This window comes from Candidatus Rhodobacter oscarellae, from assembly GCF_001078595.1.
Classification (GTDB): domain Bacteria; phylum Pseudomonadota; class Alphaproteobacteria; order Rhodobacterales; family Rhodobacteraceae; genus Rhodobacter_B; species Rhodobacter_B oscarellae.
This window is the reverse complement of record NZ_LFTY01000002.1, coordinates 2,161,444-2,274,338: the sequence shown is the minus strand read 5'-3', so window position 1 is coordinate 2,274,338 and position 112,895 is coordinate 2,161,444. Positions and strand designations below refer to the sequence as shown.

General features: G+C 66.6%; 109 protein-coding genes (2 of these 109 only partly in view). 47 read left to right on the top strand and 62 right to left on the bottom strand.

Annotated elements, in window-relative coordinates; genetic code table 11:
* From AIOL_RS15690 to AIOL_RS15665, 6 genes are all read left to right on the top strand, one after another.
* Positions 1-780, top strand: the 3' portion of a protein-coding gene (locus AIOL_RS15690) for an AAA family ATPase (protein ID WP_049643851.1). 228 nt of this gene lie to the left of the window's left edge; only the last 780 of its 1,008 coding nucleotides appear in the window; its start codon lies beyond the left edge, outside the window; its stop codon occupies positions 778-780.
* A gap of 190 nt (positions 781-970) precedes the next feature.
* Positions 971-1,846: a DUF58 domain-containing protein gene (locus AIOL_RS15685; protein WP_049645486.1), complete on the top strand. Its 876-nt coding sequence runs from the start codon at positions 971-973 to the stop codon at positions 1,844-1,846.
* Positions 1,847-4,612, top strand: a complete 2,766-nt coding sequence (locus AIOL_RS15680) for a DUF4159 domain-containing protein (protein WP_049643850.1) — start codon at positions 1,847-1,849, stop codon at positions 4,610-4,612. It begins immediately after the preceding gene.
* Entirely contained in the window at positions 4,609-6,681 is a 2,073-nt protein-coding gene (locus AIOL_RS15675) for a membrane protein (protein ID WP_049643849.1), read from the top strand. The genes AIOL_RS15680 and AIOL_RS15675 overlap by 4 nt, the downstream gene beginning before the upstream one ends.
* A gap of 162 nt (positions 6,682-6,843) precedes the next feature.
* Positions 6,844-7,563: a haloacid dehalogenase type II gene (locus AIOL_RS15670; protein ID WP_049643848.1), complete on the top strand. Its 720-nt coding sequence runs from the start codon at positions 6,844-6,846 to the stop codon at positions 7,561-7,563.
* Positions 7,560-7,967, top strand: coding sequence for a VOC family protein (locus AIOL_RS15665; protein WP_049643847.1), 408 nt, complete (start codon positions 7,560-7,562; stop codon positions 7,965-7,967). Before AIOL_RS15670 ends, AIOL_RS15665 begins: the two co-directional genes overlap by 4 nt.
* A gap of 105 nt (positions 7,968-8,072) precedes the next feature.
* Here the strand turns inward: AIOL_RS15665 and AIOL_RS15660 are convergent, their stop codons facing one another.
* The gene (locus tag AIOL_RS15660; RefSeq protein ID WP_049643846.1) at positions 8,073-8,582 is read right to left on the bottom strand and encodes a SixA phosphatase family protein; all 510 of its coding nucleotides are present in this window, start codon (positions 8,580-8,582) and stop codon (positions 8,073-8,075) included.
* Between the two features lie 141 nt (positions 8,583-8,723).
* On the opposite strand from AIOL_RS15660, the gene AIOL_RS25960 reads away from it, so the two are divergent.
* Positions 8,724-8,867, top strand: a complete 144-nt coding sequence (locus tag AIOL_RS25960) for a hypothetical protein (RefSeq protein WP_235439050.1) — start codon at positions 8,724-8,726, stop codon at positions 8,865-8,867.
* Between the two features lie 2 nt (positions 8,868-8,869).
* Here AIOL_RS25960 and AIOL_RS15655 read toward each other — a convergent pair whose 3' ends face one another.
* From AIOL_RS15655 to argB, 3 genes are all read right to left on the bottom strand, one after another.
* A complete protein-coding gene (locus tag AIOL_RS15655; RefSeq protein WP_049643845.1) occupies positions 8,870-9,703 on the bottom strand; it encodes a glycosyltransferase family A protein in 834 nt (277 codons plus the stop codon).
* 274 nt (positions 9,704-9,977) lie between these two features.
* Positions 9,978-10,655 carry a hypothetical protein gene (locus tag AIOL_RS15650; protein ID WP_049643844.1) on the bottom strand — a complete coding sequence of 226 codons (678 nt, stop codon included), beginning with the start codon at positions 10,653-10,655 and terminating at the stop codon, positions 9,978-9,980.
* Positions 10,652-11,497, bottom strand: coding sequence for an acetylglutamate kinase (argB, locus tag AIOL_RS15645; protein ID WP_049643843.1), 846 nt, complete (start codon positions 11,495-11,497; stop codon positions 10,652-10,654). Before argB ends, AIOL_RS15650 begins: the two co-directional genes overlap by 4 nt.
* 96 nt (positions 11,498-11,593) lie before the next feature.
* On the opposite strand from argB, the gene AIOL_RS15640 reads away from it, so the two are divergent.
* Positions 11,594-12,328 carry an SDR family NAD(P)-dependent oxidoreductase gene (locus AIOL_RS15640; protein ID WP_049643842.1) on the top strand — a complete coding sequence of 245 codons (735 nt, stop codon included), beginning with the start codon at positions 11,594-11,596 and terminating at the stop codon, positions 12,326-12,328.
* Between the two features lie 33 nt (positions 12,329-12,361).
* On the opposite strand, the gene AIOL_RS15635 is transcribed toward AIOL_RS15640, so the two are convergent.
* Positions 12,362-12,811 carry an MmcB family DNA repair protein gene (locus tag AIOL_RS15635; protein ID WP_049645485.1) on the bottom strand — a complete coding sequence of 150 codons (450 nt, stop codon included), beginning with the start codon at positions 12,809-12,811 and terminating at the stop codon, positions 12,362-12,364.
* 89 nt (positions 12,812-12,900) lie between these two features.
* Here AIOL_RS15635 and AIOL_RS15630 point away from each other — a divergent pair, with 89 nt between their 5' ends.
* Positions 12,901-13,731 (top strand): aminoglycoside phosphotransferase family protein, encoded by an 831-nt coding sequence (locus tag AIOL_RS15630; protein ID WP_049643841.1) that lies wholly within the window; start codon positions 12,901-12,903, stop codon positions 13,729-13,731.
* Between the two features lie 25 nt (positions 13,732-13,756).
* Here the strand turns inward: AIOL_RS15630 and AIOL_RS15625 are convergent, their stop codons facing one another.
* The 7 genes from AIOL_RS15625 to trpA all read right to left on the bottom strand — a co-directional run bounded on the left by AIOL_RS15625 (position 13,757) and on the right by trpA (position 21,908).
* Entirely contained in the window at positions 13,757-14,629 is an 873-nt protein-coding gene (locus tag AIOL_RS15625) for an S-methyl-5'-thioadenosine phosphorylase (protein WP_049643840.1), read from the bottom strand.
* Positions 14,630-14,753: 124 nt separating this feature from the next.
* The gene (gene uxuA, locus AIOL_RS15620; protein ID WP_049643839.1) at positions 14,754-15,902 is read right to left on the bottom strand and encodes a mannonate dehydratase; all 1,149 of its coding nucleotides are present in this window, start codon (positions 15,900-15,902) and stop codon (positions 14,754-14,756) included.
* Positions 15,899-17,233, bottom strand: a complete 1,335-nt coding sequence (locus tag AIOL_RS15615) for a mannitol dehydrogenase family protein (RefSeq protein ID WP_049643838.1) — start codon at positions 17,231-17,233, stop codon at positions 15,899-15,901. Before AIOL_RS15615 ends, uxuA begins: the two co-directional genes overlap by 4 nt.
* 217 nt (positions 17,234-17,450) lie before the next feature.
* Positions 17,451-18,857 (bottom strand): glucuronate isomerase, encoded by a 1,407-nt coding sequence (uxaC, locus tag AIOL_RS15610; protein ID WP_049643837.1) that lies wholly within the window; start codon positions 18,855-18,857, stop codon positions 17,451-17,453.
* Positions 18,858-18,941: 84 nt separating this feature from the next.
* Positions 18,942-19,826, bottom strand: a complete 885-nt coding sequence (locus AIOL_RS15605) for a glycine reductase (RefSeq protein WP_049643836.1) — start codon at positions 19,824-19,826, stop codon at positions 18,942-18,944.
* Positions 19,823-20,605: a 2-keto-4-pentenoate hydratase gene (locus tag AIOL_RS15600; RefSeq protein ID WP_049643835.1), complete on the bottom strand. Its 783-nt coding sequence runs from the start codon at positions 20,603-20,605 to the stop codon at positions 19,823-19,825. The genes AIOL_RS15605 and AIOL_RS15600 overlap by 4 nt, the downstream gene beginning before the upstream one ends.
* Positions 20,606-21,116: 511 nt before the next feature.
* Positions 21,117-21,908, bottom strand: coding sequence for a tryptophan synthase subunit alpha (trpA, locus tag AIOL_RS15590; protein ID WP_049643833.1), 792 nt, complete (start codon positions 21,906-21,908; stop codon positions 21,117-21,119).
* Between the two features lie 70 nt (positions 21,909-21,978).
* Between trpA and AIOL_RS15585 the strand changes: the two genes are divergently transcribed.
* Both AIOL_RS15585 and ychF read left to right on the top strand, forming a co-directional pair.
* Complete coding sequence (locus AIOL_RS15585) at positions 21,979-22,395, top strand: GFA family protein (protein ID WP_049643832.1); 417 nt, start codon at positions 21,979-21,981, stop codon at positions 22,393-22,395.
* Between the two features lie 152 nt (positions 22,396-22,547).
* On the top strand, positions 22,548-23,645 hold the full coding sequence (ychF, locus tag AIOL_RS15580; RefSeq protein WP_049643831.1) for a redox-regulated ATPase YchF: 1,098 nt from the start codon (positions 22,548-22,550) through the stop codon (positions 23,643-23,645).
* Positions 23,646-23,728: 83 nt separating this feature from the next.
* On the opposite strand, the gene AIOL_RS15575 is transcribed toward ychF, so the two are convergent.
* Positions 23,729-24,238, bottom strand: a complete 510-nt coding sequence (locus AIOL_RS15575) for a hypothetical protein (RefSeq protein WP_152912551.1) — start codon at positions 24,236-24,238, stop codon at positions 23,729-23,731.
* Between the two features lie 258 nt (positions 24,239-24,496).
* Here AIOL_RS15575 and ptsP point away from each other — a divergent pair, with 258 nt between their 5' ends.
* From ptsP to AIOL_RS15555, 4 genes are all read left to right on the top strand, one after another.
* Positions 24,497-26,740: a phosphoenolpyruvate--protein phosphotransferase gene (gene ptsP, locus AIOL_RS15570; protein ID WP_049645484.1), complete on the top strand. Its 2,244-nt coding sequence runs from the start codon at positions 24,497-24,499 to the stop codon at positions 26,738-26,740.
* 318 nt (positions 26,741-27,058) lie between these two features.
* On the top strand, positions 27,059-27,871 hold the full coding sequence (locus tag AIOL_RS15565; RefSeq protein WP_049643829.1) for a TIGR00282 family metallophosphoesterase: 813 nt from the start codon (positions 27,059-27,061) through the stop codon (positions 27,869-27,871).
* Between the two features lie 3 nt (positions 27,872-27,874).
* Positions 27,875-28,759, top strand: a complete 885-nt coding sequence (locus AIOL_RS15560; protein WP_049643828.1) for a DMT family transporter — start codon at positions 27,875-27,877, stop codon at positions 28,757-28,759.
* On the top strand, positions 28,756-29,424 hold the full coding sequence (locus AIOL_RS15555; protein WP_049643827.1) for a M50 family metallopeptidase: 669 nt from the start codon (positions 28,756-28,758) through the stop codon (positions 29,422-29,424). Before AIOL_RS15560 ends, AIOL_RS15555 begins: the two co-directional genes overlap by 4 nt.
* A gap of 40 nt (positions 29,425-29,464) precedes the next feature.
* On the opposite strand, the gene AIOL_RS15550 is transcribed toward AIOL_RS15555, so the two are convergent.
* Positions 29,465-31,234: an SLC13 family permease gene (locus AIOL_RS15550; RefSeq protein WP_049643826.1), complete on the bottom strand. Its 1,770-nt coding sequence runs from the start codon at positions 31,232-31,234 to the stop codon at positions 29,465-29,467.
* An 86-nt stretch (positions 31,235-31,320) separates the two neighbouring features.
* The gene (locus tag AIOL_RS15545; RefSeq protein ID WP_049643825.1) at positions 31,321-32,178 is read right to left on the bottom strand and encodes an MBL fold metallo-hydrolase; all 858 of its coding nucleotides are present in this window, start codon (positions 32,176-32,178) and stop codon (positions 31,321-31,323) included.
* A gap of 164 nt (positions 32,179-32,342) precedes the next feature.
* Here AIOL_RS15545 and AIOL_RS15540 point away from each other — a divergent pair, with 164 nt between their 5' ends.
* Entirely contained in the window at positions 32,343-33,713 is a 1,371-nt protein-coding gene (locus AIOL_RS15540) for a glutamate--cysteine ligase (RefSeq protein WP_049643824.1), read from the top strand.
* A 180-nt stretch (positions 33,714-33,893) separates the two neighbouring features.
* The gene (locus tag AIOL_RS15535; protein WP_049643823.1) at positions 33,894-35,096 is read left to right on the top strand and encodes a calcium-binding protein; all 1,203 of its coding nucleotides are present in this window, start codon (positions 33,894-33,896) and stop codon (positions 35,094-35,096) included.
* Positions 35,097-35,172: 76 nt separating this feature from the next.
* Here the strand turns inward: AIOL_RS15535 and AIOL_RS15530 are convergent, their stop codons facing one another.
* The 5 genes from AIOL_RS15530 to AIOL_RS15510 form a co-directional block, all read right to left on the bottom strand.
* Positions 35,173-35,349: a hypothetical protein gene (locus tag AIOL_RS15530; protein ID WP_326973127.1), complete on the bottom strand. Its 177-nt coding sequence runs from the start codon at positions 35,347-35,349 to the stop codon at positions 35,173-35,175.
* A gap of 74 nt (positions 35,350-35,423) precedes the next feature.
* Entirely contained in the window at positions 35,424-36,035 is a 612-nt protein-coding gene (gene plsY, locus AIOL_RS15525; protein WP_049643822.1) for a glycerol-3-phosphate 1-O-acyltransferase PlsY, read from the bottom strand.
* A gap of 34 nt (positions 36,036-36,069) precedes the next feature.
* Positions 36,070-37,323, bottom strand: a complete 1,254-nt coding sequence (gene pyrC / locus AIOL_RS15520) for a dihydroorotase (RefSeq protein ID WP_049643821.1) — start codon at positions 37,321-37,323, stop codon at positions 36,070-36,072.
* Positions 37,324-37,424: 101 nt separating this feature from the next.
* Positions 37,425-37,949: a hypothetical protein gene (locus tag AIOL_RS15515; RefSeq protein ID WP_049643820.1), complete on the bottom strand. Its 525-nt coding sequence runs from the start codon at positions 37,947-37,949 to the stop codon at positions 37,425-37,427.
* A gap of 129 nt (positions 37,950-38,078) precedes the next feature.
* Entirely contained in the window at positions 38,079-38,639 is a 561-nt protein-coding gene (locus AIOL_RS15510) for a hypothetical protein (RefSeq protein WP_049643819.1), read from the bottom strand.
* A gap of 124 nt (positions 38,640-38,763) precedes the next feature.
* Between AIOL_RS15510 and AIOL_RS15505 the strand changes: the two genes are divergently transcribed.
* On the top strand, positions 38,764-39,345 hold the full coding sequence (locus tag AIOL_RS15505; protein ID WP_049643818.1) for a YdeI/OmpD-associated family protein: 582 nt from the start codon (positions 38,764-38,766) through the stop codon (positions 39,343-39,345).
* A gap of 12 nt (positions 39,346-39,357) precedes the next feature.
* Positions 39,358-40,155, top strand: coding sequence for a crotonase/enoyl-CoA hydratase family protein (locus tag AIOL_RS15500; RefSeq protein WP_049643817.1), 798 nt, complete (start codon positions 39,358-39,360; stop codon positions 40,153-40,155).
* A 52-nt stretch (positions 40,156-40,207) separates the two neighbouring features.
* Here AIOL_RS15500 and AIOL_RS15495 read toward each other — a convergent pair whose 3' ends face one another.
* The 4 genes from AIOL_RS15495 to AIOL_RS15480 all read right to left on the bottom strand — a co-directional run bounded on the left by AIOL_RS15495 (position 40,208) and on the right by AIOL_RS15480 (position 47,215).
* Positions 40,208-43,603 (bottom strand): efflux RND transporter permease subunit, encoded by a 3,396-nt coding sequence (locus tag AIOL_RS15495; protein ID WP_049643816.1) that lies wholly within the window; start codon positions 43,601-43,603, stop codon positions 40,208-40,210.
* A 4-nt stretch (positions 43,604-43,607) separates the two neighbouring features.
* A complete protein-coding gene (locus AIOL_RS15490) occupies positions 43,608-45,059 on the bottom strand; it encodes an efflux RND transporter periplasmic adaptor subunit (RefSeq protein ID WP_326973125.1) in 1,452 nt (483 codons plus the stop codon).
* 156 nt (positions 45,060-45,215) lie between these two features.
* Complete coding sequence (gene moaB / locus AIOL_RS15485; RefSeq protein ID WP_049643814.1) at positions 45,216-45,758, bottom strand: molybdenum cofactor biosynthesis protein B; 543 nt, start codon at positions 45,756-45,758, stop codon at positions 45,216-45,218.
* 644 nt (positions 45,759-46,402) lie between these two features.
* Positions 46,403-47,215, bottom strand: a complete 813-nt coding sequence (locus AIOL_RS15480; RefSeq protein WP_049643813.1) for a uracil-DNA glycosylase — start codon at positions 47,213-47,215, stop codon at positions 46,403-46,405.
* Between the two features lie 176 nt (positions 47,216-47,391).
* Here AIOL_RS15480 and AIOL_RS15475 point away from each other — a divergent pair, with 176 nt between their 5' ends.
* From AIOL_RS15475 to AIOL_RS15465, 3 genes are all read left to right on the top strand, one after another.
* On the top strand, positions 47,392-48,330 hold the full coding sequence (locus AIOL_RS15475) for an aspartate carbamoyltransferase catalytic subunit (protein WP_049643812.1): 939 nt from the start codon (positions 47,392-47,394) through the stop codon (positions 48,328-48,330).
* Positions 48,323-48,835 (top strand): hypothetical protein, encoded by a 513-nt coding sequence (locus AIOL_RS15470; protein ID WP_049643811.1) that lies wholly within the window; start codon positions 48,323-48,325, stop codon positions 48,833-48,835. Before AIOL_RS15475 ends, AIOL_RS15470 begins: the two co-directional genes overlap by 8 nt.
* Positions 48,836-48,913: 78 nt before the next feature.
* Positions 48,914-49,633, top strand: a complete 720-nt coding sequence (locus AIOL_RS15465) for a DUF1194 domain-containing protein (protein WP_049643810.1) — start codon at positions 48,914-48,916, stop codon at positions 49,631-49,633.
* Positions 49,634-49,721: 88 nt separating this feature from the next.
* Here the strand turns inward: AIOL_RS15465 and AIOL_RS15460 are convergent, their stop codons facing one another.
* From AIOL_RS15460 to AIOL_RS15415, 10 genes are all read right to left on the bottom strand, one after another.
* The gene (locus AIOL_RS15460) at positions 49,722-50,417 is read right to left on the bottom strand and encodes a helix-turn-helix transcriptional regulator (protein WP_049643809.1); all 696 of its coding nucleotides are present in this window, start codon (positions 50,415-50,417) and stop codon (positions 49,722-49,724) included.
* Entirely contained in the window at positions 50,418-50,798 is a 381-nt protein-coding gene (locus tag AIOL_RS15455) for a VOC family protein (protein WP_049643808.1), read from the bottom strand.
* A gap of 74 nt (positions 50,799-50,872) precedes the next feature.
* The gene (locus AIOL_RS15450; protein WP_082152623.1) at positions 50,873-51,766 is read right to left on the bottom strand and encodes a DMT family transporter; all 894 of its coding nucleotides are present in this window, start codon (positions 51,764-51,766) and stop codon (positions 50,873-50,875) included.
* A 3-nt stretch (positions 51,767-51,769) separates the two neighbouring features.
* A complete protein-coding gene (locus AIOL_RS15445) occupies positions 51,770-52,474 on the bottom strand; it encodes an SDR family NAD(P)-dependent oxidoreductase (RefSeq protein ID WP_049643806.1) in 705 nt (234 codons plus the stop codon).
* Positions 52,471-53,214 carry a hydroxypyruvate isomerase family protein gene (locus AIOL_RS15440; protein WP_326973124.1) on the bottom strand — a complete coding sequence of 248 codons (744 nt, stop codon included), beginning with the start codon at positions 53,212-53,214 and terminating at the stop codon, positions 52,471-52,473. Before AIOL_RS15440 ends, AIOL_RS15445 begins: the two co-directional genes overlap by 4 nt.
* A gap of 207 nt (positions 53,215-53,421) precedes the next feature.
* Entirely contained in the window at positions 53,422-54,960 is a 1,539-nt protein-coding gene (gene murJ, locus AIOL_RS15435) for a murein biosynthesis integral membrane protein MurJ (RefSeq protein ID WP_049643804.1), read from the bottom strand.
* Between the two features lie 141 nt (positions 54,961-55,101).
* Positions 55,102-55,479, bottom strand: coding sequence for a DUF2237 family protein (locus AIOL_RS15430; RefSeq protein WP_049643803.1), 378 nt, complete (start codon positions 55,477-55,479; stop codon positions 55,102-55,104).
* Between the two features lie 2 nt (positions 55,480-55,481).
* Entirely contained in the window at positions 55,482-56,540 is a 1,059-nt protein-coding gene (locus AIOL_RS15425) for a DUF2332 domain-containing protein (RefSeq protein WP_049643802.1), read from the bottom strand.
* Positions 56,537-57,244, bottom strand: a complete 708-nt coding sequence (gene pth, locus AIOL_RS15420) for an aminoacyl-tRNA hydrolase (protein WP_049643801.1) — start codon at positions 57,242-57,244, stop codon at positions 56,537-56,539. Before pth ends, AIOL_RS15425 begins: the two co-directional genes overlap by 4 nt.
* Before the next feature lie 210 nt (positions 57,245-57,454).
* On the bottom strand, positions 57,455-58,114 hold the full coding sequence (locus tag AIOL_RS15415) for a 50S ribosomal protein L25/general stress protein Ctc (RefSeq protein WP_049643800.1): 660 nt from the start codon (positions 58,112-58,114) through the stop codon (positions 57,455-57,457).
* Between the two features lie 168 nt (positions 58,115-58,282).
* Here AIOL_RS15415 and AIOL_RS26155 point away from each other — a divergent pair, with 168 nt between their 5' ends.
* A complete protein-coding gene (locus AIOL_RS26155) occupies positions 58,283-59,431 on the top strand; it encodes an MFS transporter (protein WP_049643799.1) in 1,149 nt (382 codons plus the stop codon).
* Here AIOL_RS26155 and AIOL_RS15405 read toward each other — a convergent pair.
* From AIOL_RS15405 to AIOL_RS15390, 4 genes are all read right to left on the bottom strand, one after another.
* Positions 59,428-60,546 carry a DUF1036 domain-containing protein gene (locus AIOL_RS15405; RefSeq protein WP_082152622.1) on the bottom strand — a complete coding sequence of 373 codons (1,119 nt, stop codon included), beginning with the start codon at positions 60,544-60,546 and terminating at the stop codon, positions 59,428-59,430. The genes AIOL_RS26155 and AIOL_RS15405 overlap by 4 nt on opposite strands.
* Before the next feature lie 3 nt (positions 60,547-60,549).
* Positions 60,550-62,466, bottom strand: coding sequence for a DUF1036 domain-containing protein (locus tag AIOL_RS15400; protein WP_049643797.1), 1,917 nt, complete (start codon positions 62,464-62,466; stop codon positions 60,550-60,552).
* Positions 62,467-62,545: 79 nt separating this feature from the next.
* Positions 62,546-63,460, bottom strand: a complete 915-nt coding sequence (locus AIOL_RS15395) for a DMT family transporter (protein ID WP_049643796.1) — start codon at positions 63,458-63,460, stop codon at positions 62,546-62,548.
* A 395-nt stretch (positions 63,461-63,855) separates the two neighbouring features.
* Positions 63,856-64,467 carry a LysE/ArgO family amino acid transporter gene (locus AIOL_RS15390; protein WP_049645482.1) on the bottom strand — a complete coding sequence of 204 codons (612 nt, stop codon included), beginning with the start codon at positions 64,465-64,467 and terminating at the stop codon, positions 63,856-63,858.
* A gap of 98 nt (positions 64,468-64,565) precedes the next feature.
* Here AIOL_RS15390 and AIOL_RS15385 point away from each other — a divergent pair, with 98 nt between their 5' ends.
* The 3 genes from AIOL_RS15385 (at position 64,566) to phaR (ending at position 67,198) form a co-directional block, all read left to right on the top strand.
* Positions 64,566-65,735 (top strand): MFS transporter, encoded by a 1,170-nt coding sequence (locus AIOL_RS15385; RefSeq protein ID WP_049643795.1) that lies wholly within the window; start codon positions 64,566-64,568, stop codon positions 65,733-65,735.
* Between the two features lie 218 nt (positions 65,736-65,953).
* Positions 65,954-66,370 carry a phasin family protein gene (locus AIOL_RS15380; RefSeq protein WP_326973121.1) on the top strand — a complete coding sequence of 139 codons (417 nt, stop codon included), beginning with the start codon at positions 65,954-65,956 and terminating at the stop codon, positions 66,368-66,370.
* A gap of 276 nt (positions 66,371-66,646) precedes the next feature.
* A complete protein-coding gene (phaR, locus tag AIOL_RS15375; RefSeq protein ID WP_049643793.1) occupies positions 66,647-67,198 on the top strand; it encodes a polyhydroxyalkanoate synthesis repressor PhaR in 552 nt (183 codons plus the stop codon).
* Between the two features lie 20 nt (positions 67,199-67,218).
* Here phaR and AIOL_RS25115 read toward each other — a convergent pair whose 3' ends face one another.
* Both AIOL_RS25115 and AIOL_RS15370 read right to left on the bottom strand, forming a co-directional pair.
* Positions 67,219-67,458 carry a hypothetical protein gene (locus AIOL_RS25115; protein ID WP_152912550.1) on the bottom strand — a complete coding sequence of 80 codons (240 nt, stop codon included), beginning with the start codon at positions 67,456-67,458 and terminating at the stop codon, positions 67,219-67,221.
* Between the two features lie 156 nt (positions 67,459-67,614).
* A complete protein-coding gene (locus tag AIOL_RS15370; protein ID WP_049643792.1) occupies positions 67,615-67,917 on the bottom strand; it encodes a DUF6476 family protein in 303 nt (100 codons plus the stop codon).
* Here AIOL_RS15370 and AIOL_RS15365 point away from each other — a divergent pair.
* The 3 genes from AIOL_RS15365 to AIOL_RS15355 all read left to right on the top strand — a co-directional run bounded on the left by AIOL_RS15365 (position 67,916) and on the right by AIOL_RS15355 (position 71,309).
* On the top strand, positions 67,916-68,932 hold the full coding sequence (locus AIOL_RS15365; protein WP_049643791.1) for an RluA family pseudouridine synthase: 1,017 nt from the start codon (positions 67,916-67,918) through the stop codon (positions 68,930-68,932). The genes AIOL_RS15370 and AIOL_RS15365 overlap by 2 nt on opposite strands.
* 340 nt (positions 68,933-69,272) lie before the next feature.
* Complete coding sequence (gene rpoH, locus AIOL_RS15360) at positions 69,273-70,172, top strand: RNA polymerase sigma factor RpoH (protein ID WP_049643790.1); 900 nt, start codon at positions 69,273-69,275, stop codon at positions 70,170-70,172.
* 420 nt (positions 70,173-70,592) lie between these two features.
* Positions 70,593-71,309, top strand: a complete 717-nt coding sequence (locus AIOL_RS15355) for a DNA/RNA non-specific endonuclease (RefSeq protein WP_049643789.1) — start codon at positions 70,593-70,595, stop codon at positions 71,307-71,309.
* Between the two features lie 24 nt (positions 71,310-71,333).
* Here AIOL_RS15355 and AIOL_RS15350 read toward each other — a convergent pair whose 3' ends face one another.
* A complete protein-coding gene (locus AIOL_RS15350; RefSeq protein WP_049643788.1) occupies positions 71,334-72,224 on the bottom strand; it encodes a LysR family transcriptional regulator in 891 nt (296 codons plus the stop codon).
* 131 nt (positions 72,225-72,355) lie between these two features.
* Between AIOL_RS15350 and AIOL_RS15345 the strand changes: the two genes are divergently transcribed.
* The 3 genes from AIOL_RS15345 to AIOL_RS15335 all read left to right on the top strand — a co-directional run bounded on the left by AIOL_RS15345 (position 72,356) and on the right by AIOL_RS15335 (position 73,959).
* Positions 72,356-72,844, top strand: coding sequence for an SRPBCC family protein (locus tag AIOL_RS15345; RefSeq protein ID WP_049643787.1), 489 nt, complete (start codon positions 72,356-72,358; stop codon positions 72,842-72,844).
* Between the two features lie 75 nt (positions 72,845-72,919).
* On the top strand, positions 72,920-73,483 hold the full coding sequence (locus AIOL_RS15340) for a hypothetical protein (RefSeq protein ID WP_049643786.1): 564 nt from the start codon (positions 72,920-72,922) through the stop codon (positions 73,481-73,483).
* A 122-nt stretch (positions 73,484-73,605) separates the two neighbouring features.
* Positions 73,606-73,959, top strand: coding sequence for a YigZ family protein (locus tag AIOL_RS15335; RefSeq protein WP_049643785.1), 354 nt, complete (start codon positions 73,606-73,608; stop codon positions 73,957-73,959).
* Here the strand turns inward: AIOL_RS15335 and AIOL_RS15330 are convergent.
* The 3 genes from AIOL_RS15330 to AIOL_RS15315 all read right to left on the bottom strand — a co-directional run bounded on the left by AIOL_RS15330 (position 73,949) and on the right by AIOL_RS15315 (position 76,070).
* Entirely contained in the window at positions 73,949-74,524 is a 576-nt protein-coding gene (locus tag AIOL_RS15330; protein ID WP_049643784.1) for a hypothetical protein, read from the bottom strand. The two genes, AIOL_RS15335 and AIOL_RS15330, sit on opposite strands and share 11 nt — an antisense overlap.
* Positions 74,525-74,626: 102 nt before the next feature.
* Positions 74,627-75,585, bottom strand: a protein-coding gene (locus AIOL_RS24490) for an IS630 family transposase (protein WP_152912549.1) whose coding sequence is annotated in 2 segments (ribosomal slippage) — positions 74,627-75,241 and positions 75,244-75,585 — 957 coding nt in all. Because the reading frame shifts where the segments join, the coding sequence is not laid out codon by codon here.
* A 215-nt stretch (positions 75,586-75,800) separates the two neighbouring features.
* Entirely contained in the window at positions 75,801-76,070 is a 270-nt protein-coding gene (locus tag AIOL_RS15315; protein WP_049643783.1) for a DksA/TraR family C4-type zinc finger protein, read from the bottom strand.
* Positions 76,071-76,169: 99 nt separating this feature from the next.
* Here AIOL_RS15315 and AIOL_RS15310 point away from each other — a divergent pair, with 99 nt between their 5' ends.
* Positions 76,170-76,793 carry a class I SAM-dependent DNA methyltransferase gene (locus AIOL_RS15310; RefSeq protein ID WP_049643782.1) on the top strand — a complete coding sequence of 208 codons (624 nt, stop codon included), beginning with the start codon at positions 76,170-76,172 and terminating at the stop codon, positions 76,791-76,793.
* A gap of 56 nt (positions 76,794-76,849) precedes the next feature.
* Here AIOL_RS15310 and AIOL_RS15305 read toward each other — a convergent pair whose 3' ends face one another.
* From AIOL_RS15305 to AIOL_RS15295, 3 genes are all read right to left on the bottom strand, one after another.
* A complete protein-coding gene (locus tag AIOL_RS15305) occupies positions 76,850-77,149 on the bottom strand; it encodes a DUF4389 domain-containing protein (RefSeq protein ID WP_049645480.1) in 300 nt (99 codons plus the stop codon).
* Complete coding sequence (locus tag AIOL_RS15300; protein ID WP_049643781.1) at positions 77,149-78,126, bottom strand: Gfo/Idh/MocA family protein; 978 nt, start codon at positions 78,124-78,126, stop codon at positions 77,149-77,151. The genes AIOL_RS15305 and AIOL_RS15300 overlap by 1 nt, the downstream gene beginning before the upstream one ends.
* A 72-nt stretch (positions 78,127-78,198) precedes the next feature.
* Entirely contained in the window at positions 78,199-79,245 is a 1,047-nt protein-coding gene (locus tag AIOL_RS15295) for an ankyrin repeat domain-containing protein (protein ID WP_049643780.1), read from the bottom strand.
* A gap of 284 nt (positions 79,246-79,529) precedes the next feature.
* Between AIOL_RS15295 and gndA the strand changes: the two genes are divergently transcribed.
* Positions 79,530-80,954: an NADP-dependent phosphogluconate dehydrogenase gene (gene gndA / locus AIOL_RS15290; RefSeq protein ID WP_049643779.1), complete on the top strand. Its 1,425-nt coding sequence runs from the start codon at positions 79,530-79,532 to the stop codon at positions 80,952-80,954.
* A gap of 263 nt (positions 80,955-81,217) precedes the next feature.
* On the opposite strand, the gene hrpB is transcribed toward gndA, so the two are convergent.
* Together hrpB and AIOL_RS15280 are read right to left on the bottom strand one after the other, a co-directional pair.
* Entirely contained in the window at positions 81,218-83,668 is a 2,451-nt protein-coding gene (hrpB, locus tag AIOL_RS15285; RefSeq protein ID WP_049643778.1) for an ATP-dependent helicase HrpB, read from the bottom strand.
* Between the two features lie 132 nt (positions 83,669-83,800).
* Positions 83,801-84,391: a DUF3108 domain-containing protein gene (locus AIOL_RS15280; protein WP_049643777.1), complete on the bottom strand. Its 591-nt coding sequence runs from the start codon at positions 84,389-84,391 to the stop codon at positions 83,801-83,803.
* Positions 84,392-84,488: 97 nt separating this feature from the next.
* Here AIOL_RS15280 and meaB point away from each other — a divergent pair, with 97 nt between their 5' ends.
* Positions 84,489-85,481, top strand: a complete 993-nt coding sequence (gene meaB, locus AIOL_RS15275) for a methylmalonyl Co-A mutase-associated GTPase MeaB (protein ID WP_049643776.1) — start codon at positions 84,489-84,491, stop codon at positions 85,479-85,481.
* Between the two features lie 239 nt (positions 85,482-85,720).
* On the opposite strand, the gene AIOL_RS15270 is transcribed toward meaB, so the two are convergent.
* Positions 85,721-86,719 carry an NADPH:quinone oxidoreductase family protein gene (locus AIOL_RS15270; protein WP_049643775.1) on the bottom strand — a complete coding sequence of 333 codons (999 nt, stop codon included), beginning with the start codon at positions 86,717-86,719 and terminating at the stop codon, positions 85,721-85,723.
* A gap of 102 nt (positions 86,720-86,821) precedes the next feature.
* Here AIOL_RS15270 and AIOL_RS15265 point away from each other — a divergent pair, with 102 nt between their 5' ends.
* From AIOL_RS15265 to AIOL_RS15250, 4 genes are all read left to right on the top strand, one after another.
* Entirely contained in the window at positions 86,822-87,277 is a 456-nt protein-coding gene (locus tag AIOL_RS15265; RefSeq protein ID WP_049643774.1) for a MaoC family dehydratase, read from the top strand.
* Positions 87,278-88,513 (top strand): acyl-CoA dehydrogenase family protein, encoded by a 1,236-nt coding sequence (locus AIOL_RS15260; protein WP_049643773.1) that lies wholly within the window; start codon positions 87,278-87,280, stop codon positions 88,511-88,513.
* Positions 88,514-88,684: 171 nt separating this feature from the next.
* Positions 88,685-89,722: a phosphotransferase family protein gene (locus AIOL_RS15255; RefSeq protein ID WP_049645479.1), complete on the top strand. Its 1,038-nt coding sequence runs from the start codon at positions 88,685-88,687 to the stop codon at positions 89,720-89,722.
* Complete coding sequence (locus tag AIOL_RS15250) at positions 89,673-90,500, top strand: SDR family NAD(P)-dependent oxidoreductase (protein WP_326973120.1); 828 nt, start codon at positions 89,673-89,675, stop codon at positions 90,498-90,500. Before AIOL_RS15255 ends, AIOL_RS15250 begins: the two co-directional genes overlap by 50 nt.
* Positions 90,501-90,534: 34 nt before the next feature.
* On the opposite strand, the gene AIOL_RS15245 is transcribed toward AIOL_RS15250, so the two are convergent.
* From AIOL_RS15245 to AIOL_RS15220, 6 genes are all read right to left on the bottom strand, one after another.
* The gene (locus AIOL_RS15245; protein ID WP_049643771.1) at positions 90,535-91,500 is read right to left on the bottom strand and encodes a D-2-hydroxyacid dehydrogenase family protein; all 966 of its coding nucleotides are present in this window, start codon (positions 91,498-91,500) and stop codon (positions 90,535-90,537) included.
* Entirely contained in the window at positions 91,497-91,730 is a 234-nt protein-coding gene (locus tag AIOL_RS15240) for a hypothetical protein (RefSeq protein WP_049643770.1), read from the bottom strand. Before AIOL_RS15240 ends, AIOL_RS15245 begins: the two co-directional genes overlap by 4 nt.
* A gap of 53 nt (positions 91,731-91,783) precedes the next feature.
* Positions 91,784-92,878 (bottom strand): 4-oxalomesaconate tautomerase, encoded by a 1,095-nt coding sequence (locus AIOL_RS15235; protein ID WP_049643769.1) that lies wholly within the window; start codon positions 92,876-92,878, stop codon positions 91,784-91,786.
* A 793-nt stretch (positions 92,879-93,671) separates the two neighbouring features.
* Complete coding sequence (locus AIOL_RS15230; protein WP_049643768.1) at positions 93,672-94,757, bottom strand: cache domain-containing protein; 1,086 nt, start codon at positions 94,755-94,757, stop codon at positions 93,672-93,674.
* 159 nt (positions 94,758-94,916) lie between these two features.
* The gene (locus AIOL_RS15225) at positions 94,917-97,451 is read right to left on the bottom strand and encodes an ABC transporter permease (RefSeq protein WP_049643767.1); all 2,535 of its coding nucleotides are present in this window, start codon (positions 97,449-97,451) and stop codon (positions 94,917-94,919) included.
* Positions 97,448-98,143, bottom strand: a complete 696-nt coding sequence (locus AIOL_RS15220; RefSeq protein ID WP_049643766.1) for an ABC transporter ATP-binding protein — start codon at positions 98,141-98,143, stop codon at positions 97,448-97,450. Before AIOL_RS15220 ends, AIOL_RS15225 begins: the two co-directional genes overlap by 4 nt.
* Here AIOL_RS15220 and AIOL_RS15215 point away from each other — a divergent pair.
* Positions 98,142-98,840 (top strand): arylesterase, encoded by a 699-nt coding sequence (locus tag AIOL_RS15215; protein ID WP_082152621.1) that lies wholly within the window; start codon positions 98,142-98,144, stop codon positions 98,838-98,840. The two genes, AIOL_RS15220 and AIOL_RS15215, sit on opposite strands and share 2 nt — an antisense overlap.
* Before the next feature lie 312 nt (positions 98,841-99,152).
* Here the strand turns inward: AIOL_RS15215 and AIOL_RS15210 are convergent, their stop codons facing one another.
* From AIOL_RS15210 to AIOL_RS15190, 5 genes are all read right to left on the bottom strand, one after another.
* A complete protein-coding gene (locus AIOL_RS15210; protein ID WP_049643764.1) occupies positions 99,153-100,025 on the bottom strand; it encodes a dimethyl sulfoxide reductase anchor subunit family protein in 873 nt (290 codons plus the stop codon).
* Entirely contained in the window at positions 100,025-100,780 is a 756-nt protein-coding gene (locus tag AIOL_RS15205) for a 4Fe-4S dicluster domain-containing protein (RefSeq protein ID WP_049643763.1), read from the bottom strand. Before AIOL_RS15205 ends, AIOL_RS15210 begins: the two co-directional genes overlap by 1 nt.
* Before the next feature lie 15 nt (positions 100,781-100,795).
* The gene (locus AIOL_RS15200; RefSeq protein ID WP_049643762.1) at positions 100,796-101,653 is read right to left on the bottom strand and encodes an alpha/beta fold hydrolase; all 858 of its coding nucleotides are present in this window, start codon (positions 101,651-101,653) and stop codon (positions 100,796-100,798) included.
* 106 nt (positions 101,654-101,759) lie between these two features.
* The gene (locus AIOL_RS15195; protein ID WP_049643761.1) at positions 101,760-104,585 is read right to left on the bottom strand and encodes a molybdopterin oxidoreductase family protein; all 2,826 of its coding nucleotides are present in this window, start codon (positions 104,583-104,585) and stop codon (positions 101,760-101,762) included.
* Positions 104,586-104,784: 199 nt separating this feature from the next.
* Entirely contained in the window at positions 104,785-105,876 is a 1,092-nt protein-coding gene (locus AIOL_RS15190) for a polysaccharide biosynthesis/export family protein (protein WP_235439047.1), read from the bottom strand.
* A 148-nt stretch (positions 105,877-106,024) separates the two neighbouring features.
* Between AIOL_RS15190 and AIOL_RS15185 the strand changes: the two genes are divergently transcribed.
* Positions 106,025-106,858 (top strand): NAD-dependent epimerase/dehydratase family protein, encoded by an 834-nt coding sequence (locus AIOL_RS15185; RefSeq protein WP_049643759.1) that lies wholly within the window; start codon positions 106,025-106,027, stop codon positions 106,856-106,858.
* Positions 106,855-107,496, top strand: a complete 642-nt coding sequence (locus AIOL_RS15180) for a sugar transferase (RefSeq protein ID WP_049643758.1) — start codon at positions 106,855-106,857, stop codon at positions 107,494-107,496. Before AIOL_RS15185 ends, AIOL_RS15180 begins: the two co-directional genes overlap by 4 nt.
* Positions 107,497-107,658: 162 nt before the next feature.
* On the opposite strand, the gene AIOL_RS15175 is transcribed toward AIOL_RS15180, so the two are convergent.
* Positions 107,659-108,741 (bottom strand): DUF1036 domain-containing protein, encoded by a 1,083-nt coding sequence (locus AIOL_RS15175; RefSeq protein WP_049643757.1) that lies wholly within the window; start codon positions 108,739-108,741, stop codon positions 107,659-107,661.
* Between the two features lie 379 nt (positions 108,742-109,120).
* Here AIOL_RS15175 and AIOL_RS15170 point away from each other — a divergent pair, with 379 nt between their 5' ends.
* From AIOL_RS15170 to AIOL_RS15150, 5 genes are all read left to right on the top strand, one after another.
* Positions 109,121-110,575 carry a class I adenylate-forming enzyme family protein gene (locus AIOL_RS15170; RefSeq protein ID WP_049643756.1) on the top strand — a complete coding sequence of 485 codons (1,455 nt, stop codon included), beginning with the start codon at positions 109,121-109,123 and terminating at the stop codon, positions 110,573-110,575.
* Between the two features lie 246 nt (positions 110,576-110,821).
* On the top strand, positions 110,822-111,376 hold the full coding sequence (locus AIOL_RS15165; protein ID WP_049643755.1) for a helix-turn-helix domain-containing protein: 555 nt from the start codon (positions 110,822-110,824) through the stop codon (positions 111,374-111,376).
* 10 nt (positions 111,377-111,386) lie between these two features.
* Positions 111,387-111,773, top strand: a complete 387-nt coding sequence (locus tag AIOL_RS15160) for a GFA family protein (RefSeq protein ID WP_049643754.1) — start codon at positions 111,387-111,389, stop codon at positions 111,771-111,773.
* Positions 111,773-112,393, top strand: coding sequence for a LysE family translocator (locus AIOL_RS15155; protein WP_049643753.1), 621 nt, complete (start codon positions 111,773-111,775; stop codon positions 112,391-112,393). The genes AIOL_RS15160 and AIOL_RS15155 overlap by 1 nt, the downstream gene beginning before the upstream one ends.
* A 10-nt stretch (positions 112,394-112,403) precedes the next feature.
* Positions 112,404-112,895, top strand: the 5' end (the start) of a protein-coding gene (locus AIOL_RS15150) for a GcvT family protein (protein ID WP_049643752.1). The gene runs 1,956 nt beyond the window's last position; only the first 492 of its 2,448 coding nucleotides appear in the window; its start codon is at positions 112,404-112,406; its stop codon lies beyond the right edge, outside the window.

The following is a 112,895-nucleotide window of genomic DNA, read 5'->3' as shown; positions in this document are numbered from 1 at the left end:
ATCCAGTTCACGCCGGACCTGATGCCTGCGGATATTCTGGGCTCGGAAGTGCTGGAGACCGCCGATGACGGAAGCCGGGCGTTCAAATTCATCCAGGGCCCGGTGTTCTGCCAGCTTCTGATGGCCGACGAGATCAACCGCGCCTCGCCCCGGACGCAATCCGCGCTGCTGCAGGCGATGCAGGAGCGTTCGGTGACCGTGGCCGGGCAACCCCATGCGCTGCCCGAGCCGTTCCATGTGCTGGCCACGCAGAACCCGATTGAGCAGGAGGGCACCTATCCATTGCCCGAAGCGCAGCTTGACCGCTTCCTGCTGCAGATCGACGTGAACTACCCCGAGCGCGAGGCCGAGCGCGATATCATCCTGGCCACGACCGGCACCGAGGACGCGCAGTCGCATAACGTGTTCTCCACCGCCGAGCTTCTGGCCGCGCAGCAGCTTGTGCGTCGGATGCCCGTGGGCGAGGCGGTGATGGAGCTGATCCTGGACCTGGTGCGCGCCTGCCGCCCGGGCGAGCCCGAGGCGACCGAGGCGGTGAACGCCTCGGTAGGCTGGGGGCCGGGGCCGCGCGCGGCGCAAGCGCTGATGTTGACGACTCGCGCGCGGGCCTTGTTGCAAGGACGACTCGCGCCGTCGGCGGAGGACGTGGTGGCCATGGCCAAGCCTGTGCTGAGCCACCGCATGGCGTTGACCTTTGCCGCAAGGGCGCGCGGCGAAGAGCTTGGCGCGATTATCGACGATACAGCCGAGCGGGTGACCCGCGTGGATGCCGCCGCGTGATCTTCGCGGGACCAAAACTCTTGAAAAGAGTTTTGCCAAAAGTTTTTCCAAAACTTTTGCTTCGCTCTGATGCCAGGTGCCGTCTGATCCTTTCGGACACAGCGCCTGCCTCTGGGCGGGGCTCAGGCCCTTGGAAGGGCCTGGCAAATCTCTTGCAAGAGATTTGGATGCGCATGCCGAGGGCCTGCGCATGACCGCCCATGGCGCTCTTCGCCAGCGCGCCGAGGCGCTGGCCGGGCCGCTGCCGGACCTCTTGGCGGAGGCGGAGCATCTGGCGCAGGCGGTGATGCTGGGCGCGCATGGACGCCGCCGCGCTGGCATGGGCGACGAGTTCTGGCAATACCGCCCCGCCCGCGCTGGCGATCCGGTGCGCGCCATTGATTGGCGCCGCTCGGCCAAGTCGGATGCGCATTTCGTACGCGAGAAGGAATGGCAGGCCGCGCAAGCGGTGCTTGTTTGGGTCGACGAGGCCCAGTCGATGAACTTCGCCTCCGACAAGAACCTGCCCACCAAGGCCGACCGCGCGCGGCTCTTGGCGATGGCGATCAGCGTGCTTTTGATCCGGGGCGGCGAGCGGGTGGCCCTGGTCTCGCTTGGCACGCCGCCGCGCAGCTCGCAGCTGCAGCTTTTGCGCATCGCGCAGGCGCTGTCCGACGAGACCGAGGCCGCCGATTACGGCGCGCCGGTGATCCGCATCATGCCGCCGCATTCGCGTGCGGTGTTTGTGTCCGACTTCCTTGGCGACCTCGCCGCCTTTGAGGAGCAGCTGACCCGTGCTGCTGACCGCGGCGTCAAGGGCGTGCTCTACCAGGTGCTGGACCCGCAGGAAGAGGCCTTTCCCTTTGACGGTCGCACCATCTTTCAATCCGTGGGCGGCACTTTGGAGCATGAGACGCTGAAGGCGGGCGATCTGCGCGCGCGCTATCTGGAGCGGTTGGCCGAGCGCAAGGCGCGGCTTCAGGACCTCGCCCGCGCGGTCGATTGGCAATATACCTGCCACCATACCGGCGGCAGCGCGCAATCGGCGCTTCTGTGGCTTTACGGTGCGATTGAGAGGCGGCGCTAGGTGTTCACGCTTTTTGGTATAGGTTTCGCGGCGCCCTGGTTGCTGCTCGCGTTGGCGGCGCTGCCGATCCTCTGGATCTTGCTGCGCGCCGTGCCACCCGCGCCGATCCGGCGGCGCTTTCCCGGCGTGGCGCTGCTGCTGGGGCTGGAGGATGACGAGACCCAGACCGACAAGACGCCCTGGTGGCTGCTGCTGCTGCGCATGCTGGCCGTGGCGGCCATGATCATCGGATTTGCGGGCCCGGTGCTGAACCCGCAGGACCAGCGCGCGGGCGACGGCGACCTACTGGTGCTGATGGACGGCACCTGGGCGGACGCGCGCGATTGGACCCGCCGCGTTGAGCGGGTGGACGCCTTGCTGGACGAGGCCATCCGAAACGGTCGCCGCGTGGCTATCGTGCAGCTCACAGACCTACCCCCGGACGGGGAACTGCCTTTCCAGGCCGCGGATGCCTGGGGCAACCGATTGGCAAGTTTCGCGCCGCGGCCCTTCCTGCCTGACCAAGAGGCGCTCGCCGCATGGCCAGAGCAGTGGAATGCCGACGGGTTTGATGTTTTCTGGCTGTCGGACGGTTTGGACTGGACGGGGCGCGAAGACTTGCTTGCCGCGCTGGAGGGCTATGGCGAGGTGACGGTCTTTGAGAACCCGCGCGCCCTGGTCGGGCTTCGCCCGGCGGAGTTTGAGGATGGCGATGTGGTGGTGCGCGCGACCCGAAGCCGGACCGCAGGTGCGACAGAGATGCAATTGGTGGCACGCGGGCTGGACCCCAATGGGGTGGAGCGGCAGCTGACCGCAGCGGACTTGGTCTTTGCCGAGGGCGAGGCGGAGGCCAGCGTGGCGCTGAACCTGCCGCCGGAGCTGCGTAACCGGATCACGCGCTTTGAGCTGGCGGGCATCCGCTCCGCCGGAGCGGTCACGATGACCGATGACGCGCTGCGCCGCCGCGAGGTGGCGCTGGTCTCGGGGCGCGATGACCGCGAGGGGCTCGAGCTGCTCTCGCCCACGCATTACCTTGAGCAAGCGCTGGAGCCGACCGCCGATCTCATCGGCGGCGACATGCAGGACATCTTGCTGGCGAACCCGGATGTCATTGTGCTGGCGGATGTGGCCAAGGTCTCGGAGGCCGAGGTCGAGCCGCTTCTGGAATGGCTCGACGCGGGCGGTATGCTGTTGCGCTTTGCCGGGGCAAAGCTGGCGGCCAGCGATGTGAGCCGCGCCGAAGAGGACCCGCTGATGCCGGTGCGCCTGCGCGCCGGTGGCCGCACGATTGGTGGCGCGATGAGCTGGGGCGAGCCTAAGGCGCTGCGCGGTTTCAGCGAGACCTCGCCTTTCTACGGGTTGGCGATCCCTGAGGACGTGCGCGTCACCAGCCAGGTTATGGCGCAGCCTGATCCCACACTGGCGGAGCGGGTGATCGCCTCTCTTGCCGATGGCACGCCTCTGGTCACGCGCAAGCGGGTGGGGCAGGGGCAGGTCGTGTTGTTCCACGTCACAGCGAACGCGGAATGGTCCACGCTGCCGCTCTCGGGGCTCTTTGTGCAGATGCTTGAGCGCCTGGCGGTGTCGACGCGGCCCGCGCAGCCCACAGCGGAGGATCTGGAGGGGACCGTTTGGGTGCCTGACGCGGTGCTGGACGGGTTCGGCGTGGTTAGAGACGCCGGGGCGTTGCCCGGCGTGGCGGGCGAGGATCTGGCAACCGGTAGGCCCAATGCGGCCATGCCGCCGGGGCTTTACACCGGCGAGGACCGGCGCATCGCGGTGAATGTGATTGGCGCCGAGACCGAGCTGGTTGCAACCGCCTGGCCCGCATCCATTCCGGTCGAAGGGCTGGCCGTGCTGCGCGAGACGGCGCTTAAGGGGTGGCTTTTGGCGGCGGCGCTCGCGTTGCTTGCTGTCGATGTGTTGGCCTCGCTTTGGTTGGGGGGGCGCCTGCGGCGGGTTGGCTCCTCCGCCCTGGGGGGCGTCCTCGCCCTGGCTCTGCTGCCGACACTGAGCGAGGCGCAAAGCGCCGATGATCTGGCGCTGCTGGCCACGGCGGAGGTCGTTCTGGCGCATGTGATCACCGGCGACCAACGGGTTGATGACGTGGCCTTCGCCGGGCTGCGGGGCCTCTCGGACACGCTTTGGCAGCGCACCTCGATCGAGCCCGCCAACCCGCTTTCGGTGAATCTAGAGACCGATGAGCTGGCGTTCTTCCCCTTCCTTTATTGGCCGGTGACGACCGAGCAGCCGGTGCCCTCGGACCTGGCCTATGCCAAGCTGAACCGCTATCTGCGGGGCGGCGGCATGATCCTTTTCGACACCCGCGACGCCGATATCGCGCGGTTTGGCCAGGCCAGCCCGAACGGGCGCAAGCTGCAGCAGCTCGCGCGACCGCTGGACATCCCCGCGCTGGAGCCGCTGCCCGAGGACCACGTGCTGACCCGCACGTTCTACCTGCTGCAGGACTTCCCCGGGCGCCATAACAGCCGCGATGTCTGGGTTGAGGCCGCGCCGCCGGATGCCGAGCTGGTCGAGGGCATGCCCTTCCGCAACCTCAACGACAACGTCACGCCTGTGGTGATCGGCGGCAACGACTGGGCCGCGGCCTGGGCCACGGACGAGACCGGCCGGGTGATGTTCCCCGTGGGGCGCGGCTTTGCCGGCGAGCGGCAACGCGAGCTGGCCAACCGCTTTGGAGTGAATCTGATGATGCATGTGCTGACTGGGAACTATAAGTCCGACCAGGTGCATGTGCCCGCCTTGCTTGATCGGTTGGGCAATTGACCGGCTCGGTGATCTTTGACCCGCTCTTGGAGTGGTCGCTGGTCTGGGCGGCGGTGGCGCTGGCGGCGCTGTTTGTTGCCGCAGCCGCATGGCGCGGCCTGTCGGGCTGGTGGCTGCGCGGGCTGGCGGCTGTGGTGTTGCTGGCGGCGCTTTTTAACCCGTCCTTCCAGCAAGAGGACCGTACTCCGCTGACCGATATTGTGATCCTGGTTGTGGATGAGAGCGCCAGCCAGCGCATTGCGGACCGCCCCGATCAGATCGCCGAGGCGCTGAGCGAGATCGAGGCAGAGATCGCGACCCTGCCGGGGACCGAGCTGCGCGTTGTGCCCCTGGGCGACGGCGAGGGCGACCAGGGGACCTTGCTGATGACCGCGCTGGCCGAGGCGATGGCCGAGGAGCCGCGCGCGCGCCTGGCTGGCGCGTTGCTGCTGACCGATGGGCAGCTCCACGACATCGGCGTGGCGCCGGAGATGCCCGCGCCTCTGCATGTGCTCCTGACCGGGCGCGCGGAGGATTGGGACCGCCGGTTGATCATCAAGAACGCCCCGGCCTTTGCGATCCTGGGCGAGCCGGTGACGCTAACGCTGCGCATCGAAGACCAGGGCGCCGTGCCGGACGAGGTGGCAACGGGCACGGCGGTCATACAGATCGCCATCGACGGCGGCCCGGCGCAGAGCTACCGCGTCCCCGTGGGCCAGGACCTGGATCTGCCGGTGACCCTGCCGCATGGCGGCATGAATGTGATCCAGTTCACCCTGCCGACGCTTGCGGGCGAACTCACCGATCGCAACAACGCCGCCGTGGTGCAGATCAACGGCGTGCGCGACCGGCTGCGGGTGCTGCTGGTCAGCGGCGAGCCGCATTCCGGCGAGCGCACCTGGCGCAACCTGCTGAAATCAGACAGCGCGGTGGATCTGGTGCATTTCACCATCCTGCGCCCCCCAGAAAAGCAGGACGGCGTGCCGGTGAACGAGCTGTCCCTGATCGCCTTCCCCACGCGCGAGCTCTTCATCGACAAGATTGACGAGTTCGATCTGATCATCTTTGACCGCTACAAGCGGCGCGGCATCCTGCCCGCGCTCTACCTCGACAATGTTCGCCAATATGTCGTGGATGGCGGCGCCGTGCTGGTCGCTGCGGGCCCGGATTTCGCGCAGGCCGCGTCGCTCTTCCGGTCACCGCTGGGGGACATCCTGCCGGCCGAGCCGACCTCGATCGTGATCGAAGAGGGCTTTACGCCGGAGGTCACCGAGCTTGGGCACCGCCACCCCGTCACCGAGGGGCTGGAGGCCTTCGCCCCTGTGGGCGAGGACGGCGAGCCTAAATGGGGGCGCTGGTTCCGCATTATCGACATGGTCTCGGTGAGCGGCTCCACCGTCATGCAGGGCATCGACGAGCGGCCCCTTTTGGTGCTCGACCGGGTGGGCGAGGGGCGCATCGCGCTGCTGGGCTCCGACCATGCCTGGCTCTGGTCGCGCGGCTACGAGGGCGGCGGGCCGCAGCTGGAGCTGCTGCGGCGGCTGGCGCATTGGATGATGAAGGAGCCGGAGCTGGAGGAGGAGGCGCTGATCGCGCGCGCCGAGGGGCAATCCATGACCATCACCCGGCGCACCCTGGGCGCGGCCACGGGGGATCTGGAGCTGACCGCGCCCGATGGGACGGTCTCGCTGGTGCCGCTGGAGGAGACCCGCCCGGGCCGCTTTGAGGCGGTGGTGGAGGGGCCAGAGATCGGGCTTTACCGGCTGCGCGAGGGCGACAAGGAAACCGTGATCGGGCTTGGGCCCTCGGCGCCGCGGGAGTTCGAGACGACGATTGCGACCGGCGCTTTGCTAGAGCCCGCTGTGGCCGCGACCCGCGGCGGCGTGATCCGGCTGGCGGATGGCACGCCGGACCTGCGCGCGGTTCGGGCCGGCCGGCCCGCCGCCGGGCGCGGCTGGCTTGGCATCACCCCGCGCGAGGCCTATTTGACCGCCGATGTGACCGTGACGCCTTTGGTGCGCGCCTGGCTGTTCCTGCTCTTGGGGGCGCTCCTGATCGTGGGGGCCTGGCTGCGCGAGGGGCGGCGCTAGGCGGTTCTCGGTCGCGCCTTTTACCAAAATGAGCCCTTCCGGGCGCTCTTTCTTAAGCCCAGCCTCTAGGCGACGCGGCATTTCCGGCCGGTCGGCTGTTGCTCGCGGCGCGTTTGTGCGTATCTGTAAAGAGGAGATGCGTGAGACATAGGAGAATGCCCGATGAAACTAAGCGACTTCAAGGCTTTGACCTTCGATGTCTATGGCACGCTGATCGACTGGGAGAGCGGTATGGTCGCCGGGCTAAAGCCCCTGACCGACCGGGTCGCCGGGCTGAGCCGGGACCAAATCCTAGAGGCCCATGCCTATTACGAATCCACCACCCAGGCCGCCACGCCTGCCAAGCTCTACCGCGACCTCCTGCCGGTGGTTTACCGCCGCCTCGCCGAGGAATGGGGCGTCGAGGTCACCTGGGGCGAATGCGTGACCTACGGGCTGAGTGTGGGGCAATGGCCCGCCTTCCCCGACAGCGCCGAGGCGCTTGCCTATCTCAAGCAGCACTACCTGCTGGTGGTCCTGACCAACACGGACAGCGACAGCTTTGTCGGCTCGAACGCGCGGCTGGGGGTGCATTTCGACGGCGTCTACACCGCGGGCGATATCGGCAGCTACAAGCCCGCGCAGCGCAACTTCGACTACATGCTCGAGGCCCTGGCCCGGCGCGGCATCGGCAAGGGCGACATCCTGCATACCGCGGAATCGATGTTCCATGACCACGCCCCCGCAAACGCCAACGGGCTGGCGAATTGCTGGATCTATCGGCGCCATGACCAAGAGGGGTTTGGCGCGACGATGAACCCCGGCGAGATGCCGCGCTATGACTTTCGCTTCAACTCGATGGCGGAGATGGCCGAGGCGCACCGCGCGGAGGTGGCGCTATGAAGCTGCGTCTGCATCATGTGAACCTGGCGACCGAGGACGTGCCGCGCATGGACGCGTTCTATCGCGACGTGCTGGGGCTTGCGACCGAGACCGACGGCCTGCCGACGCTGGAGAAGGGCAAGGGCTATGCGGGCGACGTGGCCTTTGTCACGGATGGTGCGGTACAGATGCACCTGGCCGAGCGCGACGTGCAGGCCGGGTTCAAGACCGGGCAGATCGTGAACCCCGTGAGCCGCGGGCATATCGCCTACCGCACCGACGATCTGGCGGCCTTCAAGGCGCATCTGGACGCCCAGGGCGTGCCCTATTCGGACTGGGCGCATTCGGCGGTGCAGGGCTGGCACCAGATCTTTTTCTACGACCCTGATGGGAATGTGATCGAGGTGCATGAGGTCCGCGACTGATCGTGGAGGGGCTTGCGCGGTGCGGGCCGCTTGCGCGCCGGAGGAGCGCCCCAGGTGCTGTGCTGTGGTCTTCCCGGAACGGGAGCGTGCGCGCCGGTCTGGGTATTATTCCACGCCTAGATCCCGAGGCACGGTGAAGTCCGTCGCCCGGCCCTGGTCCCAATCCACCTCCGCCCAGCTTCGCAGCCCGAAATCCGCAACCAGCGTCGCCGCCGTCGGATAATCGGGAAACCGAGGATGCTGCGGCGGGCTACGCACAATCATCGCCGCAAATTGCGCGATGCCGGGGTTATGGCCCAGCATCAAAACCACCGGGTCGCTGGCATGGCGCAGCTGGTCCAAAAGCATCTGCGCGCCCGCGTGATAGAGCGCGTTGCTCCACAGCACCTTGGGGGCGGTCTCGAAAGCCCCCGACAGAAAGGCCCAGGTTTCGCGCGTGCGCTGGCTGTCGGACGAGATAACCTGGCCGGGCTCATAGCCGCGATCGGCCAACCACTCGCCTACCGCTATGGCGCTGCGCCGCCCGCGCCCATTCAGAGGCCGCGCGTGATCGTCCAGCCCCGGCTGGTCCCAAGAGGACTTGGCATGGCGGATAAGGATCAGGCGCAGGGTCATTTTCTTGGCCTCATTGCTACGCTATGTCGGGGCTCTGTCATGTCACGCCGAGATGCGCGAACAGAACCCGAAACGGCTCGACTGGTGCGTTCTCACCAATCCACCCAAACGTCGGGACATGATAGCGTGCCTGACCGAAATTTGAAGACCACCGCCGCGCGGGCCTATATTCGTCCCAAGGTCAATGTGCATATCGATTTCCCACGGCACAAAGATCACCTGCTGGCCTCCAAATTCATTGCGGCCAAAAATTTGGCTGGGCGGCGCAAGATTAATGGGTCCTGACCCTAGCTCCAGATCCCATACCTCTCTCGCAGGTGTTCAACACAATGCGTTTCCGCGTCAGGCCTTCGAATCCCTGAAATCGTCGCAGCAAAAAGCGCGTCGTTCATATAGCAATCGGTGTTTTGAGGCTCGTTTAACCCCGTGGCAATCCAGATTGGAATGCCGCGCGCTGCCAACATGCCCGACAGCCAAAAATCATCGACCGTCCAACAAATTTCGGGGATTTCATAAGCGGTATCATCAAAAAACTCCGGCCGAACAAGCACTCCGCCAAAGCCCATAAAGATATCGATATAGCCCGGGCGGCGGAACACTTGCCGGCGGGGCCGATCCGGCGGATTCCGGTACTTTCGGCGCTGCAGCCACCACGCGTAGCGCGCCATGTACCATGGGTCGTGTTCCCATGGGCGTTTTGCCGCGCGGGGCTGCATCGCGCGCGCCATATTGGCTTCAGCGATCAACGACGCCTCGCATCCCAATGCGGCAATGCAGGCGTCTGGGTGCTCCTGTTGCGCGTCGGTCAGACGTTCCGCCCAGCGGGGGTGATAAATCCGGTCATCATCACAAAACAACAGATTTGCGCTCGTGCCGCGAAGCGTGCGCGCGGCTGGAAGGACTTTGGTTGCTGGCCCCAGATCCTCGTCGGGTCTTATGATCTCTATCCCCCGTGGCACTTTAGGCAAACGTCCGTCGTAATCGGGAAATCGGCGATAATGCTTGGGAATATGCAGCTGTATATGGTCGGGCCGCCGCGACTGAGCCAAAAGACTGTCCAGGGTTGGCCCGATCTGATCAAAGCGCGAGGGAATTGTGGTCAGCGAGATAACAAGCACCAATCGCGCTCCTCAGAATGATTGCCCTGTGATGCTGAACTTCATAACCGAATTGTCCCGCATCGCAAACAAAAGCACCCCGGCAAAGACCGCCAGCACGGTCCTCAACAGAAACGCATTTGGGTCTGCCTTTTGATGGGCGGTTCAGCTTCACATTCCGCCGCGGGCTCGGGAACGAAGCCGGGGCGGTTCTCATGCCAGGCGGTGCCGGTTTTCGGCGGGGCGCGTCCCCATTTGCAAGAGGCAACATTTGGCGGGCTTTGGCTCAGCGCGGGCCTTAGCGAGGTTTGCTTTTTGCGGGCATGGAGTGAAACGACCGCATATGGAACGCGGATTGCGCCTCTTGCCGGGCGTGGTTCTGCGACACCGGGCAGGCCCGGCGGGCGGCGCATCCGCGCGACATGCAATCGGCGCCCGCGGCGGTGTCCAGAAATCCGTGGCAGGCCGCGAGATCATAGCCGGTCTGGGCCGAAAGCGCATCCACCGGGCAGGCGTTTAGGCAAGGCTGGGTGGCGCAGGTCACGCAGGGCTTCCCTGGTCGCGCTGGGAGGCTGATCTTGGCCCGCATGGCTAACGCCCCGCGATAGGAGACCATCATGCCCGCAGTGTCATGCACCAGAGGTCCCGCGGGCGACTGCCACGCGCGGCCCGAGCGCATCGCCCAGCTTATGAAGGGCTGATAGGGCGGGCCGCCGAAGGGAAAGAGCGGCTCTGCGTCCAACTCCTCCGCCAGCGCGGTGATCACCCGCGTTGACCAGCGGTCGAGCGGATGCGCGGAACCGTCCTGGTATTCGGGGCTGTCCGTGAAGGCCGCCCAAAAGCCCGGCTCCCGCGGGCCGAGAAGAACCAACGTGCGGCGCCCCTGCGGGGCGCGATCCTCAGGGGTCGGATGAAACGCCCCAAACACATCGAGCTGCGCGCGATGCGCGGCGGCGGTTACCTCGCCGATGCTCATGCCTTGATCAGAGTGCCCGCCCCATGCTCGGTCAAGAGTTCCAAGAGGCAGGCATTGGGCGCGCGCCCGTCCAGGATCACCACGGCGCGCACGCCGTTCTCCATCGCATGCAGCGCGGTTTCGGTCTTGGGGATCATACCGCCCGCGATGACGCCCTCGGCGGTGAGCTTGCGGGCCTCGTCGGGGGTGATCTCGGACAGCACCTCGCCGTCGGCGTCCTTCACGCCGGAGACATCCGTCAGCAGAAGCAGCCGGTCCGCGTTCAGCGCCGCGGCGATGGCCCCGGCGGCGGTGTCGCCGTTGACGTTGAAGGTCTCGCCCTCCCGGCCCGCGCCGATGGGCGCGATCACCGGGATCGTGCCCGCAGCGGCCAGCGAGTGCAGGAAGTCGGGGTTCATCTCTACCGGGGTGCCCACGAAGCCCAGGTCGGGGTTGGTCTGCTCGCAAACCATAAGCCCCGCGTCCTTGCCCGAGATCCCAACCGCGCGCCCGCCCTCGGCATTGATCGCCTGCACGATGCGCTTGTTGACCCGGCCCGACAGCACCATCTCGACGACCTCAACCGTGGCCGCGTCCGTCACGCGCTTGCCGCCCACGAACTCGGACTGGATGTCCAGCCGCGCCAGCATCTCGTTGATCATCGGCCCGCCGCCATGCACCACCACCGGGTTGATGCCGACATGCTTCATCAGCACGATGTCGCGGGCAAAGCTTGCCATCTCGGCGTCGTCGCCCATCGCGTTGCCGCCGAACTTGATCACCACGGTCGCGCCGTCATAGCGCTGCAGATAGGGCAGGGCCTTGGAGAGCGTGCGGGCAGAGGCGAGCCAGTCTTCGTTCATCGGTCTACTTTCGGATTGGTGAACCTGCGGGCTGCTGTTAGACCTATCCTGCGGCCAAGCCAAGCGCCAGGCGCGCCAAATCCCAGAGGTGTTGCGATGACTGCTCTCCAAAAGACCCTTCTGCTAACCGGCGCCAGCCGCGGCATCGGCCACGCCACGGTGAAGAAATTCTCGAGCGAGGGCTGGCGCGTGCTGACCTGCTCGCGACAGCCCTTTGACGCGCGCTGCCCCTGGCCCGGCGGGGCGGAGAACCACGTCCAGCTCGACCTGGGCGACCCCGCCGACACGATCAATGCGGTGGGGCGCATCCAAGAGATGTGCGGCGGGCGGCTGGACGCGCTGGTCAACAACGCCGGCATCTCGCCCAAGGGCCCGAATGGCGAGCGCCTGAGCACGCTGGACACCGATCTGATGGATTGGGGCAAGGTCTTTCACGTGAACTTCTTTTCCAGCGTGGTGCTGGCCCGCGGCCTGAAGGACGAGCTTGCCGCCGCCAAGGGCGCCGTGGTCAACGTGACCTCCATCGCGGGCGTCCGCGTGCACCCGTTCGCGGGGGCGGCCTATGCCACGTCCAAGGCCGCGCTTGCGGCGCTGACGCGCGAGATGGCGCATGACTTTGGACCCCTTGGCGTGCGGGTAAACGCCATCGCCCCTGGCGAGGTGGAGACCGCGATCCTCAGCCCCGGCACCGACAAGATAGTCGAGAAGCTGCCGCTGCAACGCCTTGGCCAACCCTCCGAGGTGGCGGACGCGATCTATTTTCTTTGCTCGGACGCGGCGTCCTACATCTCCGGCGCAGAGATCGAGGTGAATGGCGCGCAGCACGTTTAAGCGCACGCCCAGCATCTTCTGGCTTGCGTTTGGCTAGACCCGCGCGCCGGGGTCGCGCACGGCGTGCCATCGCAGCGCCGCATGGCGCGCAAACTTCGCCACCATCACCTTGCGCCGGGCCGGGGCCAGCTTGTCCTCGGGCGCCATGCGCAGGATCTCTGCGTCATACTGGTCGGCCATGATAAGCCCGGTGCCATCCGGCAGTAGCTCTGTCGGGAAGTCCTGGTCTACCGCCCAAAAGTAACGGTCGCACCATTCCAGATAGCCCTGCCACTTGTGGTCGGACTGAAAATCGGCGCGGCTCGATTTGCACTCGATGATCCAGATCTCGCCCTTGGGGCCCAGCCCCATGACGTCGACGCGAAGACCGCCGGTGGGCACCAGTTCCTCCACGGTCACGAAGTCATGGCTCAGAAGGTGCCGGCACACGCCGCGCGCCAGCAATTGGCCTGGTTTCATCTCGGGGGTCAGATCATCGGGCATCGCGTTCATGACCATGAACAATTCGTGAACAAAAGGCAAGCCCCGCCTGCGCCATGGTGCGCTGCGCCCATGTTTGCTACGGCTAGCCAATGACGCAATTCTTGCAATCCACCCTGGCCGCTTGGTCCTTGAAGGACCCGCAAGAGGTCGCTCAAACGCCGCGCGGCGTGGTCTACCGCGTCACGCGGCCCGACGGGAGCCCCGCGGCGCTCAAACTCGCCAATCAAGAGATCGACACCGGCGAGGCCAATGCGCCGGACTGGCTGCGTTGGCACGATGGGCAGGGCGCGGTGCGGTTGCTGGCCGAGGCTCCGGGCGCCCTTTTGCTGGAATGGTTTGAGGGCCCGCCGCTGTCAAAGCTCTGCCACGAGGGTCGGGACGCCGAGGCTAGCGCGATCCTTGCCGACTGCGCGAGGCGGCTCTGGGCGAATCAGAACGAATTTACGGGCCAAGCGCAGCCGCTGGCCGCGTATGTGAATGGCCTGCTGAGCGCCGCGCCCGCCGCGTTTGCCAAGGATATCCGGCGCGATATCGAGGCCGCGCAAGCGCTTTGTCGCGCGCTCTTGGACACGAGCCCAACGCCGCGCATCCTGCATGGCGATCTGCATCACGACAACATAGCGCTGTCCGCGCGCGGCTGGCTTGCGTTCGACCCCAAGGTCGTTCGCGGCGATCCGCATTTTGAGTTCGCCAATTGCCTGCGCAACCCGATCGGTACGCCGCTTCTGCGCGATCCAGAGCGCCCGGTCCGAATGGCCGAAATCATCGCGACCCGCTGCGGGCTCGACGCGGAACGGCTTCTGGCGTGGGGTTTCGTGCAATGCGCGCTGTCGCTGACCTGGGCCAGCCTGCCCAGCGGCGTATCGGAAGAGGGCCATCGGCTGCTGCGGTTGTTCAGGCCATTTGCGCAGCGGCAGTGATGGCCCAGAACTGCTCCCGCAGGCCCTAAAGCAACCGACCCGCGACAGCATCCAATTTCGCCATCAAAGCGGGATCGCGCTTCTCCGGCGCGGTCATGATGGCGAACTCAAGCGCCTTGTCGCAGCCATGCGGGCAGTCCCCGCGCCTTGCGCCCAAGAGCCCTGGCAAGCGCTTGACCAGCCCGCGCGCGTTCTCGGCGTTCCCTGTCAGGGTCTTGATGATCTCGGTCACATCGACCTCGCCGTGGTCGGGATGCCAGCTATCATAGTCGGTGATCATGGCGACGGAGGCGTAGCAAAGCTCTGCCTCGCGGGCCAGTTTCGCCTCGGGCATGTTGGTCATGCCGATCACGTCGCAGCCCCAGACCTCGCGGTACATCTTCGATTCCGCCAGCGACGAGAATTGCGGGCCCTCCATGGCCAGATACGTCCCGCCGTCATGCACGTTGACGCCCTGGGCGCGCGCGGCCTCCACGCAGGCCGCCCCGAGCCGTGGGCAGGTGGGATGCGCCACGCTGACATGCGCCACGCAGCCGGTGCCGAAAAAGGACTTCTCGCGGGCAAATGTGCGGTCGATGAACTGGTCCACCACGACGAAATCGCCTGGCGCCATCTCCTCGCGGAAGCTGCCACAGGCCGACACGCTGATCACATCCGTCACGCCGATCCGTTTCAAAGCGTCTATGTTGGCGCGGTAGGGCACCGTGGTGGGTGAATGCACATGCCCGCGCCCGTGCCGCGGCAGGAAGGCCATCTTGACGCCCGCCAGCGTGCCCACCAGGATCTGGTCCGAAGGCGCCCCCCAGGGGCTTGCCACGTCGCGCCACTCCGCGCCCTCTAGCCCCTCGATGTCATACACACCCGACCCGCCGATTACGCCGATCATCGTCTCTGCCATGGTAAGCTCCGTCCTGAGGTTGTGCCTTGCCCGCATAGCTATGCCCAAGAATATCCGGGCGCGCCAGGGGCGTTGCGTTGGCTGCGGAGTCTAACCGATGCGCCCCGGGTGTTGCGGCGCGGTCCTACCCCGCGCTGTGGCCGAGCCCCGCGAGCACCCCGCGCAGCTCTGCCAGACCGCGCATCCGCCCGATCAGCGGGTAGCCCGGATGGGTGCCGCGGCCCAGATCGCTCAGCAGCTCGTGGCCGTGATCCGGCCGGAACGGGATATCCAGGTCCTGCAACACCGCCAGCACCGCCGGGATGTCGGTGTTCCCCGCCAGATGCGCGGCCTCTTGGAAGGACCCGTCGGGGTCGCGCGCCACGTTGCGGATATGCGTGAAGGCGATCCGGTCGCGGAACCGCTGTGCGATGGCGGGCAGGTCGTTGCGCGGGTTCGCGCCTAGCGCGCCGGTACACAGCGTCAGCCCATTGGCGGGGCTGTCCACACAGCCCAGAAGATAGGCGATATCGGCCTCGCTAGACACGATGCGCGGCAGTCCCAGGATCGGCCAGGGCGGGTCGTCGGGATGGGTGCAGAGCCGCACGCCAAGCTCCTCAGCCGTGGGTACGACCTCCTCTAGGAAGCGTTTCAACGAGGCGCGCAGGTCGTCCGCGGTGAACCCCTCCCAGGGCCGCAGGGCGGCGCGCAGGCTGCCCACATCATAGCGCGCATAGGCGCCGGGCAGGCCGGCCATGATCGCGTGCAGCAGCCGGTCGCGCTCGGCCTGATCCGCGGCGCTTGCCCAGGCCTCGGCGCGGGCCAGCACCTGGGGCGTGTAATCCGCCTGAGCCCCCGCGCGTTGCAGCATATGCACGTCGAAGGCGGCCATCTCGACCATCTCGAAGCGCAGCGCGGTGCCGCCGCCAGCCACCGGCGCGTCCAGCGTGGTGCGGGTCCAATCCAGGAGCGGCATGAAGTTGTAGCAGACGGTCTTGACGCCCTCGGCGGCCAGGTTGGCCAGGGACTGACGGTAATTTGCGAAGAGCGCGTCCAGGTTGCCCACGCCGCGCTTGATGTCCTCGTGCACCGGCAGGCTCTCGACCACCAGCCAGTCCATACCGCCAGGGGCGGAGCGGATGGCGTCCCGCCGGGCCGCGATAGCCTCGCGTGGCCAGGTCTCGCCATAGGGGATCTCGTGCAGCGCGGTGACGATGCCCGTGGCGCCGGTCTGCGCCACCTCCTCTAGCGAGATCTTGTCCAGGGGGCCGAACCAGCGCCAGCTTTCGATCATATCAGGTCCTCGATTGCGGCGCGCGCGCCGTGGGTGACGATCGTGTCGTAGGCGGTTGCAACCGCCGCGCGGAATCGGGCGTCCCCGGCCAGGGCAGGCTCAAAGACCGCCTCTATCGTCAGCAGGTTCGCGACCGGGTCCCCGGTATGGGCCGCGCGCAGCGCCGCCGCCATAGGATCGCGGACATCAATGTCCGCCCCTGCCTCATCCACCCCGCCGACATAGCGCATCCAGCCCGCCACCACGAGGGCGAGCCCGGCGATGGGCCGCCCCGCGGCGAGGTTATCCGCGATCGTGCCCAGGATCCGCTGCGGCAGCTTCTGCGAGCCATCCATGGCGATCTGCCAGGTGCGGTGCCGGATCGCGGGGTTCTGGTAGCGCCCAAGCAGCGCGGCGGTATAGGCGGGCAGGTCTTCGCCCTCAGGGGGGTCCAGGGAGGGCAGGATCTCTTCGTCCCAAAGATACCGGCAGAGCCCGGCATAGACCGGATCGGCCACGGCGTCCGAGATCGCCTCGTGCCCGCCCAGATAGCCCAGATAGGCCAGCGCGGAATGGGTGCCGTTCAGGCAGCGCAGCTTCATCGCCTCATGGGCGCCGACCGAGCGCACGAATTGCGCGCCGCCAGCCTCCCAGGCCGGGCGCGGGCCCGCGAAATTGTCCTCGATCACCCATTGCCGGAAGGGCTCATGCAGCACCAGCGCCTCGTCGCGGTAGCCCAGCTGCGCCTCCAAGCGGTCGAGATCCGCTTGCGTGGTGGCGGGGGTGATCCGGTCGACCATGCAGGACGGGAAGCGGATGTTGTCCGCGACCCATTGCGCGAAGGTCTCGTCCAAGCGCCGCGCCAGGGCCAGGCAGGCCGCCTTGGTCGCCGCGCCGTTATCCGGCAAGTTGTCACAGGACAGGATGGTGATTGGGCGGCGGCCCAGGCGCCAGCGCTCCCCTAGCGCGGTGACCAAGAGCCCGATTGCGGTCCGCGGCCAATCATCATCGGACAGGTCGGGCACACGATAGCCCTTCTCGGTGATGGTCAGCGTCACGATCTTGGTTTCCGGCGCGACAAGCGCCTGTTGGACGGCATGCGGATCCTCGGGCGCGACCAGCACGTCCTGGATCACCTCGATCACCCGGGCCTCTTCGCCCTCGGGGCCCATTGTGACCGAGGTGTAGGCCCCGCCCTGGGGGCCAAGCTGGTCACGGGCGCGCGGGCTTTGCAGGCTGACCGCCGTGATGCCCCAGTCACCGCCGTGCGCCGCGACGGCGTCCGCGGTGTAGGGCGCGACGAAGGCGCGAAAAAAAGCGCCGGGACCAAGATGCACGATGCCAGGTGCCATGGGGGGCGTGCGGCGGGTGAGGCGGGTCACGGGGCGATCTCCGGAACGGCGCGATAGGCGATTCTGGTCGAATTTAAGGAAATCTTCGGCCGAATCGCGGAACAATCGCCCCGGGTGGGCGACGCGTCGCGACCGGGCGCTCGCGCAAATTCCTTCCAAGGAATTTGCAAATCTCTTGGAAGAGATTTGGTCCGCCCAGAATAACCCGCCCATTCCCTCACAGCCGATACGCCTCCTTTGCCAGGCGGTAGCTCAGGTCATGGGCCAGCTCCTCCGCCTCCGCCTGCCGCAGGCGCCCCGTGGCCACCAGCCCCGCCAGATAGGCGCAGTCGCTGCGCCGCGCCACGTCATGGCGCGCGGGGATCGAGCAGAACGCCCGCGTGTCGTCATTGAAGCCCACGGTGTTGTAGAAGCCGCAGGTCTCGGTCGTGGCCTCGCGGAACCGCTTGATGCCCTCGTAGCTGTCGAAGAACCACCAGGGCGGGCCGAGCTTCAGCGCCGGGTAGGCTCCGGCCAAGGGCGCCAGCTCGCGGCCATAGGCGGTCTCGTCCAGCGTGAAGAGGATCACGCGCAGCCCCGGCTCCATCCCCACAGCGTCCAGCATTGGCTTCAGCGCGCCCACATAGTCGGTGCGCCCGGGGATGTCGAAGCCCTTGTCGCGCCCATAGGCGTCAAAGACGGGCGCCGAATGGTTGCGGCGGCTGCCGGGGTGGATCTGCATCACCAGCCCGTCATCCAGGCTCATCCGCGCCATCTCGGTCAGCATCTGTCCGCGAAAAAGGTCGGCCTCATCTGGGGTTGCCTCGCCTTTGAGTGCTTTATTGAACAAGCGTTCAGCGTCCTGCGTGTTCAGGTCCGCCGTGTGCGCGATGGGGTGGCCGTGGTCGCTGGCCGTGGCGCCATGGGCGATGAAATGCGCCCGCCGGGCGCGGTGCGCGGCCAGGTAGCCCGCCCAGGTCTGGGTATCCTCGCCTGTCATCTCTCCCAGGCGGGTCACGTTGGCGGTAAATCCGTCTTGTTCGGGGTCCACCACCGCGTCCGGGCGATAGGTCGGCACCACGCGCCCGGTCCAGCCGCTCTCGGCCACCGCCTTGTGATGCGCCAGGTCATCAAGCGCACCATCGGTGGTCGCGATCACCTCGATATTGAAGCGCTCATAAAGCGCGCGCGGCAGGAATTCCGGCTCGGCCAGCTTGGCGTCGATATGGTCGTAATAGGCCTCCGCTGTGGCAGCGGTCAGCAGCGTGTCCAGGCCAAACACATGCTCAAAGCTATGGTCCAGCCACATCGCCGAAGGCGTGCCCCGGAAGAGGTGAAAATTCTGCGCAAAGCGGTGCCAGATCGCGCGCGGATCTGTGTCCGAGCGGCTGCCATCGGCGCGCGGCACACCCAGCTCGTCCAGGGTGATCCCCTGACTGACAAGCATGCGAAAAACGTAGTGATCGGGCACCACGAAGAGCTCGGCGGGGTTCGGAAAGCGCGTGTTCCGGGCGTACCAGCTGGGGTCGGTATGGCCATGCGGGCTTATGATCGGCAGGTCCTGGACGCTTTCGTAGAGCCCGCGCGCGAGGTCGCGCAGGCGCGGCTCTGGCGGGAACAGGCGATCTGGGTCGGTCAGGGGCATGGGCGTTTCTCCGCAGCGCTGCGAGAGACATCTAAAGGTCAAACGGCTCGGATGAAAAGCACGCGGCGCTGGGAAGGGTGCAAGTTATTTCACAGCGGAGGCGTTGCCGCGTAGCGCCTTGGCCTGCGCTTTGCCCTGGTCGAAGGCGGCGCGCCGCGCCGCGATCTCCTCTGGACTCAGCCGGGCGGGGTTCGAATAGTCCTCGCGCCAGTCCGGCGGCCCGGGCCAGCGCAGCGGCGAGACCCAGGTGGTGCGCGGCGCCTCCGCTTCGACCAAAAGCCTTAGCGCCAGTCGCATCGTCTTTAGCTGGCTGTCGGGGTCGCCGGGCCGCCCTGCCGCGTTGCCCAACGGGAAGTCCGAGAACAAAAACCGCGGCGCGCCTGCATGCTCTACGATATCGCGCGCGCAGCCCATGATGACCGTGGCGATCCCGGCGCTCTCGAGCGCGCGTGCGGCAAAGCACACCGACTGGTGGCAGACCGGGCAGTTCGGCACCAGGATCGCGGCGTCAACGCCGCCGCCTGTCATGAGATCACAAAGCACCTCGGCATCGGCCTGGCTCTGCCGATGCGAGCGGTTCGTTGGTAGGCCGTAGACCAGCGGCGCGGCATTGCTGTGCTCCGACCGCAGGGCCCGCAGCGGCAGCCAGGTGCCGGGATCCTCGGCGCTTGTGTGGTCGCGGTCGATGGCCACGTGGCTGATGCGCAGGTCCGGGATTGGCTCCGCCGCCACCGCGTAGACCTCGTAGAACTTGGCCTGCGCGTTATAGGCCGCTCCCGGTCCTTGATTCCCCGCGCCCGGTTTGAACGGGGCGGCGGTAGTGACCACCGCGATCCTGGCCTCGGCGAGCGGCTTTCCCAACCGCGCGAAGGGCACGTCCCGGAAATGCGCCCAGTCGTATGGCGCGCCGTAGCCCAGGGCTTGGTAATAGGCGCGGGTGCGGTCGATATAGGCAATCGGTGCGCTCATTGCGCGACATGGATGGTCGCGCCTGGCAGGTCGATGCCCGCCAGTTCTGTCTGCCAGGTCTCTCCCGGCGCCACAGGGCCCGCGTCGGTCAGCGTGCCGGTGGTGACGATCTCGCCCGGCGCAATGGGCGTGGCACCGGGCTGGTTGGCGAGCTCGCCCATTAGGAAGCGCACGGCGTGCAGCGGCCCGTCGAGCACGTCTGTGGCGTGGCCATGCAGCGTGCCGCGCGGCCCATGCAGGGTCATCGAGAACCGCTCCAGCGTGCCCGGATCGGCAGGCATGGACCGCGGCGGCCCGTACCAGAAGCACCCGTGCAGGGACTGCGCCGCGGTGCAGTCGGGCAAGGAGAACGTCCAATTGGGGAAGGGCGAGGTGACGATCTCAAACCCGTGCGCAATCCATTCCACGCAGCCCGCGATCTCGGCCACGGTCATGCCGGGCGCGGGGCTTGCGGAAAAGCAAAAGGCGATCTCGGGCTCGATGCGCGGCTCGGCCAGCTTGGGGAGCGTCACCACACCGTCCGCGGGCAGCGCCGCCACGGTGGTGTCATACATCGGTGCCCACATCGGCGCGTCGACGTTATAGAGCTCCCAGATGGAGCGGTTGGTGAAGCCGATCTTGCGGCCCACGATGCGCTCGCCGCGCGCCTGCCGCCGCGCTGAAATCTGGGCGACGATGGTGTTGGCCTGCGCGAGGTCTACGCCATACGCCTGCGCGAATGGGGGCAACTGCCCGCCGCTGTCATATGCCTCTAGCAGGTCGGTGGCGTGGTCTGTCATTGGTCTCTCCCTTGTGGCCCAGATGAGCAGCCCGGATCGGAAATTGCAATCCGATGCGGCTTTTGGGCGAGGCCTTCAGTGGCAAGGGCTGGGAACGAGGCGCTTTCAATGTTGCGGTGCGCGCAGGGCTTTGGGTCGACGGATTACGCCTGGGTTTGGTGCAGGAGCATGTCGGATTGTGGCCTGGAGTGGTCGTTGCCAACATGCGCAACGCCTCAGCGACGATTGCCGACACCAGATGAAACGGGGCTCACATAGAGCGACCGCCCGAGCTTGCCTCGGGCTGCGGCCGACCTCCCCCAGGAGGCCGCATTTGCAACCGCGCATCTAGTTGAAACGTTTCGATTTCCAGAGATGATGTGATTGATTGGCCTGATGCGCAAGCGACCTCCAGGTCGGTCGCAGCCCAAGTTGCGCGAGCGTCACCGTAGAGGCCCCAGGTCAAGCCCGGGGCGGGTTTCTAATGATCACACCAGCCCAGAACCAACGAGCGTTTGGTCTCCCGGCGGGCTCAGGCCCGATGCGCCCCATCCGCAAGCGATTTCACGAAGGCCAGCACATCAGCGGGGCTCTCGCCCGCGCCGATCTTCTCGACGATGGCCGAGCCCACGACCGCCCCGTCAGCGACCCTCGCAATGGCCTCTGACCGCTCCGGCGTCTTGATCCCGAAGCCCACGATCACCGGCAGGTCGGTGGCGGCCTTGATCCGCGCCACCTCGGGGCCCACGTCCCCGGCCTCGGCATTCGCCGCGCCGGTGATCCCGGTGATCGAGACGTAATAGACGAACCCGGACGTGTTCTGCAGCACCTTGGGCAGGCGCTTGTCATCGGTGGTGGGCGTGGCCAGGCGGATGAAGTTCAGCCCGGCGGCCTGCGCGGGAATGCAGAGCTCGTCATCCTCCTCCGGCGGCAGGTCCACCACGATCAGCCCGTCGATGCCCGCGGCCTTGGCGTCGGCCAGGAACTGCTCGACCCCGCGGGAATAGATCGGGTTGTAGTAGCCCATCAGCACGATGGGCGTGGTGTCGTCGCCCTTGCGGAACTCGGCGGCCATATCCAGGGTCTTTTGCAAGGTCATGCCCGCCTCGAGCGCGCGCTGCCCGGCCAGCTGGATCGTCGGGCCATCCGCCATCGGGTCGGTGAAGGGCAGGCCAAGCTCGATGATGTCCACGCCCGCCGCGGGCAGGCCTTTGACCACCTCCAGGGCGGTGTCATAGTCCGGGTCGCCCGCCATGACATAAGACACAAAGGCCTTTTTGCCGTTGTCCTTCAGTCGCGAGAATGTATCGTCAATGCGTGTCATGGGCCCTCCTATCGTGGCAATCCCATGGGCCATATGGCGCGCGAGTTCAAGCCAAAGAGAGGGCGGGGCGATGTTAAAGGGGACATGCCTGTGCGGACAGGTCGGCTGGCGCTATGACGGCGCGCCCGATCAGGCGACGGTTTGCAATTGCGGGGCCTGCCGGCGCTATGGCGCGATCTGGATCTACGGCAACCTGGGCGAGCAGGTCTTCATCGACGGCGAAACGCGCGGCTATGTCCGAACCGACGCGGGTGGCGATCTGGCCTTCCACACCTGTCCGACATGCGGCGTGCCGCATTCCTGGCAGCCCGCCGAACTGCCCGCGGAGGGCGGATACCGCCTGGCGGTCAACCTGCGTCTGGCCGAGCAAGAGGAGGTGGCCCAAATTCCACTGCGCCGCTTTGACGGGCGTGACAGCTGGTCGAGCCTGCCGGATGAGAACCGCTGCGTGGCGGACATCTGGCACGGGGCGGTTCCACGCGGCTAAGCGCTTTTCTGGAGACTCACCATCCAACTGACCCGGATCTTGTCGCGGTGAGCGCCGCGAACGCTCCGTAACAGCACCGCCAGACCATCGCACGGCTTGCGCCCTGCGCCCGCAGCCCCTAGAAGCGCGCCGACACTCTGGAGACACGCATCATGGGCTTTAAGACCGGCATCGTTGGGCTGCCGAATGTGGGCAAGTCGACGCTTTTCAACGCGCTGACACGCACGGCGGCGGCGCAGGCGGCGAACTTCCCCTTCTGCACGATCGAGCCCAATGTGGGCGAGGTCGCCGTGCCGGACGCCCGGCTGGACAAGCTGGCGGGGATCAACGCCTCCAAGCAGGTGGTCCCGGCGCGCATGACCTTTGTGGACATCGCGGGCCTGGTGAAGGGCGCCAGCAAGGGCGAGGGGCTGGGCAACCAGTTCCTGGCCAACATCCGCGAGGTGGATGCCATCGCCCATGTGCTGCGCTGCTTTGAGGACGGCGACGTGACCCATGTGGAGGGCCGCGTGGACCCGGTGGCGGATGCCGAGACCATCGAGACCGAGCTGATGCTGGCGGATCTGGAGAGCATCGAGAAGCGCCTGCAGAACATCGTCCGCAAAGTGCGCGGCGGCGACAAAGAGGCGGTGCTGCAGGAGCGGCTGCTCAAGGCCGCCGTTGAAGCTTTGGAGAACGGCCAGCCCGCGCGCAATGTCGAGGTCGCCGACGACGATATGAAGGCCTGGAACGGTCTGCAGCTTTTGACCACCAAGCCCGTGCTCTATGTCTGCAACGTGGCCGAGGACGAGGCCGCCGAAGGCAACGCGCATTCCGCCGCCGTGGCCGAGATGGCCGCCGCCCAGGGCGCCGCATCGGTGGTGATCTCCGCCAAGATCGAGGAAGAGATCAGCCAGCTCGACGCCGACGAGGCCGAGATGTTCCTGGAAGAGATGGGCCTAGAGGAGGCCGGCTTGGATCGGCTGATCCGCGCCGGGTACGAGCTCCTGCAGCTGCAGACCTATTTCACCGCCGGCCCCAAAGAGGCACGCGCCTGGACGATCCGCGCGGGCACGCTGGCACCCCAGGCCGCAGGCGTGATCCATGGCGATTTCGAGCGCGGGTTTATCCGCGCCGAGACCATCGCCTATGACGACTACATCGCGCTGAACGGCGAGCAGGGCGCCAAGGATGCGGGCAAGATGCGCGCCGAGGGCAAGACTTACTTGGTCAAGGACGGCGACGTTCTGAACTTCCTCTTTAACGCATAACGCTCATCCGCCTTCCGAGCGGGGGACCGGCTCTGGGCGTCTTCGCGGCGAGGACGCCCGTTAGGGCGGATCGAGCGGCCCGGTTAATCCTGCGCCAGCTCGAAATCAACGACATCCGCCCAGGCGCGATAGGCGCCGATCACTCCCATCTGCCGGGCGATAAGGTACTCGCCCGCCGTGGTGACCGGGTGCGTTTTGGAGGCCTCGCCCGCTGTGCCGCCCAGCGGCACTTTGAGCTGCGTCCGGCGCGTCCGGGTGGTGCCGAACATCCGATCCATGTTGATGGAGATGACCGTGGCCTTGAACGCGGTCATCCGGTCCAGGTAGTCGGCGGCATGGCGCGCCTCATACGGGCTGGTGTCCAGCTGGTGGTACAGGCTGCGATAGGCCTGCGCGCAGCTTTCCGCCAGCAGGACCTCTAGTGTCGCCGAGGGGCTGCGCGGTTGGAACCTGGCGCGGTTCGCAAAATGCGAGCAGGTCTTGGCATGGATGCGGGATGCGGCGGTTTCCGGCAAGTCGGTCGCGGCCAGCGAGGCCGCCGGCAGCGCCCAAAGCGCGATCAAAACTGCTGCTCGTACAATATTCGGGAGCATTTAATCCTCCTTCTCAAAGTATTGTCGTAAAATTGTCATAAAAGTCTTAACACACAAAATTAATTCGGTGCCTCGGCGGTGTTTTTTGCCTGCACTGCTGCGGATTTGTGCTAAAACCGCTGCTTTGCGCGCCGAAATGGGGCTGCGCGGGGCGGTTGCCGTGGCGAAACAAGACCTCATTAGATGAGATTAGGGCATTCCTTACCCGCGGCGCATGTGATCTAACATGGCGGACGCAAGGGTCTGGGGATGCTGTACATGACCGAGCGACAGGAAAGCGACAGCCGCAAGCTTTTGGGCCGTTTGCGGGACACGCTGGCCGAGGAAGGCCCGGCGCAGGCGCGGCTTGACCATATTACCAGCCTGATCGCCGAGAGCATGAGCACGGATGTGTGCTCGATCTATCTGTTCCGGGACGCCGAGACGCTGGAGCTTTGCGCCACGGAGGGCCTGAACCCGGAATCGGTGCACCAAACGCGGATGCGCTTGGGCGAGGGGCTGGTCGGCCGCGTCGCCAAGACCGCCCGCCCGGTGAACACCGAGGACGCGCCCTCGACCAAGGGCTTCCGCTACATGCCGGAGACCGGCGAGGAGATCTTTAGCGCCTTCCTGGGGCTGCCGATCCAGCGCCTGGGCGAGCGTCTGGGCGTGTTGGTCGTGCAGTCCAAGGACAAGCGGCAATATTCCGACGACGAGGTCTACGCGTTAGAGGTCGTGGCCATGGTGCTGGCCGAGATGGCCGAGCTGGGCGCCTTCGTGGGCGAAGGCGGTACCCTGTCGGCGCCGCACCAGCGCGCCGAGCTGTTCCGCGGCACCATGGGCCAGGAGGGCACCGCAGAGGGCCATGTCTGGCTGCACGAGCCGCGCGTTGTGGTCACCAACCCGGTCGCCGACGACCCGGTGGCCGAGGCCGAGCGCCTGACCGAGGCCGTGGACCAGCTGCGCTATGGCGTGGACCGCATGCTCAGCCGGGTGCGCCCGGCGGATACCGACCAGCGCGATGTGATCGAGGCCTACCGGATGTTCGCCAACTCCCGCAGCTGGATGAAGCGGATGCAGGGCAGCATCGCCAGCGGGCTCTCGGCCGAGGCCGCGGTCGAGAAGGAACAAACCGCGGCGCGCACGCGCCTGGAATCGGTGCCCGACGCATATCTGCGCGAGCGGCTGCATGACCTGGATGATCTGTCGAATCGGCTGCTGCGCATCCTCAGCGGCCAGGGCAACGAGACCGGGGCCGAGATGCCCGTCGACCCGATCCTGGTGGCCAAGAATATCGGCCCGGGTGAGCTCTTGGATTATGGCCGCAAGCTGAAGGGGATTGTGCTGGACGAGGGCTCGGTGGGCAGCCACGCCGCCATTGTCGCCCGCGCGCTGGCGATCCCGCTGGTGGTGCATGCCGAGGGGATCTCGACCGAGGCGCTGAATGGCGATCACATCCTGGTGGATGGCGAGCAGGGCGTGGTGCATCTGCGCGCCGACGAGAACGTCGTAACGGCATTCCGCGACAAGATGGCGATGCAGGCGCAGGCGCAGCTGCGCTATGCCGGGCTGCGCGGGCAGCTGGCGGAGACACTGGATGGCAGCGTCGTGGCGATGCATATGAACGCTGGGCTGATGGCGGACCTGCCGTCGCTGAAAAGCTCGGGCGCCGAGGGCGTGGGCCTGTTCCGGACCGAATTGCAGTTCCTGGTCCGTAACCAGATGCCGAAGCGCTCCGAGCTGAAGGCGATCTACGAGCGCGTGCTGGACGCCGCCGATGGCCGGCGCGTGCAGTTCCGCACGCTGGACATCGGGTCCGACAAGGTGCTGCCCTATATGAAGCCCAATGACGAGCCGAACCCGGCGATGGGCTGGCGCGCGATCCGGGTGGGTCTTGATAAGCCGGGCGTGATGCGCATGCAGCTGCAGGCGTTGATCCGGGCCGCGAACGGGCGCCCGCTGACGGTGATGTTCCCCTTTGTGGCGCAGCTGGACGAGTTCACCGAAGGCCGCGACCAGGTGCTGCGCGAGATCGACCGCGAGGCGGCGCTGGGCCATGTGCTGCCCGAGCGCGTCGAGATCGGCGCCATGCTCGAGACGCCCTCGCTGGCCTTCGCGCCCTGGAAATTCTTCGAGCTGGCGGATTTCATCTCGATCGGCGGCAATGACCTCAAGCAGTTCTTCTTTGCCGCCGACCGCGAGAACGAGCGGGTGCGGCGGCGCTACGACACGCTGAATGTAAGTTTCTTGACGCTGATCGAGCGCATCGTGGCCCGCTGCGACGCAACCAACACCCCGGTCAGCTTCTGCGGCGAGGATGCCGGGCGGCCGCTAGAGGCGATGTGCTTTGCCGCCATGGGGCTGCGCGCGCTGTCGATGCGCCCGGCCTCTATTGGGCCGGTCAAGCACCTGCTGCGCCGGGTGAATCTGATCGACGCCCGCGCCGCCATCGAGACCGCCCGCGAGGCGGGGGAGATGTCGGTGCGCCCGGCGGTGGTGGAGTATCTCAAGGGGCTGGCCTAAGGACGGTATTGGCTTGGAGCTGACTTTGAGCCTAAAGCGCAGCGGCCTGACAACGCTTGCCGACACCAGACGCGACGGAACCCACGCAGAGGAACCGCCCGAGCTTGCCTCGGGCAGCGGCCGACCTCCCCCAGGAGGCCGCTTTTGCCACGTCGCAACCCATTGGAACGCAGGCGTTCTAAGAAATCTCTCGCAACACAGACCTGTCGCGCAGGCGACCTCCAGGTCGGCCGCCGCCCGGGTTGCGCCCCGGCAATTGCGCACCGCAACTTGATTTGACTTGCCCGTATGCTCGCAACCGCCTAAGCCCCTGCGCTTATGAGAATTCTGTTCCTGGGCGATGTGGTGGGCCGGTCCGGCCGCGAGGCGATCCGTTCCCGTCTGAAGGGGCTGCGCGAGGATTGGCGGCTGGATTTTGTCGTGGTGAACGGCGAGAACGCCACCAATGGCGCGGGGCTCTCGGCGGCGCATGCCAAGATCCTGCTGGAGGCGGGCGCCGATGTGCTGACCTTGGGCGACCACGCCTTTGACCAGCGCGACATGCTGCAGTTCATCGAGACCGAGCCGCGCGTGATCCGCCCGCTGAACTTCGCCAAGGGCGCGCCGGGGCAGGGCGCAAGGGTGTTCGAGGCCACCCGCGGGCGCAAGGTGCTTGTGACGCAGGTGCTGGGCCAGGTCTTCATGAAGCGGCCCTTTGACGATCCCTTCTCGGCGGTGGAGCCGATCCTCAAAAAGCACCCGTTGGGCGGGCAAGTGGCGGCCTCGCTGGTGGATGTCCATTGCGAGGCGACGTCCGAGAAGATGGCCATGGGGCATTGGTGCGATGGCAAGGCCAGCGTGGCGGTCGGCACGCATACCCACGTGCCCACCGCCGACGCGATGGTGCTGCCCGGCGGCACGGCCTACCAGTCGGATGCGGGCATGTGCTGCGACTTCAACTCGGTGATCGGCATGGACAAAGCCGAGCCGATGCGGCGGTTCATCACCGGCATGTCCGGCGGGCGCTTCACCCCGGCGGAGGGCGAGGCGACGCTGAGCGGGCTCTACGTGGAGACCGACGACAAGAGCGGCAAGGCCACCCGGGCGGTGGCTGTGCGGGTCGGTGGCCGCCTCGCCGAGGCGGCGCCCTAGGCGATGACCAGCCGCGCGACCCTCCTGGCGGTCCTGCTGTTCTGCGGCGCGGCCTGGGGGCTGACGGTGCCGCTCACCAAGATCACGGTCAGCGAGGGCTACCGGCATTTCGGGCTGATCTTTTGGCAGTTCGTGATCGCGGTGGTCCTGCTGGGCGGGCTCTTGGCGGTGCTGCGGCGCCCGCTGCCCTGGCGGCGGCGGCACCTAGGCTTCTATGTCGTCATCGCGCTGATCGGGACGCTGCTGCCGAACTCGGCCAGCTATGAGGCGGCGCGCTTTTTGCCCGCGGGCATCCTGTCGATCTGCATCGCGATGGTGCCGATGTTCGCCTTCCCCATCGCGCTTTTGATGGGCACCGACCGGTTCGATTGGTTCAAGCTCCTCGGCCTGGTCTGCGGGCTCATCGGCGTGGCGCTGCTGATCGGGCCGCAGGCGAGCCTGCCAGAGCGCGCCATGGTGGTCTTCATCCCCTTGGCGCTGGTGGCGCCCGCGTTTTATGGGTTTGAGGGGAATTTTCTGTCCAAATACGGGCTGCCGGACCTGGATCCCGTGCAGCTTTTATGCGGCGCGTCGATCATTGGCGCGGGGATCGCGCTGCCCCTGGCGCTGCTGACCGGGAGCTGGGTGGACCCGCGCCCGCCCTGGGGCGCTCCGGATTTCGCGCTGATGGCCACCTCCGCGATCCACGCCATGGTCTATGCGATCTACTTCTGGCTGGTGACGCGGGCCGGGGCGGTGTTCGCGGCACAGGTGGCCTATCTGGTGACGGGGTTCGGCGTGGTCTGGGCGATGCTGATCCTGGCCGAGCGCTACTCCGGCTGGGTCTGGCTGGCGCTTGTGGTGATGTTTGTGGGGCTGTTCCTGGTGCAGCCGCGGCGGCAGGCGTGACCTGGCTGCGCGGGCATTGGCAGTTGCTGGCGCTTTTGGCGCTGGTTCTGCTGCTGTGGAACACGCCAGTTCTGCTGCCCCTGAAGATCCTGGTGGTGCTCTTCCATGAGGTGGCGCATGGGCTGGCGGCGGTGCTGACGGGCGGCGAGATCGTTTTGCTGACGGTCTCGGCGGACCAGGGCGGACTGGCGGTGACGCGCGGGGGCAGCCGGTTCCTGATCCTGACGGCGGGCTATCTGGGCTCGTTATGCATCGGGGCGGGGCTCTTGCTGGCGGGGCTCTGGAGCCGCGCCGATAAGGCGATTGTGGCGGGGCTGGGGGTGGCGATGCTGGGCATCGCGATCCTCTATATCCGCGAGTGGTTCGCCTTTGGGTTCTGCGCGGGCACGGGGCTGGCGCTGATCGCGCTGGCCTGGGGCCTGCCGAATGCGGCAAGCGATATGGCGCTGCGGCTGATCGGGCTCACCAGCCTGATCTATGTGCCGCGCGACATCATCTCGGACACCATCGCGCGCGCGCATCTGCGCTCGGACGCGTTCATGCTGGGCGAGGCGTTCTTTGGCAGCGCGACGTTCTGGGGCGTGCTCTGGCTGGGTGTGAGCATCGGGGTGATCGCGCTCTGCGCGCGCTTCGGCCTGCGGGAGCCGAGCAACATAAAGCTGTAGCTCCTCGCGCCCTCGCTCGGGCTGGCCTGAGCGGCCCCGCCTAAAGCGGCCAGAACACCAGGATCGCCGGGATCGAGACCGCCACGATGATCACCTCCAGCGGCAGCCCGGTGCGCCAGTAATCCCCGAACCGGTAGCCGCCCGGCCCCAGGATCAGCGTGTTGTTCTTGTGCCCGATCGGCGTCAGGAAGGCGCAGCTCGCCGCCACCGCCACCGCCATCAGGAACGGGTCGGGGTTCACCCCCAGTGACTGCGCCATCTGGATGCCCACCGGCGCGGCGACGATGGTCGTGGCGGTGTTGTTGAGCACGTCCGACAGCGTCATGGTCACCACCATCAGCACGGTCAGGATCGCCCAGGCGGGCAGCCCTTGGGTGAAGCCCACCAGCGCGCCGGCGATCAGCTCGGTGCCGCCGGACTGCTCCAGCGCCGCCCCGAGCGGGATCATCGAGCCCAGCAGCACCACCACGGGCCACTCGATATGGTCGTAGATCTCTTGGATCGGCAGGATGCGCGTCAGCACAAAGCCCACCGCCACCAGCCCCAGCGCCACCGGCAAATAGAGCCAGCCCAGCGAGGCCGCGATCACGGCCGCGGCGAACATCCCGATGCCCAGCCAGACCTTGTCGTCCTGGGTCACCGCCAACCCGCGCTCGGCCAGGGGCAGGCAGCCCAGCCACTCGGTCACGTCGGCCTCGTGCCCCTGGGGCACCAGCAGCAAGAGGATGTCACCGGGGCGCACCTCGGTGCGCCGCACCTGCCGCCGGATGCGCCCGTTGGCGCGGCGGATGCCCATCAGGGCCGCGCCCTGGCGCCAGTTCAGCCCCACGCTGGCCGCGGTCTTGCCGGCGATGCGGGCGGTCTCGGGCACCACGACCTCGATCTGCGTCAGCCCGGCCCCCGCGGCGCGCAGCCGCTCCTCGCGTTTCGCCTCGGCGAAGTCTAGCGACAGGGCGGCGCGGAACTCGTCCAGCGCCTGCGGCTCGGCCTGGATCACCAGCGCGTCCTGCGCCGCGATCTCGCCGCGCCGCTGCATCCCAAAGAGCCGCTTGCCGTCGCGCACAAGGCCCACGATGGCCACGTCGTTCTTCTCGGCCAGCTCATAGAGGTCCTCCAGCCGCTGGCCGATGTGCTTCGACCCCTCGGGCACGGTCAGCTCCGAGACATATTCCGCCCCGTCGCCTGGCTCGCCGCCCGCGTCCTGCTGCGGGATCAGCCGCCAGCCGATCAGCGCCACAAACAACAGCCCGGCAATCGCCGCCACGCCGCCCACCGGCGCGAAGTCGAACATCTTGAACGGCGCGCCCAGGCTCTCTTCGCGGATCGCGGCGATGATGATGTTGGGCGGGGTGCCGATCAGGGTGACCATGCCGCCCAGGATGGTGGCAAAGCTCAAGGGCATCAGGGTCAGCCCCGGCGCGCGGCCCGCCTTCTTGGCGGTCTGCATGTCCACCGGCATCAGCAGCGCCAGCGCGGCCACGTTGTTCATAAACGCGCTGAGCACGCCGCCGATCCCGCCCATGATGGCGATATGCGCGCCCAGCCCGCGCGTGCTGTCCACCAGGGTGCGCGTGATCAGGAACACCGCCCCCGAGCGCACCAGACCCGCCGAGACCACCAGCACCAGCGCCACCACCAGGGTCGCGGGGTGGCCGAAGCCGCTAAAGGCGTCCTTGGTGGGCACCACGCCCAGAACGACCCCGGCCATAAGCGCAGAGAAGGCCACCAGGTCATAGCGGAACCGCCCCCAAAGCAGCAGGCCGAAGACGGCGCCGAAGAGCGCGAAGAGGATGATTTGGTCCTGCGTCATGCCTGCGACCCTACAGCGTTCGGTTCGAAAGCTGAATCATAGATTTCCGATGCGCGCGTGACCGGCTCGGCGCGTTTCGGCGGGGCTTAGACGTCCCCATCGGGGCGCCATTCGAAAGCGTCGCCCTTGGCGCGGACCCGGCCGATGGAGGGCAGCGTCATATGGCTGCCCAGAACGCGCAGGTCTTCGCTGGCGGCCCTGCCAAGAAGCGCGCGGCGCGAGGTCACCGCGCGATCCGGCTCAGCGTCATACCTGAAGTGCCACTCCGGGTGCCAGCACTGCGCGGTGCAATGCAGGGCATCGCCGGTGATGACGGCGCGGGCGGGGCCGCTTTCGACTAGGACCGAGACATGCCCGTCGGTGTGACCCGGGGTGGGGATCAGGGTTAGCTCGTCGCCCAATCGGTGCCCGGCCTCGACATGCTCGGCCTGGCCGGCCTCGATCACCGGGTGGATGCTCTCGGCGTATTGCGGCGGGGCGCGCTCGGCCATTTCGGCAATATCGACGCCGGGCATCAGGTACTTGGCGTTGCGGAAGGTGGGCACCCAGCGGCCATCCAGCAGGCGCGTGTTCCAGCCGATATGGTCGCTGTGCAGATGGGTGCACATGACATAATCCACGTCCTCGGGCGCGGCCCCGGCCGCGGCCAGCGCCTGCAGGAAGCGGTCGCTGTCGCGCATGTGCCAGAAGTCCGGGCTGGGCACCGTCTTGTGGTTGCCCACGCAGGCGTCGACCAGCACCAGATGGTGCGGCGTGCGCAGAAGGAAGCCCTGGACCGGCAGGATCAGCGCGCCGGTCCGCGGGCATATGGTATGCGGGTCCAGCGCGGAGATCACCTTTGCCAGGTCCGGGCCGGCGTTGGAAAACAGCTCGTCGGGCGGAAAAAAGGGGCCGTTCATCTCAAGGATGCGCCAGACCTCGACCTCTCCGATGCGGCACAGCATCTTGCGCGCTCCCCCTTGGTGGTGTCGCGGCAGTCTCGGCGCGTTCCCCGCGGCGGTCAAGGCGGCGCATCACCGGCGCGTGAGAATCCTCACGCCGTTGCTTGACACTCCCCAGACGCGGAGGCACTCAACATAAGAAACCCAGCCAGGAGGCCGTCAGGCAGATGTCCATTCCCCAATCCGGTGGCGGCCCGATCGAGCGGCACGAACAACTCGCTGAATACCTCGCGGACGGCTGCAAGCCCAAGGAGGACTGGCGCATTGGGACCGAGCACGAGAAGTTCGGCTATTGCGCGGACACGCATCTGCCGCTGCCCTATGAGGGCGAGCGCTCTATCCGGGCGGTGCTGGAGGGGCTGCGGGACCGGTTCGACTGGGCGCCTGTGGAAGAGGGCGGCAGCATCATCGGGCTCACCAAGGACGGCGCGAATGTTTCGCTGGAGCCCGGCGGGCAGCTCGAGCTTTCGGGCGCGCCCCTGGAGACCATCCACCAGACCTGCGACGAGGTGAACACCCATCTGCGCGAGGTCCAGGAGGTCTCTGACGATATCGGCGTGCGCTGGATCGGGCTGGGCGCCGCACCCGAATGGACCCATGAGCAGATGCCGCTGATGCCCAAGGGGCGCTACAAGCTGATGGACAGCTACATGGGCAAGGTGGGCACCGCGGGGCGCATCATGATGCGGCGCACCTGCACGGTGCAGGTGAACCTCGATTTCTCCACCGAGGCGGACATGGTGCAGAAGATGCGCGTGGCCGTGGCGCTGCAGCCGGTGGCGAACGCGCTCTTTGGCAACTCGCCCTTCTTCGAGGGCAAGGTGAACGGGCAGAAATCCTGGCGCGGCTGGGTCTGGCAGAACCTGGACGACGCGCGCACCGGCATGGTGCCGTTCATCTTCGAGGACGGGTTCGGGTTCGAATCCTGGGTGCAATACGCGCTCGATGTGCCAATGTATTTCGTCTACCGCGACGGCAAGTATATCGACGCGCTGGGCATGTCCTTTCGGGACTTCCTGAAGGGCGAGCTGCCCGCCTTGCCGGGCGAGACGCCGACGCTCAGCGACTGGGCGGACCACCTGACGACGCTCTTCCCCGAGGCGCGGGTGAAGAAGTTCATCGAGATGCGCGGCGCCGATGGCGGGCCCTGGCGCAGGCTCTGCGCGCTGCCCGCGTTCTGGGTGGGGCTGTGCTATGACCAGACGGCGCTGGACGCGGCCTGGGACCTGGCCAAGGGCTGGGACGCCGAGACCCGCGACGCGATGCGCGTTGCCGCCGCCGCCGAGGGTCTGGCGGCCGAAGTCGGCGGGATCAAGATGCTGGATCTGGCCAAGGAGGTCGTGGAAATCTCGCGCGAGGGGCTGCAGAATCGGGCCAAGCCCGGGCTGGGTGGCATGGTCCCGGACGAGCGGCATTTTCTACACGCATTGGATGAAAGCCTGGCGGAAGGACAATCGCCTTCGGACGAGCTCCTGCAGAAGTACGAGCGGGACTGGGCGGGTGACCTGTCCAAGATTTATTCGGAATTCAGCTATTGATTCGCGCCAATAGAACAAAAACTTAGCGATTGTTTCGCTGGCCGATCCAATGCGCAAAAATCCTGGCGCCCTCACTCCAGAATCCATAGGTTTGTCCTAAATGTGTTAGCTAGGTGGCGCAAAAGTGTTATTGTTTCACTTGGTTTTCGGGGTAACTGATTTTTAAGCTGGGGAAAGAATATGGTTGGCTTGCTGGGGCTCTTGGGGCTGCTTTTGTTGGGATTCGGACTGGACGCACTCTCGGATGACGATAGCGGAGGTGGCGGTGGCGCAACCGACGGCGAATCCGGCACCCCAACGGAGGGTGATGACAGTCTTGTCGGCACCGGTGCCGATGATGCAATCAATGGCCTAGAGGGCGACGACACACTCCAAGGCGCGGGCGGAAACGACGATCTGTTCGGGGCGCTGGGCGATGACAATCTGCTGGGCAATTCTGGCGATGATACGCTGACAGGCGCCGCGGGCTTTGACAGCATCCTCGGCGGCGGCGGCAATGACGACCTTTCGGGCGGGGCCGACGACGACACACTCGATGGCGGTGCGGGCAACGACCTTGTTGCTGGCAATGCGGGCAACGATCAAGCCTCGGGCGGCTTGGGTGACGACACCGTTGACGGCGGGCCTGGCGACGATACGTTGTTGGGCGGCGTTGGCGCCGACAGCCTGATTGGCGCGGCTGGCAATGATTTTGCCGATGGCGGTATCGGCGTGGACACGCTTGCTGGTCAGGACGGAAACGATACGCTTTTGGGTGGTGACGGCCCTGACCAGATCTCTGGGGGCGAGGGGAATGATAGCATAAACGGCGGCTTTGGCGAGGACCGCCTGTTTGGCAACCAGGGCGATGACCGGATCTTTGGCCGCGGCAATGACGACTTCATTGCGGGCGGCGACGGCGAGGACAGCCTGTTCGGTGAGGCCGGGCAAGACACGATCGCCGGCGGCCTTGACGCCGATACCCTGCGCGGCGCGTCTGGCAATGACTACGTGAACGGCGTGGTGGGTGGTGATTTCGACCCGCTGGGCTTCTACCAAACCGATTTTGACACTGGAGACGCGATGTTTGGCGGGCAGGGCGATGATACGATGGTCATGGGCTCGGGCGATGCGGTCACGGGCGGCGCTGGCGCCGACAGCTTCATCGGCGGGACCTGGGTGGATCCCGGCGCCCCGGCCTCGGTGCTGGATTTCGTCGCCGCGGACGATGCGCTCCTGATCTACTACGACCCGGCGGTGGTTGTCGGTCCGACTGTGACCGTGGACGACGATGGCGCCGACGCGGTGGTGTCGCTGAACGGGGACGCGGTGATGCGGGTCGTGGGGCAGGCTGGGGCGATCACCCTGGCGGATGTGGCCCTGGTGGAGCAGACGCTGGTCTAACCAAAAGCTAAGCTCCGGTCCGCTGTAGGACGGGCCGGAGTGATCCCGCGATTTGCGGTGTGGAATTCTAATCCCCTCAGCCCGGCACGAGCCCTTCCACGAATTGCACGACCTTCTCCTGTGGCATCTCACAGGGGCGCAGATGCGCCCGCTCGCGCGTCAAGTATAGGTTCAGGCTGATGTAATCCGCGCCGCCAAGCTCCTCGGCGACAAGTTTCCAGGCGGAACCCTTTGCCAAGGCGTGCTTGCTCACAACATAGCGCCGACCGTCGAAGGTGCCAAAAAACGTGCCTCTTGGCAGCCCATGAAAGGCCGCCAGAAAACCCCTCAGGACTTCGCCCCGATCTTTGTTTCGGTCCCGGCGCGTAGCCGCGCGATGTTGTCTTGGTGCTTGACGATCACGAAGGCGGACATCAGCGCCACCACGATCGCGCCATGCCAATGGTAGAAGGCCAGCGTGTAGAACGGCGCCAGCGCGACGGCCACCAATGCTGCCAGCGAGGAGAACCGCATGAGCGCCGCGACCACGAGCCAGGTCAGGCAGGCCGCCGCCCCGACCGGAAGCGACAGCGCCAAGAGCGTGCCCAGATAGGTCGCCACGCCCTTGCCGCCGCGAAACCCCAGAAACAGCGGAAAGAGGTGCCCCAGAATGGCAAAGAAACCCGCCAGCCCCGCGGCGCTCTCGCCCACCAGCCAGCGCGCCAGCAGGACCGCCGCGGCGCCCTTGCCCGCATCGCCCACCAAGGTCAGCAGCGCCGCCGCCTTGTTGCCTGTGCGCAGGACGTTCGTGGCCCCGATATTGCCAGAGCCCACGGCGCGTAGATCGCCCAGCCCGAAGAGGCGGGCGGCGACGATCCCGAAGGGGATCGAGCCCAAGAGATAGGCCAGAACGGCAGTGATCAGTAGGCCCACGGCAAAACTCCCTGCGGTGACGCCCATTCGGGCGCATGATCAGACACGATTCATAAGAACACTAGCCAAAAACGCGTTCCCCAGCCACCCAAGTTCCCAGCACGCGCCCCTGCATCCGCGCGCCGTCAAAGGGGGTGTTTTTCGACTTGGACGCCAGCTTGAAGCGGTCCACCACAATCGGCGCGTCCGGGTCGAACAGCACCAGGTCCGCGGGCGCGCCCTCGGCCAGGCGTCCGGCGTTTAGCCCCAGCCGCCGCGCGGGGTTCAGCGCCATCGCCTTGAAGAGCTGCGGCAGCGTCAGCTGCCCCGCATGGTAGAGCCGCATCGCCGCGGGCAGCAGCGTCTCCAGCGCCACCGCGCCGGAGGCCGCGACCTCGAATGGCAGGCGCTTGGATTCCTCGTCCTGCGGCGTGTGCATCGACGAGATCACGTCGATCAGGCCAGAGCCAACCGCGTCGATCATCGCCAGGCGGTCGTCCTCGGCGCGCAGCGGTGGCTTGACCTTAAAGAAGGTGCGGTAGTCGCCCACATCGAACTCGTTCAGCGTCAGGTGGTGGATGTTCACCCCCGCCGTGACGTCCAGGCCTGCGGCCTTGGCGCGCTCCAGCGCCGGCAGGGCGGCGGCGCAGGACAGGTTGTCGGCGTGGTATTTCGCGCCGGTCATCTCCACCAGCGTAAGATCGCGCTCCAGCCCCAGCCGCTCGGCGATGGGCGAGACCGCGGGCAGCCCGCGCAGCGAGGCGAATTTGCCCGACGTCGCGGCGGCGCCGCTCGAGAGCCCCGGCTCCTGCGGGTGCGCCACAACTAGCGCGCGCAGCGAGCGGGCATAGGTCAAGGCGCGGGTGAAGACCTTGGTGTCGGTGACCACCGCGTCGCAATCGGTAAAGGCCACGGCGCCGGCGTCCTGCAGGAACCCGATCTCGACCATCTCGCGCCCGGCGCGGGCCTTGGTCAGGGCCGCCATCGGCAGCACATGCACTGGGGCGGCATCCGCCGCGCGGCGGGCCACGAATTCCAGCTGCTCGGGGCTGTCGATCACCGGATCGGTGTCTGGGCGCGTCACCATCGTGGTCACGCCGCCGCGCGCGGCGGCGGCCCCTGCGGTGCGGAAGCTCTCTTTGTGGCGCTCACCGGGCTCGCAGACCTTCACGCCAAGGTCGACGATCCCTGGGGCCAGGCACTTGCCCCCCGCGTCCAGGACCTGCTCGGCGGGCCCCGGCGCCGTGATGCGGCCGTTCTCGACGCGCAGATCGCCCAGCTCCTCGGTCCCGGCCTCGGGGTCGATCAGCCGGGCGTTCGTGATCAAAAGGCTCATGCGTCGCGGTCCTCGATTTCCTTGATCAGGCGATAGACCTCCTGGGCCTCCATTGGCAAGGGGCTCTCAGGGCCGAAATCGTCCCGCCCGGTCACGCCGCCTCACGCCTCCGCGCGCTGGATGTCGCGGATCAGGCGGTAAACCTCGTCGCCCTTGTCGATCCGCTCGAACCCAATCGCCACCCGGTGCGAGCCGTTCTTGGTGCGCCGGTACTCCTCGGCGAAGTGGATCGTGTCCGGCGGGCCCTGCTGATAGTCGATGCGGGTCTTGGCCGCGATGGGAAAGCTGCGCAGCTTGCGGCCCTGGAACGGGATGTCGGTGGCGATGAAGGCGCGCCGGTCGGTGAGCGTGTACCAGGTGTGGCGCCGCGCCCAGGCGGGCCAAAAGATCGGCCCCGCCATGATGCCCAGCCCCACCGTGAAATGGATCAGCCCGAAGGTCCAGAAATACCCGCCCCCCGAGCTGGCCAGGAGCATCCAGACCAGCGCGAAGCCCGCGAAAAACGCGCCAAAGGTAACCGTTAGCAGGTGCCGGCCGCGGAACACCACGCGCGGGTCAGGTCGCCCCTGCCACAGGATCTCCTCGCCCTCGTCCAGGATGCCGTCCCAACCGTCTATCGAGGCCATAACCCGCTCCGCCGCCTATCCTGAGATCCAGACGATAACGCCGGTGAAGGCAAACAGGAACACAAGGGCCAGCGTGGCCACCATGCCGGATCTGCGGGGGTCCTTGGGGTCTTGCGGTGCGGGCATGGGCTATCTCCAGATCAGCAGCGCGAGCACGATCACCAAGAGCACGGCCAGAACGCCAAGCACCAGGGCCGCGGATCGGCTGGAATGCGGTGGTGGGGGGATGTCGTCGGGCAGGGCGCGCTCCAGCGGCGCGGGTTCGGCGGCGGCCATGTCGATATGCGGCTGCGGCGGGGCAAGCCGGTAGGCGCCCAGAAGCCGCAGGGGCGCCTGCGGGTCCAGGCGCTGCGCCCGCCCGCCAAAGGCCGCGGCATGGACCAGCACGAAATGCCCTTGCTGCGCGTCCAGCATCTCGGCGTTCAGGTCCTCATGGGCGATGCCCTGGCCCTCTTCGAGATAGGCGGCCAGCCCCAGCCCGGTCAGGTCTTGGTCGGTGAAGACCTCGATATGCTCCGGCTCCAGATGGGCGGCACCCAATGCGCGCTGCAGGGGCCAGGGGTGGTCGCCATTCGCCGCGGCCTGGCGCGGGGCGGTGAACGCTGGCACGGCGTCCTTGTCGAGGTCCAGCGCGTAGAGCCGGATGGTCTCGCGCTCGTTGCTGCCGACCTCTTGCGGATCCAGCGTCATGTCAGCCCTCGGGGTTGCCGCGATCTTTCGCGGGCAGGTTACGCGCCGGGGCGGGTATATGCCAATGGTCTCTGTGCGGGATGTGGCATAATCTCTGGGCAGGGAGATGCGAGGAGCTTCGGACATGCCGCGCGCCGCGGATAGTGCTGAACGGGTGGAGGTCCGCTCGCGCGCAGGGCTGCGCGCCTGGCTGGCGGCGCATCACGGCCAAGCGGCGTCCGTCTGGCTGATCACCTACAAGAAGAACAGCGATTACTACCTCGACTATGGCGCGATGATCGAAGAGCTCTTGTGCTGGGGCTGGATCGATAGCCAGACGCGCAAGGTCGATGACGACCGCACCAGCGTGCTGATCGCGCCGCGCAACCCACAATCGGCCTGGTCAGCGGTGAACAAGGGCAAGGTGCAGGCGGCGCGCGCCTCTGGTGTGATGACCCCCGCCGGAGAGGCCTTGATCGCCGCGGCCCAGGCCAACGGCATGTGGGAATTCCTGGACGATGTGGAGCGCTTGAAGCGCCCCGATGATCTGACCGCGGCGCTGGGCACGGCCTGTGACGCGTGGGAAGACTGGCCCCGCAGCGTGAAACGCGGCACGTTGGAGTGGATCAAGACCGCCAAGACGGAGAAGACCCGCGCAGCACGCATCGCAGAGGCCGCCACCGCGGCCCGCGAGGAGCGCCGCCCGAAACCATTCGCCCGCAAATAGAGGACGACACACGTGACCGACATCCTGACGCTAGAGATCACCGACGGCATCGCCGAGCTGTGCCTGAACCGGCCCGAGCGCAAGAACGCGCTATCCGAGGCGCTCTTTGCCGAGATCGCCGCCACCGGCGAGCGGCTCAAATCCGAGCCCGGCCTGCGCGCGGTGATCCTCAGCGGCGCGGGCGGCGATTTCTGCGCCGGGATCGACCTGCAATTCCTGCAGGCGCAGGCGGGTAACCTGGAGGCGATGCGCGAACGGCTCTTGAACCCGGACCCGGGCGAGCGGGCGAACTGGGCCCAGAAGCCCTGCTATGTCTGGCAAGAGCTTAGCGTGCCGGTGATCGCGGCGATCGAGGGCGTGTGCCTGGGCGGTGGGCTGCAGCTGGCCCTGGCGGCGGATTTCCGGATCGCGCGGGCCGATGCGCGGCTGTCGATCATGGAGGCGAAATGGGGCATCATCCCCGACATGGGCATCACCCAGAACCTGCCGAAACTGATGGCGGCGGATCGCGCCAAGCGGCTGATGATGACCGCCGCTATGTTCTCGGGCGAGGACGCGCTGGGCGAGGGGCTGGTGACCGAGCTGGCCGAGGCGCCGCTGCAGCGCGCGCGGGCGTTTGCGCAGGAGCTGGCGGGGCGCTCGCCCGAGGCGCTGGCGGGCATCAAGGAGCTGGTCGAGCAGGCCTGGACCCTTCCGGCGGGCGAGGGTCTCAAGCGCGAGGCCGAGCTGCAGGCGCCAATCATTGGCAGCCCGAACCAGTTCGAGGCCGTCATGGCGAATATGCAAAAACGCCCGCCCAAATACCGCTGAAGCTGAATGCGCATCCGCGCCGCCCGCGCGTGGCTCAAGCGGCGGCGCGGCCCTAAGGCGTGCGGGCGAACCGCGGCAGCAGGGCCGCGCTTACCACAAAGGCCAGGCCGACCCAGAGGATCGCGCTGGCGCCGAACAGCAGCAGCGCGGTGCTGGCAGAGCCCATTGCCGCCCCGGCCGGCAGCACGGCGGCCCAAATGGCGGCGATGGTGCCGTTCGCGATCAGGGCCCCAAGCGTCGTGGCGAATAGGATCGCCACGCCCAGCGTCGCCACGCTCAGCGGCAGCAGCACGCGCCGCTCGGCGGTCAGGCCGCGCCGCAGCGCGGTCAGTTGCCGCCCGAAATCCTGCTGCATCGCCATGACCGCGGGCACGATCAGCAGCACCAGAAGCATGCCAAAGCCCAGCCCATAGACCAGCGTGATCACGGTGGGCTTCAGGAACTGCGCCTGCTGGGACTGCTCAAAGAGCAGCGGGGCGAGGCCAAGAACGGTGGTCAGCGTGGTCAGCAGAACGGCGCGCAGGCGGTCGCAGACCCCGTCGACAATGGCGGGCACCAGCCCGCGATCCCTGGCGTGGTCATCCACCGTGGTCACCAGCACGATGGAATCGTTGATAATGATGCCGGTCATCCCGATCAGCCCGACCACCGAGAACATGCTCAGCGGCACGCCGTGCTGCATATGCCCGTAGAAGGCCCCGATCAGGCCGAAGGGGATGATCATCATCACCACCACGGGCCGCGTCCAGCTCGAGAAGATCCAGGCCAGGACCAGGTAGATCCCCAGCAGGCACAGCAGGAACCCGGTGAGCGCCTCGCTGAGAAAGCGGTCCTCTTGCTCGGATAGCCCGCTCATCACCGAGGCGACGCCAAAGCGCTCCTCCAGGTCGGGCAGGATCTGGGTCTCAAGGGTCTGGGCGACCAGGGCGGCGCGGGCCGGGTCGTCCTCAGAGATGTCGCCGGTCACGCTGACCAGGCGCAGCCCGTTCTCGCGCCGCACGGTCGAGAACCCGGCCTTGCTCTGCACGCTCACGATATCGGCCAGGGCGACGTAGTCGCCGGTGCCGGTGCGCATGCGGGTGCGGTCCAGGAAGTCGGCGGTCAGCTCTCCGGGGGGGATCTCCACCCGGATGGTGGCGCTGCGCGGCCCGTCGGGATAGCTGGCGGCCTCGATCCCGTTCAGCCGGTGGCGCAGCACGCGGCCCAGCCCGTCGATGGTAAAGCCAAGGGCCTGCCCCTGGGGGGTGAGCTCTAGGATCAGCTCTTGCTTGTCGTAGGACAGGCTGTCCTCCAGGGCCGAGACCTCGGGGAATTGCGCCAATTGCGTCTTGAGGTCCTCCGCGGCGGCCTTCAGCACCTCCGCCTCGGCGCCAAAGAGCTGCACGTCGATGGCGTCGCCCCCCGGCCCGGCGCGCCAGCCGCGGAAGCTGACGGTCTCGACCAGGGGCGTGCGGCGCACCTCGTCCTGCACATCCGCCACGAAGGCAAAGCTGGAATACCCCCGGCGCAGGTCGGCGTCGATCAGCTCGATGGCGATGGAGCCAAGCTGGTAGGTCTCTTTGTTCTCCACCCCCGACAGCCCGCGCCCGGTGTTGCCGCCGACCTCGGTCATGACGTAGTCGACGATGTCGACGCCGTCATTCTCGTCGGCATAGCGCTTGGCCACGGCCTCGGTGGCGCGCTGCATCTCGCGCATCATCACCAGGGTGTCCTCGCGAGTCGCGGCGGGGGCCATGGCGAAGTTGCCGCTGACCGAGCCGCGCTCAGGGAAGTTGATAAAGCGCCATTGCAGGTCCCCGGTCAGGAAGGGCGCCATCTGCAGCGCCAGCACCAGCACCGCCGCCGCCACGGTCGGGTAGCGCGCCCAGATCACCCAGGCGATGAAGGGCCTGAATAGGGTCTCGCGGAACCAGCGAAAGCCCGCATTCACCACGCGCGAGGGCACGTCGTACCAATGCTCCTTGATGGAATGCTTCAGCGAATGCGCCATGTGGTTGGGCAGGATCAGGAAGCACTCGATCAGCGAGGCGATCAGCACCACGATCACGGTAAAGGGGATGTCGGCGATCAGATCGCCAAAGCGCCCGCCGATGGCCACCAGCCCGAAGAAGGCGATGATCGTGGTGATGGTGGCCGAGAAGACCGGCGGGAACATGCGCTGGGCGGCGTTCTCGGCGGCCTGCATCGGGGTCTCGCCGTATTTGCGGTACCGCGCGTCGGCGTGCTCGCCCACCACGATGGCGTCGTCCACCACGATGCCCAGCGTGATGATCAGCGCGAAAAGCGAGACCATGTTGATCGTCAGCCCGGCCAGGAACATGAAGGCCAGCGCCCCGATCATCGCCACCGGGATGCCCGCCGCGACCCAGAAGGCGGTGCGCGCGTTGAGGAACAAGAACAGCAAGGCCACGACCAGCCCAAGCCCCAGCAGGCCGTTATCGAGCAGGATGTTCAGGCGCCCGGTGATCGCCTCGGCGCGGGTGCGGATCAGCTCGACGGTGGTGCCCTCGGGCAGGGTGGATTGCAGCTCGGCGGCGACCTCCTCGACCTGGCCCTGGATGTCGATGGCATCGCCCCGGTCCGAGCGGTCCACGCGCACCGAGATCGCGGGGTTCTCGCCCACGAAATAGGCGCGCTCGCGGTCCGCGCCGCCCACCAGGACGGTGGCGATATCCGCCACAGTCAGCTTCGAGCCATCCTCGTTCGAGCGCAGCACCACGCCCGCGATCTGGTCGGCGCTGCGCTTGGCCACGCCGGTGCGCACGCGAGCATTGGCGCCGGTGACGTCGCCCGCGGGGTCGGCCTCGGCCTCTGCGGCGATGGCCTCGGCGATCTCGGCCATCGAGATGTCGTGGCGCACCAGCGCCAGAGAGGGCACCTCGATCACGGTCTCCGGCGCGGCCAGGCCGCGGATGGTGGTGCGGGTGACGCCGGCCACGAAGAGCCGCGTGACGAACTCGTCGGCAAAGCGCCCCAGCTGGTCGGCGCTGACGGGGCCGGTGATGACCACGTCGGTGACGCGGTCCCGCCAGGCGCCGCGGCGCACCACCGGGTCCTCGGCATCGTCGGGCAGGTCGGTCACCGCGTCCACCGCGGCGGCCACGTCATCGGCGGCGCGCGCCATGTCCCAGCCCGGCTCGAAATCCAGCACGATCCCGGCGGAGCCCTCGCGCGAGGTGCTCTCGCTGCTCTCCACGCCCTCCACCGCCAGCAGCGCCTGCTCCAGCGGCTGCACGATGCCGCGGTCCACGTCCTCGGCCCCCGCGCCGTCCCAGGCCACGTTCACGCGCACGTTGTCGATGATCACATCGGGGAAGAACTGCGCCCGCATCTGCGGGAAAGAGGTGAAGCCCGCCACCACCAGCACGACCAGCAGCAGGTTCGCCGCGGTGCGATGGCGCGCGAAGTAGCTCAGGACGCCGCCGACGCGAGAGAAGCGCTCTTGCATCGCGCTACCCGCCCATCCGCGCTTCGATGCGCTTGATCATCGCGGCGGGGACCTCGGGCTTGGAAAGCTGCGACAGGACGCGCTGCTTGGCCTCTGCGGGCATGCGCTTGTTGCCCTCGATGAAGGCGATCAGCCGGGCGCGGCGCTCGTCGGTCAGGGCCACCATTTGCGGCGGCTCGGGCTCTGCGGGGGCGCCCAGGGCGCCCTGGGCATCCGGGCGCAGCGGGCGCACCTTGATGCCCGCCCCCAGCAGGGGCGAGCGCTCGGCCACCACCTCGCGGCCGCGCAGCGCGCGCGCGCGCACCAGCAGCGCGTCGCCCTGGCGGCGCAGCACCTGCACCTCGGCCTCCTCCAGCCGGTCCTCCTCGCCCAACACCAGCACCATGCCGGCGGAGTCCACCGCCGTGGCGGGCAGCGACACCACAAAGCGCAGATCGGGCTCCTGGGCGCGCACGGTCACGAAATCGCCGGGGCGAAAGCCGCGCGCGCTGTCGAGCTGCGCGAAGAGCAGCCGCCCGGTCTGGCCCTCGCCCACGGCGGCGCTCTCGCGGCTGATGCGCCCCTGGGCGACAAGGTCCACGCCCAGCACGTCCAGCTGCGCCGCGACCTCGCCCGCGATCAGGCGCCCGTCCGCGTCCAAGAGCCGCGCGTATTGCGCCGCCGAGACGCGGAACATCACCTCCAGCGCGCCGGGGTCCACCAGGTTGGCCAGCCGCTCGTTGTTCTGCACCAGGCCGCCCTCGACCGCGTTCACCTCGGATAGGGTGCCGGCGAACTCGGCGTGGATCTCGGTATCGGCCAGGCGCCGCTCGGCCTCGGCCAGGGCGATCTCGCGCCGGGCGATGGCAGTGGCGGCCTGGTCGACGCGGGCCTGGGCCTGGGCCAGGGCCTGGCGCTTGTTCAGCACGGATTGCTTGGCCGAGGCCTCGGCCAGGGCGGCGTTCTCCACCGCGTCCTCCGAGCCGATGCCGCGGGTAAAGCGCCGCTGAAGGCGCTCTAGCGACTGGCTGCGCAGGGCAAGCTGCTCGGCGGCAGAGGCCACGTCCTCTTCGGCCAGGGCCAGGCTGGTGGCGGCGTCGCGCGCCTCGGCCCGGGCCTCGGTGAGGTCGGTCATCGCCACGTCCAGCGCCGATTGCGCGTCCGCTGGGTCAAGCCGCGCCAGCAGCTGCCCGGCCGCGACCTGCCCGCCCTCCTCAAAGCCCTCGGCGAGCGTCAGGATCGTGCCCGGCGCGGTGGCGCGGACCTCTAGGGTGCGGCGGCTGCGGATCTCGCCGAAGGTGGTCAGCACCGGGGTGACCTGGCCGGGCTCGAACGGCACGGTGCTGACGGCGAAGACGCGCTCGCGCGCGGGGCGCTGGCGCTGCTCTTGGCTGGCGCGCTCCTGCATGGCGGCGCGGATGGTCTGCCCGGCATAGGCCAGCAGGCCCAGCGTCAGCGACACCAGGAGAAGCCCCACGAAAGACCGGCTTAGAAACCGCATTGGCTATTCGCTCTTCGTTGCTTTGGCGCGCGCGGCACCATGACGGCAGGCAATAGATAGCCCGTTCGCCAGGAATGGCCAAGCGCGGGCGGCCTCACATGCCGGTTATTGCGGCTTATACGGGCGCGGCGGCTACTTCCGTCGCTGATTCTCCGCCAATCGCGGGAAGATCTCGACAAAGTTGCAGGGGCGGTGGCGGTAGTCGAGCTGGCGGGCCAGGATCTCGTCCCAGGCGTCCTTGCAGGCGCCGGGCGAGCCCGGCAGCGCGAAAAGATAGGTCCCCTGGGCGACGCCGCCGGTGGCGCGGGACTGCACCGCTGAGGTGCCGATCTTCTGCATCGAGACGATGGTGAAGACCGTGCCGAAGGCGTCGATCTCCTTCTCGTAGACGTCCCTGTGGGCCTCAACGGTGACGTCGCGCCCGGTAAGCCCGGTACCGCCGGTCGAGATCACCACGTCGATCTCGGGGGCGGCGCACCAGGCGCGCAGCTGCGCGGCGATCTGGTCGCGCTCGTCGGGCAGGATCTCGCGCGCGGCCACCTGGTGGCCCGCGGCCTCGATCCGGTCCACCAGGACCTGCCCCGAGCGGTCCTCGGCCAGCGAGCGCGTGTCGGACACGGTCAGCACCGCGATGCGGACGGGGATGAACTCTGCGCTTTCGTCGATCCGGCTCATGGCGGGCTCCTTGGCTGCTGAGCGCAGATATATCCCAATGCGCGGGCGGGGCCAGCCTTGCATTGCGACCGGCGGGGGCGGGGCATGTCTCGCCGGTCCTGGCGCGCGACTGGTGCGGTAGTGGTGTCGATCTTGGCTTGGAGCGGTCCTTTGAGGATCTCCCGCCCTGGACTTGATCCAGGGCCTCCACCTTGAACCAAGCGCAACCCGGGCAGCGGCCGACCTGGAGGTCGCTTGCGCCACGGCTCTGTGTTGCGAGCGATCTTCGAAAACGCCAGCGTTCCAATGGGTTGCAGCGTCGCAAAAGCGGCCTCCTGGGGGAGGTCGGCCGCTGCCCGAGGCAAGCTCGGGCGGTTGCTCGGCTTGGGGTCCGTTGCGTCTGGTGTCGGCAAGCGTCGCTGGGGAGTTGCGCGTTTTGCTCAACACACGCCCCAGGCCACATGCAATGCGCGGTCGTGGCGAAGGCCGCATAGCGGATGTACATCAAACACCGTGCGGTTTGTTAACCACGCTCACTGCCCGACAAGGTGCCATACGCAAGGCCGACACATTGCCGACGCTTCGCCGACACCAGATTCGCCCGCAAAATAAGGCGTTAATGAGTGATTCTCGCAGTTCGGGCGGAAAACCTGCGCCCGCTGGCTTTAGGCTTTGTTAAGATCTCGCAGCCGGGCCTGCAGCGCCAGCAAGTCCGCCCAGGCCTCGCGCTTGGCATGGGTGTTGCGCAACAGGTAGGCGGGGTGGAACATCGGCAGCGCCGGGCGGCCCAAAACGTCCTGCCAGGCGCCGCGCAGCCGCGTGATCCCGCGCCGCCCCAGCATCGCCTGGCACGAGATATTTCCCATCAAGACAATGAGTTGCGGGTCCACCAGCTCGATATGCCGCCGCATGAAGGGCAGCATCATCGCGATCTCATCCGGCTTGGGGTCGCGGTTCTGCGGCGGCCGCCAGGGCAGGATATTGGTGATGTAGAGCGCCTGCGCGGGGTCCTCCTTGGCGCGGTCCATGCTGATGCAGTTGAACATCCGGTCCAGAAGCTGCCCGGCGCGCCCGACAAAGGGCTTGCCCTGGATGTCCTCATCCCGGCCCGGCGCTTCGCCGATGATCATCACCCGCGCCGCCGGGTAACCATCTGAGAAGACGGTGTTTCTTGCCCCCCGCTTTAGCTCGCAATGCTCGAATGCGGCCAGCGCTTGGTGCAGCGCCGCCAGCGTGTCGACCTGCGCGGCGTGGGTTGCGCTCTCCACAGCGTCCGGCCCTCCTGAGGGCGCCGCCCCCTGCGCCCCGGCGGGCGTTCCCGGCGCGTCCATGGCGGGCGCTGGCGCCGCGGGTCTCGGGGCCTGCTTGGGCGCGTCATACCGGTTCAGCGGAGCGTCCAGGATGGCCTCATCCGCGCCCAGCTCGACCTGCCAGGCCAGCGCCGCCAGCGCGTCGTGATATGAAAGCTCCGAATCCATCCCGGCAATCCTATGCCGCACGCGCCTGGTCTGAAACCCCGGGGATTATCTTGCTGAAATTCATTGAAAATTAGCGATTCGCCCCGGATCATGGATCCGGGTGGGCGCCGTCGGCGCCGACTTGCCCGCCCGCCGCGCCGCCTCTATAAGCCCGCCCAGAGCAAGCGAGGGACCCCATGAGCTTCAGCCACGCGCATCTTCTGGGCATCGAGCCTCTGGCCCCGCAGGACATCACCACGCTTCTGGACCGCGCCGACGCGTATGCCGAGGCGAACCGGCGCGGCGATAAGCACTCTGACAGCCTCGCGGGGCTCACCCAGATCAATATGTTCTTCGAGAACTCCACCCGCACGCAGGCGAGTTTTGAGATCGCGGGCAAGCGCCTGGGCGCGGATGTGATGAACATGGCCATGCAGACCTCCTCGGTGAAAAAGGGCGAGACGCTGATCGACACGGCGCTGACGCTGAACGCCATGCACCCCGACCTTCTGGTGGTGCGGCATCCGCAGTCCGGCGCGGTTAACCTGCTGGCAGAAAAGGTGAATTGCGCGGTGCTGAACGCGGGGGACGGGCGGCATGAGCACCCCACCCAGGCGCTCTTGGACGCGTTGACGATCCGCCGCGCCAAGGGGCGCCTGCACCGGTTGACCGTGGCGATCTGCGGCGACATCGCCCATAGCCGCGTGGCCCGCTCGAACATCCTGCTCTTGGGCAAGATGGAGAGCCGCCTGCGCCTGGTCGGGCCGCCAACGCTGATGCCCGCAGGGGCCGCCGATTGGGGCGTGGAGGTATATGACGACATGGCCGAGGGCCTGAAAGACGCAGATGTGGTGATGATGCTGCGGCTTCAGCGCGAGCGCATGGATGGCGGCTTCATCCCGTCAGAGCGCGAGTACTACCACCGCTATGGCCTGGACCCCGCGAAGCTCGCGCTGGCCAAGCCCGACGCTATTGTGATGCATCCCGGCCCGATGAATCGCGGCGTAGAGATCGACGGCACCTTGGCCGATGACATCAACCGCTCGGTCATCCAAGAGCAGGTCGAGATGGGCGTCGCCGTGCGCATGGCGGCGATGGATCTCTTGGCGCAGAACCGGCGGCAGGGACTTGGCTGAGCCAGAACCACAGCCCAAGCCCAAGCAAGAGCCAGAGCTGCGGCCCGGCGAGACGCTTCTTGCCGAGTGGCGCCCGGTGCTTGGGATATATATCGGCAGGGTCGTTTTCATCGCGTCGATCTGGATGCTGATCGCCGGTGGGCTGGGTGGCCACTTCTCGGAGCTGGCCCATGCGCCCTACTTCGCGCTGGCGGCCTTTGGGTTGTCGCTTGCGCACCAGGTCATCGCCTATGAGGACGGATCGGAGTGGCTCCGGCGGCGCGGCGACCTGTGGCGGCTCACCTCAGAGCGGCTGATCTATGAGAATGACAGGGACGCGGAGCGCGCGCCCGTGAGCGTCGAGCTCGTGGAGATCCGGCGCGCGCGCGCCTGGATGTTCTGGGCGGTGCGCGTGCAGTTTAACGACGGGCAAACCACCATGCTGCAGTTCCTGCCGCGCGCGCGGCAGGTGCGGGACCAGATCGCGTGCGCGCTGAACGCACTGCAAGAGACCCGCGGCGCGTAGCATCGCCCGCGGCTTTGTGAACCGTGCAGGCCTGAGAACATCGTTGACGAGCGCTGCGTTCGTGATACCGCTTGTTACATGCGTGTTATTCTTCTCGCACTTTGCCTGCTTGCGTCTCTGCCCGCGCGCGCCTGCGATTTGGCGCTGGCCTTGGCGGTGGACATCTCGGGCTCCGTCGACCCGACGGAGTACGAGATTCAGATGCAGGGGCTGGCCAACGCGATGCGTGACGGCGTCGTGGCCGAGGCGCTGGTGCGCGCCGAGGCGGCGGTGCTGCTGGTGCAATGGACCGGCACCTCGCGCCAAGAGGTCACCATCCCCTGGACGCGCGTGCGCAGCTACCAAGACGCCGAGGACCTGGCGCAGCGCATCGAGACCGCGCCCCGGCGCTGGCGCAACTTCTCCACCGCGATTGGCGACGCTTTGGCCTTTGTGGTGGACCAATGGCCGGACGCACCGCTCTGCAAGCGCCGCATCATTGACGTCTCTGGCGACGGCAGCTCGAACGAGGGCCGCGCGCCCCTGTCGATGCACCCGGAGCTGGCCGCCCTTGGCATCGCGGTGAACGCGCTGGCCATCGAGGAAAGCGAGATCGACCTGACCGCCTATTTCTGGGAGAACCTGATCCGCGGGGAAGGCGCCTTTGTGGTCACCGCGAACACGTTTGAGGACTACCCGGACCGGATCCGCATGAAGCTGATCCGCGAGGTCACGGCGCAGATCTCTTGCGGTCCGCCGGAATGCTGGCCCCGAAATGTCAGCGATGCTCCGCAGCCGGTCGATCTGGCGCGTAGGTGACGCGCGCGGCGCTGAGCCGCGCAGATATTGCTGAGCGGCCGCCGCCCCGCAGTCTTGTCGACCAAGGACCAACGACCAAACCCGGGCCTCAGTCGCGGCGCTGCCCGTGATCGCCCTCCTGGGCCAGAAAATCCTCCAAGGTCTTGCCCCTCTCGGGGCGAAAGCTGTCCTTGGCATCCGCCGAGACGATGCGATCCACGCGGAACATGCGGAAATCCACGCGGGTTTCGCACCAGGCAAAGAGCGTCCAGACCTTGCCCCAAAAGCCAAGCCCCAGCGGGCGCACGATGCGCCTGGTCGCCGTGCCCTCCGCGTCGCGATAGTCCAGTTCCAGGCGCTGGCGCGTGTCCGTGGCGATCTCTAGCTGGTCGATCAGGGCGCGGGCCTTCTCGTCTAGGTCGCCCATGGGGATGGCGTGGATCTGTACTGCGGCGGCGCGGGCGCGCTCGGGCTCTGCCAGCACCGCGTTGATCTTGATCAGCGCCTCCTCGGCGGCATGCGCCATCTTGAGCCCGCCCCAGGTGCGGATCAGCCGGGCGCCCGCCACAAGGGCCACGATCTCTTCGCGGGTGAACATCAGCGGCGGTAGGTCAAAGCCCTCGGCCATGACATAGCCATAGCCCGCCTCGCCCTCCACCGGCACGCCGGAGGCCTGCAGGTCGGCGATGTCGCGATATATAGTCCGCTGGCTGACCTCTAGCGCTTCGGCCAGAGCACCGGCGGTCACCAACCGCCCGCCCCGGAGCGCTTGCACGATCTGGAACAGGCGGTCGGCGCGCCGCAACTAGGCGGCCTTGGGCTGGAACAGCCCCAGCGAGTTGCCGTCGAGGTCAGTCGCATAGCCAAAGCGGCCGGGCGGGATCTCGACCGCGCCGGGCATCACCACGGTGCCGCCGGCGGTCTCGACCCGCGCGAGCGTCTCTTCCACCGTGTCCGGCACCTGCAGATGCAGCGTCGGTCCGGTGCCCGGCGCCGGCGGCTTGCCGGGGTAGAGATGCCCGGCAACGCCCTTTCCCTCGAAGGGCAACATGATGATCGGGTTTGGGCCGGTCTCGTCGCGGGTCGTCTCATACCCAAAGACCGCCTCGTAAAAGGCCTGCGATGCGGCCAGGTCGGTCACGGGGATCTCGCACCAGACCAGCGCGTTGTCGGGGGTGAATGCCATGGGTCTTACTCCTCTATCCAAGTTGATGAGGTGCTTATCTCATACCCCCACTGACAGCGTCCTGTCAGCATCTGTCATGAACGATTGGCGCGGGTGGCCAAAATCCCGCCGAGCGCGATCATCGCCATACCCAACAGCGCCAGCGCCTCCAGCCGCTCGGCAAAGAAGATCACGCCCCAGAGCGTGGCGCAGACCAGGTAGGCATAGTCGAACGGCGCCACCAGCCCCGCGGGCGCCACCTGATAGGCCACCACCGCCAGGACCGATCCGATCAGCGCCGCCAGGGCCAGGGCGGCCACCGCCACGGCCTCGCGCGGGCCGACGGGCACCCAGACCACCGCATCGGGGCTGACAAGCGGCCAGAGCAGCGCGCCCAGCACGCCGAACCCCACGAAGACCAGGTGCAGGTGCAGCGCGACCGCCGCCGGGTCCTCGCCCTGGCAGTGCTTGCGGGTGATCACCATCGCCAGCGCGTAGGTCACGCTGGAGACGAAGGGCAAGAGCGCCGCCCAGCCGAACGCCCCGCCGCCGGGGCGCAACAGCACCAGCACCCCGCAGAACCCCAGCGCCACCGCCGCCCAGGCCAGCGCGCTTGGGCGCTCGCCCAGGATCGGGCCCGCAAAGAGCAGGATAAAGAGCGGCGCGGTGTAGTAGATCGCTGCTGCCAGCGAGAGCTCCATTTGGTAGAGCGCTAGGTAGTAAACCGCCCACATAATGGTCAGCAGCAGGCTGCGTAGCATGGCCCAGCCGGGCGCGCGGGGCAGAAGCCGCACGCCGGGGCGGCGCAGGCGCAGGAAGCCCGCCAGGACCAAAGCGATGGGCAGAAAGCGCAGCGCGAAGAGCTGAAAGAGCGGCAGGTCACTGCCCAGCGACTTGATCAGCGCGTCGCCCAGCGAAAGTGCGGTGACCGCGCCGACGATGGCCGCCACGCCGAGGAGCGGATTGTCCTGAGGCGCTGCGGTGCTCAAAGGCTAGAACCGCTCGACCCAGGGGCGCAGGTTGAGCTCCTCGGACCAGGCGGTCCGGTCCTGGTTGATCAGGTTGAGGTATTCGCGGGCAATGGCGTCGGGGTCGAGCATCGAATCCGGCTTGCCGGTGGCGTCCACCCGCTCGGGCCGCGACGGGTTGCGGATGCCGCCGTCGATGTTCACCCAGGCTACATGGATGCCCTGCGGGTGCAGCTCTCGGGCCATGGATTGCGCCAGCCCGCGCTGGGCGAACTTGCCCATGGCGAAGCTTGCGGATTGCGGGAAGCCCTTCACCCCAGCCGAGGCCCCGGTGAACAGGATCGTGCCGCGCCGGTCGCCCTGCATTTCGCCCTCAAGCATGCGCTTGGCCGCCTGCTGGCCCATCAGAAACGCGCCATAGGCGGTCACTTCGACGGCGCGGCGCACCTCCTCGGGCTCCAGGTCCACCAATGGGCCGCGCACCCGCGCCGAGGGGTTGTAGACGGCCACCTGCGGCGACGTGGGCAGACCGGCAAAGAGCGCGGCCATGGCGGCCGGATCAGAGGCGTCCATTTCCACGGTCTCGGCGCCGCATTCCTCAGCCAGGGGCGCCATCTTGGCGCTGCTGCGCGCCGCGAGCACCAGCGCGTAGTCGGGCGCCAAGGCCCGCGCCAGGGACGCCGAAAGCCCGTCCCCAACGCCAATTAAGACCGCAATCGGTTTCTTCAAGAAGCCGTTCCCTTGATCATCCAATCCAGGCCAGGACGCGTCCGCCCACGGGGCTGATACTCGGCGCTGACGAAGCCAGGGTAACCCTCGGCGTCCAGAAGATCAAAGAAGGATTGAAAGTCTGCGCCGCCCTCGCTTGGCTCCCGGCGCCCGGGTGCGCTGGCGACCTGAACATGCCGGGCAAGCTTGCCAAAGCGCCGCCAGGCCTCCATCAGATCACCGCAGATAAGCTGCGCGTGGTAGCAATCAAACAGCAGCCCCAGGTTGGGCGCGTCGATCTCGGCGAGGATTTCTTCGGCCAGCTCGAAACTGTCTAGGAAATAACCGGGCGTCCCGGCGGGGTTGACCGGCTCGATGACAAAGGACTGCTCGGGCACTTCGGCGGCGGCCCAGGCGAGGTTGCGGATGTAGGTCTCGCGCGCCTCGGCGCCCTGCGCCTTTCCGGCCATGAGGTGGATATGCTGCGGCTTGAGGCGCTCGGCATAGCGCATGGTGCGCCGCAGGTCCTTTTGGAACCGCGCCCGGCCCCCTGGTGTTGCGGCAAAGCCGCGCTCGCCGCCGGCCCAGTTCGGGGGCGGCGCATTCATCATCACCAGGGGCAATTCTGCATGCCGCATGCTTCGGACGATCGCGGTCGCGGCGTCGTCATATGGGAACAATACCTCGGCCCCTTCGAACCCAGCCTCGGCTGCGGCTTCAAAGCGCTCCAGAAAGGGGAATTCCTTGAAAAGGAACGTCAAATTTGCTGCAAAACGAGGCACGACTGGTCCAACCCTTTGCCTCTGCCTAACAAGACTGGCGTAATCCGCAAAGGTTAAAATCGACTTTCCGTTGCGTTTTTGTACAACTATTTTCAGCGGTTTAGTTACGGATTGACCCTTTAGAGTGAAAGGCGTTTTTCAATACATGTCAAGGTTGAAAATACGAGGTCCCGCGGTCACAAGGCCTTAGCGGCGCAGCGCCGCCCTGACCTCGTCGAGCCGCAACCCGCCGGTGACGTGCGCCGCGCCGAAATAGGCCACGCATCCGGACAGGATCAGCGCCAAAAGGGCGGCGTAGCGCAGGATCGCGGTCTCAAGCGCGGGCGCCAGCACCCATGCGCCCCCCCACAGGACGGCCCCCATCACCGCGCAGGCGAAGACGATTCGCGGCAGCCGCCAAAGCAGTCTTTCGTCCAGCGCCACCGTCGCCCCCATCCGCCGCGAGCCACGCCATAGCAGCCACAGCATCGCCCAGCCGGACAGCGTGAGCGCCCAGGCCGCCGCTGTAAAGCCCACGACCGGCGCCAGCCCGATCGCCACGGCCGCGTTCACCCCCATCGCCACTAGCGCGTATCTGAAGGGCGAGGCCGTGTCCTCGCGCGCATAGAACAGCGGCTGTAGCACCTTCTGTAGCACCAGCGCGGGCAGCCCCAGCCCGTAGATCGCCAGGGCCCAGGCCGTGGCCGCGGTGTCGCTCGCATCGAAGGCGCCGCGCTCGAACATCACCGAAATCAGCGGCCCAGGGATCACGCAAAGCGCCACCGCCGCGGGCAGCGTCAGCGCCAGGCCGATCTCGGTTGCACGGTTGAACGCGTCGCGCCCGCCCGCGTCATCGCCCGCCGCCAGCCGCCGCGACAGCTCGGGCAGCAGCACGACGCCCACGGCGATGCCCACCACGCCCAGAGGCAGCTGGTAAAGCCGGTCCGCGGTGTAGAGCCAGACGATCGCGCCATCAAAGAAGCTGGCGACCTGGCGCCCGACCAGCAGGTTCACCTGCACCACGCCGCCCGCCAGTGCCGCGGGGGCCGCGATCACCGCCAGGCGCCGCAGATCCGGGGTCAGGCGGGGCAGGGTGGGGCGCAGGGTGAAGCCGGCGCGCCTCGCGGCCTCCCACACCAGCGCCAGCTGCGCCACCCCCGCCACCGGCACCGTCCAGGCCATCACCAGTCCAAGATCCCAGCCCATGCTGTCGCCCAGCAGCAGCGCGGCCACAAAGAGCACGTTCAGCAGCACCGGCGCGGCCGCCGCCGCCGCAAAGCGCCCGGTGGCGTTCAGCACGCCCGACAAGAGCGCCGCCAGCGAAATGAACAGGATATAGGGGAACGCGATGCGCCCCATCACCACGGCCATGTCGAAGCGGGCATCCCCGATGAACCCGCTGGCCATCGCCGCCACCAGCCAGGGCATCGCCAACAGCGCCAGCCCCGTAAACACCACCAGCACACCCGCCAGCCCCGCGAAGGCGTCCTGGGCAAAGCGCTCTGGCGCCTCGCCCGCCTGCAGCTTCTTTGAGAACATCGGCACAAAGGCCATGTTGAAGGCGCCTTCCGCAAAGAAGCGCCGGAACATATTGGGCAGCGAGAAGGCGATCAGGAACGCCTGCGCCACCGGGCCGGAGCCCAAGAGCGCCACCAAAAGAATGTCGCGGGCAAAGCCCAGCACGCGGCTGGCCAGCGTCCAGACGCCGACCGTGAAGATGCCAGCCATGAGGCGGATGGGTTTCAAGCGTTGCCTGCGATTGTTGTTCTGCTCGGCGGCAGAATACTCGGTTCGGGTCGCGTTGGGTAGTGCGGCGGTGCGACCGGCGGGAAGAGCGCTGTTCTTGGCCAAGAGCCGCGGGCTTGGATGCGTCTATTGCGGCCGAAGTTACTGCTGGTCGCGGGCGTGCTGGCGCAGAACCTCCAGCGAGACAATCTCCAACGCGCGAAAATGCGTCGCGGCCAGCTGGACCTGCGGCGCGCAGCCCTCGTCATGGGCCTGCAGGAACCGTGCCGCGCAGAGGCACCATTGGTCGCCCGCCTTGAGCCCCGGGAAGCCATAGGCAGGCATCGGCGTCGACAGATCGTTGCCGACATATTTCGAGAAGGCCAGAAACTCGGCGGTCATGATTGCGCAGACCGTGTGGCTGCCATGGTCCTCGTCGCAGGTGTTGCAAGCGCCGTCGCGGAAGAACCCGGTCAGCGGGTCCTGGCTGCAGGGCACCAGCGGGTCGCCAAGCACGTTGAGGGCGGGGTCTTTTTCCATGCTCATGCTTCGAGTGTAGCCTCTTTCGGCTGCCAGTCGACCCAGCGGCCATGAAAATCTGTGCGCCCCATGTCAAAGCGCAAATCGCCCGGCCAAAGCCGCAGCACCATCGCCGCGCCGGGCGTTTGGTCGTCAGCCTCCATCGAGAACCAGGCCAGCGGGGTGTCCGCGGTGGCCTGCGCCCCGGCGGTCTCGATCAAGGCCCGCGCGCGGGCGCTGACCTCTGCCGGGAAGTACTGCCAGGCGATGGTGTGGTAGATCAGGTGGCAGGCCGGGCTGGCGGGTGGCGGCTCCGCGAGCCGCGATCCTAGCCAATCTGCGGCATCGGCGGCGTCCACCTGCGCCTCGGCCACGGAGATCGCCGCGCGCGCGCGCGCCAAGCGCTCGGTCTGGTCCGGCCAGAGGTAGCAGCTCAGGCGCAGCGCGCCGTCCGGGTCACGCGGGTTCAGCGGCGTGAGATCCACGCCGCGCCGGTCAATGACCTGCGGCGAGGCCGCGGGGGGTGCAACGGCGCTGCGCCACTCCGGCGAGAGCGTCAGGGCAGGGGCGGCGGGTCCGAATGTCTGGCCAAGCGCCGACAAGGCGAAGCGATCCCACATCAGGTTCAGCCCCGCGCTGGCGCCAAGCTCTGACAGCACCAGGGGTAGGCCGAGCCGCTCGGTCAGCCAATGCCCCACGGCAATCAGAACGGCGCTGCGTCCGACCTCGTTGGTCTGCGGCGGGCGGTCGATCCAGGCGTCGATCCGCGCCGCATGCCGGGACAGCGCATCCTGGACGGTCTCCCAAAGCACCGCATCCGAGGCGACCGCGTTGGGAGGGTAGACCGCGATCAACTCTGGCGCTGTGCCGTCCAGCACCATCGCGTGCAAGGCCCCCATCAGCCGCAGCGGCACCGAGTGCCCGCGCGACGAGATATCGCCCTCCCAAGCGAACAGCCGGTCGGTCAGCGGTGTGCCCGGTTCCAGGTTGCGCGCGCAGAGCCGCAGCAGCCGACCGGTGAAGGGCGAGCCCAGAGCCTCGCAGCTGATTGCCTGGTGCTGAAAGGCGGCCCGCAGGGTCATCTGAACTTGTCCATGAGGCGCTGCAGCGGACCGCGTTCGTCGGTGTCTTGCGGCGGCTCATCCGCTTTTGCGGGCGTCTTCGTTGCCTTCGTCGGGCGCGTCTCGTCCGCCCTTTTGGGCGTCTTCGACGAACGCGCCGGGGCCACGCGAAGGCTGACCGCGTTCATGAACTTGCCAGGATCCCCGGCCGCGAGGTCGGGCGCCCCGTCAGAGCAGCCCCGGATCACATCGTCCAGCCAGTCCGCATCCGCCCTGGCGAAGTCATGCAGCACATAGCCCGACACGGCGTCCTTATGCCCCGGGTGCCCGATCCCCATCCGCACGCGGTGGTACTCTGGCCCGATGGCCGCATGCAGCGAGCGCAGCCCGTTATGGCCGGCATGCCCGCCGCCGGTCTTTACGCGGCATTTGCTCGGCGCCAGGTCCAGCTCGTCATGGAAGACATAGACCTCGCCAGGCTCCAGCTTGTAGAACTGCACCGCCGCGCCCACGGACACGCCTGATTTGTTCATGAAGGTCTCGGGCTTCAGCAAGAGCACCTTCTGGGACCCGAGCCGCCCCTCGGCGATCGCGCCATGGAACTTGCCACGCCAGGGGCCAAAGCCGTGATCCTCGGCGATGCGGTCCAGCGCCATGAACCCGATGTTATGGCGGTTGCGGGCGTATTGTGCGCCGGGGTTTCCGAGGCCGACAAAGAGCTTCATGGGTGTCGCTAGCTAATCTGTTTCGCATGCCTTCTTAATGGCAATGCTGCTGCGCAGCAATCGCGTCCTGCGATTCCATTGCGGCGCGGGGGGCGAGCCCTGTGCACCGCACGGCGTCGCATCGCCCGCTCGGCAGTATCGCAATGCGGTGGACCCAAAAAGAAACGGGGCCCGAAAGGGCCCCGTCAAAACGCCTCAGCAAAGAGCAGTTTACTCGTCGCCGTCCTCGTCGCCCGCGGTTGGGACGGCATCGGCGGCCACTTCGCCCTCTTCGCCATCCTCGTCGTCGCTGGAGCTAAGCCCGGACGGCGCCTGGATGTTCGCGATCACGAAGTCGCGGTCGATGGTGGGCTTGGCCCCGGAGGGCAGGTCCACTTGGCTGATGGTGATCGTATCGCCGATATCGGCGGCGGAAAGGTCCACCACGATGCTCTCGGGGATATCGCCAGCCACAACCAGCAGCTCGACCTCGGGGCGCACAACGGTCAGCACGCCGCCCATCTTGATGCCGGGGGCTTCTTCTTCGCCCTCGAAGGTGATCGGGATGAAGAGCTTGACCTTGGTGGTCCGGCGCAGGCGCATGAAGTCCACATGCGTCGGCAGGTCCTTGACGATGTCACGCTGCACGTTGCGGCAGATGATCCGCACGTCGTCGTGGCCCTCGACCTTGAGGTTGAAGAGCGTCGACAGGAAGCGCCCCTCTTTCAGCTTCTTCAGAAGCACGTTGAACGGGATGTTGATCGGCAGCGGGTCAGCGCCGCCCCCATACACAATCCCTGGTACCTGGTTGTCACGGCGTGCTTGACGAGCGGCCCCCTTGCCTGTCCCCGTCCGCACCGCGGCAACAAGATCTGGAATCTCGCCAGCCATCGGTATTCTCCTAGTGTTAGAGGGCATCCTCCAAGGGTGTATGCCCGGATGAAGCGTGGCGTATAGGGCAGTTCGGTCAGGAATGAAAGAGAAAAAACAGGGGCTATTGGCGCCCGCGTGCAAGCGGGATACTGCTATCGGAACACATTGAATTTCGGGGTCACGGCGATGTCAATTCTGACGGCAGCAAAGCTCTCGCGGGCCCCGGCGGCGGGGCTGGCGGCGGTGGGCGTGTTATGGGGCGGTCTGGCGGCCTCGATGCCCGATATTAAGGCGCGGGTGGGCGCCAGCGATGCCGAGCTGGGCCTGTCGCTTTTGTTCTCGGCGGCCGGCGGCGTCATCGCCATGTGGTTCGCGCCGCGCGTCGGCGCGGCCCTTGGGCGGTTCGCGATGCCGGTGATGTGCCTTCTGGTCGCCGCGGCCTTCTATGTGCCGCTCTTGGCGTGGGATTTCCTGACGCTGGGTGCGGCGATGTTCGTGGTGGGCTTGGCGGTGGCGGGGTTGGACATCCTCACGAATGTCGAGATCAGCGCCCGCGAGACGCGCCATGGCCAGCATCTGATGGGGTTCAACCACGCCATGTTCTCGTTTGCCTTCGCGGGCGCGGCCTATGGCACCTCGTTGGCGCGCCAGGCGGGGGCGGGTCCGGACGAGATCCTGCCGATCCTCTCTGTGGTTTGCGTGGGGCTTGCGGCGATGAGCTATCTGCCGCAGGTGGCGCAGGACGCGCAGCAAGATACCGGGCAGGCGGCGCGGCCGCCCTGGGCCGCGGTGATCCTGACCGGCGTGATCCTGATGGCGAGCTTCATCGGCGAGAACTCCACCGAGGCCTGGTCCGCGCTCCATATCGAGCGCACCTTGGGCGCCCCCGCCGGTGAGGGCGGGCTGGGGCCCGCGGTGCTGGGCTTGGTCATGGGGATTGGGCGGCTCTTTGGTCAGGTCATCTCCGAACGCATTGGCCATGGGCGATTGATCTTCGGCTCAGGGGTGCTGGGGGTCATCGGCGCGCTGATGATCGCGGGCGCGGGCAGCGCAGAGATGGTGATCGTGGGCGTCTCGGTCAGCGCGGTTGGCATGGCGGTGATCGTGCCCTCGGCGATGTCGATCCTGGGCGCGAGGGTGGGCGAGAAAGAGCGCGCCCTGGCGCTGTCGCGGGCCTGGATGCTGGGCATTGTGGGCTTCTTCATCGGCCCGGCCTTGATGGGCGGGATCTCGGAGCTCTTCGGTCTTAGGGTGTCTTTCGTGGCAATCGCCTGCGTGGTCGCGGTGATCCTACCGGCGATATGGGCCCTGGAGGGGCGGCGGGCGCGCGCCTAGCGCCGCGCCGGATCGCGGCGCTTGTATCGCTGCGGCGCGCCACCAGATAGCGGCACCAAATCCAAGCGGCCCGCGCCATGCAGCACAGAGAAACACGCCGCCCTGGCGTCGCCAATTGTGCGCTGGCGCATCACAGGCCCGCGGGCGCCGTCTCCGGCGCGGCACTCCGCCGCCAGCTCAAAGAAACGCACCGCGCTGAAGTCGCCGCCATACCGGGCGTAGATTTCGGACCCGTGCAGCGTGATCTCGGACCTGGGATCGCTGGCGCTGACCCAATCGCCCTGGATCCGCGCGCGCAGCGCCGCAAAGGGCGAGGGTTTGGTGCTGGTGGCAACAGAGCGCAGAACCACGGCGCGCTCGCGCCCGGAGCGTTCCACCAGGTCCAGCGCCACGGTCACTTCGATGCCAACAGGCATCGCCTCAAGGGCCAGCAGCATATCTTCCGGCGTCGGGCCGCCATAGAACGCGCGATACTTGGTCCCGCCGGCATGAAGGCTGCAATAGCTGCGGCTGCGCTCCAGCTCGCAGCCCTGGAACACTCCCGAGAGTGTTGCCGCCTCGCCGTGCCGCCCCGGCGGCAGCGCGCTTTTGAGCGAGGCGGTGTTGACGCCCAGGTCGGGCGCGGCGGGCAGTTTGGAAAGCCTCTGCGTTGTCAGCCCCGTGGCCTCAGCGTCGGGCGTCTTCGCCGCGCCGCTGCGCGCATGTTCCTGTTTGGCCACCAGGGTCAGGGTGAAGGAGGTCGCGGCTTCGCCCGTGTCGATCTCGCGAAAGCGCTGCGCCTCAAAGCCGCGCTGCGCGCATTCGGTGTCGCCGGCGATCTCAAAGCTGGCGGCGCGGGTGCAAAAGCGGAAATCCTGACCGCGGAAGTCACCGGTCGCGCTTTCGGCGCGGTAATAATAGTAGCGCTTGGTCAGATCGCCCGCGACGACAAGGACGCAATCGCCGGGGGGGATGTTCCACCAGCCCTTCGAGCTCCAGTCGCGCTCGCCCTTATAGCCAAGGGCCACGCTCTGGCGCAGGCCCGTTTCGTTGCAGACCGTAAGCCCCGCCACGGCGGGGAGCGCCGTGGCCAAAAGCGCCGCTAGGGCGGCGCCCGCAAGGGTTCGCCACGGCATGCGTTAGCGCAGGCGGCTGCCGCCGGCGCGCGGGTTGGAAGAGCGGCCCAGGTCTTGGAAGAGCGGCACCTGCTCTGGCGCTTCGGCGGTTTCGGTCGGGTCGCCTGCGGGCGGAAGCTCGACATTGTTTGCGTCGCCCGCGGTCGTGTCGCCCGCGGTCGTGTCGTCATTGATCGCGCCACCCGCGGTCGTGTCGTCGCTGGGCGTGGTTGCGACCTGCGGCGTCTCGACCGTCTCGGGTTCCGTCGCCGCGGGCGCTTGGCCGCCATTCGCGTCGGTGATGTCAAGGATGACCAGTTCCGTGCCGGTGCCAAGGTCGATCTCGCGGAAGTCCTCGCGCGCATAGCCGCGGGACACGCAGTCGCCATCGCCGACGATGGTGAACTCTGCGGTCTCGGTGCAGAAGAAGTAGCTTTGCCCGGTGAAATCGCCGCCATCTATCTCGGCGCGATAATAGACATAGCGATGCCGCTGCCCGTCCAGCGCCGGCGTGGCGCAGCCTTTGGGGTCGAGCACCCACCAGCCCTCCGAGGTCCAGCCTTCAGCGCCCTCGTAACCAAAGGCAATGGACTGGGTTTGGCTGGACATGTTGCAAACCCGCAGCCCGGCGCCATCGCTAGAGAGGATGGCATCGAGGGCGGCGGCGTTGTCATCGGTCGGCGCCGCGGTGCCCTCGGTGGTTCCGCTGTCAACGGCCTCTTGCGCAGGCTCCACGCCGCCCAGCTCGGGTGTCAGAACGAAGCTGAACGAGGCCGTGCCCGCGCCGATATCTATCTCGGCGAAGGATTCGGTCACGTAGCCGCGTGCCTCGCAATCGGTGTCGCCCACGATGGTGTAGGCCTCGCCCGTGGTGCAGAAATTGTAGTTGCCGATGGTGAAGTCGCCCGCGTCGATCTCGGCGCGGTAGTAGTAGTATTGCTTTTCCAAGGGGTCGCCGATTGGGATCACGCAGGCCTCGGGGTCGATGTTCCACCAGCCTTCCGAGGTCCACCCCTCGGGGCCCTGATAGCCGATGGACACGGCCTGGATGTGCTGGGTGGCGTTGCAGACCTCCAAGCCCCACGCGTCGGTGCCTGCGGTCTCGACAGTCTCGGCGGTCTCGACGGCCTCGTCCACGGTGCCTGGCGCGGGCGCGGGCGGGATGCCGCCGGTTTCAGCCGTTATGCGGAAGGTGAAGCCCTTAGAGGTCTCGCCCGTGTCGATTTCCGAGAACGTCTCGGTGACATAGCCGCGCGCCTCGCAGTCGTCATTGCCGGGGATGGTGTAGGCCTCGCCCGTGGTGCAGAAGCTGGCGCTTTGGCCGTTGAACTCGCCCGCGCTGATCTCGGCGCGGTAGTAGTAGAGCTGTTTGGTCAGCACGTCTTTGAGCGGTTTAGTGCAGGCGCCGGGCTCGATGTTCCACCAGCCCTCAGAGGTCGGTCCCTGCGGGCCCTCATAGCCAACCGATAGGGCCTGCGTGAACTCGGTGTCGTTGCAAAACTCAAGCCCCAGACCCTCGCCCGACTGCGCGACATCCATCGCCTCTTGCGTCATCCGGTAGGTGAAGCTGGTCGTGCCCTCGCCAATGTCGATCTCAAGGAAGTCTTCTTTGTCATACCCGCGCTCGGCGCATTCGGAGTCGCCGACGATCGTGTAGGCCTCTGGCGAGGTGCAGAAAAAGTAGCGACCGCCCTCGAAGGGGCCCCTGTTCACCTCGGCCCGCAGGTAAAAGTAGCGCGACGTCAGGTCTCCGGCGATGGGCGCGACGCACTCGCCGGGTTTGATGTTCCACCAGCCCTCCGAGGTCCAGGCCTCGGCGCCCTTGTAGCCGACCGAGACGCTCTGATCGGTGTCGGTGTCGTTACAGATGGTCAGCTCGGCATGGGCCGCGCCCGTGGAGAGTAGATAAATGCACGCTATAAATACAAACTGAAATCTCATGGAACCCTCCGCTTTGACGCCATCTTAAGCGCTCAAGGGCAGAGCGGTAAAGCATCCTAGGGTGGCTAAGTAACGGCGCCTAAACTTTGGTCGCAACCACAGGTGGCGTCACGGCGCGCCGCTTCAGCATCGCCTCGCGCCACGCGATGAAGCTCACCGAGGCGATGATCACCGTGCCGCCCAAGATGACCCAGCCATCCACCGGCTCAGAGAAGACCAGCGCCCCAAGCGCGGTTGCCCAAACCAGCTGCAGGAAGGTCACCGGCTGGGTGACCGCGATGGGGGCCGCCCCCAGCGCCAGCGTCATGGTGTAGTGCCCGGCGGTGGCCAGGGCCGCCACCAGGAACATCCAGGCGATCTGCTCGCCCGTGGGCCAGACCCAGACGGCGTAGGCGAAGGGCGCCAGCGCCAGGGTCACGATGATCGACAGCCAGCCCACCACCACGGCGGCCGGCACACGGTCCGCCATGATCTTGGCGATCAGGTAGGAGGTCGAGAAGAAGACCCCGTTGGCCAGCATCGCAAGATGCCCGCTAGAGATCTCGCGGAACCCCGGACGCAGCACGATAAAGGCCCCCAGCAGCGCGCAAAGCACCGCCAATATGCGCCGCAGCGCCATGCGCTCGCCCAAAAACAGCGCCGCGCCGATCGTGACCATGACCGGCGTCAGGTATCCCATCGAGGTGACCTCGGCGATGGCGATCTGCGTCATCGCATAGAACCAAAGCATGACGCCAAGGGCATGCGCCACGCCGCGCACCGCGAAAAACCGCATGGCAGAGCGATCCAGACCCGCCCGCAGCATGGGCCGGATCATCGGCAGCAGGAACACCAGCCCCAAAAGGTAGCGCAGGAAGGCCGCTTCCGGCGCGGGCAGCTCGCTGCCCACATGCTTAACCACCGCGGTGACGGCGACGAACAGCACACCCGTCACCAGCATCCAGCTGACAGCGACAATGGGACGGGATTGGGGCAGGGGGGGAGTGGTGGGCATATGCACGAATTGATCCGATTGGCCGGGGGCTTGCAAGGTCAGATTGGCCTGGAGCGGGCATTGAGTAACAAGTACATCGCCCTGACAAAGCTTGCCGACACCAGATGCAACGGAATCCAATCAGTGCAACCGCCCGAGCTTGCCTCGGGCAGCGGCCGACCTCCCCCAGGAGGCCGCTTTTGCGACGTCGCATCCATTTGATTCGATTTGGTTTCCAGAGACGTCGACGTTGATTGGCCGGATGCGCAGGCGACCTCCAGGTCGGCCGCTGCCCGCGTTGCGCTTGGTTCAAGGTGGAGGACCTGGGGCAAGCCCGGGGCGGTAGCTCTTAAATGCCCGCCCCATGCCAGGAACCTAACGCACTGATTTCCTCGCCGACCAAGGCCGCATTTGGATCAATGGATGGAATCGTCCAGCAGCAGTAAGATAGCGATGGTCCACATCGTCACGCCCACGACGACCTCCAGGATGCGCCACGCGGCGGGGCGCGCAAAGACCGGCCGCAGCAGGGTCGCGCCAAAGCCCAGCGAGAAGAAAAACGCGAACGAGGATGCCACCGCGCCCAGGCCAAACGCCAATTGCTGCCCCTGGTATTGCGTCGAGATCGAGCCCAAAAGCAGCACCGTGTCCAGATAGACATGCGGGTTCAGCCAGGTCAGCGCCAGCGCCGTGAGGATCGCGACGCGCAGCGACGCCGCCCCATTCTCGGTCGGGCTCAGGGCTTCGGAGGATCGCAGCGCCGTGCGAAAGGACAGCGCGCCGTAGACGAACAGGAACGCCGCCCCGGCCCAGCGCATCACCGGGGCGAGGCCGGGCAGCGCCTCGTTCAGCACGGCAAAGCCCGACACGCCCACTGTGATCAGCGCGGCGTCCGAGATCGCGCAGGTCAGCACCACGGGCAGCACGTGCTCGCCGCGCAGCCCCTGGCGCAGCACAAAGGCGTTCTGCGCCCCGATGGCAAGGATCAGTGAGAATCCAAGGGCGAACCCGGCTATGGCGGCGGTCAACATGTGCACCGCGCTATCTCCCCTGGCGGCGGTGTGCAACCCATCGACATTCCCCGCGCCGGGTGCCATCGTGATCAGACGCGCCGGGAGGGAAGCCTTTGAAAGATCCTCGCTATACCGTTGTCGCCGGCGCCTGCCTGACGCAGTTCACCGTGATCGGGTTTCTATTCTCCTACGGGGTTTTCATCGCGGAGTTCCAAGAGCATCTGGGATGGTCGCGCACGCTGTTGTCGGTCGCGGCGGCGCTGGGCTCGCTGGCTATGGGCGTGATGGCGATGCTGGGCGGGCGGCTGAGCGACAGGTTCGGGGCGAGCCGTGTTCTGGCGGTCACGGGGGTGCTCTATGGCTGCGGGATTGTGCTGCTGTCCGGGGTCACGCAGCCCTGGCAGCTCTTGGCGCTGTTTGCGACGCTGATCGCCGTGGGCCTGGCGACCCATGACGTGGTGACGCTGTCGACGATCGCGCGGCTCTTTGACAAGCGCCGCGGGATTATGAGCGCGGTGGTCAAGGTGGGCACGGCGCTGGGGCAGATGGCGGTGCCGCCGGTCACCGCGGCGCTGATCCTGGGGCTGGGCTGGCGCCAGGCGCTGGTGGTGCTGGGCGTGTCGGCGGCGGTCTTGCTGGTGGCGGCGGCTCTCTTGATGCGGGCACCGGTAAAGGAGAGGGCCGCGCAGAACGCGGACCTGCCCGGCGTGTCCTTTGCAAAGGCGCGCCAAAGCCGAGTGTTCTGGACGCTCTGCCTGATGCAGTTTCTTTTCTTCGCGACGCTGATGTCGGTGCCGTTCCATCTGCCGGTGCATGGCATGGACCTGGGGCTTGCGCAGGGGATGGCCGCGACGCTTCTTTCGGTGGTGGGCGGGGCGAGCATCGTGGGGCGCTTGACCATCGGGGCGCTCTCGGACCGGATCGGTGGGCGCAACACCTATGTGGTTTGCCTGGGGGCGCTGATTCTGGCGCTGGTCGGGCTGATATATGTGTCGACCCCGTCGATCCTGTTCCTGGCGGTCGCCTTCTATGGGTTCGGTCACGGCGGGCTGTTTGTCGTGGTGTCGCCCACGGTCGCGCGCTATTTCGGGATGAGGGCGCATGGGGCGATCTTTGGCGCGGTGCTGTTCTCGGGCACGATCGGTGGCTCGTTTGGGCCGATCCTTCTGGGGTGGGTGTTTGACACGTTCGGGAGCTACACGCCGGGATTCACGGCGCTGGCGGCCGCGGCGGCGTTGGCGCTGGGCCTGGCCTGCACCTTGCCAAGGCCGAAATCGGCGTAGCGCCGGCCGCGCCTCGGCGAATTTGGGCGCGGATTGAAAATTTTTTTCCTGCAATATGAAGCCATTATAATTTTTTTGCTGCAGTGCAGCATAAAATCCTTGAAATGCTGCGATGCGGCATGCATATAGGCTGCAGTTGCAGAGAACAGCGCACCCCACCGCGCATATTTGGAGAGAAGACAATGCCCGCAGCCAAGACACAAGATTACTCGAAGATCATGAAAGACATGCTGGGTGCGTTCCCGGTAGACATGACGTCCATGCAGGACGCCTTCAAGACCCAAGCCACCTTGGGCGAGAAGCTGTCGAAAGTTGCTTTGGACGCCGCCGAGAAATCCACCGAGATTTCGACCAAGTGGACCAAAGAGACCCTCGGCAAAGTCGGCGACGTGACCGCCGTTAAAGCAGACCCGGCTGACTACACCAAAGCCATGACCGATTTCGCTTCGGCACAGGCAGAGATGACCGCCGAATCCATGGCTGCTTTCGCTGAGATCGCCAAGAAAGTGCAGATGGAAACCGTCGAGCTGATGATGGCCGCGGGCAAAGACATCTCCGAGGACGCCTCGGCTGCTGTCAAGAAAGCCACCGCTGAAGTGACTTCTGCCGCTAAGAAAGCGACCGCTGCCAAGTAAGGCACAAAAAAAGTTCTCAGATCCGGCTCCCTCCTCCCTGCCGATCTGACCTACTGGGGCGGGTTTCATACCCGCCCTTTTATTTTTTGGGGGGCAGGCAATGCGATGTGCCGTGGCGCACTTGCGCCCAAACTCCCTTCGCATGCCCAAAGCCGTCTTCGCGCCGGATCGCACTTGCCTGACCCCAGCAGAAATGCTGCGCAGCATTTTCGCGGGCTTTACTTCGTGCCGCATCGCAGTAAGCTCGCTGCAAGAGCAAAATAAGGAGATAGCTCCATGGCCGAAAATGACGCGCCGCTTCTGATCAAGCGCTATGCCAGCCGGCGGCTCTACAACACCGAGACAAGTGATTACGTCACGCTCGACGAGATCGCGAAGTTCATTCGCACCGGGCGGGACGTGAAGATCGTGGACCTCAAATCGGGCGACGACCTGACGCGGCAATACCTGCTGCAGATCATCGCCGACCACGAGAGCCAGGGCGATAACGTGCTGCCGACAAATGTGCTGACCGACCTGGTCCGCAGCTACACGACCGAGATGCAGTCGGTGGTGCCGCAATTCCTGTCCCAGAGCTTTGAGATGCTGCGCGACGGGCAGTCCAAGATGATGGAGAACTTCTCGAACCCGCTGTCGGCGATGCCGGGCTTTGAGGCGATGAAAGCGCAGCAAGAGGCCTTTATGAAGGCCATGACCAGTGGCTGGACGCCAGGCGGCGGAACGATGCCCGCCCAAGAGGGCGGCGCTGGCGAGAAGGGCGATGACTTGGACGAGATCAAAGCCCAGTTGGCCGACCTGCAGTCAAAGCTCTCCAAGCTCGGCGGTTAGCGCCGGGGGCGTCGCGCGGCTTAGATCAAGTCGAAGTAGCAAAGGCCTATCAGCGTCGCGGTGCCGAGGCCGATACAGATGATCGTGCGGTCAAAAGGAGAGAAATCCCTTTGCATCGGCACGTTGCGTCCGGTGTTCCACATGGCAGCAAGTCGGCGCACCAGAGCGGTGCATGGGCAGCGAAGCGCAAAGCGGGCGGTTGGCGCGCTGGCTTCTTTGATTTTGGGGAGCTTATTTCGCACAGGTGTGGTGTCGGCCATATTCGATTCGCAAGTCGCGGTTAACATTCTGAACTCAAACACTGGCTACGATTTCGGTGAGTGCCTTAGATTCTTAAAAGATGAAACAAAAAAGATGAGAATAAGATAAATTCGACTTAATGCTTACCGTTTGGTTAATGATCCGCGGAGTTGGCCCTAGTCCGCGGATTCTATCGCGATTGTTTGCGTTAAGGCGCCCGTGGCTCGGTCGTAGATGAGAATACGGTCCTGCGCCGTCACCACCGCATACCAGCTCTCGGCCTGCGTGAAGGCCACCGCGCGCGCGCCGTCGGGCAGCGCGATCTCCTCTGGCAAGCTAAGATCCGGGCCGGATGGGAAGCGGGTGACAAGAAACCCGATCAGCACTATGAAGCCGACGATCATGACCAACATCAGCGTGGTCACCAGCGCCCGCAAGAAACGCAGTGATCCCAAGTCGCCCTCTGGAGCTTCGTCCATGTCCGCCTCCCGCCTGACAGTTACGATCGGACCCACGCCGCCGCCGCGCTTGGATAAGGCATTGGCCCGGGATGTGCCAGCCGAGGCGCATCTCAGCCGGACGCAAATTTCGCGCCTCTTAGAGGGCGGGGCCGTTCTGGCGAATGGCGATGCTGTCGGCGCGCGCCACGCGCCGCGCGAGGGCGATGTCTACGAGCTGCTGCTGCCAGAGGCGGTCGAGACGCATATGCGCCCCGAGGACATCCCGCTGGACGTGGTTTTCGAGGACGACGCCCTGATCGTGGTCAACAAACCCGCCGGAATGGTGGTGCATCCCGCGCCGGGCACGCCCTCTGGCACCCTGGTGAACGCGCTCTTGCATCACTGCGGCGAGAGCCTCTCGGGGGTGGGCGGCGCGAAACGCCCAGGGATTGTGCATCGCATCGACAAGGACACCAGCGGGCTTTTGGTGGTGGCCAAGACCGACGCTGCACATCAGGGGCTTGCCGCGCAGTTTGAGGCGCACACCGCCGCGCGGAGGTACCTGGCACTGTGCTATGGCGTGCCGGATGTCGGAGAGCCCCGGCTGCGCGGGGTGCGCGGCGTCGGCTTTGAGCCGGGCGGGGTCGTCAAAATCACAACGCAGCTCGCGCGCCACAAGACCGACCGCCAGAAGCAGGCCGTGACCTGGAGCGGCGGGCGCCACGCGGTGACGCGGGCGCGGGTGCTGGAGCGGTTCCAGGACGCCGTGGCACTGGTGGAATGCCGGCTTGAAACGGGCCGCACGCATCAGATCCGGGTGCATATGGCGCATATCGGGCACGGGCTGGTCGGCGACCCGGTCTATGGCGGGCGGCGCAAGCTTAGCGAGAAGGCGTTGGGGCACGACGCGGCCGAGGCCGCGCGATCCTTCCCCCGGCAGGCGCTGCACGCGCAGTCCCTGGGGTTTGCGCATCCGGTGAGCGGCGATGCGTTGTCTTTCGAGGCGGCGCTCCCGGCGGATATGGCGGGGCTCTTGGCGCGTTTCGGACCCTAGTTGTGTGCGTTTCTGCGCAATTTTCGGGATAAGGATGAAACATTCCACACAATCGCACTGAAACATTCCGCGCACGCCAGCTTTACCAACCTTCAACCTATTGCGTCCAAACCTCTCATTCCATTGGCAAAACCTGGGCTCTGTTGCGGCTCGCAATGTCTCAACTGCGCGTGAATTCACAGACCCGTGCCTGGAGCGCCGACGGAATTGCCCCCATGTTTCGTATTAGAAAAGACGACCACGACCCTTGCGAAACACGAATGGCACATCTTGAAGAGTGCCAGTGCAGTACATAGATGGATGTTAAGGGCCTAAACATTGGGCCACAGAAAGGGACAAAATGAGCAATTACGCGAACCTGCCTGCACCGACTCCCGAAGGGGGTTTGAACCGCTACCTCCAGGAGATCCGGCGGTTCCCGATGCTGGAGCCAGAGGAAGAGTATATGTTGGCCAAGGCCTGGGTCGAGCGCGAAGACAGCGGCTCGGCGCATAAGCTGGTCACCAGCCACCTGCGTTTGGCGGCCAAGATCGCCATGGGCTACCGCGGCTATGGCCTGCCCCAGGCCGAGGTGATCTCTGAGGCGAATGTCGGCCTGATGCAGGCCGTGAAGCGGTTCGACCCCGAGAAGGGCTTTCGCCTGGCGACCTATGCCATGTGGTGGATCCGCGCCTCGATCCAGGAATACATCCTGCGGTCCTGGTCGCTGGTGAAACTGGGCACGACCTCGGCGCAAAAGAAGCTGTTCTTCAACCTGCGCAAGGCCAAGGCCCGCATCGGCGCGCTGGAAGATGGCGACCTGCACCCCGATAAGGTCAAGAAGATCGCCACCGATCTGGGCGTGACCGAGGCCGAGGTGATCTCGATGAACCGGCGCATGTCCGGCGGCGACGCCTCGCTGAACGCGATGGTCGGCGGCGCGGATGGCGACAGCTCGGCCGAGTGGCAGGACTGGCTTGAGGACGAAGACGCCGACCAGGCCGCCGCATACGAGGCCAATGACGAACTTGAGGCGCGCCGCGCGCTTATGGCCGAGGCGTTCAGCGTGCTCAACGAGCGCGAGCAGGACATCCTCACACAGCGCCGCCTGCAGGAGAACCCCGTGACCTTGGAGGACCTCAGCGGCCAATACGACGTCAGCCGCGAGCGCATCCGCCAGATCGAGGTGCGCGCGTTCGAAAAGCTGCAAAAGAAGATGCAGGACTTGGCGCGTTCCAAGGGCATGCTGGCCCGCGCCTAGCGCAAATAATTCCCCCGGGCCGCCGTTTTCATAGGTGGCCCATTCTGAAGACCCCCGCGGTGTCCCTCGCGGGGGTCTTTTAGATTTTGGCACGCGGTATGGCGGCTGTTCTGGCCCGGAGCGCATTCTGGGCGCATCAAATCTCTTGCAAGAGATTTGAACTTTCCTTCCAAGGAAAGTGGGCCCGCAAGCGGCAAGGGGGTGTGATTAAGGGATCACATCGGGTCGCACGGAAGAAACTCTTGCAAGAGTTTCGCAATTTTCTTGCAAGAAAATTGCGTCGCGCCAAGCTCGGCAGGGGGCCGGTATCAGCTGGTCGCGCACCTTCACACACAACTTGCTTAGCGCGAATCGATAAGTGATTTTTGCCATCACAGGGGTTAGGGTCGCCAGTAGAGAGATGCATTTAGGACCCACGCCATGATTGAAATCCCAAGCCTTCGCCCCGAGACCCGCTATGGGACGCCCCCCGCCGATCAGCTCTTGTTCAACCGCGAATACGTGATCGGTTATTCCTACCTCTTCCGCCAGCCGCGCTGGTCGCTGCAGCTGATCAACCCGGCCAACCAGGTGGCCAATGTGGACCGCGAGGACACGTTTCGCGCCGATCTGCGCATCCCCGACCAGTTCCAATCAGAGCTTGATGACTACAAGGGCTCGGGTTTCGACCGCGGGCATCTGGTGCCCAGCGCCGACCATCGCTCGACCGAGTTGAAGAACTCCGAGACGTTCCTTCTGTCCAACATGGCCCCGCAGGCGCCGAAGTTTAACCGCCAGATCTGGCGCATCCTAGAGGGGCATGTGCGCGACTTGTCCGAGAAATATGTCGAGGTCTACGCCATGTCGGGCCCCTATTTTAAGGTCGGCGAGCAGATCAAGGTGATCGGCAAGACGGGCGAGGGCCAAGTGGTGGTGCCGCATGGCTTCTTCAAGTCCATCCTGGCCGAGAGCGTGAAGGGCAAGATGGATCTATGGTCCTTCATGCTGCCCAACGAGGGTTCGGACAAGCCGCTAAAGGACTTCCTGGTCTCCACCCGCGAGGTCGAGATGTGGACGGGGCTGCCGCTCTGGGAGCGGCTGCGCGACCCCAGCTTTGAGCGCAAAAAGACCTCTCAGAAGCGCACCACCTGGTTTTGACGACACCTAAGCGACCCCAGGGGATCAGCGGATATCTCCCTGGATCTGGGCCTTTTGCTTTGTCATTTCCGCCACCAGGAACCGCACGAAGGTCATGACCCGCACCGACGAACGTAGGTCGGGATGCGTCAGGACCCAGCCCGGCCGCGAGGACACTGCCCCCACGCCGGGGATGCGTTGCAGCCCCTCCAGCGCGTCCGCGAAAAAGCAGGGGAGCACAACCATCCCCAGGCCCTCTTTGGCGGCCTCGGCCTGGTCCAGCATGTCGGGAATTTGATGCTTGACCGGCGCGTCCGGAAACGGGCCCTCCTTGACCCACCCATGGCTCGGGTCGATCAAGCCCCGGCCAATCCAAACCGCGTCGGTCTTGCCATTCTCGAAGGCATGCCGGGCAATGTAATCGGGCGAGGCATAGGCCATGTCGACGAAATCGGGCAACCGTCGACCCACCAGATTCTCGTTTGGATCGAACTGAGACCGAAAGGCGACATCCGCCGCGCCCTTCATCAGATCCTCGATGGAAAAGCTCGAGTTCAGCGAGATCTCAATGCCGGGATATTGCTCTGCGAAGGCGGCCAGATGCGGCATCAGCATGTATTGCGACAGGAGCGGCGGCGCGGTCACGCGCACCTGACCAACCAGCGCCGTATCCAGGCTGTTGGCCTCGCGCTGGAGATCGAAGACTTCGCCCTCAACCCTCTCTGCGCGCGCGAAGATCTGCTCGGACATCGACGTCGCCAGCATGCCGTCGCGCGAGCGGGTGAACAGCACCGCGCCCAGGCTGGTTTCCAGGTCGGTGAGGTGGCGCGACACGGTGGAATGGCTCATCCCCAGCTCTTCCGCGGCGGCGCGAATGGAGCGGCACCGATAGAGCGCCAAGAACACCTTGATGTCATTCCAATCGAGCTGGGCCATGTCGCGTCCTTTGGTTAGAGGGTGGACGATTTCTGCACCATATCCCCCCAGATTCCGCAATTCCAATGCAAACTCTGGGCGCCTAACTCTGCAGCACCGCAAGAGTTGGACCCAAGAAAGGTGCACCGAAAATGAACCGGACAGAGTTTCATGACGTCATCAACGCCCCAAAGGAGCGCGTTTGGGATGTGCTGTTTCACCAATACGGCGACATCCATATCCACAACCCCACGATGGTGACATCCACCTATCTGCAAGGCGGCACGCAGGGCGCGCTGAACGCGGTGCGTCACTGCACCTTCAGCGAGAAACTCTTCCTGGATGAAGAAATCACCGAAGTGCGCGGGTCCGAAAGCTTCAGAATTGACGTCGTCAAACACAACCTGCCCTTTGTAAAGGACATGGCGGCGATCTACGCGCTCCGCGCGGTCGGGCCGGAAAGGACGGAACTGACGATGACCTCGTTCAATTCCTTCTCGCCCTCTTTCATGAAGTTCATGATGCGCGGCCAGATGGCCAAGAACCTGCGCAAGCATCTGTTTGGCATGAAGGTCTACGCCGAAACAGGCCGGATCGTGACCAAGGACAACTACGCCGAGATCTTCAAGACATATGCCTGACCCGGCAATGCGGCTGGCCATGCGCAGACCCATGCGCCGGCCCGCCCAACGACAAAATCCTTTAGGAGAGCAACAATGACCGCCGAGCTTAACCTAACAGCCGACGCGCGCATCGAATTTGGCTTTGGCACCGTCAAGACCGACAAGCAGGACTGGATGTATGGCGTGTATTTCCCCTACATGGCGCCCACAATGGCCGAGCACGGGCTTGCGATACTCGCGGGCTTCGGCGTGATCGCCACGAATTTTGCGGCAGGCGCGCCGCAGACCGGTAGCTTCGCCAGTTGGCCGTCAGCGGCGCACCGCGCAGCGCTTCACAGCGACCCAAGGTTCCTTGCGGTGCAGCCGGACAGGGACGCCGCCATGGACCTGCTTTCTGGCGGGCATCTCTTTCAATCCATGGACGATTTGATCGCGCTGAATACGGATAAGGACTATGCGGTGATCATCGCAAAGCACGAGGCTGACATAACCGACCCGATCTTTGTCCTCCCCTTGGCCGAGGACAGCCCAGAGCAGGTATTCGCCGGAAAGTCGATCATCCTGCGGCCCTGGAGCGACGCGGATGAGCTCTTGCTGGGCGGCGCGCCGACCGAGGCCCTGGTGTTTCGTGTCAGGTTTAGCCCCTCGGCCCGCTAGGCGCAGCAGCGTCATGCCTTTGTCGTCTTGCGGACGCGCGACCCAAAAAGGACTTGCCAATATCTGCGATCGCCGCCACCCCTATAACGAGTCCCGATCCTAAAGGCGCGGCCTGAGAAGAGATGCTGACGCTCGACAATATCCTTACCGACCGGGGCTCGAAATACGCGGTCTCCGGCGCGCCCTGTGGCTCCGAGGCCGAGGCCAAGGCGTTCCTCAAGGAGCTTAAGCGGCAAAAGAAATTCGCCAAGGCCACGCATAACTCCTGGGGGCTGATCCTCAAGAGCGGCCCGATCAAGAACGACGACGGCGAGAGCGGGGCCGGCAACGTCATCCTGCGCATGCTAGAGCGCGAGGGCGTCACCGACCACATCGTGGTCGTCACCCGATGGTACGGCGGCAAGCACCTGGGCGGCGACCGGTTTCGGCACGTGCAGACGGCGGTGCGGGCCTATTTGGACGCGCTCAACGCGTAGACCGCCTGTTGGGTACCCAACGGCTCAACCCCCATAGCGGCCAAAATAACCACCGGAGGAAGGTCGTGGCTACGGGGGGCGCCCGGCGAAACGCTTGCCGCGCATAGGCGTCCGCCTCCTTTTCTTGCTCCGCGATCCGCCCGCCCTCGATATGTCCGTGAGCGTGATGCCCGATTTCATGATAGAAAGTGTGTTCTGTCATGATCCGCTCGATCCATCGGCGAGGGCCCCAGCCAGACATCGGCCAAACAAGGACTATGCCGGAGAAATACAGCCGATATAGTCCGGCATAGTCCAAGGTCGGGTCTCTTCGGATCACGTCCACGCGTGACAAAGCCGCAAAATCGAGCTCTGGAGTTCGCGCCCAACGCTGCAGCGATTTGAGGATGCTTGGCCCCGCGTCATGAAGGTCGCGCGAAACGTAAACAGGAATGTCTGAACCAATTGTACCGATGGCTTTATCGGTGATCATTTCGGACATCAGATCAAGCGTGCGACGGTGCATGATGTGAAGCTTCTGAGCCTCAAGACGTTGGATTTCATCGCGAAAGCGGTCCCTATCCAAGGCGTGAAGCAGCGATAGAAGCGCCCCGAAATAGCGACTTGCGGGTCCGACCGGCTTCTTCTTCCAGGCTTCGCTCGACAGATGTTCTAGAGCATTTCGACATTAGTTTGAGACATATCCAGCGGCCTTGAAGTAGTTCGAGCACTCTTCCGGATCGTACAGGTCACAGATTTCACCGATGGCTTTGAAGACGGATGTGAACGAGCGTGCTCCGATCCGTCGGAGATGGGCCTTGAGCTTCGAGAAAGCTTGTTCAATCGGGTTGAGGTCTGGGGAGTGTGGCGGCAGGTACAGAAACCAGCAGCCATGCGCCTTTAGCGCGGCTGCTGCTTCCTTGTTGCGATGCGTGGCCAGGTTGTCGAGAATCACCACCGTGCCGGGTGTGATTTCGGGCACCAGCACTTCGCGGATGTAGGCGGCAAAAGCAGGACCGTCCATTGCGCCTTTGATGACCCAGGGTGCGATCAGCGCATCATAGCTCAGACCGGCAATCAGTGTCTGCGTCCCCCAACTGCCGAAGGGCGCGTCCATGGTCAGGCGCTCGCCGCGTGACGCCCAGCCCCGTAGCCGCGTGAGGTTCGTCTTCACGGCGGTTTCGTCAATGAAGACAACACGATCCGGTGAGGCCCCGACGGCCGGAATGCGATGAGCAAACCAATCAGCCCGCCGTCGCCTTACCTTGGCATGGCGGCGCTCGGAGGCCACCAACGACTTTTTTTGTGCGTGAAGCCGAGGCGCTTGAGCAACCCCGCAATGGCGGAATGATGGACCGCAACCCCTTCCGCATCAGCGAGTGCATCACGCAGTTCGAATAACGTGATGTCCGGGTCCTGCGTCACCAACTCCCTAAAGAACTCTATATGGTCGGCCAGCTTGCCCGATCCCGCAGGACGTCCCATCAGTGCAACAGTGGAAGCCCCGGTACTCCGGATTCGACCGGCCCATCGAGCGCCAGTGGCGGCAGAAACCTGAAGGCGGCGTGAGGCTTCTCTCCCGGACAGTCCTTCCCTGATCAAACGCGCAAAGCGGTCGCGCAGTTCTGTCGACAATGGTGCTGGCATGATGTGAACCTCCCTATCAGGGTGAACCACAGTTCAAGCTCTTTGGGAATCCCACCGATTCAAACTTTTGTCGAAACGCTTTAGCAACTCGGATAGCGCAGCATCTGGGTCGGTATGTGCTTCACGCCAGGCGTCGCGGACCGTCTCAACATCGCCCGATGCGGTGCCCCGCAGCAGTCGAGTGACTGGAAAGAACCGGGACATTTGGTGATCGCCTACTTCAGCTGGCTGTCTTTAGAGCCGCGCCGATTGAAGCCGGGCCGCGCCTTGAAGGCCTCGTCGCGCTCCTCCTGGCAGTCGATGCACAGCTTGACGCCGGGGCGGGCCTTGCGCCGCGCCTCGGGGATGGGCTCCTCGCATTCGGCGCAATGGGTCAGGCTTTCGCCGACGGGCTGCTTGCCCGCCTGCATGCGCTTAAGCTCGTCCTGGATCGAGGCCTCGATCTGCTCCTCCACCGCGCCGTCGCGGGCCCAACCTCCAGCCATGATGCACCTCCGATCTGTCGCAAGAGATTAGCGCAATCTTTGCGTGCCTGTCACCTAACTGTGCTATGCAATTCGCAACGTGGTGATGGGGGTGGGAAAATGGATCAGGATTACGACCTCGACGCGGCCTATGAGATCGACGGGCCAGAGGACGCGCGCAAGCTCTACGGCCAGTGGGCCGAGACCTACGACGACAGTTTTGGCAGCGACTGGGGCTATATTGCCCCGCGCGAGATCGCCCGGATCTACCGCGAGGAGGCCAATGGCAACGAGCCGGTCTTGGACATCGGCGCGGGCACCGGACTCTTGGCCGAGCATCTGAACGGCATGACCCTGGACGCCATCGACATCACGCCGGAAATGCTAGAGGTGGCGGCGCGCAAGGGGCTCTACCGGACCCGGATCGTGGGCGATCTGCTGGCGCCGCTGGCGCTGGAGGAGAACAGCTATGGCGGGGTGATCTCCTGCGGGACTTTCACCCATGGTCATGTCGGCCCGGACTGCTTCGCCGAGCTGCTTAGGGTGACCTGGCCCGGCGCGCTGTTCGTGTGCGGCACGATCCCGGCGGTGTTGGACGGGGCCGGGTTCGGCTCTGCGCTGGCAAAGCTGGTGGCGGAGGGGCGGATCACACCGGTTTCGTTCCGCGAGATAGGCATCTACGACAAGGACCACCACGACCACAGCGCCGATAAGGGCCTGGTGATGGTGTTCAGGACGCTCTGAGAAATGGCTGCCGTTCGCCTAAGATAGAGGCGGCGCTGAACAGACCAAGATTGGCCCTAGTCCAGCTCGGTCCAGGGCCAGGGCTTCACCTCGCTTGCCGCCGTCTGGAAGCGCGCGGCCTTGGCCATCCAGATCCCCAGGCTCTCGCCGAAATCCGCAAGCTGCTTGTTCGGCTCGCGATTGATCAGCATCATCACGAACTGCACCACCGTCACGACGCCAAGCACGGAATAGGCCATCGACAGCATGGCCGCGATCAGCACCATGTAAAGCAGGCGCATCCAGATCGTGTCGCGCCGCTCGGGGTCCTCCTGCGGGCCGTGCATCCGGCCCTCGAACTTCTGCTCGTCCGACATCACGCGATCTCCTGTTCCGCGGCCCAGACCATGTCTATCATAGCCTGCGTGCCTTTGGAAAACTCAAGCGGGCAGGGGTATGCGGCCGCCCCGCGCACCGCGGCGCCGAAGTTCTGCACCTGCTCGACATAGTGGTTCACGCCGGGCCAGCGGTGGGTCTCGGTCACCAGGCCGGGCCCCTCCAGGCGCAGCTCGGCCTGGCTGAAGACGCCGGCGTTGAACGGGCAGGTCAGGCGCATCACGCCGGCCTCGCCGTGGAATGCCATCTCTTGCCGCAGCGCCATGCGCATGGATGTGATCGACGAGTACCGGAAGCTGGGGAAGTCGCCGGTCACATGGGCAAAGACGTCCACGCCGTTCTCGCGCCGGATGCGCGCGTCCACCGCGAGGGGCTCCTCGCCGGTCACGAACCGCGCCGAGCCGAATGTGTAGACGCCGATATCGGGGATCGAGCCGCCGCCGGTCTCGGGCCGGTTGCGGATGTTGCCGGGATCACCGCTGTTGTCATAGCTAAAGACCCCGTCCACCAGCCAGATCTTGCCCAGCGCGCCAGAGCGGTAGATCTCGCGCGCCTTCTGCCATTGCGGGTGATGCACGATCATATAGGCCTCGGCGGCCACCAGCCCGGTGGCGTCGCGCTTGGCGATCACCGCGTCGAACTGCTCGGCCTGCATCGCCAGGGGCTTCTCGCAGAGCACATGCTTGCCCGCATCCAGCGCCTTCAGCGCCCATTCCACATGCAGGTGGTTGGGCAGCGGGATGTAGACCGCGTCGATCTCGGGGTCGTTCAGCAGGGCGTCATAGTCCAGATGCACCCGCAGGTCGGGCTGGAACGCCTGGAACGGCGCGGCCTTTTCCGGTGCGGATGTGGCCAAGGCGGCGAGCTTGGCGCCAGAGGCCGCGTGGATCGCGGGCGCCATATGCTCGCGGGCGAATTTCGCGGCACCCAGCACGCCCCATCTCACCGTATCTGACATAGCCTGGTCCCCTCGCTTCAAGCAATGACCGAAAGCTATGCCCAGCCCCCCAGGGGTGCAAGGGGGAGGCGGCTATTGCTTGCGCGGGGCGGCTTCAACCAGCGCCAGCGCGGCGCTTAGCCCTGCTTTGTATTCCGCGTCGCTGCCGCCCAAGATCTCGGCGAACCGGTCCGGTGGTTCGGCGATTGACCCACGCAGATAGTCAGCGCAGCTCTGCCCATAGGCGTCGCGCTGCTGCGGATCGGCACCGTAGTCCAAAAGCAACCGCACCTTGTCCAGGGATGATCCCGCGATCTGAAGCATGGTGCGCCCCGGTGAGAAGGCAGGCATCGAATGCTCGGCATAAAGCGCCTGCGGGTCGGCCCCGTTCCGCAAAAGCGCCTCCAACTCGACCGCGTCGCCCTCCATCACCGCGCGCTGCAAAGGCGTCCAGCCGTAGCTGTCAGTGCGCGCCTCGATATCCGCCCCCGCCGCGACCAGCAGGCGCACAACCTCGGAAAGCTGCGCGACATCCTCGGGCGGTCCCATGTGGTCGGCGATGGCGTGCAAAGGCGTGTTGTTATCAGAGAGTCCGACGCGCGGATCCGCGCCCGCCGCGAGCAGCATCTGCACCATTTCGGGCTCGCGCGGATCAGTGGCGCTAAGCGCATGGTATAGCGGGGTTTTCTCATACTCACCGAACCTGCCGTTCACATCGGTATGCTGCAGGGCCGCGCGCGCGAGGGCCACGTCGCCCTGCTCAAGCGCATCAAAGAGGTCCTCCACCTCGGGCGGCAGCGGCGGGCCGGGCGGATAGACCGCCTCAAACTGCGCCATCATCTCGTCCGCGCCCGCGGATATGCGTGCCGAAATCTCCGCGACCTTGGCATCGTCGCCCGCCTCCATGGCGGCCTCAAGCTCGGCCTGCAACGCGTCGGGGCCGTCCGGAGCGGCGTCGTTGAGGGCGATCATGCCGCGCAGGCTAGCAAGCTGGGTCTGCAGCATCGTGGCGGTCTCGGCCTGGCTTTCGGGCAGCGCGGCGATGAATTCTTCCGCTTCATCGACCAGCTTGCGCATCTCTGCGTTGTCGCCATTCATCACGGCCGCAGCCATGCGGATCAAGTACTCTTGGGCGTCCATGATTTTTGTCCCTACTAATTTACCATAATTGTCTCTTGGCGAGCATAACGCCCCAATAGGGTCATACTTAGGTAGAGCTTCGCCCGAAGTTTGACTGCGATGGGACGCCAAGACGGCGGCGGCTTACCTGATGCTTGCGTGGCACAACGGGCGCGCGGGCTATGGATCCAAAAAAGCGACCGATCCAGCCGTCTTGACTTGGTGATCAACACGTTGCAATCCGCTTGCAACGCATCACGGGTTGAGTACCTACTGTTACCGCAAACATAAGTTGGAGGATCGTCATGGGGAACGCACGGATCGGGCTGATTGGGCTGGGCGTAATGGGGGCGAACCTGGCGTTGAACATCGCCGAGAAGGGCTTTCCCGTCGCCGTGCATAACCGCACGACCAGCGCCATCGACGATTTCTTGGCCAAGTCGGGCGATCTTGCGGACCGGCTGACCGGGGCCGAGACGCCTGCGGCGCTGGCGGCGGCGCTGCAACGCCCGCGCGCGGTGATCATTATGGTCAAGGCGGGCGCGCCGGTGGATGCCACCATCGCGGCGCTCAAGCCGCATCTTGATCCCGGTGACATCATCATCGACGCGGGCAACGCCGATTTCAACAACACCCGCCGCCGCGAGGCAGAGCTGCGCGCCGAGGGGTTCCGCTTTGTCGGCATGGGCGTCTCGGGCGGCGAGGAGGGCGCGCGGCACGGGCCGTCGATCATGGTGGGCGGCGCGCCAGAGGCCTATGCCGCCATTGGCGACATCGTCGAGTCCATCGCCGCGAAGTACCAGCATGCGCCCTGCGCGGCGCATCTTGGCCCCGACGGGGCCGGGCATTTCGTGAAGACCGTGCATAACGGGATCGAGTATGGCGACATGCAGATGATCGCCGAGGTCTACGGGCTCATGCGCGCGGCGGGGCAGTCCCCGGCGGAGATTGCCGAGGTGTTTGACTGCTGGAACGCGGGACCGCTGAAGGGCTATCTGGTCGAGATCACCGCCAAGGCACTCGCGGCGCTGGACCCCGAGACCGGCCGGCCCATGGTGGACGTGATCCAGGACAAAGCGGGCCAGAAAGGCACCGGGCGCTGGACGGTGATCGAGGCGCTGAAACTGGGGCAATCGGCATCGACGATTGAGGCCGCCGTCGGCGCGCGCTCATGGTCGGCGGCGAAGGATATCCGAGAGATTGGCGCCGACAAGCTCGGCTTGAGCGCCGCCGGAGAGACCCTGCCCGAGACGGAGCCCGAGGCCTGGGAGGCGGATCTGGAAAGCGCGCTTCTGGCAGCACGGATCGTGGCCTACGCGCAGGGCATGACGCTCTTGGCGGCGGCCTCGCAGGAGTTCAACTGGTCGCTGGACCTGTCGCGCATTGCCGAGATTTGGCGCGAGGGCTGCATCATCCGCTCGGCGCTGCTGGACGATATCGCAAACGCCTTCCGCGACCCGCTGCCGGGGGACAACCTTATCCTGGCGCCCGCCTTTACGGCGATGCTGGCCGAGCGCGTGGGCGGGCTGCGGCGCGTGGTGGCGCGCGCAGCGCTGGGCGGCGCGCCGGTTCCGGCGTTGGCCGCAGCACTCAGCTATTACGACACGATGCGCCACGCCCGCGGGACCGCCGCGATGATCCAGGCGCAGCGCGACTTCTTTGGCGCGCATGGGTTCGAGCGCGTTGACAAGGACGGCGGCGGCTATCACGGGCCCTGGGCGATGGGCTAACCGGCCCGGGGTGTTGCGCCGCGCCTTGCTGCGCCCTGCGGGCTTGCGCGCGCGTCGCCGGGGGGCGCCTCGCTGCGCTCGGCGCTGGCTGCCGCGTCTATGGCCGTCTCAGGCGGTTTCTGATCCCGAATAGGCAATGCGCGTGAGGTCTCGTTTGCGACGACCCATCGGGTGGGCGTCGCTTTGGGCTTTGCCAGAAATAGTGCGCGCGTAACCTCTCGATCGTGCAGTCGAACGCGCGGCGCTGCGCGCAGCCCTGGACGTCATGAGCGCCGCTTGGCGCGCAGCGTGGGATCCGCCTGCGTTGGGTCCTCTGGCCAGGGGTGCCGGGGGTAGCGCGCGCGCATATCCTTGCGCACATCGGCATAAGATCCCGTCCAAAAGCCTGGCAGGTTCAAGGTGGTTTGCACCGGGCGCTGCGCGGGCGACAGCAGCGTCACCTTAACTGGGATGCCGGCCACCGTGGGATGGGTGGTGACGCCAAACATCTCTTGCAGCCGGACCGCGATTTCGGGGCCACCGCCGGTGTAATCTATCGCGATGCGCCGCCCCAGGGGCGTCACGAAATTGCCGGGCACGCGCCGGTTCAGCACCTGCTCGCCGTCCCATCCGATGCGCGCCTTCAGGGCGGGGCAGAGATCGAACGACTTTAGGTCCGCGGCGCTGCGGATGCCGGTCAGATAGGGCATCAGCCAGTCGTCCAGCGCGGCCATCAACGCCGCGTCGCTGCAATCGGGCAGCTCCTCGCCGCCAGAGCGGGCCAGCGCGATCCGGGACTGCAGCCGCCGCGCGGGGGCGGCCCAGGGCAGGCCCATCGCACGCACCCCCTCTAGCATGGCGGCGGCGATGGCCTCGGGCGGCACGTCCTCCCATTTGCGATCCCCCAGTACCAGCGCGCCGAACCGCTCCCGGCGCCGGGCCACCACGCGCTTTTCGCGCGGCGACCAGGCGCAGCTGTCCTCCCATGCGATCCTGTCGCCGTAGAGCCCGCGCAACTCGGCCTCTGTCAGCGCGATGGCCCGCCGGATGCGCGCCTCGCGCCCCGCGCCGTCCAGATCCGTGGCCACGATCAGGCGCTGCCCGGCGAGCCGGTCGGAGGCGTCCATCGCCGCGCCGGTCCCGCCGGAGAGTAGAAAGCTAGGCAGATCACCCGGACGGCGCAGCCCGATGCGGTCTGGATAGGCCAAGGCAGCCTGTTCGGCGGCCGAGTATGCCCCCCGCGCACGCCCCTCAGAGGGCGCGGCCCAACCACCCACCCCCGCCCCCTCTGACGCGCCTGCGCGGGGGGCGAGTTTGGCAAGCCGGTCGGCCTCCCGCCGGATCCGGTCAAAGGCGGGGTGGTTTTGGCGCAGCGCAGACAGGCGTGCCTCCAGGTCCGCGCCCGCCTCTCGCATAGGGTCGCGCTCATTCATGAGCGCCGCCAGGCCCGCCGCCTGCGCGCCGGCCGTCAGCAGCATATGCGCCAGGCGCGGATGCAGCGGCAGCGCCGCCATCGCGCGGCCATGCCCGGTTATGCGCCCGCGTAGGTCGAGCGCCTGCAGGCCTTGCAAGAGCCCGGTGGCCTCGGACCAACTGCCCGCGGGCGGCGGCGTGAGAAACGCCAAATCGTCTGGGCCCGCGCCCCAGAGCGCCAGCTCCAATGCCAGGCCCGAGAGATCCGCCGCGGCGATTTCGGGCGGCGGGAACGCGGCCAGCCCGCCCTCCTCGCCCTTTGTCCAAAGCCGGTAGCACACCCCCGGTGCGACGCGCCCCGCGCGGCCGGCGCGCTGGGTGGCCTCGGCCTTTGTCACCCGCTCGGTCACCAGGCTGGACATGCCCCGGCCGGGGTCATAGCGCGCGCGCCGGGCGCGGCCGGCATCGATGACCACGCGCACGTCCTGGATCGTCAGCGCCGTCTCGGCAATCGATGTGGCCAGCACCACCTTGCGCCCGGTCCGCGCGGGGGCCACCGCGGCGCGCTGCGCCTTGAACGGCAGCGCCCCATAGAGCGGATGCACCTGCGGCAGGTCGGACAAGAGCCCCTGCACGCGCCGGATCTCGCCCTCGCCGGGCAGGAACACCAGCACGCCGCCATCGGTGTCGCGCAGCGCCTCGCGGACCTGCTCGGCGACGGCGTGTTCCAGGCGCGCGCCCTTGGGCAGGGGCCGCTGGCGCCAGCGGATGTCTACGGCAAAGCTGCGCCCCTCAGAGCTCACGAGCGGGGCGTCGCCCAGCAGCGTCGCCACCGGCGCGGCGTCCAGCGTCGCGGACATCACCAGCAGCAGCAGATCCTCGCGCAGCGCGCCGCGCGCCTCCCAGGCCAGCGCCAGGCCCAGATCCGCGTTCAGCGAGCGCTCGTGGAACTCGTCAAAGATCAGCGCGCCGACGCCCGTCAGCTCGGGGTCGGATTGCAGCATCCGGGTGAGGATGCCCTCGGTCACCACCTCGATGCGGCAGGATCGCGAGACCTTGGTCTCGCCGCGCATCCGGTAGCCCACGGTTTGGCCGACGGGCTCGCCCAGGGTCTCGGCCATGCGCTCGGCGGCGGCGCGCGCCGCCAGGCGGCGCGGCTCCAGCATCACGATGCGGCCCGTGGTCAGCCCGGCCTCCAGCATCGCCAGCGGAACGCGGGTGGTCTTGCCCGCGCCGGGGGGGGCCTGCAGCACGGCGCGGCCATCGGCGCGCAGGGCGGCGAGCAGGTCGGGCAGGGCCTCGTCGATGGGGAGCGCGGTCATGCCCTGCTTATCGGCGATCTATCAGGGCCTGACCATAGAGCGATTTGAACGCCACGCGCGAGACGCGCAACAGTCCGCTGCCGAGCCCCGGGTCGCTATAGGTGACGCGCATCGGGAAGCTGCGGTGGCGCTTTACCTCCTCGGCGGTGAAGCCCTCCAGCCGCTCATAGGCGCCGCTGCAGACCGGCAGGCCGTCCTCCTGGCCCGCGGGGGCCAGCCGGATGCGGCTGCGGCGCCGGCATCAAAGATCGTGACGTTGAGCGTGCAGGCCTGCGTCGCGGGCACGTCGCGCAGCAGCGCGTAAACCGCCGAGAGCGGGTCCAGCGTGCCACCTTGCGTGGCCGGGTCGGGGGCGTCGGGGGCGGCGGCGCGGGGCGAGCTGTATTCCAGCACCGTCGGCACCCCGCCGCGATAGGTCATCAACGCGCTGGAGCTGCGGCGCCCGGTATCGGCGGTCTCCTGGTAGCGCTCGGGCACCAGGCGCCCGTCGCGGACAAGCCCCGCGGCCGCGCCGCTATAGCTGAAGTGACGGATCGCCGCCGCCAGCCCCGTGCTGCGGATATTGGCCTGCACGCCGTAGCGGGTCGCGCTCTCGGTGGCCTCCATCTGCACCACGCCGATCCGGAGCCCCGCCACCTTGAGGTCAAAGCGATCCGGGCCGGCAAGGACCGGCAGTGCGGCGCCGCAGGCCGCGCAGAATATCAAAGTCAGGATGGCCCGCATAGGAATCGCTCGTGAAAATCAGCCGCTCGGGCTGGACAATGCGCCAGCCAAGCGGGCAAGACAACGCGCGAGTTTGTGAGAGGGACCATATAGGCGGATGAGCGGGACCGAAATCAATGCCGGCGCCTTGGCGCAAAGCGTTCTGGCGGGCGAGCGGCGCGGGCTGGCCCGCGCGATCACGCTGGTCGAGAGCCGGCGGGCGGATCATCGCGCGCAGGCGGCGGAGCTGCTGGACGCGCTGCGCCTGCATCGCCGCGAGGCGCTGCGCATCGGGCTGTCCGGCACGCCCGGCGTTGGCAAGTCCACCTTCATCGAGAGCTTTGGGATGATGCTGACCGGGCAGGGCCTGCGCGTGGCCGTGCTTGCCGTGGACCCTTCCTCGGCGCGCTCGGGCGGGTCCATCCTGGGGGATAAGACCCGAATGGAGCGCCTCTCGCGTGACCCGCGGGCCTTCATCCGCCCCAGCCCCAGCCAGACCGAGCTGGGCGGAGTGGCGCGGCGCACCCGCGAGGCCGTGGCGCTATGCGAGGCCGCGGGGTTTGACGTCGTGCTGATCGAGACCGTCGGCGTGGGGCAGTCCGAAACCGTGGTGGCGGAGATGTCGGACCTGTTCGTGCTGCTGCTGTCGCCCGCGGGGGGCGACGAGCTGCAGGGCGTGAAGCGCGGCATCATGGAGATCGCGGACCTGATCCTGGTGAACAAGGCCGATGGCGACCTGCGCGCCGCCGCCACGCGGACCTGCGCCGATTATACCCAGGCGCTGCGGCTGCTGCGGGCGCGGGTGCACGACCCTGCGGGCTTCCCCAAGGCGATGATGGTCTCGGCCCTGGCCGAGGACGGCCTGGACGAGGCCTGGGCCGAGATGCAGGCGCTGGCCGATTGGCGCCGGGACGAAGGCCATTGGCAGGCGCGCCGCGCCGCGCAGGCCCGGCATTGGTTCGAGGAAGAGGTCCGGCAGGGGCTTTTGGCAAGACTGTCCGGGGATGCCGCCACGCTGGCGCGCATGTCAGAGCTGGGCGCGCAGGTGTCGCGCGGTGAAAGCTCGGCCACGGCGGCGGCGGACGCCATGCTGGCTTGGCTGCGCGAGTAGCGGCCGCCTCGCCTGGTGTTCGCTGTCAAGTGTTGGGACTGGCCTGGGGCGGGCAATGGCGCGACGCAATTTTCTTGCAAGAAAATTGCGAAACTCTTGCAAGAGTTTCTTCAGTGCGAGCCTCAATGATCCCTTATGCGCAACTCTTGCCAGCCTGCGGGCCCAACTTTCCTTGGAAGGAAAGTGCAAATCTCTTGAAAGAGATTTGACGCGCCCAAAGGACCGTCCCACGCCCAGACTTACTCCTCAACCAGAAGCGCGATCTTGCCCTGCGCGGCGCGGGTCTCGATCCGCATCAGCGCCTCGGTGGCCTGTTCCAACGCAAACCACTCTGACACGCGGGGCCTGATCTTGCCCGCCTCATAAAGCGCGATCAGCTCGCGCATATATTGCTGGTGCAGCTCGGGCTCGCGCATGGTGTGGGCGCCCCAGAACACCCCGGTGATCGAGCAGTTCTTTAGCAAAGGCAGGTTGAAGGGCACCGTGGGGATGCCCGCCGGGAAGCCCACAACCAGGAACCGCCCGTCCCAGTTCATGGCGCGAATGCAGGGCTCGGCGTAATCGCCGCCCACCGGGTCATAGACCACGTCGACGGCTTTGGCCTTGGCCTTAATCTCGCCGCCGAAGGCCTTTTGTGCCGCGCGGTCCATCTCGCGCGGGTAGACGATGGTGTCGTCGGCGCCGATCCCGCGGCAAAACGCGGCCTTCTCGTCAGAGGAGACCGCCGCGATGACCCGCGCGCCCATCGCCTTGCCAAGCTCCACCGCGCTGGCGCCGATCCCGCCCGCGGCGCCCAGCACCAGCAACGTCTCGCCCTCTTGCAGGCGCCCGCGGTTGCGCAGCCCGTAATAGGAGGTGCCATAGGTGAACAACAGGCAGGCGGCCTCGTCAAACGGCATCGCTTGGGGGATCTTGAACACGTTGCCCGCCGGCACGTTCGCATGGGTGGCGAAGCCGCCCGCATACATGGTCAGCCCGGCCACGCGGTCGCCCGGGGCGAGCCCCTCGACGCCTTCCCCCACGGCCTCGACCACGCCCGCGACCTCGCCGCCCGGCGCGAAGGGGCGGGGCGGCTTGAACTGGTACATGTCGCGGATGATGATCGTGTCGGGAAAGTTCACCCCCGCCGCTTTCACCGCGATCCGCACCTGGCCTTTTCCTGGGGCCTGCGGCGTGATCTCGGTCCGGCGCAGGGTCTCTGGGCCGCCCACCTCGTGGCTCATCATCGCGAATGGCATGTCTCGATCTCCCTTTCGGCTTTACGTGACGCGGCGGCGCGCAGGCGTCAATCCACTTGCCAAGCTGACGCGGCGTTGCCATCCTCACCTGGCGGAGGAAAAATGTCACCGGAAGAATTGCGCGAGAAACTCGGCGAGCCCTTTGGCACGTCGCGCTGGTATGAGATCGGCCAGGATCGCATCGACGCCTTCGCCGAGGTCACCGAGGACCGGCAGTATATCCATCTGGACCCGGTGCGCGCGGCGCAGACGCCCTTTGGCGGCACCGTGGCGCATGGGTTTCTGACATTAGGGATGCTGTCGGCGATGTCCTATGATGTGATCCCACTGACGGACGCGCCGGGGGTGAATTACGGCTTCAACCGGCTACGGTTCGTTGCGCCTGTGCGCGCTGGGGCCCGCCTGCGGGCGCATTTCACGCTGAAGGCGCTGCAGGAGGCCGCCGACCATGTGGCGCTGACATGGGGCGTTGAAGTGGAGATTGAGGGCGCGGCCAAGCCCGCCCTGGTGGCGGAGTGGCTCACCCGCCGGTATTTTGAGCAGCATGGAGAACACTGAATGGATCTAGGCATCACTGACAGGGTGCGCCCGCTGATCGAGGCCGTCCGGCAGATGGTCGAGGACGAGATCGCCCCCCTGGACGCAGAGTTCCATGCCGAAGTGGGCAAGCACCCCTCGGGCGACAGGTTCCAGCACACGCCGCGGCAGCTGGAGATCCTCGACGGCTTAAAGGCCAAGGCGCGGGAGCGCGGGCTCTGGAATTTCTGGCTGACCGACAGCGACAAGGGCTTTGGGCTTTCCACCGTGGAATACGCCTACCTGGCCGAGGAGATGGGCAAGGTGGGCATCGCCGCCGAGGTGTTCAACTGCAACGCCCCCGATACCGGCAATATGGAGGTGCTCGAGCGCTACGGCGTGCAATGGATGAAAGACCGCTGGCTGGCGCGGCTTCTGGAGGGCGAGATCCGCTCGGCCTATGTGATGACCGAGCCCGACATCGCGTCTTCGGACGCCGCGCAGCTGGCTTTTGAAGCCAAGCGCGACGGCGATGACTTCGTGCTGAATGGCGAGAAGTGGTGGATCAGCGGGGCGGGGGATCCGCGCTGTGGCCTGTACATCCTGATGGCCTGCACCGACCCCGGCGCGGCCAAGCATCAGCGCCACACGATGTTCGTAATGGACCCGGATTTACCGGGGATCGAGGTGCTGCGCCCGATGCAGGTCTTCGGCCATGACGACGCGCCGCATGGGCATATGCATATCCGCTTCACGGATGTGCGGGTGCCGGTCAGCCATATCGTGCTGGGCGAGGGGCGCGGATTCGAGGTGGCGCAGGGACGGTTGGGGCCGGGTCGCATCCACCACTGCATGCGCGCGATTGGCCAGGCGGAGAAGGCTCTGGAGCTGATGTCGAGGCGGGCGCTGTCGCGCGAGGCCTTTGGCAAGCGCATCGCTGAGCTCGGCGCGAATTTCGACATCCTCGCCAATGCCCGCATGGAGATCGAGCAAGCGCGTTTGCTTTGCCTGAAAGCCGCCTGGATGATGGACACCGCCGGCGTGCGCGAGGCGCAGCCCTGGATCAGCCAGATCAAGGTCGTGGCGCCGCTGATGGCGCTGCGGGTGATTGACGAGGCGATGCAGATGCATGGCGCGCAGGGGATCAGTCAGGACGTGCCGCTGGCGAATATGTGGACCCATGTGCGGACGCTGCGATTGGCCGATGGGCCCGATGCGGTGCACCGGCGGCAAGTGGCGCGCGCGGAGCTGCGCAAATACACAAATCAGGGCACCTAGGGTCGTGGTGTTGCGTTTGACGGCCCGCGGGCTCCACCCATTTTTATTGTCAGCCGATTCGGTAAATGGCGTCTTAACAGGCCACCAGCATTTGCGCCCATTGCGACAATGCGCCCCATCCAAAGGGCTGACAATAAAAAGCCGGAGCGCCCGGCGGCGCGGGATCGCCCCATGACCGCGGACGCGCAGGGCCTGGATGTTGCCGCGGTCGAGGCCTATCTGGCGCAGCATCTTCCCGGGTTCTCCGGCCCGGTCTCGGCGCGCAAATTCGCCGACGGGCAATCCAATCCGACCTTCGAGCTGACCACGCCCGGCGCGCGCTACGTGCTGCGGCGCAAGCCCCCTGGTGTGCTGCTGAAATCGGCCCATGCGGTGGACCGCGAGTTCCGGGTGCAGCATGCGCTGCGGGGCGCGGGCGTGCCGGTGGCGTGGATGCATCTGCTATGCGAGGACGATGCGGTGATCGGTTCGGCGTTCTATGTCATGCAGCATGTCGAGGGGCGGATCTTTTTCGACCCCCGGCTTGAGCCGGTGCAACGCGCGGAACGTCAAGCCATCTTCGACGAGATGTGTCGCGTTCTGGCGCGGTTGCACATGGTGGATCCGGCCTCTGTTGGGCTGGGCGATTACGGCCCCCCAGGGAATTACATCGCGCGCCAAACGGCCCGTTGGGCCAAGCAGTACCGCGCCTCTGAGACCGAGCCCATCTCCCATATGGACCGCCTGATCGCCGCCTTGGAAGAGCGATTGCAGGGCGGGGCAGGTGGGGGCGAAACCACCCTGGTGCATGGCGATTATCGCATCGACAATATGATCTTTGCGCCGGATGGGCCTCAGGTGCTGGCGGTGTTGGACTGGGAGCTCTCGACGCTGGGTCATCCTTTGGCTGATCTGGCCTCGGTGATCATGCAATGGCAGCTGCCGCCCGGCGGGACCGGGCGCGGCCTTGCCGGGGTGGACCGCGCGGCCGAGGGGCTGCCGAGCGACGACGAGTTCATCGCAAGCTATTGCGCGCGCAGGGAAATCCCGGTGCCTGACGATTTCGGCTACTTCCTGGCGTTTTGCTTCTTTCGGATGGGTGCGGTGCTCCAGGGGGTCAAAAAACGCGCATTGGACGGGAATGCGTCCAACCCAGAGCGTGGCTTGAAGTTGGGCGCTTATGTTCCTGTTTTCGCTCAGAAAGGCCTGGAGGCGCTGGGCGATGGCTGAGGGTCGGTTTGCAAACAAGGTGGTGATGATCACTGGTGCCGCGGGTGGGTTTGGCGCGGCGGCGGCGCGGCGCTTTGCCGAGGAGGGTGCAAAGCTCGTATTGTCGGATTTGGATAAGCGGGGTTTGGAGGCCATGGCCTCGAAACTTCCCACCGGCTCTCAGGTGTTCCGTCAAGGCGTTGATATCAAGTGCGAAAAACAGGTGATGTCACATATCGAACAATCGGCGGAGATGCTGGGCGATATCGACATCGCGATCAATAATGCAGGAATTGGGCAATCCCTGGCGCCGCTGCAGGCGACCGAAGAGGCCGAGTTTGACCGCGTTATGGCGGTGAATGCAAAGGGCGTCTTCTTGTGCATGAAGCACCAGCTGCCAAGAATGATCGCCCGGCGCGGCGGCACGATCCTGAACCTGGCCTCGGCGGCGGGGCTGGTGGGCTCGGGGCATCTGGCTGCCTATGCCGCAAGCAAGCACGCCGTCATTGGGCTCACCAGAAGCGCGGCGGATGAGGTCGCGCGGTACGGGATCCGCGTGAACGCGCTTTGCCCGTCCTTCGCGCCGACCGAGCTGTTCAATGAGATGGCCGACGAGATGGCGGGCAAGCACGGCACCGATCGGCAGGGGGCGTATGATCGCGTGACGGCGCGCATCCCCATGCGGCGCGTCGCGACGGTGGACGAGGTGGTGCAGGCGATGCTCTGGGCCTGCGACCCGGCCAATAGCTTCATGACGGGGCAGGCGATCTCGATCGATGGCGGCTTGACGGCGGTGTGACACCGGCCCGGGTCGGCGCGGGCGGAGGCGCCGCTCACCCGGCCTTTGGGTTGATCACATGGATCGGCGCACCGGCGGCGAAGGCGTTCACCTGCTCAAAGATGTCGGTGAATTGCAGGTCGAACTCATCCTCGGTCACGTAGCCGATATGCGGCGTCGGCAGCACGTTGGGATGGGCAAGCAAGGGGTGACTGGCGTCCCGCAGCGGCTCTGTGTCGAACACATCCACCGCCGCAAAGATCCGTTCGTGCGCGATCTCCGCCTCCAGCGCACCCGGCGCGATCAGGCCAGAGCGCGACGTGTTCACCAGCAAGGCGCGGGGCTGCATGGCGGCCAGATCCTCGGCGGTGACGATCCCGCGCGTCTCAGGTTTCAGGCGCACATGCAGGCTGACCACGTCCGAGCCGGCAAAGAAGGCCGCGCGGCTCTCGGCGACCGAGGCGCCATCGGCCACGGCCCGCGCGCGCCCGGCCTCGGAGCCCCAGAATTGCACGCGCATCCCCAAGGCCTCGGCGTAGCCTGCCACCGCGCGCGCGATCCGGCCGTAGCCGTAGAGCCCCAGCACCCGCCCGCGCAGCGTGCGCCCGACGCCCATCTGCCAGCCCCCCGAGCGGATCGAGGCGACCTGCTGTGGGATCTGGCGGTAGCCTGCCAGGATCAGCGCCAGCGTATGCTCGGCGGCGGCGTAGCTGGGCGTGTCGGAATGCATGTTCGAGCACAAGAGCACCCCGTTGCGGGTGCAGGCGTCCACATCGACATGCGGGTAGACCGAGCGCTGCGAGATCAGGCGCAGTTTCGGCAGCCGGTCCAGCAGCGCGGCGGTGATCGCGGTGCGCTCGCGGAACAGCACCAGCGCCTCGGCCTCGGCCACGCGCCCGGCCAGCCGCGCGGGATCCGGCTCGTGATCCGTCCAAACGGTCACGTCATGCCCGGCCAGCATCTCAAAGCATGGCAGGCCGCGCAGCGTGTCGAACCAGTCGTCGAGGATATGGACCTTCATCGGCTCTCGATTCCGGCGCCTGGCGCCGGCGTGCGCGGCGTGGCCACAAAGCGCGGCGCCTCCAGCGCGCGCAGGGCCTCGGCGACCGAGCCGCGCAGCCCGATGAGGTGGTTAAACTGCGCATCGCAGCCGGATATCGGCGTGGGGTAGGCGCGGATCTCGTCCTGGATCAGCTGCCGCGCCAGCTGCAGTTCGGCGCGGGCGACGGTAAGGCAATCGTCATGGGTCATGGGGTCACTCCGATAAGCACTGTATACTACCGTATACCAATCCTCGCAAAAACTCAATCCCGCGCCCAAACCGACCTCGGCACGAACACCTCGCCCGCCGCCAGCTTGCGCGCAGTGCGGGTCAGCCCCGCCGAGACAATGTCGAACCCTTCCCCGTCGCTGCGAAAATCCACCGCTACCTCCAGCTTGCCCATGGGGTGCTCCAGAAACAGCGTCACCGGGCTCGCGTTCGGCGCCGCCATCAGCCCCTCGCCCACCGTGCCGGGGCATAACAGGCAGGCCGAGACGCATTGCGAGCCCGTCACCGCCAGCGACGGGTGGCAGTTCCAGGGCATGAAATACCGCACCGCCGCCGCGCCGCCATCCGCCGCCGGCGCCAAGAGGCCGAATTTCGGCGTGACGGATTTGCTGACGTCGCCCAGCCCCATCATCGCGCCGGCCTTGATCCGCAGCGGCTCCATCCGGGCGTAGAAATCGCGGCTCTCGTCCAGCTCGGCGGCGCTCTCCTGCCCGGTCAGCCCGAAACCCTCGGCCCGCGCGATCACCATCGGCATCGCCACATCCATGCAGCTCACCCGGATACCGTCGATCACGTCCACCCGGTTGCCGGTGGGGAACAGCGCGCCCGTCGCGCCGCCCACCACGTCCATGAACTGCAGCCCCACCGGGGCCGCGCTGCCCGGCACGCCGTCGATGGTGGCGCCCCCGTCGTAAAGCACCGCGCCACCGCCCGGCGTATGCACCCGCTGCACCACCCGGGCGCCGGTGTTGACCGCGCGCACCCGCAGCTCGGTCACATCGCCCTTGGGCGCTACCAGCCCCATCTCAAGCGCCGCCGGGCCGACCCCCACCAGGATGTTGCCACAGGTGGGCTTAAAGTCGACCAGCTTCTCGGCCACGCTGACCTGGGCGAAGAAGTAATCAACATCCGCCCAATCGTCCTGCGCGCGCGACAGCATCGCCACCTTGGTGGTCACCGCCGTGCCGCCGCCGATGCCGTCGATGTTGATCGGATGCCCGGCCCCCACCATGGCGATCAGGACCTCGGCCAAGGTATCAAGATCCTCGGGCAGGTCGGCGCGGTTCATGTAGGGCCCGCGCGAGGTGCCGCCGCGCATGAAGAGGAAGGGAATGCCGGTCTGCGTCATGTGAAGTGCCCCATAGAAATGCCGTGAGACCGCAAGCGCACCGGTTGGAGGCCGCGGTCCACCCCGCGAGCTTGCAATGCCAAGCTTGCATGAAGCCTTCATCGCCGCAAAAATTCTCGCAACAAAGCGCGCCCGTTGAAGACATCGCGAGCTCGCGCGCCGGGGCGGGGCCGCGGCCAGTCAGGGTGGGACAAAACGGGGGAGCTAGAGTTGGATTGGGGAGGTTTGCCAATCGGTTCTGGGCTGGAGTGATCATCGAAACCCGCCCCGATCTTGACCCGGGGCCTCCACCTTGCGGCAAGCGCAAACCGGGCAGCGGCCGACCTGGAGGTCGCTTGCACAACGTCAGCACTTGGCGCGCGCGCTCTACAAACGCAGTCGTTTCATTGGTTTGCAGCGTCGCAAAAGCGGCCTCCTGGGGGAGGTCGGCCGCTGCCCAGGCAAGCTGGGCGGTTGCTCGTTGTGGGTTCCGTTTCATCTGGTGTCGGCGAACGTCGCTGGGGTGTAGCGCGTGTTGGCAACGTCAGCCCCAGGCCAATACCGCGCCATCGCTTCAAGCCCCTTTAACACCCACGCAGCACAAACGCTCCGCCATGGGGGCAGGGCGGTGCTTGGGGCGAATGTCTCGTTCGGGGCGTGGTCATTGACCGCTGAGATATGCTGAGGCCGTGCTTGGATGCGGCGGGCCCGCCTATGGGTCGTGCAGATGGCGGGGTCGCAAGTCCCGCCGGTGAAGCGCTTCGGTTAACCAAGATACCCGCGCGGGGTTAACGCGCGCTGAAGCCACCGCGCGCTACCCCGTCACCCGCCGCGCGTAGAGCGCGCCCAGCCCGGCGGTCGAGATCAGCGCCAGCAGCGACACCACCAGCGCGATGTTGCGCACCCGCTGCAGCGGCCCCAGGATGTCGTCCTCGGGCAGGTAGGTGAACACGGTCCAGGGCGTGCGCTCTAGGTCCAGCCGCAGCACGGCGCCGATCCAGGTCTCGCCGTCGGCGCCGAACCGGGCCAGGCGGATCTCGCCAGGAAACAGCGTGTCCAGCCCGCCCTCGATCTGCGCGGCGGCCTGGGTGAGGATCGGGTCGTCGCGCTCGGCCAGCGTCTTGAAGGCGCCGCCCTCGGTCAGTTCCGAGATCGAGTGCGCGATGATGTCGCCGTTCTCGGCCACGATCGCCGCCTGGCCGCGCGGGCTGATGTCGAGGGTCTCCAGGAAGCCCGAGAGCGCCGCGATCTTGATGTCCACGCCCACCGCGCCCACGAAGCCGCTGCCGCCACCGGCGCTCGCGCGCACCGGCACCGCCACGGTGATCCCCGGCGCCTGCGAGCTGAAGAAGATATAGGGCGGCGTCCAGACGGTGCCGTCCTCGTCCAGGGCGGCCTCGTACCAGGGCCGGGTGCGGGGGTCGTAGTCGTCCTTGGGGTCCATCTCGCGCCAGACATGCTGCAGCTGGGGCGCGTACCAATCCAGGCGCACCGTGCGCGCGGGCGCGTTGGCGATCCGCTTCACGCGGAACGCGCCGGGGTCCTCGTCGCCGGCGCGGCTGGCATAGATGAAGCCGCCATCTACCTCGCCCAGATAGATCCCGTCGAAATTGGGCCGCGCGGCCAGCAGCTCTAGGAAGTACTGCGACAGGGCCGAGCGGTCGCCAGGGTCCAGAAGCCCGGTCTCCAGCAGCCGCTGAGTCAGCTCGGCGGTCTTGTCGGCGGGGTCCAGGTAGCCCTCGGTATAGGCGGTGGCATCGCGCGAGATCCGCGCGGCGATGTTCTCGGAGAAGCGCAGCAGCAGGTCCTGGCTGGCCCAATAGGTGATGCCCAGCACCACCACCAGCGCCGACGCTTGCAGCGTGATCAGGCCCAGAACCAGTTTGGTGCGCCGCGACATGCCTATCCCCAAATTCGCACCGATCGGTGCGGCATCGGGCGCAGCATAGGCAGATCGCGCGACTTGCGGAAGCGGGCCGGGGTCAGGTGACGCAATGGGAGGTTGCGAAATTGTGACACTTTCGCGGATGGCGCGCGCGCAGCCGCGGCCTCGGCGGCCTCACTCGCTGGCGCGCAGCACCCGCGCGGGTCGCGCCGCCAGGGGCCGCCAGGCAAAGGCCAGCCCCGCCACCAGAGAGGTCAGCGCGCCGCCCGTGACGATGGCTAGGGCCGAGCCGGGCTCGAACGCGTAATCGGTCTCCATCACGAAGGTCATCACGCCCCAGCCCGCCGCCGCGCCCGCTGCGATGGCCACCAGCCCCGCCGCGAGCCCGAAGATCGCCGAGCGCAGCGCAAAATTGGCCAGCACCGTGGCGCGGCTGGCGCCCAGCGTCTTGAGGATCGCGGCCTCGTAGGTCCGCGCCCGCTCGCCCGCCGCCGCCGCGCCGATCAGCACCACGAAGCCCGTCAGCAGCGTCGCCAAGGCGCCATAGGTCGTGGCCGCGGCGATCCCCTGCAGCACCTCGGTGACCCGCGCGATGGCGTCGCGCACCCGGATCAGCGTGATGTTGGGATAGGCGTTGCCCAGCTCGCGCAGCAGCCGCGCGTCCGCGGCCTCCTCGCCATAAAGCGTCGCGATATGCGTATGCGGCGCGCCCGCCAAGGCGCCGGGGTTCATCGACAGGATGAACCCGATCCCCGCGTTCGAGAAATCCACGTCGCGAAAGCTGGTGACCTCGGCGGTGATGTCGCGCCCCAGCACGTTGATGGTCAGGCTGTCGCCCAGGGCCAGGCCCATCTCTGCGGCCTCCTCGTCGGCAAAGCTCACCTGCGGCGGGCCGTCATAATCGGCGTCCCACCAGCGGCCTGCGGTGACCACGGCGCCCTCCGGTGGGGCGGCGGAATAGGTGATGCCCCGGTCGCCCTGGATCACCCAGTGATCCCCCGCCACCTCGGCGGCGGGGCGGTCATTGATCCGGGTGATCACGCCGCGCAGCATCGGCGCGGTCTGCACGCGGGTGACCTCTGGGTCGGCCTCGACGCGCTCCAGGAAGGCGTCGATCTGCGCGTTCTGGATGTCCACCACGAAAAAGCTTGGCGCCACGTCCGGCAGGTCGCGCGCGATGGCGCTGCGGAAATTCGCGTCGATCTGCCCCACCGTGGCCAGCACGGTCAGCCCCAGCCCCAGCGAGAGCACCACCGCCCCGGCCTCCGAGCCGGGGCCTCCGACAGAGCCCAGCGCCATGCGTAGCGCGCTGCGCCCCCGTGCCAGCCTGGTGCGGGCCAGCCGGCGGGCGGCGGCCCGTGTAAGGGCCGCGATGCCTATCAGCGCGATAAAGGCCACAGCCATCCCCGCCGCCGACCAGATTGTCAGCCGCGCCAGGCCCGACAGATACGCCGCCGCCAGCACCAGGGCGCCGACCAGCGCCGCCGTCACCAAGAGATAGGGCCAACGCGGCAGCGGCACGCGCCCGCCCGCCCCGTCGCGATAGAGCGCCGCGGCGCGCACGTTCTCGGTCCGCGCAAGCGGCCACAGCGTAAACACCGCCGCCGCCAGCGCGCCATACAAAGCCGCCTCGGCCAGGGCGCGCGGGTGCAGCGCGAAGACCGCGGGCACCGGCAGGCGCTCTTGGATGATCGGCGCCAGGGCCAGTGGCGCCACCGCGCCCAGCACCAGCCCGATGGCGATGCCCGCCAGGGTCAGCGCGCCGATCTGCAGCCCGTAGGCCAGAAAGATCGTGCGGGTCTCGGCGCCCAGGGTCTTCAGCGTGGCGATCACCTGCGTCTTCTGGTCCAGATAGGCCCGCACCGCCGCGCTGACGCCCACGCCGCCCACGGCCAGCCCGGCCAGGCCCACCAGCACCAGGAACGCCCCCAGCCGGTCCACGAACTGCGCCACGCCCGGCGCGCCGTTGCGCGCGTCGCGCCAGCGCAGCCCGGCGCCGTCCAGCTCGGCCTCGGCGCGGGCGGCCATCGCGCCTAGGTCCGCGCCCTCTGGCAGGGCCAGGCGATAGGCGCTCTCAAACAGGGTGCCCGGCGCCAAGAGCCCCGAGCCCTGCAAGGCGTCCAGGGCCACGATGGTGCGCGGCCCCAGGCCAAAGCCGCCGCCGGCGCTGTCGGGCTCGCGCTCTAGGGCGGCCATTAGCACGAAGTCCTGGGCGCCGAGGCGGAACGTCTCGCCCACCGCCAGGCCCAGGCGCGCGATCAGAACCGGGTCCATCACCGCGCCGGGATAGGTGTCGCGGCCCGCCAGCGCCGCCGCGAGCTCGAGTTCGGGCTCCAGAACCGGCGCGCCGTATAGGGGATAGGCGCCGTCCACGCCCTTCACCTGGGTCAGCCCGCGCTCGGTCTCTTCGCCGCGCGTCACCACCGCCATGGAGCGGAAGTCGACGATCTCTGACACGCGGTCAGAGACGCCCTCCATCCAGGCGCGCTCCTGCGGTTCTGCGAAGCGGTAGGTCAGCTCGATCTCGGCGTCGCCGCCCAAGATCACCGCGCCCTCGCGCTCTAGCCCCAGCTGGATCGACATCCGCACCGAGCCCACGGCGGCGATCGCCGCCACGCCCAGGGCGAGGCAGGCCAGGAACACGCGAAAACCCCGCAGCCCGCCGCGCAGCTCGCGCCGCGCGATCCTTTTGGCGTTGGCGAAGCTCACTCCGCGGCGCTCGCCAGAGTGTCCGTCTCCAACTGCCCGTCGACCAGCCGGATCGTGCGGTCGCAGCGCTGCGCCAGCTCCGGCGCATGGGTCACCAGGATTAGCGTCGCGCCATGGCGGTCGCGCAGCCCGAACAGCAGGTCCATGATCGCCTGGCCCGTGGTGCCGTCCAGGTTCCCCGTCGGCTCATCGGCCAGCAGGATCTCGGGCCGGGGTGCTGCGGCGCGGGCGAGCGCCACGCGCTGCTGCTCGCCGCCCGACATCTGCGCCGGGTAGTGATGCACCCGGTCGGCCAGGCCCACCGCCTGCAGCTCGGCCTCGGCCCGCTCGAACGCGTCGGCAGCACCGGCAAGCTCCATCGGGGTTGCGACGTTCTCCAGCGCGGTCATAGTGGGGATCAGGTGGAAAGATTGAAACACAACGCCCATATGTTGGCGGCGGAAGCGGGCCAGCGCGTCCTCGCCCATCGGCGTGAGGTCCTGGCCCAGCACGCGGACGGCGCCGCCGGTGGCGCGCTCGAGCCCGCCCAGGAGCATAAGGAGAGACGACTTGCCCGACCCAGACGGCCCGATCAGCCCCAAAGTCTCGCCCCGCGCGACCTCAAAGGAGATGCCGCGCAGGATGTCCACCCGCCCCGCGTTGCCGTCCAGCGATAGCTGGGCGTTCTCTAGCCGTGCGACGGGGTCAACCATGGGTGCGGTCCTTAAGCGATGCGCGTCCTTGGGATATGGGGCGCTGGCGGCAATGCGCAAGCTCGTATTGGCGGGCATTTTAGTCGCATCCCCCTTGGCGGCGGATGAGGCGGCGGACCAGGCGGTGATCGCCATGCTGGGCGACAGCCTGACGGCGGGCTATGGTTTGGCGCCGGATGCGGGGCTGGTGCCGGTGCTGGAGCGCTGGCTGCAGGCCCAGGGCGCCCAGGTGCGCCTGATCAACGCGGGCGTCAGCGGCGACACCACCGCGGGCGGTCTGGCGCGCATCGACTGGACGCTGACCCCCGAGGTCGAGGGGCTGGTGGTCGCACTCGGCGCGAACGACCTCTTGCGCGGTTTGGATCCGGCAGCGGCGCGCACCAACCTGCGCGGCATCCTTGAGGCCGGGCGCGACGCAGGCGTCGCGATCCTCGTTGTGGGCGTCCCCGCGCCGCTCAATTACGGGGCCGATTACAAGGCCGAGTTTGACGCCATCTACCCGGATCTGGCGCAGGAGTTCGGCGCGCTCTACGTCGAGGACCTGCTGGCCCCGATGCAAGAGGCCACCGCGGATGGCACCCGGCTTGAGACCTTCCTGCAGCCCGACCGGTTGCACCCCAACCCGGCGGGGCTGGAGCTGATCGTGGCAGGGCTTGGGCCGCAGATGCTGGCGTTGGTGGTGCGGATCGCGCAGTGATACGCACTGCATAGGCTGGACGCCGGGCCGCTTGGCCTGTCTTAGGTGCATGCTTGGATGGGGGCCAGTTTTGGGCTGGAGCGGATATCGGCGGGGCGCAATTTTCTTGCAAGAAAATTGCGAAACTCTTGAAAGAGTTTCTTCAGCGCGCCCCGAAATGATCCTTCTATCGCAACCTCTCACCGGCGCGCGCGGCCACTTTCCTTGGAAGGAAAGTGCAAATCTCTTGCAAGAGATTTGGGTCACGCAAAGCTTCACTCTGGCCAAACCCAGCCGCCATCAAAGCGCTCTTTGCGACAGCGAAGCCCCCCTTTAGCGCTTGCCGTAATACAGCCCCACCACGTGCTCGGCCTGCGCAAAGAACAGCCAGCGCAGCACAAACAGCCCCGCCAAGTGCAGCCCGATCGCCAGCAAAGCCAGAAGGTGGCTGGACGGCAGCATCAGCAGCAGCACCGGCAGCGCGAAGCCCAGGATCAGGGCGATGTTCTGCAGCTTGCGGGCGTGCTTGCGGCCAACCACGAACACCATCTCATGGGTCAGGTAGTTGCCGCCCGTATGCGGCGGCTCAAAGGCGGTGACCGCCCCGATGCCCCCCAGCCCGGTGGCCGTGGCCATATCGGTTCCGCTCTCGGCCAGGCGCTGGTCGCCCGCGCGCCAGGCATAGACCTGCACCGCCGCCGTGCTCAGCAGCAGCACGATCGCGGGCCAGACCGCCCCGGTCAAGAGCGCCCCGCCGCCCAGGGAGAGCCCCAGGAACAGCACGTTGGTCGTCCAATGGTTCCAGCGCGGCACCGTCTTGAGCTGCGCGTAGATCATCGAGGTCGCGTAGACCGTCACCAGGCTGCCAACCGCCCCAAGCCAGCCCAGCGGCGCCAGCCATGCGCCCGCAAAGACCAGCGCTGCCGCATAGAGCCCCATCACGCCCAGGGTGATGCAGGCCAGCCAGCCCTCACGCGACAACCACGAGGAGCGCCACTGCGTGAAGGCCTTCAGCGCCCGCTCGGGGTGGCCCAGGTGGAAGGTCGAGGCCAGCAGCCCGCCCACCGACAGCGCATAGGCCACGGCGAAGAAAACGAAGCCCGTCCAGTAGGTTGGCGTGAAGTGCCCCAGCCCGAGCCAGAACAGCATGCCAAAGCCAAGCCCCGAGAGCGCGGTGAAAACGATGATGGAACCGGCTGGGTGCATTACAGTCTCTCCAAGGCCTTATCGAGCCAGCCCAGCAGGCCCTTTGGTTCTTCCGCCACCGGGGCGAGCAGGGGCGCCAGCACGTCGATCTCGGCGTCCTTGGCCCACTCATCTTTCGGTCGCGGCGGCAGGTAGCGGTTCACCGGCTTGGTCTCCTGCTCGGGCATGAGCTCGATCCCGCCGCGCTCGGCCACCAGCTGCGAGACGTTGGACTCCGGGTCCGCGAAGTCGCCGAAATGCCGCGCGCCGGCGGGGCAGGTGCGCACGCAGGCGGGCTCGCGGTCGATTTCGGGCAGGTTCTCGTTATAGATCCGGTCCACGCAGAGCGTGCATTTCTTCATGACGTTTTCAACGGGGTCCATCTCGCGCGCGCCATAGGGGCAGGCCCAGGCGCACAGCCCGCAGCCGATGCAGTCGCTCTCGTTGACCAGCACGATCCCGTCCTCGACGCGCTTATAGCTGGCGCCGGTGGGGCAGACGGTGACGCAGGGCGCGCCCTCGCAATGCAGGCAGGATTTGGGGAAGTGGATCAGCTGCGCGGGGGCGTTCGCGGGCTGCACCTCGTAGCTGTGGATGCGGTTGAGGAACGAGCCCACGGGCTCGGCGCCATAGGCGTCCTTGTCGGCCAGGGGCGCGCCGTAATTCTCGGTGTTCCAGCCCTTGCAGGCCACCACGCAGGCGTGACAGCCGACGCAGGTGTCCAGGTCGATCACAAGGCCCAGCTTGCGGGCGGTGGAGGTCGGAAGATCGGTCATTTTACCCCGTCGGTTTCACGTCGGTATTGCGTCGGTGTCGCGCCGGTGCTGCGCCGCGGCGAAATCGCCCAGCACCTGGTCGAATCGCTCCGGCGCCTCCCAGAAAGGCGAATGCCCGATGCCCTCGAAGACCACCGGGTGCGGGTCGGCAAAGCAGGCCACGCTCTCGTCAAAGAGCGCGCGCGGCATGGGCCGGTCCTGGTCGCCCCAGAGCACCAGCGCGGGCGCGCGCGTGGCGCGGGCGACATCGCGGTAGTCGTCATGGCGCAGGCGCGCGGCGGCGCGGATATGCGGCGGGCAGAGCATGTTGTAGCCCATCATCCAGGCCAGCGTGTCCGCCTCCACGGGCTGGGCCGTGCAGGCCTTCACAAAGGCCAGCGTGGCCGCAAGGTTCGCGCCCAGGTCCTCGCTATACATGCCCTGGGCGGCGACAGCGACGTCGGCGCCGCGTTGGGCCGCGGCCTCCGCGGGCTGCGACCGGCCAGAGGTCACCGCCGACCCCACCAGGGCCACGCCCGCCAGAGCGGCGTCGCCATGCACCGCCAGATAGTCCAGCATCACCTTGCCGCCCATGGACCAGCCCACAAGCAGGGGCCGGTTCAGGTCAAGCTGGTCGATGATCGCTGCGATGTCGCCTGCCCATGGGGCGGAGTTGTCATAGGCCTCTGGCGCGTCGGGCTTGTCGGAGGCGCCATGCCCGCGCAGGTCGGGGGCCACCAGAAAGAAGCGGTCGGCCAGCGGGCCCTCAAGCTGTTTGGTCCAGGACAGATGGCATTGCGACCAGCCATGGATCAGCAGCAGCGCCGGGGCGGCGGGGTCGCCCGCCGTCGCCACATGCAAGCGCACGCCGTTATGCCCGGTGACCCAGCTCATCCAAGCCTTGTCCGCTTCTTCGGTTTAAAAATATCCCGGGGGGGTCCGGGGGGGCAGAGCCCCCCCGGTCGGTCGGATTTTGCGCAAGCAAAATTCGAAACCAGCATCATGCGCCCACCTTCTGGCTGCGGTCCGCGGGGGCATCCGGCACCGGCGAGCCTTGCGCGGGATGGGCGGGCTGCGCCTCGGCGGGGGCGCGGACCTTCTCGATCTTCACCCGCAGGTCGAACCAGGCGGCCTGGCCGGTGATCGGGTCAGAGTTCGACCAGCGCATGCCATCGCCGCGCTCCGGCAGAAGCTCGTCGATCAAATGGTTCAGCAGGAACCCTTTGGTGACCTCCGGCGCGTCCGTGTCCAGCGCCCAGGCGCCCTTGCGCTTGCCGATGGCGTTCCAGGTCCAGACGGTGTTCTCGTTCAGCGCTGCCATATGCACCACGGGCACGGTGATCTCGCCCGAGGGCGAGGTCAGCCGCGCCCAGTCGCCCTCGGCAAAGCCGTGCTTTTGCCAGAGCTTGGTCGGCACATACAAGGGGTTCGCGCCGTGGATCTGGCGCAGCCAGGCGTTCTGGCTGCCCCAGGAGTGGTACATCGCCATCGGGCGCTGGGTCAGCGCCTGGACGGGGTATTCCTCGGGGTCGGCATGGCCGTCCAGGAAGGGCGGGTACCAGATCGGCAGCGGGTCCAGCGTGGCCTTGATGCGCTCGCGCAGATGGTCAGGCGGCTGGATCAGCCCGTGCCCGCGCGCGGCGCGCTGGTACTTGGCCATCGGTTCCACATAGAGCTGGAAGAGATAGGGCAGGGTCTTGTCGTAAAGCCCGGTTTCCACTGCCCAATCCTGGTAGGCCATGTTCCAGGGCTTATAGTATCTCGCCTCGTCGGGGATGTGCTTGAGCCAGAAGCCGCCATTCTCGATGTATTTATCCATCTGCGCAGGATTCACCGGGCCGCGGCCCGTGTCCTCCTCGGAGCGAAAGCCCGAGAGCGGCCCCACGCCGGGACGACGCTCGTGATTGACGATGTAGTCGGCGTAATCGGCGTATTTCTGGCTGCCATCCTCGTTGACAAAGCCCGGCAGGTCCAACCGCGCGCCCAGCTCGCAGAGCACCGACTGGAACCCGCGCACGTCGCGGTCGGGCTCCACCACGGGCCAGCGGATCGCGTCCGCGGCGCCGTCCGCCTCGCAGATCGGGCGGTCCAGCAGCGAGATGCAGTCGTGGCGCTCCAGATAGGTCGCATCGGGCAGGATCAGATCCGCATAGGCCACCATCTCCGAGCTATAGGCGTCGGAGTAGATGATATGCGGGATCTTATACTCGCCATCGTCCTTCTTGTCGGTGAGCATGCGCATCACCTCAGACGTGTTCATCGACGAGTTCCACGACATGTTCGCCATATACATAAACAGCGTGTCGATCTCATACGGGTCGCCCGCATGGGCGTTCGAGATCACCATATGCATCATGCCATGGGCCGACATGGGGTTCTCCCATGTGAAGGCCTTGTCGATGCGCGCGGGCGAGCCGTCTTCCTTGAGGCACAGATCCTCTGGCCCATGCGTAAAGCCCAGATGCGGGCCGTCCAGCGGCTGGCCCGGCGTCACCTTGCAATGCGGCTTGGGGTGGGCGTAGCTCGGCTTGGGGTAGGGCGGCTTGAACCGGAAACCCCCGGGCACCTCGACCGAGCCCAGCAGGATCTGCAGCATATGCAGCGCGCGGCAGGTCTGGAAGCCGTTGGAATGCGCCGAGATCCCGCGCATGGAGTGGAACGAGACCGGGCGGCCGATCATCTTGTCATGCTTCTTGCCGCGGAAATCGGTCCATTCCTGGTCGATGGTGATCTCTTCTTCGAAGGCAACCCGGGCGATCTCGCCCGCGATGCGCTTGATGCGCTCGGCGGAGATGCCGATGCGCTCGGCGACGGCCTCAGGCGCGTAGGCGGCGTCCATGTAGCGCTCGGCGATCAGGTGCAGCACGGGCTTATAGGTCACGCCCGCGTGGCGATGCGTGGCGGCCAGGTCCGGGATCGCCGCCTCGGCGGGGGCGGGCTTGCCCGTGGCGCGGTCGATTACCAGGGCGCAGCCCTGGTCGTCGCGCAAAAAGAGCCCAAAATCCGGGTCCTCTTCGTTGCAGTTCACCAGCACGCCCGCGTTGGTGTAGCGCGCCAGGTAGTTCACGTCGATCTTGCCCGCGCGCAGAAGCTCGTGCACCAGCGCCAGGATGAACAGCCCGTCCGTGCCCGGCGTGATCCCCACCCATTCATCCGCGATGGCGTTATAGCCGGTGCGGATCGGGTTCACCCCGATCACCTTGGCGCCGCGCGCCTTCAGCTTGCCCAGCCCGATCTTGATGGGGTTGCTGTCATGGTCCTCGGCCACGCCGAACAGCATGAACAGCTTGGTGTGGTCCCAGTCGGGCTGGCCGAACTCCCAGAACGCCCCGCCCATCGTGTAGATCCCCGCCGCGGCCATGTTGACCGAGCAGAACCCGCCATGGGCGGCGTAGTTGGGCGTGCCAAAGGCCTGCGCCCAGTAGGAGGTGAAGGACTGCGACTGGTCGCGCCCGGTAAAGAAGGCCAGCTTGGACTGGTCGGTCTCGCGGATCGGCTTGAGCCACTTTGTGGCCAGCTCCAGCGCCTCGTCCCAGCTGATCTCTTCGAATTTGCCCTCGCCGCGCGCGCCCACGCGCTTCAAAGGCGCGCGCAGCCGCGACGGCGCGGTGACCTGCATGATCCCCGCCGAGCCCTTGGCGCAGAGCACGCCCTGGTTCACCGGGTGGTCTCGGTTGCCCTCGATATAGGCGACCTGTTTCTTGCCGTCGGGGCCGTCCTTCATATGCACGTTGATGCCGCAGCGGCAGGCGCACATGTAGCAGGTCGTTTGGCGGACCTCGTCAGAGACTTTCGGCGAGGTATCGAGGGCAGGTTGTCGGTGCATCAAAGCTCTCGTTCTATGGCGTATCGGTGCGACCGAAATGGGCCCAGTCCGCACCAGCCGCACCCTAGCGAGCATTCGCTTTGGTCCAAAGGGCGCAAGGGGCTTGGTATCACGGAAATCTGGCCTCTGGCCTTAAGGCTTATCCGCTCTGGCCTTATCATCTTGCGGGTCGAAGATCCGCCGCCCTGGATGCCACGGCTCAGTTGCTCAGATTCTGTGCAGACCCGACGATCCCGAACACGCTGCCGATCAATCCAAAGATCGTCTGCGTTTTGGTGATCGGGGATTCGGTGACCAGCACGACATCCCCGGGATGGATGAAGAACCGCTTGGCGCTGAACAGCCCATCCGCCGTGGTCAGGTCGACCAAAAAGACCGCATCGCTATGCGACGGGCCCTTGCCGTCGGCGCGCACCTGGCCCTTGGGATACTCGCGCAGGATCAGCACGCCTTTGGGATCTGCCCGGCTGTCGTTGATCCCGCCCATAAGCGAGACCGCCTCGAGCGCGTTGATCCGCTCCTTGCTGAAATAGATCAGCTCTTCGCGGCCCGAAGACCCCAGCGCCTGAAAGAAGCGCTCGTCCTGTTCCACGATGATCTTGTCGCCGCCGCGCAGCACCACGTCCAGCGAGGCGTCGTCATAGAGCTTGCCCAGGGAGGTCCTATTCGTGCGCCCGTCGCGTACCAGCGAGACCTGCGGGTTGCGCATGCCCGGCGGCACGCCGCCGCCCAGCGAGATCAGGTTGAGCACCGAGAAGTTCCGGTTGGGCAGCGGGAAGCTGCCCGGCGCCGCAACCCCGCCCACGAGGCTGACAGAATTGCTGGCCCCCGCGGTGTAGCCGATCTGCACCTGCGCGCTGGGCAGCACCTCGCTGAGGGCGTCCTGGATCTGGCTGCGCGCGTCCTCCGGGCCCTGACCGGCCACGTAGAGCTTGTCGAGATAGGGCATGAAGATCGAGCCGTCCGGGGCCACGATGATGCCCGCCAGATCGACCACTTTGGTGCCGTCTATATGCAGCAGCGAGTTCTGCGAGCTGTCCCAGATCACCAAGTCCAGCCGGTCGCCGGCGCGGATCACCGGGCTCGCCGGGCCGCGGGTCGACCCCGCCCAGCCCACATAGCCGTGCCAGCGCGGCCAGCCGGCATAGGTCTCGACAGTGTCGCGGTTGACCGGGTAGACCGCAAACGGCGCATCGTCGTCCCCGGCCGCGTTCACGATCTCGGATTGCAGCGCCGCGCCGCGCGGCAGGCTACAGCCGACAAGCAGCACGCAGGCAACCAATAGTATCAACCGTTGCAAACGAATGCGCCCCCCGGTGACTCGCTTTTCATCATGGTGTTTCTATCGAGTTTCAGCAAAAAAGACACCCGAAAACAAGCTTGTGCGGCCCGCCATTGCGCTTCATTAGTTTGCAACGCTTTTCGGTGGAGCCGATTGAGTGAACAAAACAACGGTCATAGTGGGTGCCGGGTCGCGCGTCGGCCGCATGTTGGCGCAGGCCTGGGCGGGGCGCGGCGACATGCGCTGGGTCTCGCGCGCGGGACCGCGGCGCTGGGCGCTTGCGGACGGCCCCAGCGGCCTTGCCCCGCATCTGGAGGGCGCCGGCTGCGTGCTGTGCCTGGCCGGGGTCACCGCGGGCTCGCAAGCGGCTCTGGCAGGCAACCGCGAGATCGCCCTGGCCGTGCTGCGCGCCACAGACATAGCGGCGGCCGCGCCGCATATCTTCCTGGCCTCGAGCATGGCCGTGTACGGCCGCGCCGAGGGTTTGAGCGTTGAGGACGGCCCAACCGCGCCCGCCGGGCCCTATGGGCAGGCCAAGCTGGAGATGGAGCAGGCAAGCCACGCGCTGGCGGCGCAGGCGGGGCTTGGGCTTACCCAGCTGCGCCTGGGCAATGTCGTTGGCGCCGATGTGCTTGGCCAGAACCTGGCCGCGCGACGCCCCATCACGCTGGACCAGTTCCCCGACGGGCGCACACCGGTGCGCTCTTATGTCGACGCCGAGCGCTTGGCGCTGGTGCTGGACCGCCTCATTGAGCGCGCCGTGTCCGGCCAGAGCCTGCCGCCTGTGCTGAACCTGGCCGCGGCGCCCGCGCTGGAGATGGGGGCCCTGCTGGCGGCGATGGGGCAGACCTATCAGACGCGGGCGGCGCCCGAGGGGGCGCTTGCCGTGTCAGAGATGTCGGTCAAGAGGCTGAGCGCGCTGGTGCCCGGTGCCGCAGCACCCGTCTCGGCGCAGCAGGCCGCCCGCGCTTGGAAGGCGTTCCGCCCATGACCCCGGCGAAGCGCCTGCTGGATCTCTGCGTGCTCTTGCTGATCACGCCGCTGATCCTGCCCATCGGGCTGATCATCACCGCGGCGATCCTGATCCTCGACGGGCGACCGGTGATCTTCCGCCAGGAGCGCATGAAGACCCAGACGCAGGCCTTCTACCTGTGGAAGTTCCGCACTATGGTCAACGACCCCGACGATGCGGGCGTGTCCGGCGGCGATAAGGACGCGCGCGTCACCCGCGTGGGGCGGTTTCTGCGCCGCACCAAGTTCGACGAGCTGCCGCAGGCGGTGAACGTGCTGCGCGGCGATGTCAGCCTGGTGGGGCCGCGCCCGCCGCTGCGCCGCTATGTCGAGGATTATCCCGAGATCTACGGCGAAGTGCTAAAGTCCCGCCCCGGGCTGACCGGGATCGCAAGCTACTTCTTCTCGCGCCATGAGGGCTGGCTCTTGGCGCGCTGCAAGACCGCCGCCGAGACCGACGCGGTCTACCGGCGCCGCTGCATCCCCCGCAAGGCGCGCCTGGACTTGATATACCAGCGCAACCAGTCGGTCTGCCTGGATTTCTGGATCTTCTGGTGGACGACCGCGCGCATCTTGCGATTGCCCGGCGGGCGGCCTCTGAAGGTGCGCTATCGGTAGCGACTACCAATAGGAGCGCCTGCGGCGGGCCTCATTGCCCGCATAACCTTGGTTAATGGAACAGTTGGGGGTTAACGGAATATTCACTGGGATCGCGGAGAAGCGATCCGGGCAGGCGCGGCTTCGTGCTCGCAACGCGGCTTCGTGCTCGCGAAATGTTAACTAGTTCGAATAGGTAAAAGATAAGCTGCGCCCGCTCACCATCTCCGCCAGTTCGAACCCGCGTTGGCCAAGGCGGGTGATCAGATAGCAGTCCGGTCCGTCGCCATGCGCGTCCACCTCGGGGTAGGCGATGATCACGGGGCCTTGCCCGTAGGAGGCCGCGCAGGTGGGGTGGATCTCGAAGTAAGAGCGCTCCAGAAGGTTGGCGTCATAGATCTCATCGAGCTGATTGCCGTCGATGATCCAGACATAGCTGTCATCGTCATCTGAATTCCAATAGCCCTGCAGAAAATCCTGGATCTCGCCAAAGGACATCGCGTTTTGGACCGGGTCAGGCTGTGCCAGCGACGCGCCGCTGGCGATCGCGAAGCTGCGGATCGTGACCTCGGCCTGGCTGCCTTCGTAGTAGATAAGGTCCCCGTCGATTTGAACATTCGCATAGAGCGGCACCTGGGAGAGGCTTTCCATCACCGCCGCGTCTGTCGGGGTGAAACTGCTGGCGGTGTAGGTCCAGCCATCCGCGGTCACATCGCAATAATGCGCGTCGCCCTCCCAGTAGCAGCCCTGGAACTGGCCCACGATCGCATAGGGCTCGCCATGGGTGCCGGGCGGGGCGTTGAACCCGCCGCCCGCATCATTCTGCGGCAATTCGTCGGAATGCAGCGGCGCGTCCTGGGAGTGCTCGGGGATCTGATCGTGGAGGGTGAGGTTGACGATGAAGTCTTTGGACTGGCCGGTATCGACCTCTGTGAAGGCCTCTCGCTGGTAGCCGCGCTGTTCGCAATTCTCGTCGCCCACAATGGTGAAGGCGGCGTCGGTGGTGCAGAAATAGTAGTTCTCGCTGGGAAAGGTGCCGCCCTTGGACGTCGCCCGCCAGTAGTAATAGCGTTTCGTCAGATCGCCGGCCTGCACCTCTGTGCAGTCAAACGGCTCGACCCGCCACCAGCCCTCGGAGATCCAAGAGCCATCCTCGGTATATCCGATGGCAACGGTCGCCCGAGTACCGGTTTCGTTGCAGAAAATAAGCCCGGCAAGGGCAGGCGTTGTGGCGGTGCAGAATATCGCAAAGGCGGCGCGTAGCATTCTAGTCCTTTCAAGAATATGCACGCACCATAGGTGCAGCGCTGTGGATCCGGCAAGCAGGACCAATCCGGGCCCGGCGCGCGCCCCTGGGGCCAGCGGCCGCATGTCGCCGCGCCGGTTTGGATCGGCCCGAAGCGTGGGTTTTTTTCGGCAGATTATGAACAGCGGGTTAACAGACCGGCCGCCGAGTTACCCCCTCCCTACCGCCCTTTATCCTTGGACGATTCGGTGAAGATTTGACTAATCCTACAAGCGTTTGCGGCCCCGTTGCGAGATTTCTCTACCTCCCGAACGGCCCCCTTCAGGCGTTTCGGCGGATTGCACAGCCTCCCGTATTGGTGTTCCTTTCCGCCGACGATTGGAATGGAGGAGACCCCGGATGAACCTGGCCCTTTGGCTTCAGCGCAGCGCGCTGCGCTATGCAACGCGGCCCGCATTGCTGCGCGGTGCCGAGCCGGTCGCGGATTACGCCGCTTTCTGGAGGCAGGCCTCTTGCCTCGCCGCCGCTCTGCAGGCCCGCGGCGTGGGCACCGGGGACCGCGTGGCGATTTTTGCCAAGAACTGCCCCGAATTCCTGATCGCTTTCTACGGGATCTGGGCCGCCGGTGCCGTTGCGGTGCCGATAAACGCCAAGCTGCATGCCAAGGAAGCCGCTTGGATCATTGGGAATTCCGGCGCCTCGTTGGGGCTGTGCTCCTCCGCCCTGGCGGGCGTCCTCGCCAGCGCGGCGGAGGTGCCGATTGTCGACATGGAGTCGGCGGAGTTTCAGGCGATGTGCCAGGGGGAGGGCCTTGCCCCAGTCGAGCGGGCCGAGGATGACCTCTGCTGGCTGTTTTACACCTCGGGCACCACCGGGCGGCCCAAGGGCGTGCGCATCACCCACGGCATGGTGCGCGCGGCCTCTTTGGCCTATCCCGTTGATGTAGATGAGGTTTCGCCCGAGGACGCGGCGCTTTATGCCGCGCCGATGAGCCATGGTGCGGGGCTTTATGCGGCGATCCATGTGTTGCGCGGAGCGGCGCATCTGGTGCCGGCCTCGGGGGCGTTCGACCCCGCGGAGGTCCTGGAGCTGGCGGCGGGGCAGGGGCAGGCCTCGATGTTTCTGGCGCCCACCATGGTGCGGCGGCTGCTGGATGCGGCGAAGGCCGCGGGCGATAAGGGGTCCGGGATCAAGACAATCGTCTATGGTGGCGGGCCGATGTATGTCTCTGATATCACTGAGGCTTTGGACTGGTTCGGGCCCAAGTTCGTGCAGATCTACGGCCAGGGCGAATGCCCGATGTGCATCACCGCGCTGAGCCGCGAGGAGGTGGCGGGGCGCGTCCAGCTGGGATCGGTGGGGCGGGCGCAATCCGTGGTGGAGCTGGCCATCAAGGGGGGCGCGGAGACCGGAGAGATCATGGTGCGCGGCGCCCCGGTGATGCAGGGCTACTGGGAGAACCCGGAGGCCACGGAAAAGGCGTTGCAGAACGGCTGGCTGATGACCGGCGATGTCGGGCGGCTGGACGCGGAGGGCTATCTGACGTTGGTGGACCGCTCGAAGGATCTGATCATCTCGGGCGGCACCAATATCTACCCCCGCGAGGTCGAGGAGGTCCTGCTGCAACATCCTGATATACAAGAGGTTTCCGTGATCGGGCGCCCCAGCGCGGAATGGGGCGAGGACGTTGTGGCCTTTGTGGTGGGCAGGGCGGATGCGGCGGCGCTGAACGCCTTTTGCCTGGACAACATGGCGCGGTTCAAGCGCCCCAAGGATTACGTGTTCGTGCCGGAGCTGCCCAAGAACAACTATGGCAAGGTGCTGAAAACCGAGCTGCGTAAGCGCCTGTCTTAACGAGATCTGACCGCGGCGCGCGCATCGAGCAGGCGAATCGCCGGTTAACGCCTTATTTTGCTAGGGAATCCGGTGTCGGCAAAATGTCGGCCTTGCGTCGGCTTTGCGTCGGGCACCGGTATGGCGGGGGGCTGGGTTAACACTGCGCGCGGTGGGTCCGGCGCTGCCTGGGCTTTGGCCCGGGGGCGTGAAATTTCCTTTGACTTTTTCACGAACCCGGCCCATGAAATTCACCGGAGGAGTTTCATGGGCGAGATGCGAACGCTTGGGGCCGACCTACGCAGCCTGCGCAAGTCGCGGGGGCTGACCCTAGAGGAAGTCTCGGGCCGGCTTGGTAAGTCGGTGGGCTGGCTCAGCCAGGTCGAGCGCGACCTGTCCACCCCCGAGCCGCAGGATCTTGACCGCCTGAGCGAGATCTTCGGCGTGCCGCTGTCGCTGGTGGCCGTGTCGGACGCGCCGGAGGCCGAGGATGGCCGCATCGTGCGCAAATCCGCGCGCCGCGCCATCGGCGAGCGCGTGCCGGGGCTGGACGAATCCCTGCTCTCGCCCGACCTGACCGATGATTTCGAGGTCCTGCATTCCACCTTCCTGCCCGGCTCCAACCGCAGCGACCGGGTGGACCGCGCCACCAGCGAGGTTGGCGTGATCCTGTCGGGCAAGCTGGACCTCTGGCTGGGCGAGGACAAGTTCACCGTGGGCGAGGGCGACAGCTTTCGCATCCGCGACGAGACCCTGCGCTGGGCGAACCCCTATGACGTGCCCGCCGTGGCCATCTGGGTCATCTCGCCGCCGGTCTATTGAGGGGAACGCCATGATCAAGGGCAGATGCGAATGCGGCGGGGTGGCGTTTGAGGTCGCAAGGCTGCGCGAGACCGTCACCAACTGCCATTGCGGCCAGTGCCGGAAGATGTCGGGGCATTACCTGGCGCTGACCCGGGCGCAGGCCGCGGACATCACTTTTACCAGCGACGCAACGCTGACCTGGTACCGATCCTCGCCCGATGCGCGGCGCGGGTTCTGCGGCACATGCGGCTCCAGCCTGTTCTTTCACCCCACGGGCGCGCCGCATTACGGCATCGCCGCGGGCTGCCTGGAGGGCCCCACGGGCATGGCCACGACCAAGCACATCTTTGTCGCCGACAAGGGCGATTACTACGAGATCGACGACGGGCTGCCGCAATTGGAGGGCTACACGTGATGGAGTTACTCTTGGCATTCGACCCGGCGGTTCTGGCCGCCTTTATCCTGGCGGGGCTGCTTTTGAACATCACGCCGGGGGTGGATTTCCTGCTGGTGACCTCGAGCGGGATCAATGGCGGCGGGGCGGTGGGCCGCGCGGCGGGCTGGGGCATCAACCTTGGCATCGTGGTGCATATCCTGCTGGCGGCGGCGGGGGTCTCGGCGCTCTTGAGCGCCTACCCGCTGGCCTATGATGCCATCCGCTATGCCGGCGCGGCGTATCTGCTGTGGATCGCCTACAAGGCCTGGACCGACAGCGGCGAGCTGGCCCAAGGGGCGGCGGCGCTGACCCGCCGCGATGCCTTCCGCCGCGGGCTGATCACCAACCTGCTGAACCCAAAGACCGCGCTTTTCATCTTCGCCTTCCTGCCGCAGTTCACCGACCCGGCGCTGGGCGCGGTGGGCGCGCAGATCCTGATCCTGGGCGCCATCTTCACCGTTAACGGCCTGCTCTTCACGCTCATCCTGGGCACGCTGGCCGGGCGGCTTGGCCCGGCCCTGCGCGGCCAGATCCGTATCCTGAACAAATTGACAGCCATCCTTTTCGGCGGCCTCGCCGTGCGACTGGCGACACAATAAGGAGAACTTCATGGCTTTCCCAACGACTGCACGGGTGGTGATCATCGGCGGCGGCGTCGTCGGCACCTCGACGCTTTACCACCTGGCCAAGGCGGGCTGGACGGATTGCGTGCTGCTGGAGAAGAACGAGCTGACGGCGGGCTCGACCTGGCACGCGGCGGGCAATGTGCCCAACTTTGCGGGCTCCTGGGCGGTGATGAACATGCAGCGCTACTCGGCCGCGATGTACCGCACCCTGGGCGAGGACGTGGACTACCCGATGAACTACCACGTCACCGGCTCGATCCGGCTGGCGCATAGCAAAGAGCGCATGCAGGAATTCGAGCGCGTGGCGGGGATGGGCCGCTACCAGGGGCTACAGATGGACATCTGCACGCCGCAGGAGCTGCAAGAGATGCATCCCTTCATGCAGACCCATGACATCCTGGGCGGCATGTGGGACCCGCTGGACGGCGATATCGACCCCGCGCAGCTGACCCAGGCCCTGGCCAAGGGCGCGCGG

Coding starts and splice junctions, on each gene's coding strand:
- AIOL_RS15160 (WP_049643754.1), top strand. CDS start 111,387: ATGATCAAGGGCAGATGCGAATGCGGCGGGGTGGCGTTTGAGGTCGCA.
- AIOL_RS15515 (WP_049643820.1), bottom strand. CDS start 37,949: ATGGCCTCGATAGACGGTTGGGACGGCATCCTGGACGAGGGCGAGGAG.
- AIOL_RS15480 (WP_049643813.1), bottom strand. CDS start 47,215: ATGGATTCGGAGCTTTCATATCACGACGCGCTGGCGGCGCTGGCCTGG.
- AIOL_RS15575 (WP_152912551.1), bottom strand. CDS start 24,238: ATGCTCCCGAATATTGTACGAGCAGCAGTTTTGATCGCGCTTTGGGCG.
- AIOL_RS15255 (WP_049645479.1), top strand. CDS start 88,685: ATGACCGCGGACGCGCAGGGCCTGGATGTTGCCGCGGTCGAGGCCTAT.
- ptsP (WP_049645484.1), top strand. CDS start 24,497: ATGACCGAGCGACAGGAAAGCGACAGCCGCAAGCTTTTGGGCCGTTTG.
- AIOL_RS15650 (WP_049643844.1), bottom strand. CDS start 10,655: ATGAGCATCGGCGAGGTAACCGCCGCCGCGCATCGCGCGCAGCTCGAT.
- AIOL_RS15685 (WP_049645486.1), top strand. CDS start 971: ATGACCGCCCATGGCGCTCTTCGCCAGCGCGCCGAGGCGCTGGCCGGG.
- AIOL_RS15180 (WP_049643758.1), top strand. CDS start 106,855: ATGACCCCGGCGAAGCGCCTGCTGGATCTCTGCGTGCTCTTGCTGATC.
- AIOL_RS15205 (WP_049643763.1), bottom strand. CDS start 100,780: ATGACCGATCTTCCGACCTCCACCGCCCGCAAGCTGGGCCTTGTGATC.
- AIOL_RS15335 (WP_049643785.1), top strand. CDS start 73,606: ATGCTGACGCTCGACAATATCCTTACCGACCGGGGCTCGAAATACGCG.
- AIOL_RS15175 (WP_049643757.1), bottom strand. CDS start 108,741: ATGCTACGCGCCGCCTTTGCGATATTCTGCACCGCCACAACGCCTGCC.
- AIOL_RS15260 (WP_049643773.1), top strand. CDS start 87,278: ATGGATCTAGGCATCACTGACAGGGTGCGCCCGCTGATCGAGGCCGTC.
- trpA (WP_049643833.1), bottom strand. CDS start 21,908: ATGACACGCATTGACGATACATTCTCGCGACTGAAGGACAACGGCAAA.
- AIOL_RS15425 (WP_049643802.1), bottom strand. CDS start 56,540: ATGACCCTGCGGGCCGCCTTTCAGCACCAGGCAATCAGCTGCGAGGCT.
- AIOL_RS15505 (WP_049643818.1), top strand. CDS start 38,764: ATGCCGCGCGCCGCGGATAGTGCTGAACGGGTGGAGGTCCGCTCGCGC.
- pth (WP_049643801.1), bottom strand. CDS start 57,244: ATGAAGCTCTTTGTCGGCCTCGGAAACCCCGGCGCACAATACGCCCGC.
- AIOL_RS15455 (WP_049643808.1), bottom strand. CDS start 50,798: ATGGCATTCACCCCCGACAACGCGCTGGTCTGGTGCGAGATCCCCGTG.
- moaB (WP_049643814.1), bottom strand. CDS start 45,758: ATGAGCCGGATCGACGAAAGCGCAGAGTTCATCCCCGTCCGCATCGCG.
- argB (WP_049643843.1), bottom strand. CDS start 11,497: ATGAACGAAGACTGGCTCGCCTCTGCCCGCACGCTCTCCAAGGCCCTG.
- AIOL_RS15640 (WP_049643842.1), top strand. CDS start 11,594: ATGACTGCTCTCCAAAAGACCCTTCTGCTAACCGGCGCCAGCCGCGGC.
- AIOL_RS15305 (WP_049645480.1), bottom strand. CDS start 77,149: ATGTCGGACGAGCAGAAGTTCGAGGGCCGGATGCACGGCCCGCAGGAG.
- AIOL_RS15270 (WP_049643775.1), bottom strand. CDS start 86,719: ATGCCATTCGCGATGATGAGCCACGAGGTGGGCGGCCCAGAGACCCTG.
- AIOL_RS15155 (WP_049643753.1), top strand. CDS start 111,773: ATGGAGTTACTCTTGGCATTCGACCCGGCGGTTCTGGCCGCCTTTATC.
- AIOL_RS15210 (WP_049643764.1), bottom strand. CDS start 100,025: ATGCACCCAGCCGGTTCCATCATCGTTTTCACCGCGCTCTCGGGGCTT.
- AIOL_RS26155 (WP_049643799.1), top strand. CDS start 58,283: ATGTCAATTCTGACGGCAGCAAAGCTCTCGCGGGCCCCGGCGGCGGGG.
- AIOL_RS15635 (WP_049645485.1), bottom strand. CDS start 12,811: ATGCCCGATGATCTGACCCCCGAGATGAAACCAGGCCAATTGCTGGCG.
- AIOL_RS15430 (WP_049643803.1), bottom strand. CDS start 55,479: ATGGAAAAAGACCCCGCCCTCAACGTGCTTGGCGACCCGCTGGTGCCC.
- gndA (WP_049643779.1), top strand. CDS start 79,530: ATGGGGAACGCACGGATCGGGCTGATTGGGCTGGGCGTAATGGGGGCG.
- AIOL_RS15660 (WP_049643846.1), bottom strand. CDS start 8,582: ATGACCCTGCGCCTGATCCTTATCCGCCATGCCAAGTCCTCTTGGGAC.
- AIOL_RS15165 (WP_049643755.1), top strand. CDS start 110,822: ATGGGCGAGATGCGAACGCTTGGGGCCGACCTACGCAGCCTGCGCAAG.
- AIOL_RS15300 (WP_049643781.1), bottom strand. CDS start 78,126: ATGTCAGATACGGTGAGATGGGGCGTGCTGGGTGCCGCGAAATTCGCC.
- AIOL_RS15495 (WP_049643816.1), bottom strand. CDS start 43,603: ATGCAAGAGCGCTTCTCTCGCGTCGGCGGCGTCCTGAGCTACTTCGCG.
- AIOL_RS15245 (WP_049643771.1), bottom strand. CDS start 91,500: ATGAAGGTCCATATCCTCGACGACTGGTTCGACACGCTGCGCGGCCTG.
- AIOL_RS15605 (WP_049643836.1), bottom strand. CDS start 19,826: ATGAGCGCACCGATTGCCTATATCGACCGCACCCGCGCCTATTACCAA.
- AIOL_RS15195 (WP_049643761.1), bottom strand. CDS start 104,585: ATGCACCGACAACCTGCCCTCGATACCTCGCCGAAAGTCTCTGACGAG.
- AIOL_RS15295 (WP_049643780.1), bottom strand. CDS start 79,245: ATGGACGCCCAAGAGTACTTGATCCGCATGGCTGCGGCCGTGATGAAT.
- AIOL_RS15510 (WP_049643819.1), bottom strand. CDS start 38,639: ATGACGCTGGATCCGCAAGAGGTCGGCAGCAACGAGCGCGAGACCATC.
- AIOL_RS15475 (WP_049643812.1), top strand. CDS start 47,392: ATGAGCTTCAGCCACGCGCATCTTCTGGGCATCGAGCCTCTGGCCCCG.
- ychF (WP_049643831.1), top strand. CDS start 22,548: ATGGGCTTTAAGACCGGCATCGTTGGGCTGCCGAATGTGGGCAAGTCG.
- AIOL_RS15545 (WP_049643825.1), bottom strand. CDS start 32,178: ATGCTGTGCCGCATCGGAGAGGTCGAGGTCTGGCGCATCCTTGAGATG.
- AIOL_RS15170 (WP_049643756.1), top strand. CDS start 109,121: ATGAACCTGGCCCTTTGGCTTCAGCGCAGCGCGCTGCGCTATGCAACG.
- phaR (WP_049643793.1), top strand. CDS start 66,647: ATGGCCGAAAATGACGCGCCGCTTCTGATCAAGCGCTATGCCAGCCGG.
- AIOL_RS15235 (WP_049643769.1), bottom strand. CDS start 92,878: ATGACGCAGACCGGCATTCCCTTCCTCTTCATGCGCGGCGGCACCTCG.
- AIOL_RS15565 (WP_049643829.1), top strand. CDS start 27,059: ATGAGAATTCTGTTCCTGGGCGATGTGGTGGGCCGGTCCGGCCGCGAG.
- meaB (WP_049643776.1), top strand. CDS start 84,489: ATGAGCGGGACCGAAATCAATGCCGGCGCCTTGGCGCAAAGCGTTCTG.
- AIOL_RS15315 (WP_049643783.1), bottom strand. CDS start 76,070: ATGGCTGGAGGTTGGGCCCGCGACGGCGCGGTGGAGGAGCAGATCGAG.
- AIOL_RS15280 (WP_049643777.1), bottom strand. CDS start 84,391: ATGCGGGCCATCCTGACTTTGATATTCTGCGCGGCCTGCGGCGCCGCA.
- uxuA (WP_049643839.1), bottom strand. CDS start 15,902: ATGATCGAAAGCTGGCGCTGGTTCGGCCCCCTGGACAAGATCTCGCTA.
- AIOL_RS15615 (WP_049643838.1), bottom strand. CDS start 17,233: ATGGCACCTGGCATCGTGCATCTTGGTCCCGGCGCTTTTTTTCGCGCC.
- AIOL_RS15415 (WP_049643800.1), bottom strand. CDS start 58,114: ATGGCTGGCGAGATTCCAGATCTTGTTGCCGCGGTGCGGACGGGGACA.
- AIOL_RS15240 (WP_049643770.1), bottom strand. CDS start 91,730: ATGACCCATGACGATTGCCTTACCGTCGCCCGCGCCGAACTGCAGCTG.
- uxaC (WP_049643837.1), bottom strand. CDS start 18,857: ATGCCCCTGACCGACCCAGATCGCCTGTTCCCGCCAGAGCCGCGCCTG.
- AIOL_RS15550 (WP_049643826.1), bottom strand. CDS start 31,234: ATGACGCAGGACCAAATCATCCTCTTCGCGCTCTTCGGCGCCGTCTTC.
- AIOL_RS25115 (WP_152912550.1), bottom strand. CDS start 67,458: ATGGCCGACACCACACCTGTGCGAAATAAGCTCCCCAAAATCAAAGAA.
- AIOL_RS15355 (WP_049643789.1), top strand. CDS start 70,593: ATGATTGAAATCCCAAGCCTTCGCCCCGAGACCCGCTATGGGACGCCC.
- AIOL_RS15585 (WP_049643832.1), top strand. CDS start 21,979: ATGTTAAAGGGGACATGCCTGTGCGGACAGGTCGGCTGGCGCTATGAC.
- AIOL_RS15310 (WP_049643782.1), top strand. CDS start 76,170: ATGGATCAGGATTACGACCTCGACGCGGCCTATGAGATCGACGGGCCA.
- AIOL_RS15670 (WP_049643848.1), top strand. CDS start 6,844: ATGAAACTAAGCGACTTCAAGGCTTTGACCTTCGATGTCTATGGCACG.
- AIOL_RS15625 (WP_049643840.1), bottom strand. CDS start 14,629: ATGGCAGAGACGATGATCGGCGTAATCGGCGGGTCGGGTGTGTATGAC.
- AIOL_RS15535 (WP_049643823.1), top strand. CDS start 33,894: ATGGTTGGCTTGCTGGGGCTCTTGGGGCTGCTTTTGTTGGGATTCGGA.
- AIOL_RS15395 (WP_049643796.1), bottom strand. CDS start 63,460: ATGCCCACCACTCCCCCCCTGCCCCAATCCCGTCCCATTGTCGCTGTC.
- rpoH (WP_049643790.1), top strand. CDS start 69,273: ATGAGCAATTACGCGAACCTGCCTGCACCGACTCCCGAAGGGGGTTTG.
- AIOL_RS15365 (WP_049643791.1), top strand. CDS start 67,916: ATGTCCGCCTCCCGCCTGACAGTTACGATCGGACCCACGCCGCCGCCG.
- AIOL_RS15465 (WP_049643810.1), top strand. CDS start 48,914: ATGCGTGTTATTCTTCTCGCACTTTGCCTGCTTGCGTCTCTGCCCGCG.
- AIOL_RS15540 (WP_049643824.1), top strand. CDS start 32,343: ATGTCCATTCCCCAATCCGGTGGCGGCCCGATCGAGCGGCACGAACAA.
- AIOL_RS15250 (WP_326973120.1), top strand. CDS start 89,673: ATGTTCCTGTTTTCGCTCAGAAAGGCCTGGAGGCGCTGGGCGATGGCT.
- AIOL_RS15220 (WP_049643766.1), bottom strand. CDS start 98,143: ATGGTTGACCCCGTCGCACGGCTAGAGAACGCCCAGCTATCGCTGGAC.
- AIOL_RS15380 (WP_326973121.1), top strand. CDS start 65,954: ATGAAAGACATGCTGGGTGCGTTCCCGGTAGACATGACGTCCATGCAG.
- hrpB (WP_049643778.1), bottom strand. CDS start 83,668: ATGACCGCGCTCCCCATCGACGAGGCCCTGCCCGACCTGCTCGCCGCC.
- AIOL_RS15265 (WP_049643774.1), top strand. CDS start 86,822: ATGTCACCGGAAGAATTGCGCGAGAAACTCGGCGAGCCCTTTGGCACG.
- AIOL_RS15665 (WP_049643847.1), top strand. CDS start 7,560: ATGAAGCTGCGTCTGCATCATGTGAACCTGGCGACCGAGGACGTGCCG.
- pyrC (WP_049643821.1), bottom strand. CDS start 37,323: ATGAGCCTTTTGATCACGAACGCCCGGCTGATCGACCCCGAGGCCGGG.
- AIOL_RS15400 (WP_049643797.1), bottom strand. CDS start 62,466: ATGAGATTTCAGTTTGTATTTATAGCGTGCATTTATCTACTCTCCACG.
- AIOL_RS15560 (WP_049643828.1), top strand. CDS start 27,875: ATGACCAGCCGCGCGACCCTCCTGGCGGTCCTGCTGTTCTGCGGCGCG.
- AIOL_RS15200 (WP_049643762.1), bottom strand. CDS start 101,653: ATGAGCTGGGTCACCGGGCATAACGGCGTGCGCTTGCATGTGGCGACG.
- AIOL_RS15230 (WP_049643768.1), bottom strand. CDS start 94,757: ATGTCGCGGCGCACCAAACTGGTTCTGGGCCTGATCACGCTGCAAGCG.
- AIOL_RS15340 (WP_049643786.1), top strand. CDS start 72,920: ATGACCGCCGAGCTTAACCTAACAGCCGACGCGCGCATCGAATTTGGC.
- AIOL_RS15215 (WP_082152621.1), top strand. CDS start 98,142: ATGGGTGCGGTCCTTAAGCGATGCGCGTCCTTGGGATATGGGGCGCTG.
- AIOL_RS15405 (WP_082152622.1), bottom strand. CDS start 60,546: ATGCCGTGGCGAACCCTTGCGGGCGCCGCCCTAGCGGCGCTTTTGGCC.
- AIOL_RS15345 (WP_049643787.1), top strand. CDS start 72,356: ATGAACCGGACAGAGTTTCATGACGTCATCAACGCCCCAAAGGAGCGC.
- AIOL_RS15630 (WP_049643841.1), top strand. CDS start 12,901: ATGACGCAATTCTTGCAATCCACCCTGGCCGCTTGGTCCTTGAAGGAC.
- plsY (WP_049643822.1), bottom strand. CDS start 36,035: ATGGGCGTCACCGCAGGGAGTTTTGCCGTGGGCCTACTGATCACTGCC.
- AIOL_RS15370 (WP_049643792.1), bottom strand. CDS start 67,917: ATGGACGAAGCTCCAGAGGGCGACTTGGGATCACTGCGTTTCTTGCGG.
- AIOL_RS15350 (WP_049643788.1), bottom strand. CDS start 72,224: ATGGCCCAGCTCGATTGGAATGACATCAAGGTGTTCTTGGCGCTCTAT.
- AIOL_RS15600 (WP_049643835.1), bottom strand. CDS start 20,605: ATGACAGACCACGCCACCGACCTGCTAGAGGCATATGACAGCGGCGGG.